At 61.4% G+C, this 115,343-nt stretch carries 97 protein-coding genes (2 of these 97 only partly in view); 43 read left to right on the top strand and 54 right to left on the bottom strand.

From position 1 onward, the window contains the following. A protein-coding gene (locus O9Z63_RS12095) for a hypothetical protein (RefSeq protein ID WP_270125477.1) crosses the window boundary here: on the bottom strand, nt 1-41 show its beginning. Its footprint begins 226 nt before the window's first position; the window shows 41 of its 267 coding nt (coding positions 1-41); it begins with the start codon at nt 39-41; its stop codon lies off the left edge, out of view. 200 nt (nt 42-241) lie between these two features. Between O9Z63_RS12095 and O9Z63_RS12100 the strand changes: the two genes are divergently transcribed. Then, a complete protein-coding gene (locus tag O9Z63_RS12100) occupies nt 242-709 on the top strand; it encodes a hypothetical protein (RefSeq protein ID WP_270125478.1) in 468 nt (155 codons plus the stop codon). Nucleotides 710-808: 99 nt separating this feature from the next. On the opposite strand, the gene O9Z63_RS12105 is transcribed toward O9Z63_RS12100, so the two are convergent. Both O9Z63_RS12105 and O9Z63_RS12110 read right to left on the bottom strand, forming a co-directional pair. Beyond that, complete coding sequence (locus O9Z63_RS12105; protein WP_270125479.1) at nt 809-2,188, bottom strand: RagB/SusD family nutrient uptake outer membrane protein; 1,380 nt, start codon at nt 2,186-2,188, stop codon at nt 809-811. Nucleotides 2,189-2,209: 21 nt separating this feature from the next. Then, nucleotides 2,210-5,254 carry a SusC/RagA family TonB-linked outer membrane protein gene (locus tag O9Z63_RS12110; protein WP_270125480.1) on the bottom strand — a complete coding sequence of 1,015 codons (3,045 nt, stop codon included), beginning with the start codon at nt 5,252-5,254 and terminating at the stop codon, nt 2,210-2,212. Between the two features lie 285 nt (nt 5,255-5,539). On the opposite strand from O9Z63_RS12110, the gene O9Z63_RS12115 reads away from it, so the two are divergent. Continuing rightward, nucleotides 5,540-6,709, top strand: a complete 1,170-nt coding sequence (locus O9Z63_RS12115) for a ribonuclease D (protein ID WP_270125483.1) — start codon at nt 5,540-5,542, stop codon at nt 6,707-6,709. Between the two features lie 43 nt (nt 6,710-6,752). Here the strand turns inward: O9Z63_RS12115 and O9Z63_RS12120 are convergent, their stop codons facing one another. The 3 genes from O9Z63_RS12120 to aceB form a co-directional block, all read right to left on the bottom strand. Then, nucleotides 6,753-7,337, bottom strand: a complete 585-nt coding sequence (locus tag O9Z63_RS12120) for a hypothetical protein (RefSeq protein ID WP_270125484.1) — start codon at nt 7,335-7,337, stop codon at nt 6,753-6,755. Between the two features lie 222 nt (nt 7,338-7,559). Beyond that, nucleotides 7,560-8,852, bottom strand: a complete 1,293-nt coding sequence (gene aceA / locus O9Z63_RS12125; RefSeq protein ID WP_270125486.1) for an isocitrate lyase — start codon at nt 8,850-8,852, stop codon at nt 7,560-7,562. 152 nt (nt 8,853-9,004) lie between these two features. Continuing rightward, entirely contained in the window at nt 9,005-10,636 is a 1,632-nt protein-coding gene (gene aceB / locus O9Z63_RS12130) for a malate synthase A (protein ID WP_270125487.1), read from the bottom strand. 225 nt (nt 10,637-10,861) lie between these two features. Between aceB and O9Z63_RS12135 the strand changes: the two genes are divergently transcribed. The 4 genes from O9Z63_RS12135 to O9Z63_RS12150 all read left to right on the top strand — a co-directional run bounded on the left by O9Z63_RS12135 (nt 10,862) and on the right by O9Z63_RS12150 (nt 16,588). Then, nucleotides 10,862-12,346, top strand: a complete 1,485-nt coding sequence (locus O9Z63_RS12135) for a helix-turn-helix domain-containing protein (protein ID WP_270125488.1) — start codon at nt 10,862-10,864, stop codon at nt 12,344-12,346. 411 nt (nt 12,347-12,757) lie between these two features. Further along, on the top strand, nt 12,758-13,762 hold the full coding sequence (gene mltG / locus O9Z63_RS12140; RefSeq protein ID WP_270125489.1) for an endolytic transglycosylase MltG: 1,005 nt from the start codon (nt 12,758-12,760) through the stop codon (nt 13,760-13,762). 161 nt (nt 13,763-13,923) lie between these two features. Then, nucleotides 13,924-15,177 (top strand): OmpP1/FadL family transporter, encoded by a 1,254-nt coding sequence (locus O9Z63_RS12145; protein WP_270125490.1) that lies wholly within the window; start codon nt 13,924-13,926, stop codon nt 15,175-15,177. A 46-nt stretch (nt 15,178-15,223) separates the two neighbouring features. Continuing rightward, nucleotides 15,224-16,588: a hypothetical protein gene (locus O9Z63_RS12150; RefSeq protein WP_270125491.1), complete on the top strand. Its 1,365-nt coding sequence runs from the start codon at nt 15,224-15,226 to the stop codon at nt 16,586-16,588. Nucleotides 16,589-16,905: 317 nt separating this feature from the next. Here O9Z63_RS12150 and O9Z63_RS12155 read toward each other — a convergent pair whose 3' ends face one another. Beyond that, nucleotides 16,906-18,444, bottom strand: a complete 1,539-nt coding sequence (locus O9Z63_RS12155) for a hypothetical protein (RefSeq protein ID WP_270125492.1) — start codon at nt 18,442-18,444, stop codon at nt 16,906-16,908. 111 nt (nt 18,445-18,555) lie between these two features. On the opposite strand from O9Z63_RS12155, the gene dtd reads away from it, so the two are divergent. Next, nucleotides 18,556-19,008 (top strand): D-aminoacyl-tRNA deacylase, encoded by a 453-nt coding sequence (gene dtd, locus O9Z63_RS12160; RefSeq protein ID WP_270125493.1) that lies wholly within the window; start codon nt 18,556-18,558, stop codon nt 19,006-19,008. A 221-nt stretch (nt 19,009-19,229) separates the two neighbouring features. Beyond that, the gene (locus tag O9Z63_RS12165) at nt 19,230-19,556 is read left to right on the top strand and encodes a nucleotide pyrophosphohydrolase (protein WP_270125494.1); all 327 of its coding nucleotides are present in this window, start codon (nt 19,230-19,232) and stop codon (nt 19,554-19,556) included. 164 nt (nt 19,557-19,720) lie between these two features. On the opposite strand, the gene O9Z63_RS12170 is transcribed toward O9Z63_RS12165, so the two are convergent. Further along, complete coding sequence (locus tag O9Z63_RS12170; protein ID WP_270125495.1) at nt 19,721-20,434, bottom strand: 2-phosphosulfolactate phosphatase; 714 nt, start codon at nt 20,432-20,434, stop codon at nt 19,721-19,723. Between the two features lie 150 nt (nt 20,435-20,584). Continuing rightward, nucleotides 20,585-21,691 (bottom strand): glycine cleavage system aminomethyltransferase GcvT, encoded by a 1,107-nt coding sequence (gcvT, locus tag O9Z63_RS12175; protein ID WP_270129269.1) that lies wholly within the window; start codon nt 21,689-21,691, stop codon nt 20,585-20,587. 219 nt (nt 21,692-21,910) lie between these two features. Between gcvT and O9Z63_RS12180 the strand changes: the two genes are divergently transcribed. After that, nucleotides 21,911-23,452, top strand: coding sequence for a sensor histidine kinase (locus tag O9Z63_RS12180; protein ID WP_270125496.1), 1,542 nt, complete (start codon nt 21,911-21,913; stop codon nt 23,450-23,452). 57 nt (nt 23,453-23,509) lie between these two features. Continuing rightward, nucleotides 23,510-23,935, top strand: a complete 426-nt coding sequence (locus O9Z63_RS12185) for a response regulator (protein WP_044016571.1) — start codon at nt 23,510-23,512, stop codon at nt 23,933-23,935. Between the two features lie 167 nt (nt 23,936-24,102). On the opposite strand, the gene O9Z63_RS12190 is transcribed toward O9Z63_RS12185, so the two are convergent. Further along, the gene (locus O9Z63_RS12190) at nt 24,103-24,678 is read right to left on the bottom strand and encodes a ribonuclease HII (protein ID WP_270125497.1); all 576 of its coding nucleotides are present in this window, start codon (nt 24,676-24,678) and stop codon (nt 24,103-24,105) included. A 194-nt stretch (nt 24,679-24,872) separates the two neighbouring features. Beyond that, on the bottom strand, nt 24,873-25,118 hold the full coding sequence (locus O9Z63_RS12195; RefSeq protein ID WP_270125498.1) for a hypothetical protein: 246 nt from the start codon (nt 25,116-25,118) through the stop codon (nt 24,873-24,875). Nucleotides 25,119-25,539: 421 nt separating this feature from the next. Between O9Z63_RS12195 and O9Z63_RS12200 the strand changes: the two genes are divergently transcribed. From O9Z63_RS12200 to prfB, 8 genes are all read left to right on the top strand, one after another. After that, entirely contained in the window at nt 25,540-26,118 is a 579-nt protein-coding gene (locus tag O9Z63_RS12200) for an NUDIX domain-containing protein (protein WP_270125499.1), read from the top strand. A gap of 141 nt (nt 26,119-26,259) precedes the next feature. Further along, nucleotides 26,260-27,117: a lysophospholipid acyltransferase family protein gene (locus O9Z63_RS12205; protein ID WP_270125500.1), complete on the top strand. Its 858-nt coding sequence runs from the start codon at nt 26,260-26,262 to the stop codon at nt 27,115-27,117. Between the two features lie 28 nt (nt 27,118-27,145). After that, nucleotides 27,146-27,433 (top strand): Asp-tRNA(Asn)/Glu-tRNA(Gln) amidotransferase subunit GatC, encoded by a 288-nt coding sequence (gatC, locus tag O9Z63_RS12210; protein ID WP_270125502.1) that lies wholly within the window; start codon nt 27,146-27,148, stop codon nt 27,431-27,433. A 6-nt stretch (nt 27,434-27,439) separates the two neighbouring features. Continuing rightward, nucleotides 27,440-30,502, top strand: coding sequence for a tetratricopeptide repeat protein (locus O9Z63_RS12215; protein WP_270125504.1), 3,063 nt, complete (start codon nt 27,440-27,442; stop codon nt 30,500-30,502). A gap of 12 nt (nt 30,503-30,514) precedes the next feature. Beyond that, nucleotides 30,515-31,237 (top strand): ABC transporter ATP-binding protein, encoded by a 723-nt coding sequence (locus O9Z63_RS12220; RefSeq protein WP_197062854.1) that lies wholly within the window; start codon nt 30,515-30,517, stop codon nt 31,235-31,237. 141 nt (nt 31,238-31,378) lie between these two features. After that, nucleotides 31,379-31,927 (top strand): cob(I)yrinic acid a,c-diamide adenosyltransferase, encoded by a 549-nt coding sequence (locus O9Z63_RS12225; RefSeq protein WP_270125507.1) that lies wholly within the window; start codon nt 31,379-31,381, stop codon nt 31,925-31,927. 156 nt (nt 31,928-32,083) lie between these two features. Beyond that, the gene (locus O9Z63_RS12230; protein WP_270125508.1) at nt 32,084-33,148 is read left to right on the top strand and encodes a branched-chain amino acid aminotransferase; all 1,065 of its coding nucleotides are present in this window, start codon (nt 32,084-32,086) and stop codon (nt 33,146-33,148) included. Nucleotides 33,149-33,262: 114 nt separating this feature from the next. After that, a protein-coding gene (prfB, locus tag O9Z63_RS12235) for a peptide chain release factor 2 (protein ID WP_408613543.1) occupies nt 33,263-34,340 on the top strand; the annotation gives its coding sequence in 2 pieces (ribosomal slippage) (nt 33,263-33,313 and nt 33,315-34,340; 1,077 coding nt in all). A 110-nt stretch (nt 34,341-34,450) separates the two neighbouring features. Here the strand turns inward: prfB and O9Z63_RS12240 are convergent. Together O9Z63_RS12240 and O9Z63_RS12245 are read right to left on the bottom strand one after the other, a co-directional pair. Next, the gene (locus O9Z63_RS12240) at nt 34,451-35,866 is read right to left on the bottom strand and encodes a RagB/SusD family nutrient uptake outer membrane protein (RefSeq protein ID WP_270125510.1); all 1,416 of its coding nucleotides are present in this window, start codon (nt 35,864-35,866) and stop codon (nt 34,451-34,453) included. Nucleotides 35,867-35,902: 36 nt separating this feature from the next. After that, complete coding sequence (locus O9Z63_RS12245; protein WP_270125511.1) at nt 35,903-38,938, bottom strand: SusC/RagA family TonB-linked outer membrane protein; 3,036 nt, start codon at nt 38,936-38,938, stop codon at nt 35,903-35,905. 916 nt (nt 38,939-39,854) lie between these two features. Between O9Z63_RS12245 and O9Z63_RS12250 the strand changes: the two genes are divergently transcribed. From O9Z63_RS12250 to O9Z63_RS12265, 4 genes are all read left to right on the top strand, one after another. Next, the gene (locus O9Z63_RS12250) at nt 39,855-42,974 is read left to right on the top strand and encodes a SusC/RagA family TonB-linked outer membrane protein (protein ID WP_270125512.1); all 3,120 of its coding nucleotides are present in this window, start codon (nt 39,855-39,857) and stop codon (nt 42,972-42,974) included. Between the two features lie 33 nt (nt 42,975-43,007). Next, on the top strand, nt 43,008-44,501 hold the full coding sequence (locus tag O9Z63_RS12255; protein ID WP_270125513.1) for a SusD/RagB family nutrient-binding outer membrane lipoprotein: 1,494 nt from the start codon (nt 43,008-43,010) through the stop codon (nt 44,499-44,501). A gap of 426 nt (nt 44,502-44,927) precedes the next feature. After that, nucleotides 44,928-48,029 (top strand): SusC/RagA family TonB-linked outer membrane protein, encoded by a 3,102-nt coding sequence (locus O9Z63_RS12260; RefSeq protein ID WP_270125514.1) that lies wholly within the window; start codon nt 44,928-44,930, stop codon nt 48,027-48,029. 27 nt (nt 48,030-48,056) lie between these two features. Next, complete coding sequence (locus O9Z63_RS12265) at nt 48,057-49,424, top strand: RagB/SusD family nutrient uptake outer membrane protein (protein WP_270125515.1); 1,368 nt, start codon at nt 48,057-48,059, stop codon at nt 49,422-49,424. A 76-nt stretch (nt 49,425-49,500) separates the two neighbouring features. Here O9Z63_RS12265 and O9Z63_RS12270 read toward each other — a convergent pair whose 3' ends face one another. The 4 genes from O9Z63_RS12270 to lon form a co-directional block, all read right to left on the bottom strand. Next, nucleotides 49,501-50,238, bottom strand: a complete 738-nt coding sequence (locus O9Z63_RS12270) for an SDR family NAD(P)-dependent oxidoreductase (protein WP_270125516.1) — start codon at nt 50,236-50,238, stop codon at nt 49,501-49,503. Between the two features lie 137 nt (nt 50,239-50,375). After that, complete coding sequence (gene hslU / locus O9Z63_RS12275; protein WP_270125517.1) at nt 50,376-51,785, bottom strand: ATP-dependent protease ATPase subunit HslU; 1,410 nt, start codon at nt 51,783-51,785, stop codon at nt 50,376-50,378. A gap of 110 nt (nt 51,786-51,895) precedes the next feature. Then, nucleotides 51,896-52,963 (bottom strand): type IX secretion system protein PorQ, encoded by a 1,068-nt coding sequence (gene porQ, locus O9Z63_RS12280; RefSeq protein WP_270125518.1) that lies wholly within the window; start codon nt 52,961-52,963, stop codon nt 51,896-51,898. A 251-nt stretch (nt 52,964-53,214) separates the two neighbouring features. Next, nucleotides 53,215-55,716 carry an endopeptidase La gene (gene lon / locus O9Z63_RS12285; protein ID WP_270125519.1) on the bottom strand — a complete coding sequence of 834 codons (2,502 nt, stop codon included), beginning with the start codon at nt 55,714-55,716 and terminating at the stop codon, nt 53,215-53,217. 262 nt (nt 55,717-55,978) lie between these two features. Here lon and O9Z63_RS12290 point away from each other — a divergent pair, with 262 nt between their 5' ends. After that, nucleotides 55,979-57,970 (top strand): OmpA family protein, encoded by a 1,992-nt coding sequence (locus O9Z63_RS12290; RefSeq protein ID WP_270125520.1) that lies wholly within the window; start codon nt 55,979-55,981, stop codon nt 57,968-57,970. Between the two features lie 211 nt (nt 57,971-58,181). Here O9Z63_RS12290 and O9Z63_RS12295 read toward each other — a convergent pair whose 3' ends face one another. Further along, the gene (locus tag O9Z63_RS12295) at nt 58,182-58,682 is read right to left on the bottom strand and encodes a DUF6702 family protein (protein WP_270125521.1); all 501 of its coding nucleotides are present in this window, start codon (nt 58,680-58,682) and stop codon (nt 58,182-58,184) included. Between the two features lie 231 nt (nt 58,683-58,913). On the opposite strand from O9Z63_RS12295, the gene O9Z63_RS12300 reads away from it, so the two are divergent. Then, a complete protein-coding gene (locus tag O9Z63_RS12300; protein ID WP_270125522.1) occupies nt 58,914-60,650 on the top strand; it encodes a hypothetical protein in 1,737 nt (578 codons plus the stop codon). Nucleotides 60,651-60,789: 139 nt separating this feature from the next. On the opposite strand, the gene O9Z63_RS12305 is transcribed toward O9Z63_RS12300, so the two are convergent. The 3 genes from O9Z63_RS12305 to O9Z63_RS12315 all read right to left on the bottom strand — a co-directional run bounded on the left by O9Z63_RS12305 (nt 60,790) and on the right by O9Z63_RS12315 (nt 64,110). Further along, the gene (locus tag O9Z63_RS12305; RefSeq protein ID WP_270125523.1) at nt 60,790-61,296 is read right to left on the bottom strand and encodes a cupin domain-containing protein; all 507 of its coding nucleotides are present in this window, start codon (nt 61,294-61,296) and stop codon (nt 60,790-60,792) included. A 181-nt stretch (nt 61,297-61,477) separates the two neighbouring features. Then, nucleotides 61,478-62,824, bottom strand: coding sequence for an RIP metalloprotease RseP (gene rseP / locus O9Z63_RS12310; RefSeq protein ID WP_044016538.1), 1,347 nt, complete (start codon nt 62,822-62,824; stop codon nt 61,478-61,480). A 119-nt stretch (nt 62,825-62,943) separates the two neighbouring features. Continuing rightward, the gene (locus tag O9Z63_RS12315; RefSeq protein WP_270125524.1) at nt 62,944-64,110 is read right to left on the bottom strand and encodes a 1-deoxy-D-xylulose-5-phosphate reductoisomerase; all 1,167 of its coding nucleotides are present in this window, start codon (nt 64,108-64,110) and stop codon (nt 62,944-62,946) included. Between the two features lie 174 nt (nt 64,111-64,284). Here O9Z63_RS12315 and O9Z63_RS12320 point away from each other — a divergent pair, with 174 nt between their 5' ends. Then, nucleotides 64,285-64,764, top strand: coding sequence for a hypothetical protein (locus tag O9Z63_RS12320; protein ID WP_270125525.1), 480 nt, complete (start codon nt 64,285-64,287; stop codon nt 64,762-64,764). A gap of 122 nt (nt 64,765-64,886) precedes the next feature. On the opposite strand, the gene O9Z63_RS12325 is transcribed toward O9Z63_RS12320, so the two are convergent. From O9Z63_RS12325 to O9Z63_RS12340, 4 genes are all read right to left on the bottom strand, one after another. Continuing rightward, nucleotides 64,887-65,345 carry a 3-oxoacyl-ACP synthase gene (locus O9Z63_RS12325; protein ID WP_270125526.1) on the bottom strand — a complete coding sequence of 153 codons (459 nt, stop codon included), beginning with the start codon at nt 65,343-65,345 and terminating at the stop codon, nt 64,887-64,889. A gap of 482 nt (nt 65,346-65,827) precedes the next feature. After that, complete coding sequence (locus tag O9Z63_RS12330) at nt 65,828-66,127, bottom strand: hypothetical protein (RefSeq protein WP_270125527.1); 300 nt, start codon at nt 66,125-66,127, stop codon at nt 65,828-65,830. Between the two features lie 77 nt (nt 66,128-66,204). Beyond that, nucleotides 66,205-67,701: a GH3 auxin-responsive promoter family protein gene (locus O9Z63_RS12335; RefSeq protein ID WP_270125528.1), complete on the bottom strand. Its 1,497-nt coding sequence runs from the start codon at nt 67,699-67,701 to the stop codon at nt 66,205-66,207. A 52-nt stretch (nt 67,702-67,753) separates the two neighbouring features. Continuing rightward, nucleotides 67,754-68,320, bottom strand: a complete 567-nt coding sequence (locus O9Z63_RS12340) for a hypothetical protein (RefSeq protein ID WP_270125529.1) — start codon at nt 68,318-68,320, stop codon at nt 67,754-67,756. Nucleotides 68,321-68,411: 91 nt separating this feature from the next. On the opposite strand from O9Z63_RS12340, the gene O9Z63_RS12345 reads away from it, so the two are divergent. Both O9Z63_RS12345 and O9Z63_RS12350 read left to right on the top strand, forming a co-directional pair. Continuing rightward, nucleotides 68,412-68,840, top strand: coding sequence for an OsmC family peroxiredoxin (locus O9Z63_RS12345; RefSeq protein WP_270125530.1), 429 nt, complete (start codon nt 68,412-68,414; stop codon nt 68,838-68,840). A 158-nt stretch (nt 68,841-68,998) separates the two neighbouring features. Beyond that, nucleotides 68,999-69,487 (top strand): hypothetical protein, encoded by a 489-nt coding sequence (locus tag O9Z63_RS12350; RefSeq protein WP_270125531.1) that lies wholly within the window; start codon nt 68,999-69,001, stop codon nt 69,485-69,487. A gap of 70 nt (nt 69,488-69,557) precedes the next feature. Here O9Z63_RS12350 and dnaA read toward each other — a convergent pair whose 3' ends face one another. The 3 genes from dnaA to O9Z63_RS12365 all read right to left on the bottom strand — a co-directional run bounded on the left by dnaA (nt 69,558) and on the right by O9Z63_RS12365 (nt 73,014). Then, complete coding sequence (gene dnaA, locus O9Z63_RS12355) at nt 69,558-71,054, bottom strand: chromosomal replication initiator protein DnaA (protein ID WP_270125532.1); 1,497 nt, start codon at nt 71,052-71,054, stop codon at nt 69,558-69,560. Nucleotides 71,055-71,208: 154 nt separating this feature from the next. Next, entirely contained in the window at nt 71,209-72,138 is a 930-nt protein-coding gene (locus tag O9Z63_RS12360) for a bifunctional metallophosphatase/5'-nucleotidase (RefSeq protein ID WP_270125533.1), read from the bottom strand. 111 nt (nt 72,139-72,249) lie between these two features. Further along, nucleotides 72,250-73,014, bottom strand: a complete 765-nt coding sequence (locus O9Z63_RS12365; protein ID WP_270125534.1) for a 5'-nucleotidase C-terminal domain-containing protein — start codon at nt 73,012-73,014, stop codon at nt 72,250-72,252. Between the two features lie 182 nt (nt 73,015-73,196). Between O9Z63_RS12365 and O9Z63_RS12370 the strand changes: the two genes are divergently transcribed. The 5 genes from O9Z63_RS12370 to O9Z63_RS12390 all read left to right on the top strand — a co-directional run bounded on the left by O9Z63_RS12370 (nt 73,197) and on the right by O9Z63_RS12390 (nt 79,092). Then, nucleotides 73,197-74,978 (top strand): methylmalonyl-CoA mutase family protein, encoded by a 1,782-nt coding sequence (locus tag O9Z63_RS12370; RefSeq protein WP_270125535.1) that lies wholly within the window; start codon nt 73,197-73,199, stop codon nt 74,976-74,978. 147 nt (nt 74,979-75,125) lie between these two features. Further along, nucleotides 75,126-77,246, top strand: a complete 2,121-nt coding sequence (gene scpA, locus O9Z63_RS12375) for a methylmalonyl-CoA mutase (RefSeq protein WP_270125536.1) — start codon at nt 75,126-75,128, stop codon at nt 77,244-77,246. A gap of 15 nt (nt 77,247-77,261) precedes the next feature. Further along, a complete protein-coding gene (locus tag O9Z63_RS12380) occupies nt 77,262-77,852 on the top strand; it encodes a hypothetical protein (RefSeq protein ID WP_270125537.1) in 591 nt (196 codons plus the stop codon). A 29-nt stretch (nt 77,853-77,881) separates the two neighbouring features. Then, nucleotides 77,882-78,049 (top strand): hypothetical protein, encoded by a 168-nt coding sequence (locus O9Z63_RS12385; RefSeq protein WP_270125538.1) that lies wholly within the window; start codon nt 77,882-77,884, stop codon nt 78,047-78,049. A gap of 488 nt (nt 78,050-78,537) precedes the next feature. After that, nucleotides 78,538-79,092 carry a hypothetical protein gene (locus tag O9Z63_RS12390; protein ID WP_270125539.1) on the top strand — a complete coding sequence of 185 codons (555 nt, stop codon included), beginning with the start codon at nt 78,538-78,540 and terminating at the stop codon, nt 79,090-79,092. 254 nt (nt 79,093-79,346) lie between these two features. Here O9Z63_RS12390 and O9Z63_RS12395 read toward each other — a convergent pair whose 3' ends face one another. Next, on the bottom strand, nt 79,347-80,111 hold the full coding sequence (locus tag O9Z63_RS12395; protein WP_270125540.1) for an MBL fold metallo-hydrolase: 765 nt from the start codon (nt 80,109-80,111) through the stop codon (nt 79,347-79,349). Nucleotides 80,112-80,257: 146 nt separating this feature from the next. On the opposite strand from O9Z63_RS12395, the gene O9Z63_RS12400 reads away from it, so the two are divergent. The 4 genes from O9Z63_RS12400 to O9Z63_RS12415 all read left to right on the top strand — a co-directional run bounded on the left by O9Z63_RS12400 (nt 80,258) and on the right by O9Z63_RS12415 (nt 82,991). Further along, entirely contained in the window at nt 80,258-80,596 is a 339-nt protein-coding gene (locus O9Z63_RS12400; RefSeq protein WP_044016514.1) for a winged helix-turn-helix transcriptional regulator, read from the top strand. 105 nt (nt 80,597-80,701) lie between these two features. Further along, nucleotides 80,702-81,139 (top strand): hypothetical protein, encoded by a 438-nt coding sequence (locus tag O9Z63_RS12405; RefSeq protein ID WP_270125541.1) that lies wholly within the window; start codon nt 80,702-80,704, stop codon nt 81,137-81,139. 149 nt (nt 81,140-81,288) lie between these two features. Beyond that, entirely contained in the window at nt 81,289-82,161 is an 873-nt protein-coding gene (locus O9Z63_RS12410) for a hypothetical protein (RefSeq protein ID WP_270125542.1), read from the top strand. A gap of 95 nt (nt 82,162-82,256) precedes the next feature. Continuing rightward, nucleotides 82,257-82,991, top strand: a complete 735-nt coding sequence (locus O9Z63_RS12415; protein WP_270125543.1) for a metal-dependent hydrolase — start codon at nt 82,257-82,259, stop codon at nt 82,989-82,991. Nucleotides 82,992-83,163: 172 nt separating this feature from the next. Here O9Z63_RS12415 and O9Z63_RS12420 read toward each other — a convergent pair whose 3' ends face one another. The 3 genes from O9Z63_RS12420 to O9Z63_RS12430 form a co-directional block, all read right to left on the bottom strand. Further along, on the bottom strand, nt 83,164-83,652 hold the full coding sequence (locus tag O9Z63_RS12420) for an ankyrin repeat domain-containing protein (protein ID WP_270125544.1): 489 nt from the start codon (nt 83,650-83,652) through the stop codon (nt 83,164-83,166). A gap of 126 nt (nt 83,653-83,778) precedes the next feature. Next, nucleotides 83,779-84,519: a J domain-containing protein gene (locus O9Z63_RS12425; RefSeq protein ID WP_270125546.1), complete on the bottom strand. Its 741-nt coding sequence runs from the start codon at nt 84,517-84,519 to the stop codon at nt 83,779-83,781. A 98-nt stretch (nt 84,520-84,617) separates the two neighbouring features. Beyond that, nucleotides 84,618-85,379, bottom strand: coding sequence for a CPBP family intramembrane glutamic endopeptidase (locus O9Z63_RS12430; RefSeq protein WP_270125547.1), 762 nt, complete (start codon nt 85,377-85,379; stop codon nt 84,618-84,620). A gap of 165 nt (nt 85,380-85,544) precedes the next feature. On the opposite strand from O9Z63_RS12430, the gene O9Z63_RS12435 reads away from it, so the two are divergent. Continuing rightward, nucleotides 85,545-86,306, top strand: a complete 762-nt coding sequence (locus O9Z63_RS12435) for a DUF2490 domain-containing protein (protein WP_270125548.1) — start codon at nt 85,545-85,547, stop codon at nt 86,304-86,306. A gap of 163 nt (nt 86,307-86,469) precedes the next feature. On the opposite strand, the gene O9Z63_RS12440 is transcribed toward O9Z63_RS12435, so the two are convergent. The 4 genes from O9Z63_RS12440 to O9Z63_RS12455 all read right to left on the bottom strand — a co-directional run bounded on the left by O9Z63_RS12440 (nt 86,470) and on the right by O9Z63_RS12455 (nt 90,163). Next, nucleotides 86,470-87,636 carry an NAD(P)/FAD-dependent oxidoreductase gene (locus O9Z63_RS12440; protein ID WP_270125549.1) on the bottom strand — a complete coding sequence of 389 codons (1,167 nt, stop codon included), beginning with the start codon at nt 87,634-87,636 and terminating at the stop codon, nt 86,470-86,472. Between the two features lie 72 nt (nt 87,637-87,708). Then, nucleotides 87,709-88,368 carry a DUF2461 domain-containing protein gene (locus O9Z63_RS12445; protein WP_270125550.1) on the bottom strand — a complete coding sequence of 220 codons (660 nt, stop codon included), beginning with the start codon at nt 88,366-88,368 and terminating at the stop codon, nt 87,709-87,711. 152 nt (nt 88,369-88,520) lie between these two features. Beyond that, complete coding sequence (locus O9Z63_RS12450) at nt 88,521-88,967, bottom strand: DUF4174 domain-containing protein (RefSeq protein WP_270125551.1); 447 nt, start codon at nt 88,965-88,967, stop codon at nt 88,521-88,523. 218 nt (nt 88,968-89,185) lie between these two features. Beyond that, nucleotides 89,186-90,163 carry an alpha/beta hydrolase gene (locus tag O9Z63_RS12455; RefSeq protein ID WP_270125552.1) on the bottom strand — a complete coding sequence of 326 codons (978 nt, stop codon included), beginning with the start codon at nt 90,161-90,163 and terminating at the stop codon, nt 89,186-89,188. 147 nt (nt 90,164-90,310) lie between these two features. Between O9Z63_RS12455 and O9Z63_RS12460 the strand changes: the two genes are divergently transcribed. The 3 genes from O9Z63_RS12460 to O9Z63_RS12470 all read left to right on the top strand — a co-directional run bounded on the left by O9Z63_RS12460 (nt 90,311) and on the right by O9Z63_RS12470 (nt 92,999). Continuing rightward, the gene (locus tag O9Z63_RS12460; RefSeq protein WP_270125553.1) at nt 90,311-91,060 is read left to right on the top strand and encodes a L,D-transpeptidase family protein; all 750 of its coding nucleotides are present in this window, start codon (nt 90,311-90,313) and stop codon (nt 91,058-91,060) included. Nucleotides 91,061-91,143: 83 nt separating this feature from the next. Continuing rightward, a complete protein-coding gene (locus tag O9Z63_RS12465; RefSeq protein WP_270125554.1) occupies nt 91,144-91,698 on the top strand; it encodes an NUDIX hydrolase in 555 nt (184 codons plus the stop codon). A 203-nt stretch (nt 91,699-91,901) separates the two neighbouring features. Further along, nucleotides 91,902-92,999 carry a TolB family protein gene (locus tag O9Z63_RS12470; RefSeq protein WP_270125555.1) on the top strand — a complete coding sequence of 366 codons (1,098 nt, stop codon included), beginning with the start codon at nt 91,902-91,904 and terminating at the stop codon, nt 92,997-92,999. Nucleotides 93,000-93,179: 180 nt separating this feature from the next. Here O9Z63_RS12470 and O9Z63_RS12475 read toward each other — a convergent pair whose 3' ends face one another. Continuing rightward, nucleotides 93,180-94,583, bottom strand: a complete 1,404-nt coding sequence (locus O9Z63_RS12475; protein WP_270125556.1) for a DUF5723 family protein — start codon at nt 94,581-94,583, stop codon at nt 93,180-93,182. Nucleotides 94,584-94,728: 145 nt separating this feature from the next. On the opposite strand from O9Z63_RS12475, the gene meaB reads away from it, so the two are divergent. Next, a complete protein-coding gene (gene meaB / locus O9Z63_RS12480; RefSeq protein ID WP_270125557.1) occupies nt 94,729-95,706 on the top strand; it encodes a methylmalonyl Co-A mutase-associated GTPase MeaB in 978 nt (325 codons plus the stop codon). Nucleotides 95,707-95,818: 112 nt separating this feature from the next. On the opposite strand, the gene O9Z63_RS12485 is transcribed toward meaB, so the two are convergent. The 6 genes from O9Z63_RS12485 to O9Z63_RS12510 all read right to left on the bottom strand — a co-directional run bounded on the left by O9Z63_RS12485 (nt 95,819) and on the right by O9Z63_RS12510 (nt 104,585). Beyond that, entirely contained in the window at nt 95,819-98,413 is a 2,595-nt protein-coding gene (locus O9Z63_RS12485; RefSeq protein ID WP_270125558.1) for a DUF5916 domain-containing protein, read from the bottom strand. Between the two features lie 269 nt (nt 98,414-98,682). Beyond that, complete coding sequence (locus O9Z63_RS12490) at nt 98,683-101,277, bottom strand: M56 family metallopeptidase (protein ID WP_270125559.1); 2,595 nt, start codon at nt 101,275-101,277, stop codon at nt 98,683-98,685. Next, nucleotides 101,264-101,686 (bottom strand): BlaI/MecI/CopY family transcriptional regulator, encoded by a 423-nt coding sequence (locus tag O9Z63_RS12495; protein WP_044016488.1) that lies wholly within the window; start codon nt 101,684-101,686, stop codon nt 101,264-101,266. Before O9Z63_RS12495 ends, O9Z63_RS12490 begins: the two co-directional genes overlap by 14 nt. Nucleotides 101,687-101,866: 180 nt before the next feature. Next, a complete protein-coding gene (gene folB / locus O9Z63_RS12500; RefSeq protein WP_270125560.1) occupies nt 101,867-102,241 on the bottom strand; it encodes a dihydroneopterin aldolase in 375 nt (124 codons plus the stop codon). Nucleotides 102,242-102,447: 206 nt separating this feature from the next. Further along, the gene (locus O9Z63_RS12505) at nt 102,448-103,455 is read right to left on the bottom strand and encodes a DivIVA domain-containing protein (RefSeq protein WP_270125561.1); all 1,008 of its coding nucleotides are present in this window, start codon (nt 103,453-103,455) and stop codon (nt 102,448-102,450) included. A gap of 194 nt (nt 103,456-103,649) precedes the next feature. After that, a complete protein-coding gene (locus tag O9Z63_RS12510; RefSeq protein WP_270125562.1) occupies nt 103,650-104,585 on the bottom strand; it encodes a WD40 repeat domain-containing protein in 936 nt (311 codons plus the stop codon). Nucleotides 104,586-104,737: 152 nt separating this feature from the next. Between O9Z63_RS12510 and O9Z63_RS12515 the strand changes: the two genes are divergently transcribed. Together O9Z63_RS12515 and O9Z63_RS12520 are read left to right on the top strand one after the other, a co-directional pair. Continuing rightward, entirely contained in the window at nt 104,738-105,382 is a 645-nt protein-coding gene (locus tag O9Z63_RS12515) for a 4'-phosphopantetheinyl transferase superfamily protein (protein ID WP_270125563.1), read from the top strand. A gap of 112 nt (nt 105,383-105,494) precedes the next feature. Continuing rightward, the gene (locus tag O9Z63_RS12520) at nt 105,495-106,103 is read left to right on the top strand and encodes a redoxin domain-containing protein (RefSeq protein ID WP_052381502.1); all 609 of its coding nucleotides are present in this window, start codon (nt 105,495-105,497) and stop codon (nt 106,101-106,103) included. Between the two features lie 115 nt (nt 106,104-106,218). On the opposite strand, the gene O9Z63_RS12525 is transcribed toward O9Z63_RS12520, so the two are convergent. From O9Z63_RS12525 to O9Z63_RS12575, 11 genes are all read right to left on the bottom strand, one after another. Beyond that, nucleotides 106,219-107,703 (bottom strand): S41 family peptidase, encoded by a 1,485-nt coding sequence (locus O9Z63_RS12525; protein ID WP_270125564.1) that lies wholly within the window; start codon nt 107,701-107,703, stop codon nt 106,219-106,221. Between the two features lie 139 nt (nt 107,704-107,842). Continuing rightward, nucleotides 107,843-108,718 carry a transglutaminase-like domain-containing protein gene (locus O9Z63_RS12530; protein WP_270125565.1) on the bottom strand — a complete coding sequence of 292 codons (876 nt, stop codon included), beginning with the start codon at nt 108,716-108,718 and terminating at the stop codon, nt 107,843-107,845. A gap of 194 nt (nt 108,719-108,912) precedes the next feature. Next, a complete protein-coding gene (locus O9Z63_RS12535) occupies nt 108,913-109,485 on the bottom strand; it encodes a DUF1572 domain-containing protein (protein WP_270125566.1) in 573 nt (190 codons plus the stop codon). Between the two features lie 31 nt (nt 109,486-109,516). Then, nucleotides 109,517-110,374: a DUF5694 domain-containing protein gene (locus tag O9Z63_RS12540; protein ID WP_270125567.1), complete on the bottom strand. Its 858-nt coding sequence runs from the start codon at nt 110,372-110,374 to the stop codon at nt 109,517-109,519. A 137-nt stretch (nt 110,375-110,511) separates the two neighbouring features. Then, complete coding sequence (locus O9Z63_RS12545; protein ID WP_270125568.1) at nt 110,512-111,075, bottom strand: hypothetical protein; 564 nt, start codon at nt 111,073-111,075, stop codon at nt 110,512-110,514. A 131-nt stretch (nt 111,076-111,206) separates the two neighbouring features. Further along, nucleotides 111,207-111,632 carry an FEKKY domain-containing protein gene (locus O9Z63_RS12550; protein WP_270125570.1) on the bottom strand — a complete coding sequence of 142 codons (426 nt, stop codon included), beginning with the start codon at nt 111,630-111,632 and terminating at the stop codon, nt 111,207-111,209. Nucleotides 111,633-111,890: 258 nt separating this feature from the next. Then, complete coding sequence (locus tag O9Z63_RS12555) at nt 111,891-112,277, bottom strand: hypothetical protein (RefSeq protein WP_270125571.1); 387 nt, start codon at nt 112,275-112,277, stop codon at nt 111,891-111,893. A gap of 10 nt (nt 112,278-112,287) precedes the next feature. Continuing rightward, nucleotides 112,288-112,455: a hypothetical protein gene (locus O9Z63_RS12560; RefSeq protein ID WP_270125573.1), complete on the bottom strand. Its 168-nt coding sequence runs from the start codon at nt 112,453-112,455 to the stop codon at nt 112,288-112,290. Nucleotides 112,456-112,546: 91 nt separating this feature from the next. Beyond that, nucleotides 112,547-112,966: a hypothetical protein gene (locus tag O9Z63_RS12565; protein WP_270125574.1), complete on the bottom strand. Its 420-nt coding sequence runs from the start codon at nt 112,964-112,966 to the stop codon at nt 112,547-112,549. A gap of 27 nt (nt 112,967-112,993) precedes the next feature. Continuing rightward, complete coding sequence (locus O9Z63_RS12570; protein WP_270125575.1) at nt 112,994-114,622, bottom strand: acyl-CoA carboxylase subunit beta; 1,629 nt, start codon at nt 114,620-114,622, stop codon at nt 112,994-112,996. Nucleotides 114,623-114,821: 199 nt separating this feature from the next. Continuing rightward, nucleotides 114,822-115,343 carry the 3' portion of an MlaD family protein gene (locus O9Z63_RS12575; protein WP_270125576.1) on the bottom strand. It continues 483 nt past the right edge of the window, so 522 of the gene's 1,005 nt are visible here — the last part of the coding sequence; the start codon falls outside the window, past its right edge; its stop codon occupies nt 114,822-114,824.

Consider the following 115,343-nt stretch of genomic DNA (forward strand, 5'->3'; position numbering starts at 1 on the left):
CCACTGGGGGCAAACAGCAGCCATTTTTTCTTGTGCGTCATCGGGAAACGGAAGTTAGAGGGCGGGAATTTGGAAGGGATGATGAAGGTAAGCACGAAACCACGGGAAAAGCCGTGCCGGCCTGCTTTATTTCCAATCGTACCTTTGCGGCGTAGGGTTACAAAATATCCTGCCTGCTTTTCCTTTTCCGTAACCGCCAGCGGCTTTTTTCAGGCAGCTGGCGCCAGGTTTCCCTGCTGCTATGCCCGCATTCGAAGACTTACTGCACGAAGCGTTTCGCCGCGTGCCCAACCCGGCCCCTTTTCTTGCGCCAACCACCCTGGCCGCCTACAGCGAGCTGCAGCAGGCCCCGGCCCGCGACCTGTCGTTTCGGTTTGAGCGGGTGCGGCTGGCTACGGCCATGAGCATTCTGCAACTGCTCTCCGACCTCGGCGACAACGACGACAGCCGCAAGGTGGTAGAGGCCCTGAACCGCGCCCTGCAGGCCCGCTCCATCGCCGAAATCGACAACGTGATGCATAAGGAGGCCAAGGCCTTCGAGCGCCTCTACACCAACCTATACGTCAACGACGAAGGCGAGCTGCTGCTGAACCTGTTCGAGCGCACCCTCGACGCCGATTCCCAGGCCCTGATGGACGACGTCCTCCGGGAGGCCACCGCCCTGGCCGCCACCCTGGATTTCGAGCGCGACGAAGACGACTACGAGTAAGCTACAGGCAGCGCACAACTGTGGCAGCCTGCTAAAAGACACAAAAAAGCGCCCCTGCCAGCTGGCAGGGGCGCTTTTTTGGTTTAACAGAACCGAAGCTTAATTGTAGCCGGGGTTCTGCACGAGCGCCTTATTGAGGTTGGTATCGTGCAGCGGAATTGGGAACACCAGGCGGGGGCTGTTCCAGGGCAGCGTACCGGCCGACAGCTGACGGCGGCGCAGGTCGTGGATGCGGGCACCTTCGAAAGCCAGCTCCAGCTGCCGCTCCTTCAGGATATCGGCTACCGTTACGGCTGTCAGCGGCGTGGCCTGAGCCCGCTCGCGGATGGTATTCACATCTTCCAACGGCGTGGCGCCAATGCTGGTGCCCAGTTCGCGGTTGGCTTCGGCGCGGATCAGGTACATCTCAGCCAGCCGGATAACCGGGATATTCTGGCCGAAGTTGTTCCATTTGGTGCTGCGAATCCGGCCGGCGCGGCCACCCTGATCTTCGATGAAGAGCAGCGTGAAGCGCGCATCGGTAGGCTCATACTTGGCCAGGAACGGCGCCAGTACAGCCACGTCGCCGCGGGCAAAATCTGAAGGAGCGAAGAACGTAGCCAGACCATCGTTGGCAGCGCCAGCATTGTACTGGTCGTTCTGCTGAATCTCAAACAGCGACTCGCTGGAGTTGCGCGTGCGGAACGGGCCGGTTACGGAGGGCGTAAGGAAGGCCGCGCTGTTCTCAATCACGTCGTTGGCCAGCGTGCGGGCCTGCGCGTAGTTGCTCTGCTGCAGGTAGAGGCGCGCCAGCATGGCTTTTGCCGTGAACTTGTTCACGCGGCCGCTGCCGCTGGCATTTTCCTCGGGCAGCAGCGTCTCGGCAGCCCGTAGGTCGGCAATGGCTTGGGCATACACCTCACCTACCGTGGCACGTGCCAGCTGCTGCGACGCCTGCTCGGCCGTTTTGTTGGCCGTCAGCGTCAGGGGCACACCGGGGTTGCTGGCTCCAGCCTGGAAGGGCAGACCATAGAGGCGCACCAGCTCGAAGAAGAGCGCGCCCCGGATAAAGCGGGCTTCGCCTTCGTACTGAGCTTTCAGGTCGGCATCCGTCACGACGGGCAGGGCCTCCAGAATGATGTTGGTGAAGTTGATGGTCTGATACGCCACCTGCCAGGTACGCGTAGCCTCGGCATTGTTGCTTTGCATCAGGCGCCGAAACACGTCGCGGTAGCTGGTAAACGTCCCCTGCCACAGCACGTAGTCTTCGGGGGCGAGCAGCTCAGGCAGCAGCGAGAAGTTGGTGCCATACAGGGCTCCGTTGTCGAGCTTGGCATAAGCGCCTACAATGGCGCTTTCCAGCTTATCAGCAGTATCGAGAGCAGTAGCGGCATCTACCTGCGTGGTAGGCGCCAGGTCCAGCTGCTTTTCGCACGCCGAGAGGCCCAGCGTCAGGAGCAGGCCCAGCGAAGCAGTCCGTCCGAAAGAAGATATCTTCATGATTGAAAAGTCGTTTGCAGATTAAAAGCCGAAGTTCACACCCACCAGAATGGTGCGCGCCAGTGGGGGAGTGTAGAAGTCGTGGCCCAGAATGTAGTTGCCATTCTGTACCCCGGCCGTGGTGTTGCCGCCCACAAAACCGGTGTTTACTTCCGGGTCGTAGCCTTTGTAGTTGGTGATAGTGGCCAGGTTCTGGCCGGTTACGTACACGCGGGCCGACTGTAGCATCGCCTTCTTCGCCCATTCCGAGGGCAGGGTGTAGCCCAGTGTCACGGATTTGATGCGGAAGAACGAGCCATCCTCAATCCAGCGCGACGACGTCTGGGTACCGTTGCCTTCGCCGAAGCGGGCCTGCGGTACGTTGGTGTTGTCGCCGGGCTTCTGCCAGCGGTCCAGCTGGTCCAGCGTCTGGTTGTCGAAGAAGTCGCCGTTTACGGCCTGATATACCCCGGCAATGTTGTAGATATCGTTGCCGTAGGTGAACTGCGTGAGGGCGCCCAGCTCGAAGCCTTTGTAAGAGAAGGTATTGTTGAAGCCGCCCGTGTACTGCGGGTTGGGGTCACCCAGCTTCTGCGTGGCCGCCTGGCTGTAAATAGGCGTTTTGCTGCCGTCAGCGGTGTAGAACAGGGCGTCGCCGTTGGCAGGATCCACACCAGCGTACTTCACGCCGTAGAACACACCAATCGGCTCACCTACGCGCACGCGGCTCAGGTTGCGGCCACCCGAAATGATTTCCTGGCCGCTGAGGTCAGTTACCTCGTTGCGGTTGAAGGAGATGTTGAAGTTGGTGGTCCACTTGAACTTGCCGTCGAGGTTGCGCGTGTTCAGCGAGATTTCCAGACCCCGGTTACGCATCTTGCCCAGGTTCTCGTAAATGTCGTTGTAGCCGCCGGTGTAGGGCAGCTGACGGGCCAGCAGCAGGTCGCTGGTGTTTTTCTGGTAGATGTCTACTTCGCCGGAAATCCGGTTGTCGAGCACGCCGAACTCCAGGCCCAGGTCGGCCTGTGCCGTGTTTTCCCAGGTCAGGATGCTGTTGCCGAGCTGCGTGGGCTGGATACCCGCCTGGTCAGCATACGGAATAGCGCCGTACAGGCCCAGCGAAGCATAGTTGCCGATGGAGGCGTTACCGGTCAGGCCGTAGGAGCCGCGCAGTTTCAGCAGGCTTACAATGCTGTTGTCCTTCAGGAAGTCCTCGTTGGAGATAACCCAGCCCAGCGAGCCGGCCGGGAATACGCCCGTGCGGTTATCTGCCCCGAAGCGCGACGACTTATCCACGCGCAGGCTACCCGACACCAGGTACTTCTCGCGGAAGTTGTAGTTCACCCGGCCGAAGTACGACAGGAACACATACTCGTTCACGCGCGAGTCGCCGGCCGTGATTTTGGCGGCGCTGGCAATCTTGCGGAACTCGTCGTTGGGGAAAGTCTGGCCTTCCGAGCTCACCGACTTCTGGTTGTAGCGCTGGAACGAGAAACCAGCCAGTGCTTCTACCGAATGGTCTTCGTTGAAGGTTTTGGCGTAGGTGGCCGTGTTGTTGGTGGTGTAGTTCACCACGTTGCCCTGGCTTTCGAAAGCGTAGCCTTTGCGGGCGCGGCCGGTTTCGGTTTCGATGCCGCGGTACAGCTCCTCGTTGATGCTCAGGAAGTCACCACCTACTTCGGTGCGCAGCGTCAGGTTCTGGATGGGGCTATAAGACAGGAACGCCGAGCTGAACGAGCGGTAGTTGCCCGAGCGGTTGGTCGAGCCCAGCTCGGCCAGGTTGTTGTAGTAGAGCGTGCTCTGGTTCACCTTGCCGTTGGCCAGGTACTTGGCCTGCAGCGGTGGCAGGGCGTTCAGCTGCACGGGGTTGGCGAAGTCGTTGTCGTCGGCTACCCGGTCGTTTACCGAGCGGATCAGCGACACGTTCACGCCCACCTTCATCTTGTCGCTGATGCTGTGGTCGAGGTTGGCGCGGAAGCTGCCCCGGCGGTAGCGGTTGCCGATGATGATACCGGTCTGGTCGTTGTAGGTGCTGCTGATGTAGAAACGCGTCTTGGCGTCGCCACCGTTCACGTTGAAATCATACTGCGCCACCTTGCCCTTGCGGAAAGCCGCGCCGGCCCAGTCCGTGTCCAGCGTCGAGTTGTAGTCGATGCCACCTTCGCTGGCGAATACCTCGGCCAGGTCTGGGTTGGGGCCGTAGTTGCTGTTGATGTAGGAGTCGTCAATCAGCGAGGCGTTGGTGATGGCCTCCCCGAACAGCTCCTTGTACTGCGCCGAGTTCAGAAACTTGCGCAGCCGCGTAGCCTTGCTGGTGCCCCAGTAGGCGCCCACGTTCACGCGGGTTTGGCCTTGGCGGCCTTTCTTGGTGGTTACGAGGATAACGCCGTTGGAAGCGCGCGAACCGTAGATGGCCGACGAAGCGGCATCCTTCAGAATCGAAATGCTTTCAATGTCGTTGGGGTTAAGGTCGGCCAGCGGGTTGGTGCTTTCGCCGAAGGCTACGCCCGTATCGTTGGACGTGACGGGAATACCGTCGATAACGTACAGCGGCTGGTTGGAGGCCGTCACCGACGACGAACCGCGTACCCGGATGTTTACACCGGCGCCCAGCTTGCCCGAGCCCTGGTTGATCTGCACGCCAGGCGTGCGGCCCTGGATGGCCTGCTCAAAGCTCACGGTCGGTACGTTCTGCACGTCCTTGGCCGTCACCTGCGTCACGGAGCCGGTCAGCTCCGACTTGGACTGGCTGCCGTAGCCGATTACTACGGCTTCGCTCAAGGCCACCGAGTTTTCCTGCAGCGTGATGGCCACCGTGGTCCGGTCGCCTACCACTACGTTCTGGGTGTTGTAGCCGATGGAGCTAACTACCAGCGTAGCGCCGGGCTGCACGGTCAGCGAGAAGCTGCCGTCGGCGCTGGTGCTGGCGCCGTTGGTGGTGCCACGCTCCAGCACCGTCACACCGGGCAGGCCGGTGCCGTCGGCACCCGTGATGCGGCCGGTTACGGCCCGCGTCTGCGCCATAGCGGGCACCGACGTAGCCGCTGCAACGGCACACAGTATAGGAATGAGTGAAGTTTGTTTCATACTACCTGACTCTTATCAGAGCCTATTAGAGTGAAAAATATCCGGCAAGACCGCCAGAAGGAAAAACGAATGCAACTAACGCCTGTCGCATCCTTCTTTAGATGCTTCAGGCCCCAAATTTGCACGCAAAATCATCATATATTTCTTAACATGCTACTTACCGACTTTAACCGGCCTTTAATAGCCGGTTGGGTTTGCGGGTAGCGACTAGCTACCTTTACCGGAGTTGGCCCGGCCAGTACCCGGCGGCCGGCGTTGTCTGCCGCTCTCTTCCCTTGTTTGCGAATGTCTGCCATTCAGTACCTTACCACCGCTGCAGAAGTGCAGCAAGCCGCCCTGGCACTCAGCACGGCCTCCCGCATTGCCATCGACCTGGAGTTTGACGACATGCGCCACCGCTACGGCCGCAATCTGGCGCTGATTCAGATTTTTGATGGACAGGCCATGCTGCTCATCGACCCGCTGCCGCTCACCAACCCCGCCCACGACCTGGAGCCGCTCTGGGCTATTCTGCGCGACCCGGCCGTGGAAAAGGTGTTCCACTCCTGTAAGTCGGATATTCTGCTGCTCGACGAACTCTACGGCGTGCACGTGCGCAACATCACCGATACCAGCGTGCAATACACCCTGCTGGCCGAGTCGGACAACAACATCTCGCTGGGCCGCCTGATTCAGGCCGAGCTGGGGCTGGAGGTGGACAAGGGCGAGCAGAAGTCCAACTGGCTGAAGCGCCCGCTCACGGAAGCGCAGAAGCTCTACGCCGCCAACGACGTGCTCTACCTGTTCGAGCTGGCCGACCGCCTGCGCGACAAGCTGGCCGCCCTGGGCCGCCTGCACTGGGCCGATGAGGAAAACGCGGCCCTGGAAGAAGTGCGCTACACCCGCGACGAGCGCCCGTACCTGCGCGTGGCCGGCAAATACCGCATCCTGCCCCAGGAAATGCCCCTGTTCCGCGACCTGTACATGCTCCGCGACCAGGTAGCCCGCCAGATCGACCGGCCGCCGTACATGGTGTTTGCCAACGAGCGGCTGCCGGAGCTGGTGCGCGACACGCCCCGCAGCCTCAACGACTGGAAAAACGCCCGCGGCCTGCACCCTGAGCTGAAGCGCACCCCGTATCTGGAGCAGCTCACGGCTCTGTCGCCCGACAATTTCGTGGCCGTGCCGGAGCCGGCCGCCACGGGCGAGCAGCGCCGCTTCCCGTTCCGCCGGCGCCTCAGCGGCGAGAAGGCCAACCGCGCCGACGCCCGCGAGCAGCTGCTGCTTCAGCTCAAAAACCACATCACCACCGACCTGAACGGCTACGTGGCCAACCTCGTGCTGTCCAACCGCCTAGTGGCCGACATCATCGAGCTGGGCGCCGACCAGGTGCTGCGCCCCTGGCAGAAAACCATCCTACAGGAAACCACCCAGCGCCATGGCCTGGATTATGGTCAAATAGCGACGCCGTTTTAACTCTGTAATGATCTAGCGCGTTCCAGCGTACGAATGCGGGCTATCAGCGAATATATCTAACGTCGAAGCGCCCGTTCCGAATTCTGACGTTCTTACCAGGCTTCAAGCCATCTTCTAAAACACCTTCGAACGTGCCAGAGACAATATGCTCCACGGTATCGACCTTAGTCACCACGATTCGGGTGGCATTTTGGTAGTTACTCCGGTATGAGTATTTATTGAATCCATCACTCAAGGACAATCCGTCGCGAGCAGTGGCATATGAGCCTGCGGGTAAGTTCTGCACGGGGCCACCTGAAGCATAAGTGCCCGGTCCATATAATGAGTCAATTGAGAAGTTGAAGGCTTCGTCGCGCTTTCCGGCTGTCATTCCGGCCGATACTGAAAAGATGCGGGCTCCTCTGTAAACACGGGAATATGCGCGTATCTGATTATCACTGCATCCGCCTCCAAACAGGAAGCATCTGCGGCCATAATTAATCCAGACCCTATCATCTACTTCAAACCCTAGAGTGTTAGCACCTTTCTCTGATATGTCGGGCAATTTGAATTTTGGCTCTGACTCAGTTGATTCACAACTTGATAAAAAAGAGACAGCAAACAGGGTGTAACGAAGAGGCTTGTACACAGCAGATAGTATGGGCTTGAACGATTTACTCTCACATTCTAATCTTTCCAACCCAGCGGACCAATACAAAAGATGTAGAAAACAGACTTGCTTCAAAAGCCTTTTCTTGCATAATATTCTAAAAATTAGAGTAATACACATTTATCTTCCGACTTTACACGTCTTCGCCCGCACGATTCCGAAAATCATGCGGGCGAAGTCACTCAGATTCTACATAATTATCTATGACCGCACATGAAATTGTGCTTCTTCTGTTGAACCAACCAGAGCGGTTGTACTAGCTTTACCAGAACTTACCACGTTTTGCACGGCGTCGAAGTAGCCGGTGCCCACGAAGCTCTGGTGCTTCACGGCCTTGAAACCGTGCTTCTGCAGCGCAAACTCGCGCTCCTGCAGCTCCGAGTAGCCGGCCATGCCCCGCGCTTTGTAGGCCAGTGCCAACTCAAACATACTGGTGTTGAGGGCGTGGAAGCCAGCCAGCGTGATAAACTGAAACTTGTAGCCCATGGCGGCCAGCTCCTCGCGGTAGGTTTCCATCTGCTCCACGCTGAGCTTGGCAGCCCAGTTGAACGAGGGCGAGCAGTTGTAGGCCAATAGCTTGCCGGGGAACTGCGCATGAATGGCATCGGCGAACTGACGGGCCTGCTCCAGGTCGGGGTGCGAGGTTTCCATCCAGATCAGGTCGGCGTAGGGGGCGTAGGCCAGGCCGCGGGCAATGCCGGCCTCCACGCCGCAACGCACCCGGTAGAATCCCTCGGAGGTGCGCTCGGCTTCCTGTAGGATAAAGGGCAGGTCACGCGGGTCCACGTCGGCGGTGAGCAGGTCGGCGGCGTCGGCATCGGTGCGGGCCACTACCAGGGTGGGCACGCCCATCACGTCGGCGGCGAGGCGGGCTGCCACCAGCTTGTTGATGGCCTCCTGCGTGGGCACCAGCACCTTGCCGCCCAAATGCCCGCACTTCTTCGCTGACGACAACTGGTCCTCGAAATGCACGCCGGCAGCGCCGGCCTCAATCATCATCTTCATCAGCTCGAAGGCGTTGAGGTTGCCCCCGAAACCAGCCTCGGCATCGGCCACAATCGGCACCATCCAGTGCACGTCGCCCTCGCCCGATACGCTCTGGATCTGGTCGGCGCGGAGCAGGGCGTTGTTGATGCGTTTCACCACGGCCGGCACGCTGTCGGCAGGATACAGGCTCTGGTCGGGGTACATCTGGCCGGCACCGTTGGCATCGGCCGCTACCTGCCAGCCTGAGAGGTAGATGGCGTTGAGGCCGGCCTGCACTTCCTGCACGGCCTGGTTGCCGGTGAGGGCCCCGAGGCCGGCCACGTACTGCTCGGTGTGCAGCAGGTGCCAGAGCCGCTCGGCACCCTGACGGGCCAGCGAGTACTCAATCTGCACCGAACCGCGCAGCTTCACTACTTCCTCGGCGGTGTAAGGCCGCTCGATTCCTTTCCAGCGCGGATTTGTGGCCCAGTCCTGCTTGATGGCGGCAATGCGTTCCTGCTTGTTCATGGTAGTTGGAATGAAAGTGTGAAAGTGAAGGCAAAAGCGTAGCCGGCCGGCTCGCGGAGCGGCTTTTTTAAGTCAGAAAGTGTTGGGCAGGTGTGGGGCGGCTGTGGTGCTACGAGTTGCCCGAAGGGCCTCGTAGTACCACAGCCTTCGTTCTAGGGCAGCTGCTCGTAAGCGGCTACGGTCAGGAATTCGATGAATTTCTCGCTCATCACCAGCTTATCGAACAGGCGGGCGGCCTCGAGGTAGCGGCCGGTGGCGTAGCGCTCCTCCCCTACCAGCGCCCGGATTTTCTCCAGCTGGCCGGGCACCAGGCTGCGGTAGAGTTCCACCGTCAGCGGGCGGCCGTCGGCCAGCACCGTGCCGGGCGTGTGCAGCCATTGCCACACCTGCGCCCGGCTGATTTCGGCGGTGGCGGCGTCTTCCATCAGGTTATAAATCGGCACGCAGCCGTTGCCGCCCAGCCACGATTCCAGGTATTGCACCGCCACGTCGATGTTGAGCTTGACGCCATCCTCGGTAATCTGGCCCTGCGGAGCCCGCACGAGGTCCTCGGCCGTTACCACCAGGTCCTCGCGCTTGTTGGCAATCTGGTTGGGCTCGGACATCAGCTCATCGAAAACCGCCAGCGCCACCGGCACTAGGCCGGGGTGGGCCACCCAGGTGCCGTCGTGGCCGTTGCGGGCCTCGCGCACCTTGTCCAGCCGGACTTTCTCCAGGGCGGCTTCGTTGGCTTCAGGGTTGTTCTTGATGGGAATTTGGGCGGCCATGCCCCCGATGGCGTGCACGCCGCGGCGGTGGCAGGTCTGGATGACGAGCTGCGAGTAAGCGGCCATGAACGGCACGGCCATGGTCACGTCGGCGCGGTTGGGCAGGCGGAATTCGGGCTTCAGGCCCAGGCGCTTGATGTAGCTGAAAATGTAGTCCCAACGGCCGCAATTGAGGCCGGCGCTATGCTCGCGCAGCTCATATAGAATTTCGTTGAGCTCGAAGGCGGCCGGCAGCGTTTCAATCAGCACCGTGGCCTTGATGGTGCACTTCGGCTGCTTCAACGACCATTGCGCAAACCCAAATACGTCGTTCCAGAGGCGGGCCTCCAGGTGGCTCTCGATTTTGGGCAGGTAGAAATACGGCGCCGTGCCGCGGGCGCACAACTCGTGGGCGTTGTGGAAATAGTAGAGGCCAAAGTCGAAGAAGGCGGCGCTGACGGGCTCGCCATCCACCAGCATATGCTTTTCCAGCAGGTGCCAGCCGCGGGGCCGCACCATCAGCACGGCGGTCTGCTCGTTCAGCTTGTACTCTTTGGTGGGCGTGCTCAGCGAGATGGTGCGGCGTACGGCGTCGCGCAGGTTGCGCTGCCCTTCCACCACGTTGGTCCAGGTGGGCGAGTTGGAATCCTCCAGATCAGCCATAAACACCTTGGCACCCGAGTTCAGGGCATTGATGATCATCTTCCGCTCAACCGGCCCCGTGATTTCCACCCGGCGGTCCTGCAGGTCGGCCGGGATGGGAGCCACGGTCCAGGGCTTTTCGCGGATCAGGCGCGTTTCGGGCAGGAAGTCGGGAAGCTGGCCGGCCTCGAATGCCTGCTGCCGCTCCTCGCGGCGCTTGAGCAACGCCTGCCGCGTGTGGTCGAAGCGCCGGTGCAGCTCAGCCACAAACGCCAGCGCCGACGGCGTCAGGATTTCAGCAAACTCCGGCGAATACGCCCCGGTGATTTTCACGCGCTCCGGCGTCAGGAAGGCGGGGGCGGCTACGGCAGGTTCGAGGTCGGCGAAGGGTGACATAGGGAATCGGTTGAAAGTGAGAACAATCGGGGCCCTGCGCTGAGGACAGAACAAACGTAGCTCAGCGAATTTTATTAAACAAGCGAATTTTCGCTAATTTTTATAACCCATTGAATTTGCGTTGATTTGCGCGGTTCCGAATGCCGCGCTGCCGCCATTTTTTGCTGGCATACGCTGCTCCCTGTCCGCTCTCCTCTCCCGCTTCTACCCATCTCTCCTATATAAATGCTAAGCCACGGTCAGGTTGTCCGACTCATTTTCGGGCTGAAACTGCGCGAGCTGCGCCAGGAGCGCGGCTTCACGCCCGCCGAGCTGGCCCGCGCCTGCGACGTGTCGGTATCCTACCTCAATGAGATTGAGAAAGGCAAGAAATACCCCAAGGCTGATAAGATCCTGGGGTTGAGCAAGGTACTGGGCGTCAGCTACGACCAGCTCACGTCTCTGACGCTGAGCCGGCGGCTAGAGCCCATTTCCGAGCTGCTGCAGTCGGATTTGCTGAAGGAGTTTCCGCTGGAGATGTTCGGGCTGGACCCGCTGCGCATCGTGGAGCTGATTGCCGATGCGCCGGCCAAGATGAACGCCTTCATCAGCACCATCTTCGAAATAGCCCGCAACTACGAAATGCAGCAGGAAAGCTTCTTTCTGGCCGCGCTGCGCTCCTACCAGGAGATGCACGACAACTACTTCGAGGAGCTGGAGCAGGACGTGCGCACCTTCTGCGGCGAGCAGAACCTGAGCACTCGGGCCCCCTTCGACACCACTCAGCTGGAGCGGGTACTCAGCCAGAAATACGGCTACCGCCTCGACCGGGAGAAGCTGGCGGAGTACGCGGCGCTGGGCCGGCTGCGGTCGGTGTTTCAGCCCAAAACCCGCACGCTGCTGCTGCGGCCGGGTTTGAGCAAGGCGCAGGAGTCGTTTGTACTGGGCCGCGAGGTGGCCTTCAACTACCTTAATCTGAAGGAGCGGCCGTACGTGAATGCCACCTTCCCGGTGCATTCCTTCGACGAGGTGCTCAACAACTTCAAGGCGTCTTATTTCGCTGGGGCGCTGCTGATGGAGGAGGAAAGCCTGGTGCGCGACCTGCAGGACTTTTTCGGGCAGGCCACCTGGCAGCCGGAGCTGCTGCAGGCCATGCTCACGAAGTATGATGTGTCGCCGGAGATGTTCATGCAGCGCATCACCAACCTGCTGCCGCGCTACTTCGGTATTCAGAGCCTGTTTTTCCTGCGCTTCGACCAAGCCGATGCCGACGCGGCCTACTTGCTGAGCAAGGAGCTGCATCTGTCGCGCCTGCACAACCCGCACGGCAACGAGCTACACGAAAAATACTGCCGCCGCTGGGTGTCCATCCGCCTGATCCGGGAGGCGCGCGAGCAGGCGGCCGGCCCGGCGCCGGCCTTTGTGCTGGGCACCCAACGCTCACGCTACCCCAACGAAGACGAATACCTGTGCCTCTCGCTGGCCCGCGCCGGCACGGCCAACGAGCCGGCCGTGAGCGTAACCGTGGGCTTGCTCTGCGACGACAACCTGCGCCAGAAAGTGCAGTTCCTCAACGACCCGGCCATCGTGCAGAAGCGCGTCAACGAAACCTGCGAGCGGTGCTCCATCCTCGACTGCGAAGTACGGGCCGCCCCGCCCGTGGAAATTGCGCGCCGCCAGAGCCAGCAGGAAGCCGCTGAAGCCATTGCGGCCCTGGTAAACGGCGAATAGGTTTTTAGTTGCTCGTTGTTAGTTGTCCGTTGTTCGTAGTTGTGGCGATGACTGCGCTGGCGACGGTCTGCGCCGACAAAGTCGGCAAGACCATACGCCGCCCCGCCGGGCCGGTTTCCGAACCGGCCCGGCGGGGCGGCCATGCGGAACCGCGCCGCGTGGCTGAGGTCCGGACTTTAGTCCGGAGCCCGTGGCTACTAAGCAGCGCTATTACGCAACACCATCCCTTGAGCAGCGCGATTGGCAGTAGCGCTGCGTAGTTCGCGCCCCCGCGCCGTTCGAGCGGTTTCGGGCGCCGGACTGAAGTCCGGGCCACAGCCGTCCGGCGCGTTACCTTTGGGACTTTGGTTTCACTGTTCCCTGCTGCTTTTGACTACTGCTGCCCGCTCTTGGCTTTGGTTTCTGCTTGTTGTGCTGCTGCTGACTGGCGGCGCAGCGCTGTATGGCGCGTGGCGCGTGCTGTGGCAGCCCAACGTGGCCGAGTCGCCGTACGGGGCCGCGTATCTGTACATCCGGACGGGCGCGGGCTGGCCGGCCGTGCGCGACTCGCTGCGGCGGCAGGATCTGCTGCGCGACCCCGGCACGTTTGAGTGGCTGGCCACGCAGCGCGACTATCCGGCCCATGTGCGCCCTGGGCGCTATCGATTGGAACCTGGCCTCGGCAACGCCGCGCTGCTGGATATGCTGCTGGCCGGCCGCCAGGACACAGTGGCCTTCACCCTCGACGCCTTCAAGTACAAGCCCCAGCTCACGCGCCAGATCAGCCGGCAGCTGGAGGCCGACTCGCTGGATCTGCGCCGGCTGCTGCAGGATAACGCCTACCTGCGCCGCCGCTACCAGCTAGACACCACCACTATCCTGACGCTGTTTCTACCCGGCCCCTATCGGGCGTTCTGGAATACCTCGGCGCGCACGTTTCTGGATTCGGCCGCGGCCACGCACCGCCGGTTCTGGACTGCCCAGCGCCGCCAGCGGGCCGATTCGCTGCAGCTGACCGTGCCTGAGGTGCACGTGCTGGCCAGCATCGTGCAGCGCGAAACGGCCAAGAAAGAGGACAAGCCGGTTATTGCGGGCGTGTACCTCAACCGGCTGCGGCGCGGCATGCGCCTGCAGGCTGACCCCACGCTGCTGTGGGCCATCGGCAACTTTGGGGTGAAGCGGGTGCTCAACCGCGACAAGCTGGTGGATTCGCCCTACAACACCTACCGCCACAAAGGCCTACCGCCCGGCCCCATCACATCGGCCAACCGCCAGAGCCTAGATGCGGTACTGCGGCCGGCGGCGCACCGCTACCTGTTTTTCTGCGCCCGCGCCGACCTGAGCGGCTTTTCTGACTTCGCTGAAACCTACGCCGAGCACCGCCAGAACGCCCGCCGCTACCAGCACGCCCTGGACAGCCTCGGCGTGAAACGATAGCCGAAACCCTATTTAGGCGAGCGTGCGTGGCAAAGCGTATCCGGGGCGCCGCTGGCAGCGAATGGGGCCGCCGGAATTTCCGGCGTAATCCCTTCGCCGCCTACTCACTTAATCACCTCAGTACGCTACCTTTGCGGCCTATTGTCCGAAACCCTGTCTGCATGGCGCGTCATTACTTTCTTTCTGGTTTCCTGTTTCTTTCGCTTTCCGCCACCGCTGGCGGCTTTCAGTCGGCGCCGCAGAGTGCGCGCTTGCTAGGGCTGGGCGGAGCCGGCACAGCGTACGTGCGCGACATTGCCGTGCTCTACTACAACCCCGGGGCGCTGGGCCACCTCGACTCGCTGACTCACGTGAGCGTGGGCGGCCTGGGCACGGCGCGGCTGTCCTCGTTTCTGGGCACCGACTCGCGGCGCCTGACGCGCCAGGAGCTACAGCCCCAGCCGGGCGGCTACTTTTACGCTGCCACGCGCCTCAACAGCAAATTCAGCGTGGGGTTGAGCGTTAATCAGCCCTTCGGCTACAACACCAAGTGGCCCTCGAACTGGGAAGGCCGCAGCGTGGTGCAGGAAGCCCGCTTCAGCAGCCTCTACGTGCAGCCCACCGTGGGCTACCAGCTCAGCGAGAATTTCAGCGTGGGCGCTGGCGTGATTTATGCCTACGGCGACATGCGCCAGCAGCGCGCCCTGGGCCAGTACGACGACCCGACCGCGCAGGCCCTGTTTACGGGCAGCGGCAGCGGCTACGGCGCCAACGTGGGCCTGTACGGCCGCACCGCCGATAACCTGGCTTTTGGCATCAGCTACCGCACGCCCGTGACGCTGAAAGTGCGCAACGGTGAGGCCACCTACGCCAACATTCCGGAGCGGGATGCCGCGCAGTTCCCGGCCCGGGCCGGCTTCCGCACCGACCTGGAGCTGCCCTCCACCCTGGCCGTGGGCATGGCTGACCGCATGACCAAGAACCTGCTGGTGACGTTCGACTTTCACCTCACCAGCTGGAGCCGCTACGATTCACTGAACTTCGAGCTGGATAACGCTTCCCGCGTGACGGCCGGACGCCGCTACGAAGACGCCATGGCCTTCCGCGTAGGCGCCGAGTACACCGTAACGCCCAACCTGAGCGTGCGCGGCGGCGTGAGCTACGATGAAACGCCCGTGCGCGACGAGTTCATCTCGCCCGACCTGCCCGACGCCAACCTGCTCGGTGGCTCTGTAGGCCTGAGCCTAGCGCTGAAATCCAACCTGCTGCTGGACCTGGCTTACAGCTACGCCCAGGGCGGCGAGCGGCGCGCCCGCGTGAACCCATCGCGCGACGTGGTAAGCAACATCGACGGCTCGTACCGCACGGCGGTGCAGACGGCGGCCGTGGGGCTTTCCTACTCGTTTGGGGGCCGTGCGGCCAGCCCGGTTAAGTAGTCGGCGGCTCGTGCCCGCTTCCCTTCTCATTTAAGGTCTGACTTTAGTGCATACTTTTTCTACTTCGATTCTGCGGGCGGCGCTGCCCGCTACGGCCGGCGTCCTGCTGCTGCTGGCGGGCTGCTCGCCCGACCAGCCCGTGCCCGCCCTGAGCAGCAACGGCCTCGACCTGACCCGCTACGTAGCCGTCGGCGACTCCTACACGGCTGGTTTTGCCGATGGCGGCCTAACGAGCGCCAGCCAGTCGTACTCCTACGCCAACCTGATTGCCGGGCAGTTTGCCAAGGTGGATGCCAACGCCACCTTCACCCAGCCGCTGCTGGCCGACGGAGCCGGTACCGGCTATCTCACCCTGGCAGGCTTTGATGCCAACGGCCTGCCCCGCACGACCCGCGTGAAGCCGGCCGCCACGCTGGCCCGCTTCGTCAACACCACCGGCTGCAACGGCGCCGATACGCTGTACCTCTACCCCCGCGCGGGCGCCACGCTGCCGCAGAACCTGGGCGTACCCGGCCTGCGCCTCAGCCAGATCAGCATCGCGGGCCTCGGCAACACGGCCAACCTCACCCGCGTCGGCCTGTTCAACCCCTATTTTGAGCGGCTGCTGCCGGCCAACGACAACCGCACTTACCTGCAGGTGGTGACTACAGCCAGCGCCAACGCCTCGTTCTTCACGTTTTTCGCGGGCCTCGATGACTTGCTGCCCTACGTGGTGAGCGGTGGCAACTGCGGCCCGCTGCCGGTGGCTTCCACGCTCACGTCCAATGCCCGGCTGCTGCTGACGCAGCTTTCGGCCGGTGGCCGGCCCGGCGTGGTGGCCCTGCCGCCCTCCCTGGCCACCTTGCCCATCCTGCGCCTGAGCCGCGGCCTCGATGTGCAGCAGCGCCTGCGCCAGAACACCGCGACGGCCAACGACACGTTGTTTGTGCGCGCGTTTACGGGGGCCGTTCAGGCCGTTTCGGGGGAAGACTACGTGCTGCCCAGCGGCCAGCGCCGCATCGGGCGGCTGGAATCGGTGACGGGCGCACCCCAGACCCGTCCCTACGGCAGCCGCCAGAACCCGGTAAGCGGGGCCGACGTGCTGGACTACCTGGAAGTGGCCCGCATCAGCCAAGTGGCCGAGGATTTCCGCTCGGGTATGCTGACGCTGGCCAACACCACGTTCAAGCTGCCGCTCATCGACACCAACGACGCGCTGTTTTCGCAGGTGGCCGGCAATATCAACGTGAACGGGGTGAACTACACGCCGGAACTGGTGCGCGGCAACTTCTATTCGCTGGACCGCATCACGCTGACGCCCCGTGGCAATGCGCTGCTGGCTAACGTGTTTCTGCGCAAAATCAACGAAAGCTACAACACCAGCATTCCGCTGCTCAACGTGAACAGCCTGCCCACGCAGGCCAATCCGTAAGCCGCCAGCTGGTGCTTGTTCTTTGTAAAAAAGCAGCCTTCGGGCTGCTTTTTTGTTGCTACCCCAAATTGCGGAAGAGCCGCGTAGCGGCGACAGGGTTGTAGGAAGTCAGATGCTACCTGCAACAAGCCGCATAGCGGCGGCAGGTTTGCAGGACCATCTACTGACGAATCTGTCGCCGCCACGCGGCTTTTGCTAGCTGTTGCTTGATAGACTACACACCTGCCGCCGCTACGCGGCTTCTCTGCAACTTGAATTTGCTAGGCTCAAATACAAATATGCCGGTCCGACGGATACTGCCGCCGGACTGGTCATCATCAGGGCTGCAGACGGTAGAGGCGCAGCTGGGCGGAATCCTGAGCGGCCCGCTGCAGCTGCAGGGTTTCTTCGTAGCCGAGGCCGGTGTACTCGGAATGCTCCAGGAACAGCAGTGGCGCGGTGAGCAGCGGCTCGGGCCAGGCGGCCAGCGGCGGCTGGCGGCGCAATGAGTCGAAGGCAGTAGCATTTACTACCCGCCAGGCAGCGTCGAGCAGCACGTACTGCATGCCCTGGCGGCGGGCCTGGGTGAGGTCGGCTTCCTTCACGATAACCGAAACAGTGTCAGCGGCGGCCAGGAAGGGGGCCACTCCCAGGCTGAGGGTGCTGGCCACGCGCACCGGCCCCGGCTGCTGCTGCTGCTGCAGCCAGGCGGCCACCTGCCCATAGCGGGTAGGCGCGTAAGCGTAGATTTCGCGCTGAATCCGGAAGAGGTTGAACGCCACGGCCAGCAGCACCACGGCCGCCAGCAGCCCCGGCCCCACCGCAGGCCTCGCCCACCGGCGCAGCAGCTCCCGCAGCCCAAGAAACGCCAGCACGTACAGCAGAGGATACGCCAGCAGCAGCCCCCGCGGCGCTTTCAGCAACAGCGACATACCCACCAGAAAGCAGCCGGCCCACACCGCCAGATACAGCGCCAGCCCTGGCGCGGGCCACGGCCAGCGCGGTCCCGCCAGCTGCCCCAGTCGCCGCCTCAGCAGCCATAGCCCCGCCGCCATCCCCGGCCCCAGCACCGGCGACTCGAAGTCTCGCAGGAAGCGCAGGTAGTAGAGCCCGTCGAAGCGCAGGTGGCCGGTGCGGCCGGCGGCGTTCTGGGCGCCCGGAAAAACCAGGTTGTAGTACACGGCCGGCCAGCGGTACCACGGCACCCCACCGGCGGCGCCCAGCGCGCCCAGCAGCACGTAGGGCGCGGCCAGCACCAGCAGCACCCGGCCCAGGTTGCGCCACTGCCAGAGCAGCCGGCCGCCATACAGCAGTTCCAGCACCAGCAGAATAGGCAGCGTGAGCAGAAATTTGTAGTTGATGCTGAGCCCAGCCGCCAGCCAGACGGCCGCCCACAGCAGCGCCGCCGCACTGGGCTGTTGCAGCCGCCGGTAGTGCGCCCGCAGCAGCCCCACAAACATCAACAAACTCCACGAGCCCATAGTAAAGTCGCGGCCGGAGAAGGTGAGGAACACGGAGGTGCCGGTGAATAGCAGCAGGACGGCCGTTTCCGGCGCGGTAAGGCGCCATTCGCGAGCAACCCACTGCACCAGCCAGCCCAGCGCCGCCACGGCCACCAGCGCGTTCAGGCCTTGGAACACGTGATAGTCGGAAGTCAGCCAGGCCACCGGGGCGTAGAGCAGCGAGAAGCCGGGGCTGCCGTGGTGAAACAGGTTGCGCAGGTTACCGTGGGCCACTTCCTGCACAATCTGCCAGTTGCGCACCGAGTCGTAGTCGGGTAGCGCCACCTGGCCCAGGCCGTGCAGGCGCACCGCCACCACGGCCAGCAAGGCCAGCAGCGGCAACCAGAAAGCAGACAACCGAAACGACAGACGCAAGATGGTGGGTTGGTGGGTTGGTGGGTTGGCAAAGATACAGTCATCCCGGGCGGATCATGGAGCGCTATCTTTGCCCCAATCCACCACTCCACCAACCTCACACTCCACCTTATGCGCACCGTTATTCAGCGCGTCCGGCACGCCAGCGTTACCGTCGAAGGCCGCATTACGGGCCAGATTGGGCCGGGCCTGCTGGTGCTGGCCGGCTTCTCCCCTGCTGACACCGCTACGTCGCTCGACTGGATGGCCCGCAAACTCACGCAGCTGCGCATCTTTTCCGATGAGGAAGGCAAGATGAACCGCTCGGTACAGGACGTGGGCGGTCAGGTGCTGGTGGTGAGCCAGTTTACGCTGCTGGCTGATGCCCGCAAAGGCAACCGCCCCAGCTACGCCGGCGCCGCCCCGCCGCCCATTGCCATTCCGCTCTACGAGCAGTTTGTACGGCAACTGGAGCAGCTGCTGGGCCAGCCCGTGCCCACCGGCGAATTCGGGGCCGACATGCAGGTGGAACTGCTCAACGACGGCCCCGTCACCATCGTGCTGGACTCGCCTGAGAGTAACTGAGCAATGGAGTAATTGAGTAGGCCTATTCCGGCTTGCGCAGAACGTTGAGGGCAGTAGCGCGAACTTTGTAGTTCGCGCCCCCGCGCCGCTGGAATCGTTTGAACGGCGCGGAGACGCGAACTACAAAGTTCGCGCTACTGCCACTACGCAACAGCAGTTACTCCCTTACCCAACCACTCAGCACTCTCTACTCAGTTACTCAACTACTCAGTTACTCTCCCATGACCATCGAAGAAGCCCAGCAAACCGTCGACCACTGGATTCAGACCACCGGCGTCCGGTATTTCAACGAGCTGACCAATATGGCCATGCTCACCGAGGAAGTGGGCGAAGTGGCCCGCATCATTGCCCGGCAGTACGGCGAGCAGTCGTTCAAGGAATCCGACAAGGACAAGGTGTTGGCCGATGAGCTGGCCGACGTGCTGTTCGTGGTTATCTGCCTGGCCAACCAGACCGGCATCAACCTCACCGACGCCCTGCAGCGCAACCTGGCCAAGAAAACCCTCCGCGACGCCGACCGCCACCGCAATAATGAGAAGTTGAATTAAGTGGTGGGGTGATGAGGTGAAAAGCAGAACGTCATTCCGAGCGGAGCGAGGAATCTCGCGTGCTGACGTTGAATTACTACTGCAACATCAGCACGCGAGATTCCTCGGTACACTCGGAATGACGTTCTTACTTCATCCCTTCATTACTCCATCACCCCATCACCTCAAACCAACTCAATCTTCCCCTCCCGAAACAGCGGCACGAGGTTGTACACGTCGGGGCGGACGCAGAACTCCATGTCTTTGTGCAGTTCCAGGCTGTTAAGGCGGCGCACGTGTGATGACTTAAGCAGGTAGCCGGCCACATCTGCTTCGGCGGCTTGCCACAGGTCGAGGGCAGCCAGGGTAGCGTCGGAGGCGGTGGTGTCGAAGGCGTCGGCGAGGCGGGCGGCCAGGGCGCCGCCGAAGAGTGTGTCTTCGAGGCAGAACTGGCCCTTCCAGCCGGCGCAGACCACCACCACATCTTTCTGCTGCTGGCGCACGAAGTCGGCCACGGCCTGCAGGTTGAGGAACGCGCCCACTACTACGGCATCGGCCGTTTGGGCGAGGTGCAGGGCGCGGGTGCCGTTGGTAGTGGTGATGGCCACGGCCCGGCCGCGCACCGGCACCACGCCGTCGAGGTAGCCGAAAGGCGAGTTGCCGAGGTCCACGCCTTCAGCCTGGCGGCCGTCGCGCTCGGCGGCAGTGAGGTAGCCCTCGGCGGCCAGCGCGCGACACTCGGCCAGCTCACTCACCGGCACCAGGTGCGTAACGCCCGACGCCAGCGCCGCCACAATGGAAGAGGTGGCGCGCAGCACGTCGACCACCACCGCCACGCGGCCCTGCAGGTTGAAAAGCGGCAACAGCTCCGGCGAGAAGCAGATATCAATCGTGGGCATAAGGTCAATCAGGAATGCTACAAAAAAGCTGTCATCCTGAGGCGGTAGCCGAAGGACCTTAGTACGCCTGCAATACAGCTGGACTACTCGTCCTGACGCAATAAAGTCCTTCGGCTGCCGCCTCAGGATGACAGTTATTTACTATTCAGCTTACGCTTCTTCCGTGCCGGGCACGAAGGGCAGCTTCACCACCGTGGCCGGCTGGTTTTTGCCCCGGATCTGCACGAACACCTTGCTGCCGGGCTTGCTGAACTCGGTTTGCACGTAGCCCAGGCCAATGCCCTTGCTCAAACTCGGCGACTGGGTGCCGCTGGTCACGTCCCCGATTTTCTCGCCGGCTTCGTTTACCAGCTCGTAGTGGCCGCGCGGGATGCCGGGACCGTCCATCAGGAAGCCTACCAGCTTGCGCGCCACGCCCGCTTCTTTCTGCTGCTTCAGGCTTTCGGCGTTGGTGAAGTCTTTGGTGAACTTTGTTACCCAGCCCAGGCCGGCTTCCAGCGGCGAAGTGGTGTCGTCGATGTCGTTGCCGTAGAGGCAGTAGCCCATTTCCAGCCGCAGCGTGTCGCGGGCGCCGAGGCCGATGGGCTTCAGGCCGTAGGGCTGGCCGGCTTCCATCACCTTGTCCCACACGATTTTGGCGTGCTCGTTGGGCACGTACAGCTCGAAGCCGCCCGCGCCGGTGTAGCCCGTGGCCGAGATAATCACGTCCTCAACGCCGGCAAACGTGCCCTGCACGAACGAGTAGTACGGAATGGCGCTCAGGTCAACGTCGGTGAGAGACTGTAGGGCCTGGCTGGTTTTGGGGCCCTGCACTGCAAACAGGCTCATCTGGTCCGACACGTTTTCCAGGTCGGCGCCCTGGGTGTTGTGCTTACTGATCCAGTTCCAGTCTTTGTCGATGTTGGAGGCATTCACCACCAGCATGTAGTCTTCGTCGGCCAGCTTGTACACCAGCAAATCGTCCACGATGCCGCCGTCGGCGTTGGGCAGGCACGAGTACTGGGCCTTGCCGTCGGTGAGCTTGCTGGCGTCGTTGCTGGTTACGCGCTGGATCAGGTCGAGGGCCTGCGGGCCGCGCACCCGGAACTCGCCCATGTGCGACACGTCGAAGATGCCCACGGCCCGGCGCACGGTGTGGTGCTCGTCGAGGTCGGAGGAGTAGCGCACGGGCATGTTGTAGCCGGCAAAGGGCACCATCTTGGCACCCAGCTGCTGGTGCACATCATTCAGGACAACGGTTTTGAGGGTTTCGCTCATGGAAGAGGAGGTGGGTGGGAAGGTGAGGGTGCCGCCCGGCGGCGGGGCGAAATTAGCCATTTCCGCGCGTCAGTTTGCATGCGGTATCTTGCGCACTCTGCCCGGCCACGAAGGCCGTCCCGTCAGGCGCGGCTACTCCGGCCGGCCTTCATTGCCAACTATGCCCGTGCACCTGCGTACCGGACAGCAGGTTTTCGGCTTTCCTTTTTCCTGTTTCGCATGAAACTCAAGCTTTCGACTAAGCTCTTCACCGGTTTCCTGGTTATTCTGCTGCTGTTCGTGGGCGTGGTGTTCGTCAACTACCAGCTCTCGCGTAAGGTGCTGCGCAACGCCCGGCGCGTGCAGCTCTCGCAGCGCACTTCCTCGGAGGCCTCCACCCTGCTGCGCAGCATCGTGGACATGGAAAACGGCTTTCGGGGCTTTCTGCTGATTGGCAAGGAGGAAACCCTGCAGCCCTATCACGAAGGCGAGCGGTACCTGGTGCGGCATTTCGAGCAGTTGCTGACGGAGCTGGAAGACAGCTCGGCCCAGCACGCCCGGATTCTGCGGGCCCGCTCGGTCTTTCGCGAGTGGCTCGACTATTCGCACATGCTCATCCAGGAAAAGCGCGAGGCCCGGCGCCGCACGCCGGAACAGGCTGGCCTGCAGGGCATGCCTCACCGCGACCAAGCCGAAGGCCTGGCCGGTAAGCGCCTCACCGACCAGATCCGGATTTTGTTTGCGGCCTTTGCGCGCGAGGAAATGGCTTTGCGCGAAAAACAGGGCCTCAAGCTTCAGGAAGGTATCCGCGAAACCCGCCTGATTTCGGTGGGCACTACGCTGCTGGCCATCGTGCTGGGGCTGGCCGGGGCCCTCTACCTCACCCGCCTCATCGGGCAGCGGATTCAGACGATGGTGTCGATGTCGTCGCAGATTGCGGCCGGCGAGTACCACACGCAGCTTACCGACACGGCCGGCGACGAGCTCAGCGCCCTGTCGGTGTCGCTGAACCAGATGGCGGCCACTATCAACAGCAACATCACGCAGCTGGAGCGCCGCAATCAGGAACTCGACCAGTTTGCCTACGTGGTATCACACGATTTGAAAGCGCCGCTGCGGGGCATCGAGAGTGCCTCGCGCTGGATTGAGGAAGACATGGGCCAGGACACGCCGCCTCACATTCAGGAGTTTCTGCTGCTGATGCGCACCCGGGTGCGCCGCATGGAGCACCTCATCACGGGCATCCTGGATCTGGCGCGGGTGGGCCGCACTGCCCAGGCCGACGAGCCCGTGTTTGTGCGGCAGCTGCTGCGCGAAATCACCGACTCACTGGAGCTGCCCGACGGCTTCGAGGTGGAGCTACCCTTCTACCTGCCCACGCTGGTCACGAACCGGGTGCAGCTGCAGCAGGTGTTCACCAACCTGATCAGCAACGCCGTGAAGTACCACCCGCACCCCGAAACCGGCGTCGTACGCATCGGCTGCACCGAAGACAAGAGCTTCTTCACCTTCTCGGTAGCCGACAACGGCCCCGGCATTGCCTCCGAATACCACGAGCGGATTTTCGTCATTTTCCAGACCCTGACCGAGCGCGACACCTTGGAAAGCACGGGCGTAGGCCTGGCCATCGTCAGGAAAATAGTGGAGCGGCAGGGCGGCACCATCCGCATCGAGTCGGCCGAGGGCGAGGGTGCCACGTTCTATTTCACCTGGCCACGCCAGCCGCCCGCCAGCCGGCCCGGGCTCGGCAGTTCAGCCCCCAAACCCCTGATTACCGTATAGCCCCTGGCCGTATGGCTTTTGTTTTACGTTTTCCGCCCCTACCAACCAACACCCGCTATGCCTAGTATCCTTCTAGTCGAAGACGACCAAATGGACATCATGAATGTGCAGCGTGAGCTCCGGAAGAATAACATTACCGTTCCGCTACACATTGCCCGCAACGGCCGCGAAGCCCTGAACATGCTGCGCGGCGAAGCCGACCAGACCAAGATTGAGCATCCCAGCGTGGTAATGCTCGACATCAACATGCCCCGCATGAACGGCTTGGAGCTGCTGGAGCAGCTGCGCTCCGACCCGGAGTTCGTTAACCTGAACGTGTTCATCACCACCACCTCCGACCTGGAGTCGGAGCGACTGAAGGCCCAGAACCTGGCCGTCAGCGGCTACATCATCAAGCCCCTGAGCTTCGACAGCTTCGGCGAAGGCGGCACGACCGTCGACGGCTTCAGCCTGTTTCTGGATCTGCTGAAGATGAAAGAGTAGTGAGGTGATGGAGGAATGAGGAGATGGAGTGAAGAAGTAAGAACGTCATTCCGAGCGGAGTGAGGAATCTCGCTAGTGTGGTAGAATCAGTTACTACACTAGCGAGATTCCTTGCTCCGCTCGGAATGACGTTTTTTTTATTTCTTCCTCATCACCCCATCACCTCCTCACAGCAACCGGAAACCCATGCGGTGGTGCTCGGTGGGGCCGTGCTGGCGGATGGCGGCGCGGTGTGCGGGCGTGGGGTAGCCGGCATTCTGCTCCCAGCCGTAGCCTGGAAACTGCTCGGCCAGCTCGGCCATCCGCTCGTCGCGGAAGGTTTTGGCCAGGATGGAGGCTGCCGCAATGTGCCGGAAACGGGTGTCGCCCTTGATCAGGCAGGTATGCTCGATGCCCGCGTACGGTTTGAACCGGTTGCCATCAACGGCCAGGTGGGCGGGCACTACGCCCAGCGCCGCCACGGCGCGGTGCATGGCCAAGTAGCTGGCCTGGGCAATATTGACGGTGGCAATTTCGGCGGGTGAGGCCTCGGCTACGGCCCAGGCCACGGCGTGCTCACAGATTTCAGCCCGCAGTGCCGTGCGGCGGCGGGCGCTTAGCTGCTTGGAATCGTTGAGGTAGGCGGGCGCAAAATCGGGTGGCAGAATCACGGCCGCCGCGAAGACCGGCCCGGCCAGGCAGCCGCGCCCGGCTTCGTCGAGGCCCGCTTCGAGCGGGTGTTCAGTGTAGGAAGCAAGCAACATAGCCCCAAAGGTAAGGCCACCCACGGCGCAGCGCCCAAAAAAAAGGCCTCCCCGGCGGCTGACGCACCCGGAGAGGCCCTTTCTGGTAATGAGTATCTGGTAGAGAGTGTGGAGTAGTTAGGAGAGGTTACTCGGTAATGCACACCAACTACTCAATACTCATTACTCCATACTAAGCACTCAATACTCGCTGCTTATTTGTGGCTGCCGGCGGCAGAACCTTCACTGGGTGGGGTTTCGCCGCGGCGCAGCCCTTGCTTGTCGCGCGGGCCTTCGTCGAGCTCCGCGTCTTCGTCGGTGCTGGTGTAGACGTTGGTGGTGGGGCCGAGGCCGCCGGTCTGGGCGGTCAGCTCCGATTCGGCCTGCGCGTGCTTCAGGTTGAAGAGCGGGTCGCCGGGTTGAGCATTCTGGTTGGGCTGGTTTTTGGGCTGGTTGGCCATACACATGCAACGCCGACCGGAATGTGAGCAGCCGGCGTAGTACTGGTACGGCAGCATCAGAACGCAGGTTGAAACAGAATCTTGGCCGCCGCCCCGGCGCCGACTTGCCGCGGCCGGGCAAACGCCAAACAAAAAGACCGTTGCGGGGCGGCAACGGTCTTTTGCATTCGGCGCCGGACGACTTTAGTAATCATCCACCCTACTCTTAGCGTTCATCCGGCTCGGTACGGGAGAGGCCTTCCTTTCCACAAAACTCCCCCGCGCCTTATTGAATGATCCAAAATTACTCACCTTCAGCAGCTTGACCCAACTTATTTGGCCAACGCCCTGATTTCCCCGACCAAGCCGCCCGCTCGCCCGACGGATGCCAATTGCGCCCCGCCCGTACCTTTGCCGCCTACCGTTTATCAGGCTGCCGCTCATGCACTACCCCGATCCGTCGCTCGACGAAAACCACAACCCCTGGCAGGTGCTCAGCACCGAAGTGAAATACCACAACCCCTGGATTTCGGTGCGCGAAGACCAGGTGCTCAACCCCGGCGGCGGGCGCGGCATCTACGGCGTGGTCACCATGAAAAATAAGGCCCTAGGCATTGTGCCGGTGGATGACGAGGGCAATACCTGGCTGGTGGGCCAGTACCGTTACCCGCTCAGCGAGTACAGCTGGGAAATTCCGATGGGCGGCGGCCCCGTGGAGCTGGATGTGCTGGAATCGGCGCAGCGGGAGCTGCGCGAGGAAACCGGCCTCACGGCCCGCCGCTGGACCAACATTGCCCGCCTGCACACCTCCAACTCCGTCACCGACGAGGAAGGCTTCGTGTTTCTGGCCGAAGATCTCACGCCCGGCGAGCTGGAGCCCGAAGAAACCGAAGACCTACGCCTCTGGAAGCTGCCCCTCACCGAAGCCGTGCAGATGGTGATGGACAACCGCATCACCGACGCCGTAAGCGTAGCCGGCCTGCTGAAAGCGGAAAAGGTGCTGGCGGGAAGGAAGGCTTAGCAAATGGCCTGTCATCCTGAGTGAAGCGAAGGACCTTGTCACGCCAGCACAAAGCGTAGTAACGAGGACTACTCCGGCGTGATAAGGTCCTTCGATCTGCTTAGGATGACAGAACCTACCCAAGTTCCTACCTTTGCAGATATGCGGCACTTTCTGCGCTATCTTGGTCATCGGCTGTACACCACCTGGGCGACGTTCTGGTTTGTGATGCCGTTTGTGGTTACCTACCCGCTGCAGTGGGCCCTGAGCCGGCGACCAAGCGGGCACCGCCACCTGCATAGCCTCAACCGCGCCTGGAGCCGGCTGTTCATCCGGATGTGGGGCATGCCGGTGGAAGTGGTGCGCCATAGCCCGCTGCCCGCCGGCATGCCCTGCGTGTACGTGGCCAACCACAGCTCCTACATCGATATTCCGCTGCTGTTCCGCACCATTCCGGGCTGGCTCAACATCATGGGCAAAATCTCGCTGGCCCGCGTACCGGTGTGGGGTCCCATTTTCGGGCGCGCCTACATCACCGTCGACCGCGACAATGCCATGAGCCGGGGCCGGGCCATGGTGCAGGCGCGCCGCTCGCTGGAAGCCGGCCGCTCGGTGGTTATCTTTCCGGAAGGCTCGATTTCCAAGAAGCCGGGCGAGGAGATGGGCGAGTTCAAAGACGGCGCGTTTCAGCTGGCCATTGCGGCCGGCGTGCCGCTGGTGCCCGTCACGATGCCACTGAACCACCGCTTCATGCCCGACGTTGGAGGCTTGCGGGTGCGCTACTCGCCGCTGGCCATTACGCTGCACACGCCTATCTTCACCACCGGCCTCACCGCCGCCGACGCCCCCCGGCTCCGGCAGCAAGCCTACGACACCATCGCCAGCGGCTTCCGCCCCGACGCCCGGGGCATTCCGGAGCCCAGCACCTGGCGCCGGCTTCCGACGGCACCTTCCGGCCCGGCTCCTAAATCAGCGCCGCAGGCGCCTCAAAACCAGGAATTGGCGTCCACCAATTCTTAATTTTTACTTTCTAATTTTTAATTCCCTCGTGAGCACCGACTTAGCCACCCTGCGCCAACTGGCCCACCTTTCCCGCCTCGAACTCGACGAAACCAAGGAGGAGCAGATGCTCGGCGACCTGAACAAGATCCTGAACTGGGTGGACCAGCTCCGCCAGCTCGACACCACTGACGTGGAGCCGCTGGTGCATCTGTCGCACGAAATCAACGTGCTGCGGCCCGATGAGGCACACAACTCCGTGAGCCATCAGGACGGCCTGCGCAACGCCCCGCGCAAGGACTCCGATTATTTCCGCGTACCGAAAGTTCTGGAATAGCGTCTGGTGTCGGCCTCTTCTTCTGCTGCCCACCCCACTTCGGGGCGCGGCGCCCTCTGGCTGCCACTGGCGGTCCTGGCAGCCGTAGCGGTGCTGCTGGCAGTCTACCACTATTTCACCGGCGACGACCTGGCTCTGCCCGTGCAGGCCGTGGCCCAGCTCAAGCCCGTGCCCACCGTGCTGTCCTATGTGTCAGCGGGCTTGGCTGGGCTGCCGGTGCGCGTCAACGGCTACCTGCTCACCCAAACCCACGACCTTGTGGGCCCCTACGTGCGCCCAGAAGCCGCTTACGGCCTGCTGCTGCTGCTGCTGGGCGCACTGGTGTACTTTCTGGCGGCGGCCAGCGCGCTGCCGCGCCCCACGTTTGTGGCGGCCATGGCGGGGCTGATTTTCCTGCTGATGTCGCTGAATGCCGACTTGCTGGGCATCTTCGATTCGCAGGAGCAGTATTTTCTGGTGCTGATGCTGGCGGCTTTCGTGCTGCCGGCCTACGCCTTTCACGCTTTCTGGCCGGAAGTGCCGCTGGGTCGCCGGCTGCTGCTGTTTGCCGGGCTGGTGCTGGCCGTGAGTCTGCTGCTTTTGCAGCGCTCCGAGCTGCCGCTGGATGCCACGGCGCTGCATCTGGCCAGCTTCTTCACCAACGGCGGCGCCATTCTGATGGCCTTGCTGGTGGTGTGGGTGGCGTTTGAGAATATCAACGGCCTGCTGTGGTTCAACACCCAGGCCGAAAATCCCGCCAGCCGCTTCGGGCTGCTGCCCTTTGTGGCGGCCAGCGTGCTGTACGTGGGCATGCTGGGCCTGTACATCTGGAACGATGGCGACCTGCTGCTGCTGCCCGGCCTGCACCTCGATCCGCTGGTGCTGCTGCTGCCGGCCGTAGTTATCGGCTGGCTGGGCCTGCCGCGCCGCGCCGCCGCCTCTTCCGACTGGCTGCCATACCGGGAAGGCGCCCTCTACCTGTATCCGGTGCTGGTGCTGCTGGCGGCTGCGGCCCTGGGCTACGCCTTTGCCACCGCCAACGACCCGCTGCTGCTGGCCGCGCGCCACTTCACGGCGCTGGTGCTGTTTGTGGGCGGCGCGGCCTATCTGCTGTATGTGCTCGTGAACTTCGGGCCGCTGATCCGGCAGCGGCTGCGCGTGTACCGGGTGGTATATGAGCCGCGCCGCTTGCCGCTGTTTGCCGTGTACGTGCTGCTGATCGGGGGCGTGGGCGCCGTGGAGTTCCGCAACAACTTCGCCACGCTCTACCAGGTGCAAGCCGGCTACTACAACAACCTCGGCGACCTGACCCGCCTGCAAAGTGAGCAGGAGCCCAACCGCGACGCCCTGGCGTTGCTGGCCGAGCGCTACTACGCCGAGAGCGACATTCTGGACGAGCACAACCACAAGGCCAGCCTGGGCCGCGCGGCCCTCTACCGGTTCCGGCTGCAGCGCCAGAACGAAATCAACATCCTGCGCCGGGCCCTTAGCCGCCGGCCGTCCGAAAAGATTTCCCTGCGCCTGGCCGCCCTCTACAACGAGCCCAACGACTTCTTCGACCGGCTGGCCGTGCTGCGCGAGGGCCTGAAAAACGCCCCCACCAGCCCGCGCCTCAACAACGACCTCGCCCACCTCTACTCCCGCTCCACCCTCTCCGACTCGGTGAACTGGTACCTCAACCGGGCCGAAGCCGCCGACCCGGGCAGCCCGGTAGTGAGTACCAACCGCCTGGCCTTCCTACTGCAGAACGCCCAGTTTGCGGATGCTTGGCGGGTAGTACGCACCGAGTCGGCCAACGAAGACGCAGGCTGGCAGAGCAATGTATTGCTTTTGCAACGGCTGAACCGTGACAGTTCGGAAGAGCTGCCCACGGTAGTCCCGAGCCCAACCGCCAACCTAACGGTGGCTGAGTTTGCGCGCCTCTACCACGCCACCTTATGGCAAGTGCAACAGGCCGATACCAGCTACCTGCCAGCCCTCACGCAGCTGGTGCAGCGCCCCAGCAACGCCGACTACTTCGAGCAGCTGACGTTTTTACGGGGCCTCACGCAGCACTATGGCGGCCAGCCGATACCGGCCCGCACCACGCTGGCCCCGCTGCTGGCCGGCAACACGCCCAGCGCCGCCTACTACCAGAACCTGCAGGCCCTGTGGCTGCTGGAGCAGCGCACCTACGGCTCGGCGGCTGCCAGTTTTGCCGACGCCAGCCGCAACGGCTACCCCGAAGCCCAGCTGAACCGCGCCTACGCCCTGGCCCTCAACCAACAGCCGGACTCGGCGCGGGCCGCAACGGCCGCCGCCTTGGCCGCTCCTGATACCGCCCTGCACCGCCCGGCCCGGCAGTTGCAGCAGGTGCTGGCCCTCTCCTATCCGCAAACCTACGCCGCGGCTCCGGCGGCCGTGCAGGCGCAGTATCTGGCTTTGCTCGGCTATACCTTGCCCCCGGCCGACCTGCTGGCTGCCGCCGAACGGCTGCCCGAAGGCCAGTTGCGCGAAACCGCCCTGCTGGCGCAGCTGCCCCGTGCGTTGCAGGCCGGCCAGCTGGCCGCAGCCGTGCAGGCAGTAGCCCGTTTTGCCCCGGCTTCAACCCAGCAAACCTCGGAAGCTTCTGCCTGGAACGTGCTGCGCGGCGACCTGCTTTTGCGCCAGCAGAACATGGCCGGCCTGCGCCAGCTCATAGCCAATGGGCATTTCACGCCGGCACATCAGCCCTACCGCCTCGCCTACCAGGCAGCCCTGGCCGACCAGGCCGGGCAGACCAAACAGGCCACGCAGCTTTACCGCCGCTTGCTGCAGGAAGCGCCCTTTGTGGAGCCGGGCGTGCTGGCGGCAGCGGCGTTTTATGACCGGCAGAAAGATTATTTGGGCGCTTACGGTGCGCTGCAGGCAGCCCTGGAGGTAAACCCGGAGTCTGTACCGTTGTTGAAGGCGTATGCGCTGGCTGCCATTCCGGCGGGGCTGGCCGAATACGCCGCTACTTCGCTCGCCAAACTGCGGTCGTTGCTTTCCCCCGCCGAATATGCTACCTTTCGTATACTGTACGACGCCCGCCTTGCCGCTCAGGCAGCGGCGGCCGCTCCCTGGAACTAACCCGGCCCGGCTATGCTGAACCCCGTTATCGACACCCACGACATCTCGAAGATGTATCGGATGGGCACCGAGGAAATCCATGCCCTGCGCTCGGTTACCATCACCATTCAGCGCGGTGAGTATGTCGCCTTCATGGGGCCTTCCGGTTCCGGCAAGTCCACGCTCATGAACATCGTCGGCTGCCTCGACACACCCACGGGCGGGCAGTATATCCTCAACGGCAAGGACGTGAGCCGCATGAGCGACAACCAGCTGGCCGACGTGCGCAACAAGGAAATCGGCTTCGTTTTCCAGACCTTCAACCTGCTGCCCCGCGCCACCTCGCTCGATAACGTGGCGTTGCCGCTCATCTACGCCGGCTACAGCAAGTCCGACCGTGAGGAAAAGGCTATGGCCGCGCTCCGCAGCGTGGGCCTAGCCGAGCGCGCCAAGCACCGCCCCAACGAGCTGAGCGGCGGCCAGCGCCAGCGCGTGGCCATTGCCCGGGCCCTCGTCAACGACCCCAGCATCATCCTGGCCGACGAACCCACCGGCAACCTCGACACCAAAACCAGCCACGAAATCATGGACCTGTTTGAGGCCCTCTACGTGAAAGGCAACACCATCATCATGGTGACTCACGAAGAGGACATTGCCCGCTACGCCCACCGCATCGTGCGCCTGCGCGACGGGCTGGTGGAGTCGGACCTGGAGAACCTCGACGTGGCCACCCACCACGCGCAGATTGCCAAGTAAAACCTAGTATTTTTGTCGAGAGCAAGGCCTTTTTGCTGGTTGCCTGTTATCCCTTCACCCGGAACAAGCGCCGCTGAAAGGCCTTCTTTCTTTCGACAAACCCCGCGCTGGCCTGCCGGTGCGCTTCCTTAAGTGAGCTTCATGAAAATATATACCAAGACCGGCGACCAGGGCCTGACCTCCCTTATCGGCGGTACCCGGGTGCCCAAGTCCAGCCTCCGCATCGACTGCTACGGCACCGTCGACGAGCTGAATTCCTACATCGGCCTGCTCCGCGACCAAGACGTGAATGCCGCCCGCCGCGACCTGCTCAAGGAAATCCAGGACCGCCTGTTCACCATCGGCTCGTCGCTGGCTTCTGACCCCGAGAAGTCGAAGATGAAGATTCCGGACCTGCACGATGCCGACGTGACGCTGCTGGAAGCCGAAATGGACGCCATGAACGCCCACCTGCCTGAGCTGCGGGTGTTCATTCTGCCCGGAGGGCACCAGTCGGTGTCGTTTGCACACGTAGCCCGCTGCGTGTGCCGCCGCGCCGAGCGGCTGGTGATTCATTTGCGCGAAGACTCGTTCGTGGCCGACTTGGTGGTGATGTACCTCAACCGCCTCTCCGATTATCTATTCGTGCTCAGCCGCCAGATGAGCCACGACCTTGGCGCCGAAGAAGTTAGCTGGAAGCCGCGCATGTAGCTGCGGTGAGTTGCGCCTTTCCCCCATCTTTGGTGCAACTTCCGGCCATACTGCCCGTCTTGGCAACTACTCCCGTACCGCTTGCGTTTTTCAAATACCACGCTCCGCTTACCTGCCCAAATTCCCCCATCCCCTTCCCTTTACCCTCCCTTTTCCATGCTCGAAACCCTCACCATCCGGACCCAGCGTACCACGGCCTCGCGCCTCGAACACCTGGACCCCGAACATATTGAGTTCGGCAAAATCTTCTCCGACCATATGTTCGTGGTGGATTACCGCGACGGCGAATGGCAGGAACCCCAGCTGCTGCCCTACGGCGACATGACGGTGAGCCCCGCCAACTCGGCCCTGCACTACGGACAGGCCATTTTCGAGGGCATGAAAGCATACAAGAATGCCAGCGGCGACATTGCCCTGTTCCGCCCGCTCGACAACCTGCACCGTCTCAATGCCTCCGCTGAGCGTATGTGCATGCCCCAGCTGCCCGAGGAGCTGTTCATGCAGGGCCTCACCCAGCTTATCCGCCTCGATTCCGAGTGGGTACCCAATTCGCCCGGCAGCGCCCTCTACATCCGCCCCTTTATGTACGCCACCGATGGCTTCATCGGTGTGCGCCCCTCCGAGTCGTACCGTTTCGTCATCTTCACCTGCCCGGTCGGCCTCTACTACAACAAGCCGCTGCGCGTGCGATTTGAGGAGAAATACGTGCGCTCTGCCGAAGGCGGCGCGGGCTTCGCCAAGAACGCCGGCAACTACGGCGCCGCCATGTACCCCACCAAGCTTGCTCAACAGGAAGGCTACAACCAGCTCATCTGGACCGATGCTTCCGAGCACCGCTACGTAGAGGAATCAGGCACCATGAACGCCATCTTCGTCATCGATGGCAAGGTGGTGACCCCGGCCCTGAGCAGCTCCATCCTCGACGGCATCACGCGCCGCAGCGTACTGCAGCTGGCCCGCGACTGGGGCATGCAGGTGGAAGAGCGCAAAGTATCTGCCGTAGAGGTGATGCAGGCCTTGGCCGACGGCAAGCTGGAAGAAGCCTTCGGCGTGGGCACTGCCGCCACCATTGCCCCCATTGCCGTCATCGGCTACCAAGGCCACGACCACGAGCTGCCTAAGCCCGCCGCCGACGCCTTCTCCCTACGCGTCAGCGAGGCCCTGCAAGCCATCCGTACCGGCCAGGCAGCTGATGGCCACGGCTGGATGGTAACGGTGTAGCACAGCGGCTGCCTTACCGGTTTTTCCGTTTCAAACGGCCAGCTTCATACCAGAGGCTGGCCGTTTTATTTTCCTGACCTTTGTGCATTCAACTCTCACCATTTAACCTTTCCAATGACCCACGACCAGGTAAAGGAATTGAAGGGCCGCGCCGAGGCCCTGAGGAGGTATCTTTGACTACGATAACCGCAAAGAACAGGTCCTAGCCACTGAGGCACTGGCCGCCGCCCCCGACTTCTGGGAAGACTCCAAGAAAGCTGAATCCATCCTGCGCGACATTAAGTCAGTGAAAGTCTGGACCGACGATTATGAAGCCGTGGAGCAATCCGTCAGCAACGTGGAGGTGCTCTACGACTTCTACCGCGAAGGCGAGGCCACCGAGGCAGAAATGACCCAGGAGTTCACCGCCGCGCAGCAGGCCGTGGAGCAACTGGAGTTCAAGCGCATGCTCTCCGATGAAGAAGACCAGCTTTCCGCCGTAATCGACATCAACCCCGGCGCCGGTGGTACCGAGAGCCAGGACTGGGCCGAGATGCTTATGCGCATGTACATCATGTGGGGCGAAAAGCACGGTTTCACGGTGCGCCAGCTCAGCTATCAGCCCGGCGAGGGCGCCGGCATCAAGTCGGCCTCGCTGGAAATCGACGGCCCTTTCGCCTACGGCTACCTCAAGAGCGAGATTGGCGTCCACCGCCTAGTGCGCATGTCGCCATTCGACAGCAGCGGTCGGCGCCACACTTCCTTTGCCTCCATCTTCGCCTACCCGGTGATTGATGACACCATCAAGATCGAAATCAACCCCGCCGATATCAGCTGGGACACGTTTCGGGCCGGTGGTGCGGGCGGGCAGAACGTAAACAAGGTGGAAACCGCCGTACGCCTCACGCACGCCCCGTCCGGCATCATCATCGCCGTGCAGATCGAGCGCAGCCAGCTCATGAATAAGGAGCATGCTCTACGTATGCTCAAGTCGCGCCTCTACCAGATTGAGATGGACAAGCGCAACGCCGCCCGCGACGCCGTGGAGGCCGGCAAGAAGCGCATCGACTTCGGCTCCCAGATCCGCAACTACGTGCTGCATCCCTACAAGCTCATCAAGGACCTACGCACCGGCATCGAGCGCACCGACGTGCAGAACGTGCTCGACGGCGACCTGGACGAGTATATCCGGGGCTACCTAATGGCCAACTAAGGCCGTTGCTAGGGCGCTGCCCAATCAGGCCGCTGCCTGTGGTATTCACACAAAAAAAGGGTCCTGCGTAGTACGCAGGACCCTTTTTACTTGCTGAAATCAGCTCCGGATTACGGGTTCACGCTGTCCCAGGCTTTCTCAGCAGCCGGACGCGGCATGGCCGCAATCAGACGGTAGGCGTTGGTGCCAATCGTAGTGCTGAAGGCCAGCGTGTACGGGAATGTGGTAGCAGCGGAAGCCACCACATTCGGCCGCAGACGGCCCGTGCGACGCAGGTCCACGAAGGCGTGGCCTTCATAGAACAGCGAGTAGCGGCGCTGACGCAGGATTTCGTCGGTAGCCTCATCAACACTTACGAAGGCGCGGGTCCGAGCTGGCAGGCTGCCGGCACGCGTGCGAATGATGTTCACGTCGGCCAGTGCGCCGGGCAGGTCGTTAGTGTTGGCCTTGGCTTCAGCCGAAATCAGAATCAGCTCCTCGTTGCGCATAATATCCAGCGGGCTGGTATTGGTAGCGAATACGCGGGCTTCATTGATCTGCGAGATACCACCCGTTACACGGGCAGCCGTCCGGCGGCCAATTTTAGCCAGACGGGCATCGCCCGTTTCAGCTTCCGCCACTACGTTGTCCGGTACACCAATTACAGTCGAACCGGTATTGCTTGGTACTTGGAAGTAAGGGTTACCGGCATCGCCGGCAATGGCGGGGTTGAACGTCAGCTTAGGACCAACGGTCAGGCTGCCAGCCGCGTCCAAGAAGGAGGCTGCCAGCGCCGTCTTGGCACCAGCATAGTCTTTCTGGTAGAGTGCTACCCGGGCCGCTAGGCCGCGGTTGAAGCGCTTGAACGTAGCAGGCGTGTTGAAGCCGGCGTAGCCCGACGACAATGGGAAGCCAAAAGTGGCACCAGCGGCATCCAGTTCTGGAACGGCCTGGTCGAGGAGCTGACGAATATTGGCCAGCGCATCAGCCTGCGACACGAACTTACCGGGTTTCAACGGATCATCCAAGTCGATGCGGATGCCGTTTTCGCCCTGCATGTTGAGCATCATCAGCTTAGCCAATGCCTCGTAGGTGTGCGTGAAACCGTCCACGCCTTTCTTCTGCTCAGCCGTGTACGCCTGGCTGTTGTTGCTCGACAGGCGGAACACCTGAGCAGCCCGACGCATCTGAGCGAACGGAACGTAGTAACCGTTGTAGTAAGCCGCGTCGTCAAGCGTGGTGCGCGTGCCCTGCAACTCCGCATACCAGCGCGACTCGGTGGAAGCAAGCACCGTTACTTCGCGGCCCAATACGCCGGCTACCCAGTTGAAGGGGGCGTTGCCGGTATGGCCGTTTCGGTATGAAGCCTCTACGCCTACGGCCAGAGCGTCCAGCTGCGCCTTATCGGCGTTGGCCAGTACAGCATTCAGGCTGGGGTTATTGGGGTCGATTACGGTTTCGGTTTCAAAGAAACCGCAGGAAGAAGTCCCCAGCAGCATGACGAGCGCGGCGGCCGTCAGCGTACGCTTATGGGAGAAAGTATACATATGGTTGAAAGAATCAGAAGGTGAGAAAGTCAGGACTTAGAAGTCGATACCCAGGTGGAAGAATACCCGGCGGGTGCTGGGGTAGCCAGCTACGTCAACCTGCGCGAAGTTGGACGTAGCGCCGAAGTTGGAAACTTCCGGATCGTAGCCTACATAATCCGTCCAGGTAATCAGATTGTTCCCCGACACACCAATTCTAATGTTCGACACATATTCCTTGAACAAGCTGGTCCGCAGGGCGGTGGGCAGCGAGTAGTACAGAGAGGCTTCGCGCAGACGCACATAGCCCGAGTTCTGAATGAACTGACGAGCACTCAAGCCTTCAGTTGAGAAACCTTGGCGGGCCTCACCCTTAGTAACTGGGTTACCATCGGCGTCAAACAAGCCGCTGTTCTCGCTCCAGTCTTTCGACGTACCGCCTTCGTCCTTCAGCAGTTCGCTCAGGTTGCTGTTATACCCATCCTTTTTCCAGTGGAAGAGGAACGACAACTCGAAGTTTTTGGCAATCGTGAAGGAGTTCAGGAACGACATCTGGAACGTCGGCTGTGCATCCTCGTAACGCGTCAGGCCGCTGAAGTTCGGGCTGTTCGGGTCGTTTGGCGTACCGTACCAGCGCGAAGGCGATTCACCCACCACGAATACGTTGCGGCCGAAAGTGGCACCGAAGCCAGAGCCCGTGTTAAAGGGCGCCACCCGCAGCGGCGTTTCGTAGAGCTTGGTTACTTCCGTGCGGTTCAGCCAGAACTGCGTCGATGAGTTCCAGTTCAGGAAGGCCTTACGTACAGGGTTCAGGTTCAGGGCCAGTTCCAGACCACGGTTGCGCAGGTCGCCGATGTTGTAGGCACGGATAGACGTCAGACCGGTAGCGGGAGCCAGCGAGTAGGTGTTGACCAGGTCAAACACTTCTTTGTTGTAGACCGTAGCTTCCAGACCAATGCGGTTTTCCAGGAAACCCAGGTCGATACCCGCTTCCAGTTCGGTTGCGCGTTCTGGCTTGATATCTGGATTGCCCAGCAACGTGGATGGCAACAGGCCGGCGCGGCCGCCCGTGGACGTAGCCGCCAGCGGCGAGTAGAGGGCGCCGAAGAAGGCTGGTCCGCCGGTAGCACCGTAGGCAACCCGCAGCTTCACCAGGTTCACTGGTTCAACTGTCCAGAAGCCGAACTTTGCCAGGTTGACAGCCAGCGAGGCCTTTGGGAAAGAATAGTACTTGCCTGGGTCGCCGTTGCGGTTAGATTTGTCGAAACGAATACCAGCCGTGGCGATGATCTGGTCACGAAAGTTTGCTTCTTGCTGTGCTACGAAGCCTACGTCAGCTTCGTTGGTGAGCACTGTTTCCTGCGTGGTTACAGTACCGCGGTTAGGCGTGTAAGGAGCGCCGGGCGACAGGTTCTGGCCTTGGTTGAAGCTCAGGTTCTGGCGCTGCGACAGGCGTACGGTACCTACCTGCGAAGTCAGGCTCACGGCCTCACCCAGTTTCCAGTCATAGATCAGGAAGCCCTGCAGGTTGGTGTTGAAGAAGTTGTTTTTCGAAACGCGGGCAACGCCGGGCAGCGGACGGGCGCGCTGCGACTGCATGTCGCCGGGCAGCGCGAGCAGGGCTTCGCTGGCCGAATAATCGACACCACCCTGCGCAGCAAAGCGCAGCGAGGAGGTTTCGTTGTCAATCAGGCGCAACGTGAAGTTGGCCGTCTGCACGAAACGGTTGGTGGTTTCTTCGTTGATGGCACGGCCAACTACTGCCAGCGGGTTGTCGCCGGTGTAGTCAGAATCCGGATACTGGCCGGCTTCGTTCGGGAACAGCTGCGCGTAGCTTGGCGTGTAGGCCAGGTTGTAGCCCAGCGAAATGCCGTTATTATCGTTGCCAGTGTAGCCACGACGGTTAGACGAATTGATATAGTTGCCGCTCAGGCCGATATCAATCCGCTGACCAATTTTCTGGTCGATGTTGGCCCGCACCGAGTGGCGCTCAAAACCCGTACGCTTCACAATACCATCTTCCTTGGCGGTAGAACCTGCCACGTAGAAGCGGGTGCGCTCGTTGCCGCCCGAAACGCTCAGGCCGGTGTTGCGCAGGAAAGCCGTGTTACCGTAGATTTCTTTTTCGTAATCGTAGATTTTACCCGACGACGTTGCGGCAGCCAGTTTAGCCTTCTCATCAGCCAGACGGGCGCCTGCATAGAATTTCTCCAGCTTGGCATCGGTCCAGTCTTCTTTGCCGAGCAGGCGCCAGGCTTCGGCGAAGCCCAGGTCTTGGTTGAAGCTGATGCGGGTTTTGCCGGCAGCGCCACGCTTAGTTCTGATTACGATTACACCGGCGTTAGCACGGGTACCGTAAATAGCCGCCGCGCTGGGGCCTTTCAGTACCTCAATCGACTCAATGTCGTTGGGGTTAAGGTCAGCCAGACGGTTGATGCCGTTATCCTGGCTGGTACGGCCGGTACCGGCCGCAGCGCCCGAGAAGGCCGCCGAACCGGCGCCGTTGCCAACTTCAGCGTTGATGGCGTATACACCATCGATAACGTACAGAGGCTGCGACGAACCGTTGATAGTAGAAATACCTCGCAGCTGCACCGACATGCCGCCACCGGGAGCACCGCTGGTCTGGGCAATGTTGGCGCCCACAATTTTACCGCTCAAGGCAGCATCCACCGATACCGGACGGGTGCTACCCGTCAGGTCTTTGGCAGAAATCGTGGTGATGGCATTCGCCAGGTTAGCGCGCTTGATGTTAGTGGCGAGGCCCGTTACTACTACTTCATCCAGGTTGCGGGTAGAAGAAGCGAGTGCTACGTTTACGGCTGAGCCGTCGCCGATTGGGCGGTCTACGGAGCCGTAACCGATAAAGCTAAAAGTCAGCGTAGTGGCCGTAGCAGGTACACTCAGCGTATACGAGCCATCAGCGTTGGTAGAAGCTCCTACCGTGGTTCCCTTCACGAGAACGGTTACACCAGGCAGACCTTGCCCAGTGGCCGTGTCGGTAACACGGCCGGAAATGCTGCGATTCTGGGCCGCTGCCTGCTGCATCAGGACTGGCGACACCATCAGCGCACTTAGGAGAAGTTTACGCATGTAGGTGAGTGAGTTTGGTGAGTGAAATTTGATGGATGTAAAAGGTTTGGGCCAAACGTAGCGAAAAAACTCAATGAAATGACGCCAAGCCCAGTAAAATTTGCATTTACCGAACTAACGGCGACAAGCATACTTATATAAACAATCCCGTATGCTCCTGCTACTTTAAACCTGTCTAAACCGATTCGACTACGCCATTTATTGTGTTTTTTCAAGCCTACCTTTACTAGCTGTGGGACGCCGATAGCATCTTGGCTCCTATGCATCAGATCAGTATATTATCCTGGCAGGCAGGCTCCATAACCTAGCCGAAATACACCCGCAATTTGGCCCATGCTAATGAGGCAGCTTTCTACTCCATCGGCGCAACTTAACAATAGGAGTTGTCGGCCGTGGCCATCTGCCCCTATTCTGTGCCTGCTTTGCTTAAGTGGTGGCCGCTTATAGCCTGCTGGCATTTGGCACTACCCGGATTGGCTGGCAGGTCAGACCGGGTTTCCCTCTGCTCTCAACTTGCGCTAGAATGCTAAGCTGTCTGCGACTTCTGTATCGTAGAATGGGTGCAGTAGCCGGAAAACAGTGGCGGCCCTTGACATGCCCCCTGCGACGAGAGCAGGCTAGGGTTGACCACCCAATTGTACTGCGGCGGCTTCTGTGCTATCTACGCTACTACACTATGAAGAGCTCTTTTACTAACAATCTAGATAATTGAATAATGCACCATTGCTTTTCGGTTACCCCTGCTTTACTATCCGGTTATCAAATATTATTGGCTTTATTGCCGGAAGTCTTGGCAAGGTTGTAAGTTTAGCTTCCTAACGCTCGGACTCTGTAGATTATACCGGGTTTCTCGTTTTGCTTATCAGCCCTTTTTTCACTCACCCATTTTTCACCCTTTATGCAAAAAGCTTTACTCATGAGCACTTTGCTCATGGCCTCCGCATTCCAGGAGGTAGCGGCGCAGAACCGCAGTATTTCCGGCCGGGTAACTGACCGCCAGACTGGCGAGGGTCTGCCAGGTGTAACGGTACTTTTGAAAGGCACGTCCAATGGCGTGTCTACCAACTCAGACGGTACCTTCGCGTTGTCTAACGTGCCCGCAACCGGCGGCACGCTGGTTATCAGCTCGATTGGCTTCATTAGCATTGAGCGCCCGATTGGCACCGACAGCCAGATCAACGTGGGCCTAGCTACTGACTCCAAGCAGCTGAGCGAAGTAGTGGTAACGGCCTTCGGTATCGAGCGTCAGACCAAAGAGCTTACCTACAGTGTACAGCAGGTAGAAGGCAAAAACCTGGTACAAGCCGGCCAGCCTAACGTTACCAACGCCTTGCAGGGCCGGGTAGCAGGTGTAACCGTGCGTCAGTCGAGTGGGATGCCTGGCTCGTCGTCGCAGATTACCATCCGTGGCAGCCGCTTCCTGACCGGCAACAACCAGCCGCTGTACGTAGTGGACGGTTTGCCTATTGAAAGCAATGCCGACTTTGGCGGGGGTGTTTCCGGTACCGACGCTTCGAGCCGGGCCCTCGACATCAACCCCAACGACATCGAGAGCATCTCGGTGCTGAAAGGCGGGGCTGCTTCGGCCCTTTATGGTAACCGCGCCAATAACGGCGTAGTGGTTATCACCACCAAGCGTGGCAAAGGCCTCGATAAGCCGGCTCAACTGAGCTACAGCACCGACTATTCCTGGGATACCCCTTCCGTGCTGCCGGAGCTGCAAAGCAAGTATGCACAGGGCAGCGCCGGTACTTTCAGCCCCAATACGTCCCTCTCCTGGGGCCCACTGCTGACGGACCTCAATCCTGCTGTGCTCGACAACGGCGGCAAGCCGCTGGTACCGGGCAAAGTGTATGACAACGTAGAACCCTTCTTCCGGACCGGCCACACGGCCAACCACTCGGTGGGCCTGGCAGGCAATGGCAGCTACGGCAACTACGCCGTAGGCCTGGGCTATACCAACCAGGAAGGTATTGTGCCCACCACGGGCATGAAGCGCTACACTGGCAAAATCAGCGGTGACTTCAAGGTTACGCCTAAGCTGACCGTTGGTGCTTCGCTGAACTACTCCAACATCGACATCGACAAAATTGCTGGTGGCTCGAACACGTCGAACCCCCTGTTCACCACGTACTTCGCACCGCGCAGCTACGACCTGTGGGGCATTCCGTTCGAAAACGCCAGCAATCCGTTCCTGCAGATTCACTACCGGGCTGCTATTGATAACCCACGCTGGTCGCTGAAGCACAACTACTTCAACGAGCGCACCAACCGGGTATTCGGTAACGTCAACTCGGCGTACAAATTCACCGACTGGCTGTCGCTCAACTACCGTATTGGCGTTGACCAGTACACCACCGACGGCAAGGAAGTATACGACCTGGGATCGGGCTTCACCGGCGGCCGCACGGCTATTCCAAGCGGGGGCCAGGTAAACGACTATTCCGTTATCCAGAGCCAGGTTAACTCCAACGTCAACCTGTCGTTCAACAAGAACCTGACGGAAGACATCAACCTGAACCTGCTGGTTGGTAACGAATTCTACAACATCAGCAACCGGTTCCAGAGCATGCTGGGCCAGGGCATCACCATCGGTGGCCTGCGCAACATCGGCTCTACCATCACGCAGACGACCAGCGAAACTCTCGACCGTAAGCGCACGGTCGGCTTCTACGGCAACATGATTGCGTCGTGGAAGGACATGATTTTCCTGAATGCCTCCGGCCGCCAGGATTATATCTCCAACCTGGAGCGTGACAACCGCAAAATCTTCTATCCTTCGGCTGGTCTCGGCTTCGTGATTACGGAAGCCATTTCGGTTCCACAGAACATTCTGAGCTTTGCTAAGGTGCGCGCTTCGTACGCCGAAACCGCGCAGGCTCCTGGCGACGCTTATGCGACTCGCACGGTGTTCAACCGCGGTGGCGCCGGTAGTGGCTTCCTCAGCGACGGTATCAACTTCCCCTTCAATGGGCAGGGTGGTCTCACGCAGAGCGACATTCTGCGCTCCCCGGATCTGCGCCCGATCAACATCAAGGTTTCAGAAGTGGGCGCTGATCTGCGCTTCCTCAACAACCGTCTGACCTTCGACTACACCTACTTCAAATCGGTGGCATCGGATCAGATCTTCTCCGTACCGATGGCTCCATCGGCCGGCTACACTTCGCGCTTCATCAATGCCGGCGACCTGCAGACTACCGGCAACGAGTTGACCGTAGGCGTAACGCCCTTCCAGAGCACGGATGGCTTCAACTGGAACATTACGGCTAACTACACCTCGTACCGGAACCGGGTGAAAGAGTTGTCGGATGGTGTAGACAACATCTTCATTGGGGGCTTCGTGACGCCAAACGTGCGCGCGCAGGCCAACAACCTCTACCCCGTGCTGTTCGGGTCGCGCTACAAGCGTAGCCCCAGCGGCGACATCGTGGTGGACGACGACGGCTACCCCGTTGCTGACGAGGAAAACGGCGTAATCGGCCAGGTTCAGCCAAAGTATGAGCTGGGCGTTACCAACAATTTCAGCTTTAAGGGCCTCGCCCTGCTGGTACAGGTTGACATGCGTCGGGGAGCTCAGATGTACGGTGGCAATACGCGCCTGGCCAAGCTGTATGGCATGGACAAGGAAACCGAGGACCGCGAGTCGGACTACGTTTTCTCGGGTGTGAAGGAAGTGCGCGATGCCAACAACAACGTGACTGGCTATACGCCTAACACGACGGCTATCAAGCGCGACCAAGTATACTGGTCGCAGGTACTGGACGGTATTTCGGAGTCGAACGTGTACAGCACCGACTTTGTGCGTCTGCGCGAAGTATCGCTGTCATATACACTGCCCACTTCGCTGGTTAGCAAGACCGGCGTATTCAGCAACATTGCCATTTCGGCAATCGGCCGCAACCTGTTCCTGATTACGGACTACCCCAACTTCGACCCGGAAACCAGTGTGGGCGGTGCCTCCAACTTCCAGGGTCTGGAATATGTATCGCTGCCGCAACTGCGCTCCTATGGCGCATCGCTGCGTGTTACGTTCTAATTTCCTTCACTCTACTTGCGCATTTCCTGTCATATGAGACATTCTAAACTGACTCCTTATCTGATGATGATGGGCCTGGTTTTCGGAACCAACGCCTGCTCCGACGATAAGCTGGACGAAATAAATACCAACCCCAACAGCCCAGTGGATGCTCCGCTGGCGCTGCTCATGCCCCAGGTAGCGGTTGATGCTGCCTTCGGCATCTCGGGCACCGACTTAGCCTGGTACTCTTCTATCTTCGTAGAGCATACAGCTGGGGTTCATGCCCAGTTCGAGTCGGCTGATAAGCGCGCCAATGCTTCTTTCAATGCAACGGCCACGTCCAATAACTGGGACGACATCTATGCCACCGAGCTGCAGGATCTGGATCTGATGATTTCGCGGGGTTCTACTGGTGGTGCCGAAGCCGATTCGTGGCGTTATGTGGGCATTGCCAAAGTGCTCAAGGCTTACGTGATGAGCGTGACCACGGACCTGTTTGGCCGGGTGCCTTACTCGGAGGCCAACAAAGGTGCTGCCAACCTGAAGCCCACCTACGACACGCAGCAAAGCATTTACACCAGCCTGAATGCGCTGCTCGATGAGGCCATTGTGGATCTGGACAAGCCTTCGGCAAAAACGCCAGGCTCTGCCGACTTCTACTACAACGGCGACGCAGCTAAGTGGAAAAAGGCAGCATATGCACTGAAAGTGCGGCTGGCCAACCACTTGAGCAAGCGCGACCCTGCCGGGTCGGCGGCTGCGGTGCTGGCAGCCCTGCCAAACGCCTTTGCCTCTTCGGCCGACAACCTGTCGTTCACGAAGTACACCTCGACGGCTATCGGGGAAAACCCCTGGTTCCAGGAAGAGAATGACCGTAGCCACTTCGCCGTGAGCACGACGTTCTTCAACATCCTGCGCAACACCACAGCCGCCACCGACGCCAACCCAGCCGACAACGATCCACGCATCCCGTTTCTCATTGATCCGGTAGGCCGCGTGGCTACGGCCGCCCGGGTAGGTGCCCCCAACGGCACCGCCATCAACGACCAGGGCCGCACCCGTTATTCGCGCGCCTCGGTTAACCTGGTTAACGCCACGGCCGTGCAGCCGATGCTGACGTACTCGGAGCTGAAGTTCATTGAGGCCGAAGCCCGTCTGCGCACCGGCGACCGGACCGGCGCCTATGCGGCCTATGTGACGGCAGTCAATGCTGATCTGAGCATCAAGGGGGGTACTGATTTCCTTAGCACCAGCACCAGCGCTACTTCGCTGGAGTTCCGCAACCGGGTGTTCGTAGGAGCTACTAACCTGACCCTGCGCGACATTATCACCCAGAAGTACATCTCCTTCTTCGTGTATCAGTCGATCGAGGCCTACAACGACTATCGTCGTACGGGTTTCCCAACGCTCAACAATCCCCGCAACTCGGTATTCTTCCCTCGTCGGTTCCCGTATCCACAGAGCGAGCTGGATACGAATGCCGAAAACGTACCTACTACTGCCATCGGCAATGGGGTATGGTGGGATGATGGTTCGGAAGACTAATCCATTCCTGCTGTGCTAACAGCAAAGGGGGCCAGATACATTCTGACCCCCTTTTTTTGTACTAAGCCAACTAGCCCGATCAAATATTATCAGTTTCACAAATAAGTCTTAAAAAACGATTAAAATATTAATATAAAGCGCATATACGCCCAATATCCTTTATATAACCCCCAAATATGTAGTTACACACATCTCAACATTACATATTACAAACTACCAAATATGACTTTTCTTTGGTCGACAACAAAAGTATTGTGGGACATAGCCGATTCGTGGTTGCTTCACTACCAGCGAATATTCTCTCATTATTTTGGAATTGACAATCCGGTTGTAAATTCGGACTTCGGAGGTTGGCAATGTGGTTGTAATACGCATTTCTTACCTACTTTTTCATAGGCTCACATTCTCACTTTTTCAACACACCTCATGCAAAAAACCTTACTCGTGGGCACCTTGCTCATGGCCTCCGCTTTTCAGGAGGTAGCTGCCCAGAACCGGAGTATCTCCGGTCGGGTGACTGATCGTCAGACTGGCGAAGGACTGCCAGGCGTGACCGTACTGCTCAAAGGCACAACCAATGGTGTGTCTACCAATTCAGATGGCACCTTCTCGCTGAACAACGTGCCCGCTACTGGCGGCACGCTGGTTATCAGCTCCGTTGGCTTCGTGGGCCTTGAGCGTACGATCGGCACCGATAACACCATCAACATCGGGCTTGCTACCGACACCAAAGCACTGAGCGAGGTAGTAGTAGTAGGCTACGGCGAGCAGTCTAAAACCCTGGTAACCGGCTCTGTATCGCAGGTGCAGGCCAAAGAATTTGCCAGCCAACCGATATCCAGCGTTGAGCAGGTACTGCAAGGCCGGGCATCCGGTGTGCAGGTGACGTCCAACTCCGGTACGCCCGGCGGTGGTATCAGCGTGCGGATCCGGGGCAACAACTCCATTTCGGCCAGCAGCGACCCGCTGTATGTAGTGGATGGTGTACCCGTGAACAGCGGCAACTACTCCAACGTGGGCGTAGGTAACCAGCAGCTCAATGCGCTGGCAGACCTTAACCCCAACGATATTGCTTCTATCGAGGTGCTGAAAGATGCCTCCGCAGCGGCTATCTACGGCTCGCGCGGTGCCAACGGCGTAGTACTCGTAACGACGAAGCGTGGGCAGAGCGGCAAAACCAAAATCACGCTCGACGCCTACGCTGGCGTGCAGCAGACCTGGAACCGTCTGGATGTGCTTGACGGCCAGCAAGCGCAGGATCTGATTAACGAGTCGCGCGTGAACGTGGGGGGTGCTCCACGCTACGTTACGGCCAACCCGAACCCTGCTTCTCAGCAGCTCTTCACAGGCGCTAGCACCAACTGGCAGGACGAAATTTTCCGGGATGCCCGCATCCAGAACTATACGCTCTCGGCTTCGGGCGGCGATACGAAGACCCGCTTCCTCATCTCAGGCACCTACTTCGATCAGGAAGGCATCATTCTGGGCTCGGGTTATACTCGGGGCAGCGGCCGCTTCAACCTCGACCACCAAGTGTCGGATAAGTTCAAAGTAGGACTGAGCCTTACCGGCAGCCGCTCGTTGAGCAACCGCATCAACAACGACAACAATATCTACGGGGTATTGAGCACGGCGCTGCTTCTGGGCTCGCAGTTTCCGGTGCGCAACGCCGATGGCACTTTTGGCCGCGACCCATTCAACTCAGTTGAAAACCCAGTTGCTGCTGCTACCCTCCCCACGTTCCTGGCCCGCAACAACCGGGCTATTGGTTCGCTGTACGGTGACTACCAACTGGCTAAAGGCCTGCGTCTGCGCTCCTCCATCGGTGGTGACTACCTCAACTTGAAAGAGGATGTGTACATTCCGAGCACCGCTCTGCAGGCTGTTGGCAGCAATGGTTCCGGCCAGGCAAACAGCCGCTACGATGTGGGCTGGATCAACGAGAACACGTTGAGCTATGACAAGCAGTTTGGCGACCACTCTCTGACGCTGCTGTTGGGCCAAAGCGCGCAGCGCTCCGTGCAGCAGGGTATCATCACGCAGGTATCGGGCTTCGCGACCAACAAAATCACCCAGCTTTCGGCTGGCTCAGTGAAAACTGAAGCGGCTTCGGATGAAACCCTCTGGACGCTGCTTTCCTTCTTCGGCCGCGTTAACTACAACTACCAGGGCAAGTACATCTTCTCGGGCTCGTTGCGCCGTGATGGATCGTCGCGCTTCGGTGTAGACAACAAATACGGTTATTTCCCGGCTGCCTCGGTGGGATGGCGTGTTTCGGAAGAATCCTTCCTGAAAGACAATAATGTAGTTAGCGAGCTGAAACTGCGTGCTGGCTACGGTGTGGTAGGCAACTTTGAAATCGGCAACTTCGCTTCCCGTAACCTGTTTGGCGTTGGTGCCACCAACTTCGCTAACTACAACGCCGTGGCAGGCTTTGCCCCCACTCAGTTGGGTGTAAATGACCTCGGATGGGAGCAGTCCTCGGAATTCACCGTCGGAGCTGACTTGGGCTTGCTAGAGAATCGGATTCTGGTGTCTGCCAACGCATTCAAGCGCAAAGCAAACGACCTGCTGCTAAACCGTCAGCTGCCACTCACCTCGGGCTTCGGCACTGTAACCCAGAACATTGGTGACCTGGAAAACAAAGGTCTGGAATTTGACTTAACTACCCAGAACGTGAAGAATGAGTCGTTCAGCTGGTCGACCAACCTGAACGTGTCCATCATTCGCAACGAGGTGACGCGTCTGGTAAACAACGCGCCTTTCCTGGCCGGCTTCGCCAGCCGTGTTGAGGTAGGCCAGCCGCTGGGTAGCTTCTATGGCTACGTGGTAGACCGCATCTACCAGACTCAGGAAGAAATTAACACCGACATCGCCAACGCCCGGACCAAGACCGGTAACCCTGCCGCCCTGTACCAAGGCACGAGCGCGGCTACTACGCCTCGCCCCGGCGACATTCGCTTCGTTGACCTGAACGGTGACGGCTTGGTTACTGCGCTGGACCAGAAAATCATCGGCTCGGCACAACCAAAGTTCTTCGGCGGTATCACCAACACGCTGAACTTTAAAGGCATTGACCTGAGCTTCTTCTTCCAGTTCACCAAAGGCAACAAAATTTATAACAACACCCGCGCCTTCGGTGAGGGTATGAATGGTCAGTTTGGCCAGCTTGCCTCTACCCTGGACCGCTGGACGCCAACAAACCCCAGCACTACCATGCCACGTGCAGCTGCTGGCGACCCCAACAACAACCGTCGGACTTCGGACCGTTGGCTGGAAGATGGCTCTTACCTGCGCCTGAAAACGGCTACGCTGGGCTACAATCTGCCTACCACCTGGATTGCTCCTCTGCGTCTGCAGTCGGCTCGCATCTACGTAGCTGGCCAGAACCTGCTCACGTTCACGAAATATTCAGGCCTGGAGCCTGAGGTAAACACCTTCAGCGGTTCCAACACCTCGCTGGGTACCGACTTCCTGACGTTCCCACAGGCTCGGGTATATCAGGTAGGTGTTAACATCGGCCTGTAATTTCCACTTCGCAACAGCTTCACTTTCATGAATATTCGTTCTAAATTTTCTACGCTGGCAGTTCTGGGGCTGCTGAGTCTGGGAGCCAGCAGCTGCTCCGACTTCCTGACCCCGGAGCCACGTAACTCGGTAGACCGCACGCAGGTATTCACCGACCTCGAAGGTGCGCGTGCTGCCCTGAACGGCACTTACGGCAACCTGCTGAGCGCAAACAACGCTGGTCTGCGCGTGCCCATTTTCGCGGACCTGCTGGCTGATAACTTGGCGCACATTGGTACCTTCCCTACGTTTGCCCAACTTAAGAACCGCGCTATTCTGCCTGACAACACGGAGGTGACCAACATGTGGTCGTCACTGTATTCGACGGTAAACCGCGCCAACAACGTTATTGCCTATACGCCGGCCGTCACGGGTACCACCGACGCAGTGAAAAGCCAGATCGTAGGCGAAGCTTTGTTTGTGCGAGCTTTGGCCTACTTCTATCTGGTAAACTACTGGGGAGATGTGCCGCTGGTTGTAACGCCAACTACTACGCCGGATAACACGCTGTTTGTAGCGCGCAACCCTAAAGCTGCTGTCTACGACCAGATGGTAGCCGATTTGACGGCTGCCGAGGCGGCACTCCCGACCACGGGTGGTCCGGCCCGCGCTACGCGCTTGGCTGCTACGGCTCTCAAGGCCCGTATCGCCCTGTACCGCCAGCAGTATTCTGAGGCTTCCCGCCTGTCTGATCTGGTACTGGCCGGCAGCTACACGCTCAACCCAAGCTACCGTACGGCAGTAGCCTCCGAAAACCCCGCTGAGTCGATCTTCGAGGTACAGTTCGACGCGCAAAACCAGAGCTCTTATGCTTTCTTTATGCTGCCTACCGCCAATGGTGGCCGCAATGAGATGAGCCCTACCGGTACTGGTTCCACGCTGCCCACTTCCTACGAAACCGGTGACCAGCGTCGGGATGCTACTATTTCCAATGGTACTTTCACTCTTAATGGGCGAGCCGTACCAACCGGCAACCAAGTTAAGTACACGGATCCAGGCACGGGCACGGACAACTTCAAAACCATTCGTCTGGCGGAAATTATCCTGATCAGCGCCGAGGCTAAAGCTCGTCTGAACGATGTTCCAGGCGCCATTACGGCCCTGAACCGTATTCGTACGCGGGCTGGCCTGACGGCCGTTGCTACTACCCTCACCCAAACGCAGGTACTGGACCAGATCGAGCGCGACCGTCGCTCAGAGCTGGCCCTGGAAGGCCACCGCTGGTTTGACCTGATCCGTACGGGCCGGGCGCAGGCAGTGCTCGGCATCACCGACGTAAACCGTCTGTTGTTGCCGATTCCGTTCCGCGAAACGGTGAACAACCCCAACATCACGCAAAACCCTGGCTACAACTAAGCTCATCTGGTTTGCTTAAAAAAATACCCCGGCCAATAGGTCGGGGTATTTTTTTGATATTCAATGCTAGTGGCTGCTACTGTGGCAACTCCGAAATACGCAGTACCACCGGCTCCTGTGGCCGGGCTGGTTGTTGCAGCCAGTGCACAATCGTTGCGGCTGCATCTTTCGGGTTTACCAGTTCGCCCTGCAAGTGTAACCCGGCAAACCGTTCGGCTTCACTGAACTGCTCATGGGCAGCGGCACGGATGTGCTCCTGCATGGCAGTGTCCAGCACACCGGGCGCCAGGCTGCGGATGCGGATGCCGGAGCCGCGCAGGTCCTGCTCCTTTTGCGCCACGGACGACAGGGAGTCGAGGGCAGCTTTGGAGGCGCAGTAGGCTCCCCATCCATCTACCGGGCGCTGCGCCGCACCGCTGCTGATGTTGAGGATGGTACGGGCAATGCCGGTGTGCTGCTGGTAGGTAGCCAGAAACGTGTTCATGAGCATGGCGGGAGCAATGACGTTTACATCGAACACGAATTCGAAGTGCTCGTTCGGCAGCTCGCCCATGTACTTCACCTCGCCCAGCACGCCCGCGTTGTTGATAAGCGTGATGCTGGCCGCGCCGGGGCATGGCGTGAATACTTTGAACAGGTTGTTCTGCACAGCCAGCATATCCGACAGATCCAGGGGCTGGTGGCGGTACCGCTCGTGCTGGATAGTAGCATGCCTGCATACGCCTAGCACCCGGTTGTCAGGATGCTGCAGCAATTCTTCCGCAAGTGCCTTGCCCAGGCCGCGGCTGGCGCCAGTGATGATGTAGTAGTGCATGCTGGTGATGAGGTGATGAGGTGACAGGTAAAGAAAATACGGCTGTAAACAAAAAGAAGCGGCCATGGGCCGCTTCTTTTTGTTTGGGAACCCTGCACTCTGCCACCGAAGTACATCAGCAGACAGGCGTCGCTTCCTCACAGAATATACTGGCTCAGGTCGCGGTTGCCGACCATATCCTGCAGCCGCTCGTTTACTAGGTCGCGGGTGATGAGGATGCGGGCGTTGGGACCGATGCGGTCCGGTACGTCGAACAGGATGTCGTTGAGCAGGCGGCTCATCACCGTATGCAGGCGGCGCGCCCCAATATTCTCCACCTCGGCGTTGACGTTGAAGGCAATTTCGGCGAGCTGCTCCAGGGCCTCGTCCTCGAAGGTCAGCACTACGTCCTCGGCCTGCAGCAGGGCTTCGTACTGCTTGGTGAGGGCGTTTTTGGGATCCTTCAGAATCCGGAAGAAGTCGTCTTTGGTGAGGCTTTGCAGTTCTACGCGGATGGGGAAGCGGCCCTGCAGCTCCGGAATCAGGTCAGAGGGCTTGGCGACGTGGAAGGCGCCGGCGGCAATGAACAGGATGTGGTCGGTGTTGATGATGCCATACTTGGTGCTCACGGCCGAGCCTTCCACGATGGGCAGCAGGTCGCGCTGCACACCTTCGCGGCTCACGTCGGGGCCACCGCCGCCTTTGCCGCTGCGGCTGGCTACTTTGTCAATTTCGTCGATGAAGATGATGCCGGCGTTTTCGGCGTTGCGGATAGCCTCGTCCTTCACCTCATCCATGTCTATGAGCTTGGCAGCTTCTTCATCCAGCAGAATCTTACGGGCCTCGGCAATCGTGACTTTGCGCTTGCGGGTTTTCTTGGGCATCATCGAGCCCAGCATGTCCTGCAGACCGGCCATGGAAGCCTCGTCCATGCCTGGAGCGCCGCCCAGCACGCCGATGCCGGGAGCGCCACCCTGCTGCACCTTGATGTCGATTTTACGGTCGTCCAGCTCGCCGCTGCGGATTTTCTCGCGGAACTTGTCGCGGGTGCGCTCATTCAGCTCGTAGTCCGACTCGGGCATAGCGCTGCCGTCGTGGCTACCGCCAAAGCCCACCGACGACTTGCTGCTGCCGCCACTCACGGACGGAATCAGGGCGTCCAGAATCAGGTCTTCCACAGCTTGGGCAGCCTGCACCTTCACTTCTTCCTTGCGGCGCTGCTTCACCTGGTTCACCGACTGCTCTACCAGGTCGCGCACCATGCTTTCCACGTCGCGGCCCACGTAGCCTACCTCCGTAAACTTGCTGGCTTCCACTTTGGTGAAGGGCGCATCGGCAATGGCGGCCAGGCGGCGGGCAATTTCAGTTTTGCCGACGCCCGTCGAGCCGATCATGAGGATGTTGTTGGGCACGATTTCGCGCTGCATGTCCAGCGGGGCGTGCAGGCGGCGCCAGCGGTTGCGCAGCGCAATGGCCACATGCCGCTTGGCCTCGTGCTGGCCGATGATGTACTTATCCAGCTCGGCAACTATCTGCGAAGGGGTAAGAAAAGTCTGGGAATCGAGCATAAAAGGTGTGGGGAAATAAACGTAGCGGAAATACCGTAGCGCCGCCGGAAATGTTTGCCGCGGCAGTTTCCGGAGTTCCGGCTTTGTCGTGTACCGTAGTGCGCTGGCCGCTATTGAGTTTTAACGAACAGCGAGTTCAGATTGCGGGCAACGGTGAAATAGTTGGCCGCGCCGCTGGCGTGCAGGCCGGCACGGGTGTAGTCGAGCTGAAACTGGCTGATGCGCAGCATCACGCCAAAGGAAATACCGGCGCCCCCGGCCGCGTTGTCGAGCCGCAGCTCGCGGCGCTGCAGGTGGTTGTAGCCGAGGCGCACGTTCAGGCTTTTGCCCAGCAGCAGCTCGCCACCCACGGCAAAATGCCGGGCGACTTTGTCGCCGAGCGTTTTCTTCTTTTTGACTTGCTCGCCGTTTTCGTCCAACTGGCCGCGCTGGTTGGGGTCGAGGTACACAATGTCGAGGCGCTGCAGATTGTGAGCCGTGATAGAGAACCGCAGCGGCATGTGCTCGGGCTTGATGGTGGCCCCCAGCTGCACGTCCAGCGGCATCGGCTCGCGGCCGGCCCCAGCGTAAGGCTTGAGCTGGTAGCCAGCATTCTTCACAGCCAACCCCACCGTAAAGTCCTGCTCAGGGTGCTTGAACACGGCGCCCACGTCAGCCAGCAGCCCCACTGAGTGGTTGCCACTGATGCCCGACACGGCCAGCTTGCCGGTGCCGGCCAGCGTGAACGGGCCTTGCACGTAGGCATACGTGAGGCCGGCCGCGTACTCGTTCACCGAAAATGTTCCCAATACGTTGTTGGCCGGGTCGCGCATGATCAACTCGCCGTAGTTGAGGTAGCTCAGAGTCGCGCCCCACCGCCGCCCGGCATCCACTTCTTTGGGCTTGAAAGCGTAAGCCAGGGTGCTTTGCTTGATGTCGGCCAGATAATCAACAAACGACAGGGCCAAGCGGCCATCCATTTCGGCGTTCAGCAGCGCGGGGTTGCTGAGCAGCATGGTGGGGTCGGCGTCGCGCACAGATACGTTGACGCCGCCCAGAGCGGCCGTTTTGGCGCCCGGCGGCAGGTTCAGAAACGAGAAGGTCTGCTGCCCGCCAATCTGGGCCATGGCAGGAGAAACGCCCAGCCCCAGGGCAACGGATACGGGCACTAGAATACGGCGGTGTAGCAGTCCAATCATCGGGTACCAAGATACGGCGTTTGGCAGGTAGTTGCAGGAGATAAGACGGCCAGGCCAGCGCATTTATTGTGCGCCGCAACCGGAGTTTACCGGCATCAATGCCTGTAAGCAGCGAGCCAAAGGAACGTCATGCAGAGCATAGCGAAGCAACTCGCGTGCTGACGTTGAAATAGCAATCAGACGTCAGCACGCGAGATGCTTCGCTGCGCTCTGCATGATGGCCAAGAGTCAACCAACCACCACTCCTACCCCTACTGCACCTCCACGCTGGGCGAAGGGGCTACCGGCGCTTCGTCGCGCACGACGAGTGGCATGGGGTGCGCCACCAGCTCATCGAGCAGCGCCACTCGCAGCACGTCGTCGACCCGGTCGGCGTAGTGGATAGTGAGGTCCTTGACGTACTCGGCGGGGATTTCCTCGATGTCCTTGCGGTTTTTCTGGCACAGGATAATGTCGCGGATACCGGCGCGCTTGGCGGCCAGCATCTTCTCTTTGATCCCCCCCACCGGCAGCACCTTGCCCCGTAGCGTAATTTCGCCGGTCATGGCGAGGTGGCTGCGGATTTTGCGCTGCGTGAACACCGAGGCAATGCTGGTGAAGATGGCAATACCGGCGCTGGGGCCGTCTTTGGGCACTGCCCCCTCGGGGAAGTGAATGTGCAGGTCGTATTGGTCGAAGAGGCGGTAGTCGATGCCCAACTCGTCGGCGCGGCTGCGCAGATAGCTCAGGGCCGTAATGGCCGACTCCTTCATCACGTCGCCGAGCTGGCCGCTGAGCGTGAGCTTGCCCCGCCCGCGGCTCAGCAGGCTTTCAATGAACAGAATGTCGCCGCCCACGCTGGTCCAGGCCAGGCCCGTCACTACGCCGGCAGTTTCGTTGTCCTGGTACAGGTCCCGGTCGAAGGTGGCCGCGCCGAGGATGCGGGCAATGTCCTTGGGCTCCAGCGCCGCCGGAAATTCCTCCTTCATGGCCTTGCTCTTGGCAATGTTGCGCACCACGGCCCCCAGCTTGCGCTCCAGGCTGCGCACGCCGCTCTCGCGGGTGTAGTCGTCTATCACGCGCGACAAAGCGGGCGTGGTGATGGCCACGTCTTTCGTGCTCAGGCCGTGGTCGGTGAGGAGCTTGGGCCAGAGGTGCTTTTTGGCAATCTGGGTTTTCTCTTCCAGCGTGTAGCCAGTCAGGTCGATGATTTCCATCCGGTCGCGCAAAGCGGGCTGAATGGTTTCCAGCGAGTTGGCCGTGGCAATGAACAGCACCCGGCTCAGGTCGTACTCCACCTCCAGGTAGTTGTCGGTGAAGGTGGAATTCTGCTCGGGGTCCAGCACTTCCAGCAGCGCCGAGCTGGGGTCGCCGCGGAAGTCGGAGGCCAGCTTGTCGATTTCGTCGAGCACGATGACGGGGTTGGACGCGCCGGCTTTCTTGATCTGGGCGATGATGCGGCCGGGCATGGCGCCCACGTAGGTTTTGCGGTGCCCCCGGATTTCGGCTTCGTCGCGGACGCCGCCCAGGCTCATGCGTACGTATTTGCGGCCCAGCGCCTTGGCAATAGAGCGGCCGAGGCTGGTTTTGCCCACGCCGGGCGGGCCGTAGAGGCACAGAATCGGCGCTTTCAGATCCTGCTTCAGCTTGAGCACGGCCAAGTACTCGATGATGCGCTCCTTCACCTTTTCCATGCCGTAGTGGTCGGCATCGAGGATTTTCTTGGTGCGCTTCAGGTTGAAGTTGTCCTTGGTCTGCTCGGCCCAGGGCAGATCCAGCAGAAACTCCACGTAGTTCACGCTCAATGGGTACTCGGCGGCCTGCGGATTCACGCGGCCCAGCTTGTCGAGCTCCTTGGCGAAATGCTTGGCCACGGATTCTGGCCACTGCTTGAGCTTGGCCCGCTGCCGGAACTTGTCGATTTCCTGATCCGGGCTGTCGCCGCCGCCCAGTTCGTCCTGCAGCACCTTGATCTGCTGGCGCAGGAAGTAGTCGCGCTGCTGCTGGTCGATGTCGGTGTGGACCTTGGTGTGGATTTCGTGCTTGATTTCGAGGTGCTGAATTTCTTTCAGCATCAATTCTAGCAGCATAGTGCCGCGCTCCACGCCATCGTTGATTTCCAGCAGCTTCTGCTTCTGCCCCACTTCCACGTTGATGTTGGACGAGAGAAAGTGCGTCAGAAACGACGGCGACTCGATGTTGTCGAGGGCCACCTGGGCTTCCTGCGGAATCTCGGGGTTGAGCTTGAGCATCTTGGCGGCCGCGTCTTTCAACGACGCCACCAGCGCCTTCACTTCCTTGGAAGCCTTGTCAGGGAAAATCTCCGGAGCGTAGCTGACGCGGGCCGTGAGGTAGGGCGTGCTTTGCAGCTCCTCTTCAATCTGGAAGCGCGACTGGCCCTGAATGATGATGGTGGTATTGCCGTCGGGCAGCACCAGCAGCTTCAGAATCTTGGCCATGGTGCCCACCTGGTACAGGTCGGCCAGCGTGGGGTCGTCGTGCTGGTTGTTTTTCTGCGCCACCACCCCGATAATCTTGTTGCCGCGGTAGGCCTTGCGCACCAGCCGGATGCTCTTCTTGCGCGTGACGGTGACGGGCAGCACCACGCCCGGAAACAGCACCGTGTTACGCACCGGCAGCAGCGGTAGCGTTTCGGGCGACTCCTGGCCATTGAGCGGCTGGTCGGGGTCGGAGGCTACGATGGATACGATATCGGAAGAGTCGTCGGTCATCAGCAGGAAGGGCGAAGAGAAAGCAGCAGGAATAGAAGGCATATACGCGAATCGAAACAAAAGCGGCAGGCGGTGCCAGAATGACAGCACCACGGCAATCAGCCCGGGCATAAAGGCGCCTGCTACCGAAGATAGGGGTTTGACAAGCGCCGTGCCACCCCGCGGCAGACTCGCCGGGCACGCCGCGCTGGCACTTAGCCCGGCCACTCCGGCAGGCCCACCGGCCGATAGCGGGGTGTACCTGAAAATTCCTATTTTTGACGACCCGCGCCGCCCCCGGCCGGCACCGGTGTTTTATCCTGCTATGTTCCGCTCGTACCGTTCTTTTTTATTGCTGCTGTGGCTGGTAGTACTGCCGCTGGCTTCACAGGGCCAGAAGATTGCCAATGCCCGCACCCGGGTGGTCTGGTCGCGCCCCGACCCCAACCCCACGTTTCCGAACATCAACCGGATAGCGTTCTACGAAAATAAAAAAGAGCTGAAGGCTATTCAGAAAGCTGAAAAGCGCCGCCAATGGGGCCGCACCCGCGTGCTACTGGGCGAATACATCGGCAAGTTTGGCATTGAGAATTTCTACAAAAACACCCCGATGCTGTGGCGAATGGCCCAGCTTCTGGAAAAAGAAGGCGAAAAGGAGCGCGCCAAGGCCTATTACCGCCTGGCCCTCAAGCACCACCGCCAGGATGTGAAGAAGATCCAGCTCTACTACGACTCGCTGGAACAGAAGACGGCCGATTTCTACGTGCCGCTGAAGGTGTACTACGAGCTGGTGGAATACCGCAAGAACATCGTGGCCTTCCGTCCGCCCAAAGGCGTGCTCACCACCATGGGCGACGCCGTAAACTCGCCGGTGGAAGACTACGGCCCTACCCTGAACCCAGACGCCAGCATGCTGCTGTTTTCGTCGAAGCGCAAGGTGCGCGGTGGCATCAAGCAGGTGATTGATGAAGACTTGTACGTGTCGCGCAAGGACGGCGACCTGTGGACCGATGCCGAGCCACTGCCCAAGCCCATCAACTCGCCTTACAACGAGGGCTCGGCCTGCTTCACCAAAGACGGCAAAACCATCTACTTCGCCCGCTGCGAGTGCCCCAACTGCCACGGCAACTGCGACCTGTTCACGTCTACGTTTCAGGATGGGCAGTGGAGCGTGCCCAAGAGCCTGGGCTCCCAGGTGAACTCCGGCGCTTGGGACTCGCAGCCCACCCTTTCACGCGGCGAGGACACGCTGTATTTCGCCTCCGACCGGCTGGGCGGTTTCGGGCTGTCGGACATCTGGTACACCTACAAAACCAAGAACGGGCAGTGGGCTAAGGCCATGAACATGGGTCCGATTGTGAACACGCGGGAAAGCGAGGTGAGTCCTTTTTTCCACCCGCTCTACAACGTGCTGTACTTCAGCTCGCGCGGGCAGCTGCTCAACTACGGCGACTTCGACATCTACAAAACCTACCGGGTGCAGGGCCGCTGGCAGGAGCCCCGCAACATTGGGCCGCTCGTGAACGGCAAGGGTTCGGAGTACTACTTCACCATCGACAGCGAGTCGAAGAACCTGTATTACGCCCGCTCCGAGGAAAAGGAAATGAAAAACCTGGACCTCTTCTCGTTTCCGCTCCCGATGGAGGCGCAGCCGCTGGCCACCACGCACGTGGAGGGCACGCTCATGGACTCCGTCAGCCGGAAGCCGCTGGGGGGCATCGTCACGATTGTGGATACCGACAACGGAATTGAGGTAGCCGCCAAGTACCTGCGACCCGACGGCTCGTTTGACTTCGACCTGATTGACGGCTCGCACTACGTGATGATCATCCAGAGCCCCGATTTCTTCAGCTTGGAGAAGAAGTTTGAGCTGCGTGGCGACACGGTGATGAAGCTAATGACCAACTCGATTGACTACGGCCTGCCGCTGATTTTCCAGAACATCGAGTTCGACCAGGACAAGTCGCACATCCGGGCATCCATGCAGCCCATTCTGGACCGCATTGCGCTGTTCATGGTTGACCACCCGACGTTCCGCCTCAGCATCACGGGCCACACCGATTCCAAGGGCGACCCGGATTTCAACGAGCGACTCTCGCAGGAGCGGGCTGAGTCTATCCGGCGCTACATCGAAACCAAGGGCAAGCTCAAGCCCAACCGCATCGACAGTTTCGGCTACGGCTCCACCAAGCCGCTGAAGGAGGAAGTCACCGACGAAGACGCCAAAACCAACCGCCGCGTAGAGTTCCGCCTCATCCGGCCCGACGGCGAAGAAGGCAAGAAGCCCGCCGCCGATGGCGGCGGTGAATGGAAGTAGCCAACTGTAGCATAGGCTTCAGCCTGTGCCCGCCAGCGGGTGTCATTGCGAGCGGAGCGAAGCAATCCTTCCTCTCCTTGTGCTAAGCGTAAATTAAGCACAAAGCCCTCCGGCATTAGGTTACGAACCTACCGCCGGAGGGCTTTGCTGTAAGGAAAGTGTCTGCCACGAGAGGAAGGATTGCTTCGCGCTGCTCGCAATGACAGCCAGCTTACCAGTTGAACTTTTGGGTTTCCTCGCCGTCGCGGAACAGCTGGCTTTGCTTTTTGCCGCCGGCTTCCAGGTTCACGATGTTCATCTGGTCGGGAAACTGGTCGAGCAGCAGCGTGTTGCGCAGCGTGAAACCGGTGAGCGGCCGGGCGGTTTTCAGGGTGAAGTAGAGCCAGTGCGCATCCCGCTCTTTCTGCAGCCCCAAGAACTGCAGCGGCAGCGCCTCGCCCGGCCGGCCCCCGAATGCCAGCGACTTGCGCAGCAAGGCCGTGGTCAGCTGCTGCACCAGCGGCTTCGGGGTCTGGTCGAGGCTGATGGGGGCCGGCTGCCCTACCGACAGGGCCTTCTCGAAGTCGTCGGTGAAGACTTTGAGGGCCACTTCCAGCTGTTGCTTGGCCGGGTTGTAGCGCACATCCAGGATGCTGGCATGGTAGGTATGCGCCCATACCGTGAGCGAGGCCAGCAGCAGCAGCGAGAACAACAGGAGTTTACGGAACATCATAGGAAAGTAAGACAGGTACCCGGCCGGGGCGATAATCGTGCCGGGGCCGGCAGTCCGCGCAGGTGGCCCCGGGCGGCAGCCGGCGGCTACCAGACGGGTTTCGAGGAGCAGGGCTGCAAAAGTAACGCGCTTCTCTACCTTTGCGGCGGGCAAGGCGCGGCTTCACCCGGCACCTACTGCTAGGCACTGCCGCCATAAGCCTCTTTCTCGCAACATTCCAACTGACCCGATATGGCGCACAACACTCCTTCTACCTCTATTCCGGCCCAGACCATGCAGCTTGGCTCCTACCAGGCCGCTGTCGACAGCAAGCTGCAGGAATTCAACGACAAATACTTCACGGCGGGCTTCTGGCAGAAGCAGGCCGACCTGTGGGTGCAGGACGCCGACGCCCAGCAGAGCCTGCGCAGCTTCATGGGCTGGCTGCGCGTAGCCGAAACCATGCTGCCTCGAGTGGGCGAAATCCAGGACTTTGCCCGCGAGGTGAAGGCCGCCGGCTTCCGGCACGTAGTGGTGATGGGTATGGGCGGCAGCACCATGACGCCTATCGTGTTCAAGCAGGCCTTCGAGCAAAGCGCCGACGGCCTTCCGCTGTCCGTGCTCGATACCACTAACCCGGGCTCGGTGCGCGAGATTGAAGACGCCGTGCCGCTAGCCGAAACCCTGTTTGTGGTAGCCAGCAAATCGGGCACCACGGCCGAGCCCTTGGCTTTCGGCGACTACTTCTACGCCCGCCTGAAAGAGTTGAAGGGCGACAAAGCCGGCGAAAACTTCGTGGCCATCACCGACCCCGGCTCTAAATTCGTAACCCAGGCCACCGCCGAGGGCTACCGCCGCATTTTTCTGAATTTCACGGAGGTGGGCGGCCGCTTCTCGGCCCTCTCCTACTTCGGGCTGGTGCCGGCCGCGCTGTATGGCATCGACATCAAAACGCTGCTGGAGCGCGCCATTGGCATGATGCAGGCCAGTGGCTCGGAAGGCGACGTAGCCAACAACCCCGGCTTGGAGCTGGGCGTGGCGCTGGGCGTACTGGCCCAACAGGGCCGCGACAAACTCACGCTGGTGGTGCCCGCCGGCCTCTCCGACTTCGGCCTGTGGCTGGAGCAGCTTATTGCCGAAAGCACCGGCAAGGAAGACAAAGGCATCCTGCCCCTGGCCGGCGACCCGCTCAACGGCCCCGAGGTATATGGCCAGGACCGCGTGTTCGTGTACGTGGGCTACGAAAGTCAGCCGGACACCGAAAACCGCCAGAAAGTGGCCGCACTGCAGGCCGCGGGCCATCCGATCATCACCATTCTACTCCGTGATGCGCTGGACCTGGGCCAGGAGTTCTTCCGCTGGGAAGTAGCCACGGCTGTAGCCAGCGCCGTGCTGCAGCTCAACCCCTTCGACCAGCCCAACGTGCAGGCCGCCAAAACCGCCACCGATCAACTGATGAAAGTTGTGGTGGAAAAAGGCGCGCTGCCCCAGACCAGCTCCCCGGTGCTGGAGCAGGACGGCCTGGCCTACTACACCAGCGTAGCGGGCGCCACTCCCGCCGACGTATTACGCGCTTTCTTCGACCAGACCAAAGCCGGCGACTACCTCTGCATTCAGGCCTACCTGATGGAAACGCCCGCCCTGAACGCCGAGCTGGACGAGCTGCGCGCCCTGGTACAGCAGCGCAAGCACATTGCCACGGCTTCGGGCTACGGTCCGCGCTTCCTGCACTCCACCGGCCAGTACCACAAAGGCGGCCCCGACACCGGCCTGTTCCTGCAAATCACCACCGACCACGCCCAGGACCTGGCCCTGCCCGGCCGCCCGTACACGTTCGGCACGTTCCAGAACGCCCAGGCCGCTGGCGACCTGCAGGCCCTGCACGACTACCACCGCCGTACCCTGCGCGTGCACCTCGGCACCACCGGCGAAGAAGCCGGCGTAACCAAGCTGCTACAAGCCCTGCGCACGGCCCTGACGGCCGAGTAACACAGGTTTCAGTACTTCAAAAACAGAAAGAGGCTTGCCGTTTGGCAAGCCTCTTTCTGTTTCAGGTGATGTGGAAAACCAAACCAGCTTCGTCCACAAAATCCGTGAAATCCGCTAAAATCCGTGCTAATTCGTGATCCTAGCGGCCAAAGTCGTCCTGCACGCGCACGATGTCGTCTTCATCGGAAGGCTGCGCGGCGTCGGTGTGCTGCCAGATTTCGGCCAGCACGCCCCAGCCGCTCAGGCCCACGAGGCGGTGCCGCTCGCCTTGGCGCAACGTAATCGTTTCGCCGGGCTGGTAGGTTTTCAGCTGCCCTTCCTCATCGGTGCTGCTCGTGACCACGCCCACCGGCCCCTGCACCACGCGCCAGATTTCGGCGCGGCGGTGGTGGTACTGCCACGACAGGCGCTTCTCAGGCTCCACCAGCAGGATTTTAGGGCTCAGCCTGCCGGAAATGCGCAGCGTATCCACCGACAGGCTATCAAAATAGGCGTCAGCAAACCGCTGGGCCTGGTTTTCATCTATTACGAAAAATCCTCCCCACGGCCGGGCCCTGTCTTGCTTATCGATAGTAAAACCTTGCTGCAATAATTTCTGCTCGGTGTGCTGAAACAACTGCGTTTTTTGCTCTTCGAGGGTACTCATCAAGAAAAGGAAAACGGGGAACGGTAGCGGGAATTTCAGCAAGAAAGCAAAACGCCTGACAACAGTATGTACAAAGACAAACTATCGTCAGGCGTTTTTCGAAGTCACTCGAACTGCCAGACCGCTTCTATCTGGATAACAGCATATATCTCAGCGGCAAGCTAACAGTTCCAGAAGCAACTTAAATCCCGATTTTCTTCAGGATGGGGTTGATGATAAGCACGAAGGCCATAAGCGTCAGCAGCATCATCATGCCTACTTTCTGGGCATTCTCCATGAACCGGTCGGAAGGCTTGCGGCCAGCTACCATTTCGTAGAGCAAGAACACCACATGGCCACCGTCGAGGGCCGGGATGGGCAGCAGGTTCATGAAGGCCAGCACCATCGAGAGCATACCGGTCATGGTCCAGAACCAGACCCAGTCCCAGGTGGGTCCGTACTGCTGGGCAATTTCCCAAGGGCCGCCCACCGACTTGCGGAACGAAGCCTCGCCCTTGAAGATCTTGCCGAAGGCCGTAATCTGGTTGGTGATGACGCCAAAGGCCTTTTTGGTGCCCACCGGCACCGACTCGCCGAAGGAGTAGTAGCGCACCGATTCCTTGAGCAGCGACTTGGGGAAGAAGCCCAGGTGGCCTTCTTCGTCCACGGTGATGTCCAGCGTTTTCAGGGCACCGGCGCGCTCCACGGTCAGCTTCACGGGCTTGCCGGCGCGGGCTAGCAGGTCTTTCTGAAACTCGGGGAAGAACTCCACCTTCTTGTTGTCGAGCTGCACGATCCGGTCGTTGGGGAGCAGGCCGCCCACGGCGGCGGGGCTGCCGGAATTCACCCGGTCCACGGCAAACGGGTTGCGGGGCATCACAAACCGCTCGGGGCCCTGGTCGGAGAGGCGGTCCAGGAAGTTGGCCGGCACGGGCACGTCAACCAGCTGGCCCTGGCGCTCCACGGTGTAGAACGAGTTGGAGCCCATCATCACGTCAGGGCTGTACACGTCGTTGAACTCGGTGAAGGGGCGGCCGTTGATTTTCACGATTTTGTCGCCGGCGCGGAAGCCCATTTCCTCGCCCAGCTTGCTGGGCAGGATGCCGTAGCGCACCTCGGAAGCCGGCAGGTACGTATCGCCCTGCGAGTAAGTGAGCAGCGTGAAGATGAGGACGCCGGTGATGACATTCATGATGATGCCGCCCAGCATCACAATCAGGCGCTGCCAGGCGGGCTTGGCCCGGAACTCGTTGGGCTGAGGCTCGGCGGCGAGGCTGTCGGCGTCCTGCGTTTCGTCGATCATGCCGTGGATGGCCACATAGCCGCCCAGCGGAAACCAGCCGATGCCATACTCCGTTTCGCCGATTTTTTTCTTCACCAACGCGAAGTTGAGCACGTTCGGCAGCGGAAAAAGGAAGTCGAAGAAGATGTAAAACTTATCGACCCGGATTTTAAAGTATTTGGCGGTTGCGAAGTGTCCGAACTCGTGCAAGCCAACCAGAATGGAAAGGCCCAGCAGCATTTGCCCGGCCATGATGAGAATTTCCAACGGAAAGTAATTAGGTGATGAAGTGAACGGTGATGAGGTGGCTGATGCGGATGAAACACGGAAACAACGATAAACGTGTCGTCAGTTGTCTGCCCCTGTTCCTTGTACTTACGCGCGCTTCAGCCAATGACTTCCTGCGCGACGCGCCGTGCCTCCTTGTCAGTAAGCACGTAGTCGTCGAGCGACGGATTGGCAAGGTACGAAACCCGGATCAGGCACTCCTCCACCACGTCCGACATTCGTAGAAAACCGACCTCATCGCGCAGGAAGGCCGCTACGGCTACTTCGTTGGCGGCGTTGAGGATGCAGGGGGCGTTGCCGCCGCGCTCCATGGCCGCAAACGCCAGCGCCAGGTTTCGGAAGGCGGCCGTATCGGCCGGCTCGAAAGTGAGCTGGGGGTAGTCGAGGAAGCGGAAGCGCGGGAAGTCGTTGGGCAGCCGTTGCGGGTAGCCCAGCGCGTACTGAATGGGCAGCTTCATATCGGGCAGCCCGAGTTGGGCCTTTAGGGAGCCATCCTCAAACTGCACCAGCGAGTGAATGATGCTCTGCGGGTGCACCACCACCTCAATCTGGTCGTTGCGCAGCCCAAACAGCCACTTGGCCTCCATCACCTCCAGGCCCTTGTTCATGAGCGAGGCCGAGTCGATGGTAATTTTGGCGCCCATGTCCCAGTTGGGGTGCTTGAGGGCCTGAGCCTTCGTGACCTGAGCCAGCTGCTCGCGGCTGCGGCCCCGAAACGGGCCGCCCGAAGCCGTGAGGATGATTTTCTCGATGGGGTTCTGCTCCTCCCCCACCAAGCACTGAAAAATGGCGGAGTGCTCGGAATCAACGGGAAGCAGGCGCACGCCGTGCTCCTGCACCAGCCCGGTGATGAGCTGGCCGGCCACCACTAGGGTTTCCTTGTTGGCCAGCGCAATGTCTTTGCCGGCCCGGATGGCGGCCACCGTGGGCAGCAGCCCGGCGTAGCCCACCATGGCCGTGAGCACCACTTCGGTGTCGGGGCGGGCGGCTACTTCGGTGAGAGCGGCCGCGCCGGCCAGCACCTCGGTTTCAGGCTGCCCGGCCAGGGCGTCGCGCACCTGCTGGTACTTGGCTTCGTCGCCGATGACCACGGCGGCGGGCCGGAACTCGCGCGCCTGCGCTACGAGCAAGTCGGCGTTGGACTGCGCCGAAAGGGCCGAAACGAGAAACCGCCCGGGCTGGGCGCGCACCACGTCGAGGGCCTGGGTGCCGATAGAGCCGGTGGAGCCCAGCAGACTGACGCGTTTGGGGAATTCAGAGGGCATAGAAAAATCGGGATACTAGGGTAAGCAAAGGTAGTGCAAGCCCGCACAGTTAGCGGCAGCCACGGCGGGCGTTGTGGGCGGCCGTGGCTGTGCGGGCAGAACCATTCGGCTGGAATCTGGCCTGCCGCCCCGAAAACCGCGTACTTTGCTCTTTCAGCTACCTGCCTACTCCCCGTGAACGAACCTGCCGCCGCTTCTGCTGCCTTCGACAAAGCCCGCACCGGCCTGTGGGCCAGCCTGCAAAAACACCTGAGCACCGTGTACGCCGCCGAAAAGCAGTTTCGGGCGGCCACGGCCTTCACCACCGAATTTCCCTTTTCCGCCGCCGCCCTGGAGCCCCAGCAGCTGCTCGACTACCAGCACCAGCGCGCCGTACTGCGCGACCTGTTCGTGGACGAAACCAGCCAGCTCGACAGCCTGGTGAAAGCCGTGCGCCAGAAAAGCTACGCTGAGGACGACAAGAAACTGCTGTTTCTGATGATTTTGGGATACATGGACGTGGCCGCCACCATCTTCACCCTACTCGACACGCACCGCCCCAGCCGCATGGACAAGGACGAGGAGCTGGAGGAAGCCGCCACCAAATTCGAGCGGGTCCGCAACTTCGTGCGCCTCAACATCCGCGGCCTGGGCAGCCTGCTGCCACGGCTGTAGTCGGCTGTGGCCCGGACTGCAGTCCGTAGCCCGTCTGACTGAGCACACCGCTGTACCAGCTACGGGCCTGTTTGCGCAGCGTGTTTGGGCCCCGGACTGAAGTCCGGACCACATTTCACGCGCTACGCAATGGCTTCAATCCGGACCGGCTTGCCGTTGAACACGGCTGACTCCCCGGCCCGCTTGCCGGCCAGTGCCGCCGCTACCGGCGCGGCAGCTGATACAGCAAAGTAGTCCTGCTCCTCTACTGTGAGCTTGCCCGCGCTGATGCCGAGGTAGAACGTGCCCATGCTGGTACGCACCAGCGCCCCGGGCCGCACGGTGTCGCAGGGCAGGGCGGGGTTGATGCGCTGCAGCTCGCCCTGGAGCTGCTGGGCCTGCTGGAGCTGGATGGCGTTCCGGTCCCGCTCGTTCTGGGCCATGGCGCGGCCGGTTTCGTACTTGTCGCCGGCGCTGCTCTTGGTTTCGGAGTTGGCAGATTCCTGAGCGGCCCGGATGGCGGCCTGGCAGGCGTCGATGCGCTCTTGCACGTAGGCCAGGCAGAGGGCGTGGAGGGTGGGTTTGATTAACTGATTTATCATTTATGCAAGGATCGGCTGAATGGCATTCAGGTTATATAATCACCATAACAGACGTTTGATGTGTGACCAAAAGCTTTCAGAAAGTACCGGTTTATAGTAAAGCACATCTTTATAAAGAATCACTTCGACTTCTTCGCCTATGTACAGCAATGGCCCCCTACTACTGGCATATTTTAAACGGCAGCGTTGTAGGGTTCCGTTCTCAGTTATGTAATCAACCTGTGGGTATGGTAACCAAGTCCAGGTTCCAGCTACACGTACAAATTCGCTCTTGTACTCTACTACTATTGCCCACGTGTGATATCCGTCATCCTTTACTTTTTGCTTATGTATGGCAGAGTGTTTTATTGCTAGAAAAACGATTATCGCGAATACGGACAGAACAGCTGGAAACAGCTCAATCATAGATAATTAACAATCAAAAGTTTAACGCAATTTATCTTACTCTTTCTGCCATTACAGCTTAGGCTTGCTACAGATTGTTAAGTGTAGCAAGACAACGCAAACAAATAGCAGCTATGCGTTCCTCTTATCCAAATTATATCGATGTCGCCAGTGGCCCGCATATAGCCGTAGCGGGCTACAGCATCTGCTCCTACCACCATGTACTCAACGCCGTTGGCGTTTAATAACTCGACAAACTCTTTGTACTCCTGAGTAAGCTGGTTGGCCTGTGCCATTGCCGAGAAAGTAAAAACTATAAGCTTGTCGCCGCAAAAATTCCAAAGCTTCCATACGTTCCTCCACGCTCTTGGAGCGCCAAAAAGCAGCAGCATCCGCATCTTGGTCGTAATGCAATGACGTTTTGCGAGTGGCTGATTTATCGAAGCGGATAATAGAACAAGTTACGGCATTTCACTCACCCAACGCCCAGCAGCCCCTCGGCTAGCGTCCGGTCATTGCTCAGGCGGGGCACTTTGTTCTGGCCGCCGAGTTTGCCCTGGCTTTTCATGTAGCGCTGGAAGGCCCCGGCCGGCAGCAGCGTGAGCAGCAGCGGAGCCAGAATGTGGCCGGCCAGCAGGTCGTCGTAGTAGGTGTTGCGCTGGCGCAGGCCCGTGTCGAGGGCGGCGGCGAAGGCGGCAGGATCGTGGGGATGACGGGCGAATTCCACCAGCCACTCGTGGCGGGAGGGCACGGCGGGGTCGTCGCTGACGCGGGGGGCCACGGTGAATTCCACCACTTCCGCTTCGGGGTGCTGGCGCATGGCTTCGCGCAGGGTCTGCTCCACTTCCTCGCCGATGACATGCTCACCAAAAGCCGACAGAAAATGTTTGATGCGGCCCGACACCACCACCCGAAACGGGTACTTACTCACGAAGCGCACCGTGTCGCCGATGGAGTAGCCCCAGAGGCCGGCGTTGCTGCTCAGCACCAGCGCATACTGACGGTCCAGCTCCACCTCGGCCAGCGTCAGGCGCGGCGGGTTGGGCTCGAAGAACCGCTCGGCCGGGATGAACTCATAGAAGATGCCCGCGTCCAGCAGCAGCAGTAGGCCAGGGTTGCCGGGCTCGTCCTGGAAGGCGAAGAAGCCCTCAGAGGCCGGAAACAGCTCCACGCTGTCCACGGGCCGGCCGATGGTGTCGAACAGCTTTTTGCGATAGGGCTCGAAGTTGACGCCGCCGTACACGAACAGGTCGAAGCCGGGGAACACCTCCCCCACTGGCCGGCCCGTGCGCTGCACAATCCGGTCGAAGTACATCTGCACCCAGGGCGGAATTCCCGAAATCAGAGTCATGGGCGCCGGCAGGGTTTCGTCCACAATCCGGTCGAGCTTGGTTTCCCAGTCCTCGATGACGTTGGTGGCGTAGCTGGGCAGCTGGTTGCGGCGTAGGTAGGCCGGCACGTGGTGGTTGACAATGCCCGAGAGCCGGCCCGTGTGGATGCCGCCCACCGTTTCCAGCTCCGGCGAGCCCGACAGAAACATCAGCTTGCCATCCAGAAACCGGCTTTTGCCGGTGCGGTGCACGTAGTGGAGCAGGGCATCCCGCGCCCCGTTGATATGGTTCGGGATGCTGTCCTTGGTCAGCGGGATGTACTTGGCGCCGGACGTGGTGCCCGAGGTTTTGGCCAGATACAGCGGCTTGCCGGGCCAAAGCACATCGGCCTCACCGGCCTTCACCCGCTCGAAATACGGCTTCAAAGCTTCGTAGTCGCGCACGGGCACGCGGGCGGCCAGGTCCTGGGCGGTGCGGGCCGTGGCCAGGTCATGGTCGCGGCCGAAGGCGGTGCGGGCGCCCTGCGCCAGCAGCCCGCGCAGCACCCGCTGCTGCGTGCCGATAGGGTCCTGCTGCCACTGGGCGTACTGGCGGGCAACGTAGGCGGCCAGCGGCCGGCTCAGAACGGATTTCAGACCCATATGTAGGCAGCATCGAAAAGTAAAGGCGTAAATGTACTGCGCTTGTCGCCTACTAGTAGCCTACTCTCTTCCATCCCGTTGCTTTGAAACAGGATGTATCCACTGGCTCAGCAAACTGCCATAGGTCCAATAACGGGGTGAGCTTAACAATCCGCTGCTGCGGATAACTGGTTGCAAAACCATCGTCCCGGGATTGTGCCGCTATTCGAACATCTGCGTCAGTTGTGCTTTGATATAGAACCTGCTTGTCCTGCCAAGTTGCATCTTGACCAATCCAGTAAACGCCCAAGAACAACAAGGAATAGAAGAATGCAGGCACAGCCAGAAATGCTGCCATACTCATCAACAGATACCGCAAGACGGGACGTAAGGTCGAAGCGCGGAAATTCAAGACCAAGGCAATAGGCCATAACCAGCCCAATCCTATCTGTAGAATATGGAAGGAAGTTCGAAGGTCTGTACTATCGACTATTTCAACTTTAGCGTAACTCGATAAGAGCTCTATATTCCAAAGCACAAATCCTAGCCAGCCCAAGATAATGACCCAGTTATTTGGATCTGATGAGGAAGGTGGATCTGCAGAAGGCAATGGCATTGTTGGGTAAAGTTTACGGTCCATGAAAGCGAGTATAGAAACCTCTGCTCCCGTAAGGCAGTATGCTAGTTGCGCGTCGGCGCAACCCTCACTTCCAAACATACTCTACTTCCCCATGATCAACCAACGTGGCACGGCCGTCTGGAACGGCGACATTAAAGGCAGCGGCGAAATTGCCACCCAGAGCGGCACCGTAAAAGCCCCCTACTCGGTAGGTGCGCGCTTCGAGGGCCAGAAAGGCACCAACCCCGAGGAGCTCATCGGCGCGGCCCACGCCGGCTGCTACACCATGTTCCTGACCAGCATCCTCACCAAAGATGGCAAAGCCGTCAAGCAGATCCACACCGAGTCTAAAGTAACCCTGGACACCTCGGGCGAGGTGCCGAAAGTGGTAAAAATCAGCCTGACCACTGAAGGCCAAGTAGAAGGCATCTCGCAGGAGGAATTCCAGCAGTACGCCGAGAAGGCCAAGGAAAACTGCCCTATTTCAGTCCTGCTGAAAGCCGTACCGGAAATGGAGCTGGCCGCGGCTAAGCTGAAGTAAGGTATTATTCCGAGTGTAGCGAGGAATCTGGATTCATCACAAGTAGTTACCCAGATTCCTCGCTGCGCTCGGAATGACGATCCGTGCAAAACCGGCTGCGCCGCGTGCGTTGCCGGTTTTTCGCTTTCTTTGCTTTTTGTTGCGACCATCACCGTTTTATGCCCACTACCTCTACCCGCATCCGGCTTCAGCCCGCCAACACTTCCCGCATCCCGTTTTGGGGGCAACTGTTCATCGGCTCACTCTGGATTGCCTACACCGTGGCGCTCATCGTCACTGACCAGGGCCTCAACGATCTGCACTTCCTGCACTACGTGTTTCTGGTGTTCAGCCTGATCTACGTGGGCTACGTGCTGGTGCACAATGCGCCGATTTTCGGCACGCAGAGCTACCTGGAGTTCACGCCCGGCTACATCGTGCACAAGGCTGGCCTGTTCCGGGCTAAGCAGGTAATTCCGGCCGAAAACATCAGCCGGCTGGAGTTGGTGCCGCGCCAAGTGCGCGTGCATACCCACAACGACGGCACCTACGCGCTCAGCCTGCGCGAAGTGCGCGGCCGCAAGCGCCGCCGCCTGCTCATGGAGCAGCTGCGCGCCTTCGCCGCTCAGTACCAGATTCCGTTTGTGGAAGGCCCGGCCGTTGCGTAGCGCCGGCCAGCCGTCAGCATAAAAAAAGGCGTCCCCAGCGGGAAGCCTTTTTTTATGGGCTATAAGGCCTCTAGCGGCCGGCAAATTTCTTGCGCAGCTCCACAATCTGGCTGCGGAAGTTCTTATCAGAGTCAATCAAATCCGACACGGTCTGGACGGAGTGGATGACGGTGCTATGGTCGCGGCCGCCGAAGTGGTGGCCGATGCTCTTGAGCGAGTGGCTGGTGTGCTCCTTGGCGAAGTACATGGCCACCTGCCGGGCCGTCACGACTTCCTTTTTGCGGGTTTTGGCTTTCAGCAAATCCAGCGGCACGCTGAAATATTCGGCGCAGGTTTTCTGGATGAAGTCGATGTTGACTTCGGCCTCCACTTCCTCGATGATGTGGCGCAGGGCCTGCTTGGCCATTTCCAGGTCGATTTCGCGGCGGTTGAGGCTGCTCTGGGCCACCAGCGAAATCAGCACGCCTTCCAGCTCGCGCACGTTGGTGTTCACGGAGTGCGCCAGGTACTCCACCACCTGCGGCGGGATGTCGATGCCATCCTGCTGCATTTTGTTCTGGATGATGGCCATGCGCGTCTCGAAGTCGGGGCTTTGCAGGTCAGCCGTCAGGCCCCACTTGAAGCGGGACAGCAACCGGTCCTCCAGCCCTACCAGGTCGCGCGGCGGACGGTCCGAGGTCATCACAATCTGCTTGCCGGCCTGGTGCAGGTGGTTGAAGATGTGAAAGAACATCTCCTGCGTCTTGTCCTTGCCCGACAGAAACTGCACGTCGTCGAGAATCAGAATATCCACCAGCAGGTAGAAGTTCGCGAAGTCCTGCACGGCGTTGGCGCGCAAGCTCTCGATGAACTGGTTGGTGAACTTCTCGGCCGACACGTAGAGCACGAACTTGTCGGAGTTGGAGCTTTTGATGTGGTTGCCGATGGCCTGCACAAGGTGGGTTTTGCCGAGGCCCACGCCGCCGTACACCATCAGCGGGTTGAAGCTGGTGGTGCCGGGCTTGTTGGCCACGGCGAGGCCCGCCGAGCGCGCCAGCCGGTTGCAGTCGCCCTCAATGTAGTTTTCGAAGGTGTAGCTGCCGTTGAGCTGCGAGTGCAGATAGTTGCGGTCGATGGCCTTGCTGGCCTCGAAGGGGTTGCGCAGCGTGGTGGCCGACGAAACCGGCGCCGCCGCCGCGCCCGCCACGTGCCGCGCCGACGACGACATGGGGCCGCTGGCCAAGGCTGCGGCCGGGGTGGCTACATCGGCGGGGCCGGCGGCCTTACGGGCGGTGGGCAGGTTGAGGGTGCGGGGCTGGTTCTGGCTGTTGCCCTGGTCGACCACGATGCTATATTCCAGCCGCCCGTCGGGGCCCAGCTCCTGGTGGATGGCCCGCTTCAGCTCCTCCACGTAGTGCTCCTCCAGAAACTCGTAGAAATACGTGCTCGGCACCTGAATGATGAGCACGTTGTTCTGCAAATGCACCGGCATGATGGGCATGAACCACGTTCGGTAGCTCTGCTCACCAATATTCGCTTTGATGACGCGAAGGCAATTGGCCCAGACTGTACGGCAATCCTTCAGCATCAAGCAGTTAGTTACGAAATTCGGTGGTGTCTAGGTAGAATAGCAGAGGCGCGAACGGGCCCCGGAAGGGCCCGTTTTTTCCAAAGGGAGACAAAAATGTGGAAAAGTCAGGAGAGAAAAAACCGTTTTGCCCCTTGTATTTGTCCGGCTTTTATCAGGCTGCCTGAATGGGCACTACAGCGGCCGCAGCCACGCTTGGGCGGCGGGTGCCGCGCTCAAACGTGTAGTCGAGGCGGCCGAGGTTGATGCCCGACCAGCCCACCTGGTTGATGAGGGTCTGATGGCCGTTGGCGGCTACCACCACGTCGGGCTTTTCCAGGAAGGTGTGGGTGTGGCCGCCCAGAATCAGGTCGATGCCGGGGGCGCCGGCGGCCAGCTTGAAGTCGTCGAGCTTGGCCGACTCGTACTTGTAGCCCAGGTGCGACAGGCAGATCACCAGGTCGCACTTTTCGGCACCGCGCAGCTTGGCCACCATGTCTTTGGCTACCGCAATCGGGTCGAGGTACTTGGTGGCGCCGAAGTTCTTGTCGGCCACCAGCCCGGCCATCTCAATGCCGATACCGAACACCCCGATGCGGTGACCGGCCTTTTCGAACACTTTATAGGGCTGGAACTTGCCGGCCAGAATGGTATCGGAGAAGTCGTAGTTGGCAATCAGGAACGGGAAGCCGGCGTTGGGCAGCTGCTTCTGCAGGCCTTCGAGGCCGTTGTCGAAGTCGTGGTTGCCGAGGGTGCTGGCGTCGTAGGCCATCTGGGTCATGAGCTTGTACTCCACTTCGCCCTGGAAGAAGTTGAAGTAGGGCGTGCCCTGCCAGATGTCGCCGGAATCCAGCAGCAGCACGTTGGGCTCCTGGGCCCGGATCTGCTTGATGAGCGCGGCCCGGTGGGCCATGCCGCCCATGCCGGCCCACTGCGCGGCGTTGGCCGGGAAGGGTTCCACGCGCGAGTGCATGTCGTTGGTGTGCAGAATAACCAGGCGACCGGCTTTGGCATCGGCGGCTACGGCCGGTAGGCTGTTCAACCCCAACAAACCCAGGCTGGCGGCTCCCAGGCCACTATTTTTCAGAAAGTCGCGACGATTCACGGTATTGATTTGCTGATGTGTGGATGTACTTATGTGCGGCGGCGGCATAGATGAGTTCTGTGCTTGCTGTCTGAACGAACTCAGCACAGCAACCCATCAGCAACCAGCACATTAGAATTTCACGCGGCCTTCGGCTTTGGCCTCTACCGGCTTGCCGGCTTTGGTGAGGTCCCGGATGTGGTCGATGATGGCGGTGCGCAGCAGCACGCCGGTGCCGCGGGGCTTGAGGGCCTTGAAGAACGTGAGCTGGTCGCCGCCGCCAGCCAGATAGTCGCTGATGGCGATGGTGTAGAGGCGGTCCTGGGCGGGGTTGAAGGGCTGGCCGCCGATGCGGATATCGGTGGGCTTGCCATCCGCCGTAGCGGTGTAAGTGGCGCCCGACACGGCCATTTTCACGCGGGCCGCATAGGTAAAGAGCTGCTGCACCACTTCGCCGGGAGCTTCCAGCACCACCAGCTCATTCTCAAACGGCATCAGCTCGAACACCGAGCCGGTGGTGATGGCACCGGCCGGCAGCGGGGCGCGCAGGCCACCATTGGTCATCACGCCCAGATCCATGGCCTGGCCGGTTTCGCGGGCGGCGCGCACCCGCTGCAAATCCGCTACGAAGTTGGCCAGCGGCGACTCGCCCGGATTCTTGGTGATGGCCACCGGAGCCGTGCCCAGCACGGTGGTCATCTGCTCGGTGACGCGCTGGCGGTAAGGCGCAATGGTGGCGGCGGCCGTGGCGTCGTCGGGCAGGCTGCTGCTTACGGGCTGGGCCGTGGTGGGGGCCAGCTGCGGCTTGGCAACGTAGGTGGCGCGCTGGCAGGCAGGAAACAGGGCCACAGCCGCCAGCAGGCTAAGCGCAGCCGTCCGGGAACGAAGGAGTTGCATCAGGTCAGGGAAGAAACGGACCGCAAAGGTAATCTGCCCGCCCGACTATTCGGCCGGTGCACGCCAAGGTGGTGCCGGGCGAGCGGGCGCTGCCCTGGCCCGCATTATTTACCGGCCTTTCCGGCTTGATGCGGTATCTTTAACCCGCCTGTTCCCTTCCCACTTTCTCTGTGCCTTTGGCTATGTCCGATACGCCGCATTTCGCGCCCGTCACCTTTTCGGAGTTTGAACCTGTCACGACAGCCGCCTGGCAGGCCCGCATCGAGCGGGACCTGAAGGGCGCCGACCCGGCCACCCTGCGCTGGCTCACCCCCGACGGCTTCACGCTGGAGCCCTTCTACCACCGCGAAGCCCTGGACGCCCTGCCCGAGCAACCCGCCCCGCAGCTGCGCCTTACGGCCGGCAACCGTTGGCGCAACGTGCCCGCCTACGCCGTGCCGGCCCTCAATAACGGCCACGCCGCCATCCGGCGCGCCGCCGAGGCCCTGACCCGCGGGGCCGAGGGCGCCCACTTCGTGCTGGCCGATGCCGCGGCGTTCGACGTGGAGTTTCTGCACGAGCAGCTGCCCCTCGCCGACACCTATATAGGCTACTCGCTCACGGCCAGCCCCGCCGCGCTGGTGCGGCAATTGCTGGAAACCGGCACGCCCATGCTGCGCGGCTTTCTGCAATTCGACCCCATTACCAACCACCTGCCTGACCTGACGGGCCAGCTGCGGGAGCTGCGCGAGGTGCTGCATCTCACCAAAGGCATGCCCGATTTCCGGGCCCTCACGCTGGACGTGGCCTACTACGGCAACCGCGGCGCCACGGCCTCGCAGCAGATAGCCTTTGCGCTGGCAGCAGCGGCCACCTACCTCAGCGAATTGCCCGACGACACGCTGAGCGTGGCCGACGTGGCGGCGGCGCTGCGGGTGCACACAGCCACCAACCCCAACTACTTTTTCGAACTGGCCAAGCTCCGGGCGTTGCGCCAGGTGTGGGCCACGCTCTGCCACGCCTACGGCCTGCCGCCCGAAGCGGCGCAGGTGCCCATCCTGGCCGAAACCGCTTCCTGGAGCCAGACCACTCTTGACTCCCACACCAACCTGCTGCGCGTGACCACCGAGGCCATGAGCGCTGTGCTGGGCGGAGCCGACGTGCTCAGCGTACGCCCCTTCGATGCACTCTACCAAGCCCCGAACGAGTTTTCGGACCGGCTGGCGCGCAACCTCTCGGTGCTGCTGCGCGAAGAAGCCGGCCTAGGCGCCGTAGCTGACCCCGCCGCCGGCTCCTACTACCTCGAAACCCTCACCGACACGCTAGCGCGCGAGGCCTGGGCCCTGTTTCAGCGGCTGCAGGCTGAAGGCGGCCTGCCGGCGGCCATTGGCCTGGCCATGCAGGAGCTGCACCAGGCCGCGCAGGCGCAGTTCCGGCGCATCGCCAACGGCGAGCAGGTGGTGGTGGGCACCAACCGGTTTCAGAATCCTAAGGAGAAATTCAGCTTCAACCCCAAGAAGCTGCTGCGCAGCCCGGAGTTCGACTCTACGCGGGCCACGTATCCGTCGGAGGTGCTGCGGCTGGCTACCAGCCTGCACTTCGAGCGGCGCGAGAAAAAGAAGAAGCGCGCAACGGTGGTGCTGCTGGGCGCCCACACCAACCAGCTGATTGTGGAGTCGTTTCTGCGGCTGCTGCCGGCCGCCGAGCGGCCCGAGCTGCGGGAGTCGCACCCGGAAGGCACGCTGTCGGTGCTGTTTTCCTCAGCCGAGCAGGCCACGCTGATGTACGCCACACCTGAACAGTTTGCCCGCCTCGCGCGCTTTGTCCGCAACATCCCCGACGACGCCGACTTCCTGCCCCCCACCCTGCTCACCGCCGACCTGGCCACGCTGCAGGAAGCCGTCCGTGTGTTCGGCTTCCAGGAATTCACCGTGCAGGGCTACAGCACCGAAGACGTGCTGGCGCGGCTGCAGGGGAAGAAATAGATTTTAGGTCACAGGTCCCTGTCATCCTGAGCGGAGCGAAGGACCTTATGCCACTCGAACGACCATAGTTGTTACGTCTCGTGCCAACGTGATAAGTTCCTTCGCTCGGCTCAGGATGACAGCTAGCACCCACCGTCCCAATCCCAGATGAAACCCGACTTCTCCCAGATAGCCTACAACGACGCGCCGCTGCCGGCTACTCCGGCGGCTGAGGCGGCCACCGTGACGCCCGAGGGCATCCAGCTCCAAAGCCACTACTCCGCCCACGACGTGCAGCACCTCGACCACCTCGGGTTCGGGGCGGGGCAGGCGCCGTTTCTGCGCGGGCCCTACGCTAGCATGTATGTGCAGAACCCCTGGACCATCCGGCAGTACGCGGGCTTCAGCACGGCCGAGGAAAGCAACGCCTTCTACCGCCGCAACCTGGCCGGCGGCCAGAAGGGCCTGAGCGTGGCCTTCGATTTGGCTACGCACCGCGGCTACGACTCCGACCACCCGCGGGTGGTGGGCGACGTGGGCAAGGCCGGCGTGGCCATCGACTCGGTGGAGGACATGAAGATTCTGTTCGACCAGATTCCGCTGGACCAGATGTCGGTGAGCATGACCATGAACGGGGCCGTGCTGCCGGTGCTGGCGTTCTACATTGTGGCGGCCGAGGAGCAGGGCGTGGGGCCGGAGAAGCTGGCGGGCACCATTCAGAACGACATTCTGAAGGAGTTCATGGTGCGCAACACCTACATCTACCCGCCCCTGCCGAGCATGCGCATCATTGCCGACATCTTCGCCTACACGGCGCGGCACATGCCTAAATTCAACAGCATCAGCATCTCGGGCTACCACATGCAGGAAGCCGGCGCCACCGCCGACATCGAGTTGGCTTACACCCTGGCCGACGGCCTGGAGTACGTGCGCGCCGGTCTGGCAGCGGGCATGACCATCGACCAGTTTGCGCCCCGCCTGAGCTTTTTCTGGGCCATTGGCATGAATCACTTCATGGAAATTGCCAAGCTGCGCGCCGGCCGCATGCTGTGGGCCAAGCTGCTGAAGCAGTTCGAGCCTCAGAACCCTAAGAGCCTGGCCCTGCGCACGCACTGCCAGACCTCGGGCTACTCGCTCACCGAGCAGGACCCGTTCAACAACGTGGCCCGCACCGCCGTGGAAGCCCTGGCCGCGGCCCTGGGCGGCACCCAGAGCCTGCACACCAACGCCCTCGACGAGGCCATTGCCCTGCCCACCGACTTCTCGGCCCGCATTGCCCGCAACACCCAGCTCTACCTCCAGCACGAAACCGACATCACCCGCGTGGTAGACCCCTGGGGCGGCTCCTACTACGTGGAAACCCTGACGCACGAGCTGGCCAACAAGGCCTGGGCCCTGATGCAGGAAGTGGAAGAGCTGGGCGGCATGGCCAAGGCCATTGAAACCGGCCTGCCCAAGATGCGCATCGAGGAAGCCGCGGCCCGCAAGCAGGCGCGCATCGACTCGGGCAAGGAAATCATTGTGGGCGTGAACAAGTATCGCCCCAGCGAGGAGCAGCAGCTCGACGTGCTCGACATCGACAACGACGCCGTGCGCGAGTCGCAGATTGCGCGCCTGAAAACCATCCGCGCCACCCGCGACCAGGCCGCCGTGCAGGCCGCCCTGGAGGCCCTCACGGAAGCCGCCCGCTCCGGCGCCGACAACCTGCTGGCCCTGGCCGTAGTGGCCGCCCGCCACCGCGCCACGCTGGGCGAGATTTCCGATGCACTGGAGAAAGTATATGGCCGCCACCAAGCCACCATTCGCGCCATTTCGGGCGTGTATTCGGCCGAGATGGACTACGACGAGGAGTTTGCCAAGGCCCGCGCCGCCGCCGATGCCTTTGCCGTGAAGGAAGGCCGCCGCCCCCGCATGATGGTGGCCAAAATGGGCCAGGACGGCCACGACCGGGGCGCCAAAATCATTGCCACGTCCTTCGCCGACGTGGGCTTCGACGTGGACATTGCCCCGCTGTTCCAGACCCCAGACGAGGTAGCCCGCCAGGCGGCCGAAAACGATGTGCACGTAGTGGGCGTGAGCAGCCTCGCCGCCGGCCACAAAACCCTGATTCCGCAGCTGCTCCACGACCTCAAGCAGCTCGGCCGCGACGATATCCTCGTCATTGCCGGCGGCGTCATCCCGGCCCAGGACTACGACTTCCTCTACAACGCCGGCGTGGCCGGCGTCTACGGCCCCGGCACCGTCATTGCCATTGCCGCACAGGAGATTCTGGAGAAGCTGGGGGAGTAGATTCAGTTTAAATGCATGACAAAACCAGCATTATTTCTCATTTTTTCTTTGATATGCTTGAGTGCGCAAGCACAACGACGGGGCGTGTATAATGATTTAGCAACTGCACTTCAACAGCCTGATAAAGTGCGCGTCCTTGATTTACGCGGCCAAAACTTGGATAGCCTTCCAGGTTCATTGGCTAGACTTCAAAATGTTGAAGCCATTTTGTTGGGCATGAAATTGCGCAATTTGTGGTTCTATCCTCGCGCCTGGAAATATGAACTTCACCTTAAACACCGACCAGCGGGAGGATATCTCCATATGCAGGGGCGAGGTGGTGGTGAGTATTTCCGCTTTAACCGTTTTAAAACTCCACCGATTGACTTTTGCATGTTTCCTAAACTCCGGGTTTTAAACGTTAGCGGAGCTGGTTATTTTTCTATGGCAGATACGGTAGCCAGTCGAATGGCAAGGTGTCGCCCAGAAATTATTGTACTTGGAGGCACCGTTCGCCACAAGGATACCGCTCCTGACATTAACACTATAGGGCATCCTGACAAGTATCGTGAAGCTAAAAACTATTTATGCCCCTTTAAAATAAAGGGGTTTAAAGCTAGAAGGTAATTCAACCGAAGCAAATTAGTTTATCTTTCATGCACATCTCCCCTGCCGACCAACTCGACGCCGACATTAACTGCTTCGCCACCTACGAGGCAGGGCAACTCCTGCGCCGCTATGGCAATGATGGTGCCGAGGCCTTCATTACCGTGGCGGCGCAGGAGATTCTGGAGAAGCTGGGGGATTGTATCAGCAATTCATAAAGCCTAATAAATTATGCAAAATACTCCTGCAGGATTCCACTCATCTAAATTAAAAAATGGATTATTTTATTACTTATACTTCCTATGATGGCGACAATAGCCACTTAAGGCCTTTTGCATCAACAAGAGCCAATCATGACAATTATTTGCATACTTGCATTTTTCCTGTCACTAGCTATGATTCTTATACCCAACATCACTCTCATGGAGAAGAGCATAGCAATTGAGCATATTTTATTAACCAGACATTATTCGTTTCAAGATTACAAGTCACTATCCAAGGCCAGTGTATTCTATTCAAAAATACACTTTGACGACGGGCGCAGTTACTGGTTTATGAATGGTACGACCGTATCGAATATATCAGAGAGCAAGCATATTGAGAACAGATTACATGAACGCATATTAGGCCATATTGAAAACCGGAATAACATGGCATAAAAACCAAACAACAAGCAGTGTATAGGCACCTCTAAATACACTTTGCTATGCAGAATAAGAATCCAAAAAGCAGAATAAATGAGCGGCAGTTTGTGCGAGTCTGCCAAAGCCTGTTTTATGGATTAACACCTGGATTTATTGGAGCACTTTGCGTTGCCCTTATGCCTTGCCACTCTTTTGCCCAAGCAAGCAAAGATGTAGGCAACCGTGAGCAGCTTCAGATACTCCGGCAGTGTTTCTTTCGTCAGCAGACCTGGCTAATGCCTTCTGACCCCGCTTCAGGCATCAGCTTTTTTCAGTCGCGGAAGCAGGCCCACGCATCTGCCTCCTTCATCACTATTCCGGTTGTAGATGACCGTGGGAAGCTGCTGTCTGGTAGCAACCCTTTTTTCATCACTGCTTTCGTACTAAAAAAAGGCCGCTGCACAGGTATAATCACGTTGAACAAGTCAGTGAACCAGGGCTACATAACCTCGCTAGATGACGACTTTACGAAAGTCTATCAGCAGTATTTAGCCAAAAAATCCTGCTTTTACTTTAGCCTGAAGCACGGCACCTACCAGACTGCAAATGCTGATTGCCCGCTGGGAACAAGCCACTGAATCAGACACGCATGCGGATCTCCCCTAACAACAGCCAACTACCGACGAGGCCAGGCAACTCCTGCACGTAGCTTCAGGCAGCGTCAGTAGCTAGGTGGTCGGTGGCGGCGCTGCTGGAATGAAGCCGGAGTATCTGTGTGCCACTGGCACCACCTGAAAGCAAAACGGCCCGTCAGTGACGGGCCGTTTTGCTTTTGTGGCGGGGCGTTTGGTGCTGCGGCCTTTTGCCATGTGGGGAGGTGCTACTTGTGCTTCTACAGCGTTAGCCATTCGCCGTCGGCCGGCACGTGTACCCGGGCGGTGAGGTCGTGTTGCGCTATTTGCGCCCGGGTGGTGGCCCGGTCTTCGGTGCAGTGGTTGACGGTTTCGGTGTGCACGGCGTGCACCGTGGCTTGCGACGCGTAGTGGGCCACCTGCACTACTTCAGCGGCCGTCATCGTGATAGGGTCGCCGACCTGGAACTGGGCCGCCCCGGCATTCAGCACGATGGCCGTGGGCTGGTACTGGTCGAGGGCGGCGCTTACTTCCGGGCACCAGATGGTGTCGCCGGCAATGTAGAGGCGCACCTGGTCGGCCTCCACCACAAAGCCCGAAACGGTGCCCATCTTCTGCCCGATTTCGCCGGTGCCGTGCTGGCCGCCGGTGCGGTACAGCCGGATGCCTTCCCAGTCGAGCTGGTTTTCCACCGGCAGCACGTTCGTGAAGCCCTGGGCGCGCAGGGTTTCCGTGTCGGCGGGCTGCACCAGGATGGGCAGGTGTCTGTCGAGCAGCTCCTGGGTGGCGGCGTCCCAATGGTCGCGATGCGTGTGGGTGAGCAGCACGGCATCGAGCGAGGCCAGCAGCTGCGGCAGCTCGGCGGAGGCAAAAGGCAGGTCGACCAGCGGAATGCGCTGGTTGGTGCCGGCAGACATGGCCACGGGGTCGTACTGGAAGCGGGGCGCCAGCATGGGGTCTACCAGGATGGTTTTGCCGGCCACTTTCAGCAGCAGCGTGGCATGGCGAATTAGTTGAACTTGCATCGAAAAAGGGGGTTAAGCACTACCTTGACTGGAAGCCGCCGCCGTTGCCGACCGCCAGCCTCCTCCGGGCTAAAGGTACCCCCGCCCTGCCGTGGGCTCAAGAAGGTTACCGGCTGGTTACCTGTTTACCTGTTCGTTTCGCCGCCATGCGCCACACCTACCACGACATCGAATGCTGCGCCGCCAAGGTGGCGCTCGACCAGATTTCGGGCAAATGGAAGCCGATTATCATCTTCCATCTATCGGCGGGGCCGCGGCGGTTCAGCGAGCTGTGGCGCGAGATTCCGCGGGTGTCGAAGAAGGTGATGCTGGAGCAGCTGCGCCAGCTGGAAGCGGCCACACTGGTTGAGCGCACCGTGCACAACGGCTTTCCGCCCGAAGTTACCTACCATCTTTCCGGCAAAGGCCAGCAGCTGGCCCCCATTCTGCAGCAGCTGGAGCAATGGGCCCTCACCCACATCGAAGGCGTAGTGCAGATTTCCTGACGGCGCCGCCGGCGGCAGCAACCGGGCAGCCGGCCAGCACAGACCGAAAACAACACCCATAGCGGGCCAGCCACCCAGCAAGCCTACTCATCAACTCAGATTTTCATGCGCATCAACCAAACAGAGCAAGAAGACACCGATATCGACTGGTTTGCCACCGACGAGGCCGGCCACATCCTGCACGTAGCTTCCGGCGGCGGCGTCCTGCCCGAATCGGTGGCGGCGGATGAGGCGGCGCTGCTGGAGCTGCACCAGTATTTCCTGACGCGGCCGGAGCCGGCGGCCGGCGGGGCGCAGGCCACCACCGACGCGGCCGATGGCGGCTACCCCGGCGCCGCCCGCTACGCCCGCAGCGGCCTGTTCTCGTTCGCCAAAACCAATCTCCACGACCACCACGACCCGCGCTACTACCTCGTGGCCCGGCCGCTGCAGCCGCTCACAGTAGCCGAGCTGCCACCGCCGCTGGCCGCGCTGCTGCGCCGCACGCAGCTACCGGGCTTCGTGGCCCAGCAAACTACCTTCGACGTTTCCAACATCAAGTAATGCGCCCCGGCCCGCCCACCAGCGGGCCGGTTTCATTTCCGGGTCGGGGCCGCGCCATTGCGGGAAGTTCAGTTAGCCAGAGCCGGAAACTGGCGCGGTTTTTCGACGTGGGGCAGGAAGTGTTATTCACCTCCTATTCTGCTTGTTGTATGCTACCCGTTTTTACGCTTTTGGCGGCGCTGTCGGCGCCGGCCCCGATTGCCGCCTCTCCCGATTCGCTAGTCCAGCCTGCACCGCGCCGTTGGACCTGGTATGCCGGCCCCACGGTGGGTTTGGCTAAGCCAACCATGCAGTGGGAAAACAACTTTCCGTACGCCGGCTACTACGAAACCGGCCAGGTAGTGGAGCCGCTGTATCTTCTGGGCGAAGACATGGACGCGAAGCTGCGGCCGATGGGCGGGCTGCAGCTGGGGCTGGAGTCGCCGGGGCGGCGCTGGGCGCTGCACGCCGAGGGCACGGCGCGGCAGTTTGGCGGCTACCGCCAGCAGTTCAACACCGGCCACCCCGATTTCCCTACCAAAACCTACCGCCTGCAGGCCACCGCCCTGACGGCCACGCTGGGCGTGCGCTACCAACTGCCCGTGGGCCAGCAATGGCGCCTGTTTGCCGGCGCGGGCTGGAGCGTCACGAAGTGGGCCAATGTGCAATCGGAAGCGCGCTACGACGGCGTGGCAAGCCGGGAGCTGGACGGTATTGCGCTGCCCGTCGGCAGTAGTTTCATGCAGGGCCTAAACCCTGCGGCCGCGTCGCGTCACGCGCCCAGCTCCTACCGCAGCCGAGCGGGCGGCCGCTACGCAGAGGCTGGCGCCCACTACCGCCGCTGGACGCTGGCTGTGGGCTACCGCCGCAACCACAGCCACTCCCTCAATGACGTCAGCTCCGCCGCCCATCGCCAGGAAAGCCGCCTGACTGGTCAGTTGATGAGCTTTGGCACCGCCGATGGCTACTACGCCATTCCGCGCACCCGCTACGTAGCCGTAAGCTGGCGCCTATTTGATGGGCATTCGTTTCCGCACTTGTAGCAGGCAACTCAGCCGTGCCGACAGGCATCAGGGGTTGGTGTTGGCGAAAAACGAGGCGGCAAGCTACTTTCGCCTACTTCCTACTGCATTGCTCTATGCCCACTACCACGCAGCTCCAGTTTCTCGGCCACGCCAGCTTCCGCCTCACCACGCCGGAGGGGCTAGTAGTGCTCATCGACCCGTGGCTGAACGACAACCCGTTCGTGCCGGAAACCCTGCGCCACCCCGAGCGCGCCGACCTGGTGCTCATCACCCACGGCCACGACGACCACATGGACTCGCAGCTGCTGGCGCTGCTGGCACGCACCGGGGCCGTGCTGGTGGCTCCGGCCCCGGTGCGCTTCTATCTGCACCAGCAAGGGCTGCCGCGCGAGCAGGCCGAGCCCATGAACGTAGGCGGCAGCATTGTCGTGGCCGGCCTGCAGCTCACCATGACCCGCGCCCAGCACACCGCCCACATCGACCTGCCCGACGGCACCACCACCGCCCCCCACGAAAGCGTGGGCTACGTGCTGGACCTCTCCGATGGCACCGTGCTCTACGCCGCCGGCGACACCGGCCTCTTCGGCGACATGCGCCTACTGGCCGACCTCTACCAGCCCACGGCGGCGCTTCTGCCCATTGGGGGCCGCTACACTATGAGGCCACTGGAAGCGGCCCACGCCACCCGGCTGCTGCGCGTGCCGCACGTGGTGCCGTTTCACTACGGCACCTACCCCACCCTCACCGGCACGCCCGCCCAGCTCCGCGCCCACCTCACACCAGCCGATGGCGTGACAGTACACGCCCTCCAGGCCGGCGAAACGCTGGAGTTGCACGAGTTACTGTAATACAGAACGTCATTCCAAGCAAGGCGGAGCCGGAGCCGAGGAGTCTCGCCAGTGTGGTAGAATTGAGTTTACTACACTGGCGAGATTCCTCGGCTCCGGCTCCGCCTTCGCTCGGAATGACGTTCTCTCAGTCGGAATGACGTTCTAATGACGTGCTACTGATTCATTCAGCTTATGCCGGCAGCAGCTCCAGGGCCTGGCTGTTGTTGTGCTGCCCGGCCAGGTCGCGGGCGGAGAGGCCGCGCCCGTCGCGCAGGGCAGCGTCGGCGCCGGCTTTCAGCAGACTGGTTACCATGTCGTTGCGGCCGAACATAACCGCGTACATGAGCGCCGTGCTGGCGGTGCCGTTGCGGGCATTGAGGTCGGCGCCGCGCCCGATGAGCAGCCCCGCAATGTCGGTGTAGCCCTTGAAGGCCACGCCCATCAGGGCGGTGTTGCCGCTGGCATCCTGCAGGTTGGGGTCGGCGCCGGCTTCGAGCAGCAGGCTTACGGCGTCGGGGTGGTTGTCGTAGGCGGCCAGCACCAGAGCCGAGAAGCCCCGGTCGTTGCGGGCGTTGACGTCAGCGCCCGCGGCCAGCAGCTGCCGTAGCGCAGCTAGGTCGCCACGGCGGGCAGCATCGAACAACAGGTTTTCGGAAGCGGAGGCAGGAGAATCGGCCATTCGGAAGGAAACGTGAACTGGTGAATTGTAAAGGAGAGATACAGAAAGTCAGAAGGCAGTACGCTTGTTCCAACTTCTCGTTACCGACCTGCGCCTGCCTGCGCCTCAGCTCAGCCTCTCCCCCACTCAAAACAGCCACATCACCACCACCGTGAGCAGCCAGAGCAAACTGCCGGCCACGGCCGTGTTCACCCGCATTTCGGCCGAGCGGCCCGGCCACGCGCCCAGCGCCGCCGTGAGCAGCAGCGCCACCGGCAGCGCCGCCAGCGCCCCACCATACACGCCGGTGCCGTACGGCTCAAACGGCGCCGCCCCCTCTACCGACGATGGCGAGCTGACGCGCCGCACCACGCCCAGCAGCGGCGTGCGCCACACCGTCAGGAACTGGCCTTCGCGGGCGCGGGGCGCAATGCTGCTGGCCAGCCGGAACCGGGTGAGCGGCGTGCGGATGTCGTAGGCCACCTGCGGATTGGCAGCCGATACGCTCACCGATACCAGCGTGCGGCGCAGCACCAGCTCGCCGGGCAGTTCGCGCAGGGGCAGCGCCACGTCCAGAGCCAGCAGGGCGCAGAACGCCAGCAGCGCCACATTCAGCCAGCGGGCCACCGGGGCGTAGCGGTGCAGCAGGGCGCGGGAGCCGGACAGCGGCGGCGTGGGTTGCTGGGCCAGCAGTTGGTCGTAGGCCCAGCGGCGGCGCGGGTCTAGCAGAATCTGCAGGCCGCTGTAGGCTTCGGTGAGGCGCTCGTTAAGGGCCGGGTCGCGGGCGGCGCGCTTGCTCAGGCGGGCGTGCAGGGCTCGGTAGGCCCGCTCCAGCTCGGCCGCCGGCGCCGTTGAGGACACACCCAGGATTCGATAGTAATTCTGCATAACCAGCGGTAGAATAGCGTAACGGCCAACCTGCCGAAGTACGTGTTTTCCAGCTGAAAATGGAAGCTCCGGCCGTCTGCTCTACCCCTCCTTTATTGCTAGGCCACCAGCGCGGCCGCCGGCGCTGGCTGCTGGGGCCGACGCAGGTACCAGAGTGTAGCCGCCACCGACAGGGCAATGGTCAGCACCCGAAATACGTTCGCCCACAGGTTGCCTACCGCTGAGTCCGAGACGTCGAACAGCATCCACCAGGCATTCATAAAGATGTGCAGGCAGATGGGCACCCACAGATTGTTCCAGCTTTTGTAGAGCCAGCCAAACCACACGCCGCCCCCAAACGTGACGGCCAGCACGCCCACCGCCGAGGCCAGGTCGTGGCTTTGGTAGAGGTGACCCGTGGCGAAGATACCCGACTCGATGAGGATGGTGAGCAGCCACGGAAACCGAACGCGCCGCGTCAGCTGCCCAAACAGAAAGCCCCGGAACAGCGTTTCTTCGCCCAGTCCGGCCCAGACGGCGCCCCGCAGCAGGCTGCCGGCCAGCACCGTCCCGGTGGTGCTGGTGAGTTGAAAAACGGCCAGATAGCCCAGCAGCATCGGCAGCGTGCATCCCAGGCCCATAGCCAGACCCACCCCCATTGAGGCCTGCCAGCCCAGCTCGGGCACTGCTCGGCGCCAGCCATACAGGCCGCTGAGCGCCAGTAGCGGCAGCCCCAGCCACCACAGTGCCATGTACAGCACATACAGGCCGGGCGCCAGCTGGCCGGGCACCAGCCCCAGCCACGGATTAACAAAACGAGGCGCATACACGGCGACCAGGAACGTAAGCAGCGTGACGATGGCTAAGACAGGCTTTTTCATGAGATACAGGCAGTAAAGGGCGGATGGATAGCTCAAAGGTGCCAGCAGACCGCCTCGTTTAGAACCCCAATCTGATGAAGCCGGGGCTCTTTCAGTTGAAGTGCGTGAAACAGGGATTGAACGACCTCGCGGCATCCGGACGGCCGGAATTGCGTTAGGCTAAGCATGCGTGTATTTTTTCTCTCTGCGGCGGCGCTGCTGGCCAGCAGCCTACTACCCGTTGCCGCTCAGGTGCAGCCGGCCCCTACCGGCACCATTCAGGACCGGAACCACAACGTCTGGCTGGCTTGGTTCAGTGATGCGCGCCTGACCAAGCGCTGGGGTTTGCACACCGAGTTTCAGCTGCGCCGCACCCACGGCCTGCGCGACCCGCAGCAGTATTTCTACCGGCTGGGCCTGAACTACCACGCCACCAAGCGGCTCACGCTCACGCCCGGCTACGTGTACCTGCTCTCGCTGCCCTACGGCGACTTCCCCGACACCGGCCGCACCCACGAGCGGCGCTTCTACCTGCGCGCCGATTTGCAGGACGAAATCGGGCGGCTACAGCTCGCGCACCGCTACATCCAGGATTTCCGCTGGCTGCGCAACCCCGGCGAAACCGCCTACGCGCCGCGCAACTACCGCTCCCGCTACCGCCTGCAGCTGCAGTTTCCGCTCACCCGCCCCACCATCGAGCCCCAGACGCTCTACGCCCTGGCCTCCGACGAGGTGTTTCTGGCCTATGGGCCCGGCGTGGCACAGGTGTTCAACCAGAACCGCCTCTACGCAGGCCTGGGCTACCAGTTCACGGAGGCCCTGAGTGTGGAAGCCAGCTACCTCAACCAGATTGTGCAGCACGACGACGGCGTGGTGTTCGAGCACAACCGCGCCCTGCAGCTCAGCCTCAACTTCAACCCCGATTTCCGGAAGCAGAAAGACGAGTAAGCAGCGAGCAGTAGCGCGAACTTTGTAGTTCGCGTCCCCGCGCCGTATCAACTGTTCTAACGGCGAGCAGTAGCGCGAACTACAAAGTTCGCGCTACTGCTCCCGGCGGCACACGCACGAAAAACCCGGCGTCGCGTTCTGATTTAACCAGACAGAGAGGCTACTACCCTACCAGCCGCACGAGGCGGCGCTGCAGCCAGGGCCAGGCGGCGGCGCGCACCGCCAGATCTACCAGCCAGGCCTTGCCGGCCAGCAGCTGCATGAGGCGGTAGCGGCGCGTCAGTTCCCGCCCGATGTGGTGCTTCACCTGCCGGGCGTACTCGCTCAGAAACTCCTGGTCGAAGCGGCCTGTTTGGAAGCTGCGGAGCACCTGCCCGGCGGCCAGGATGCCGCTGTGCACGGCTTTGTCGATGCCGTGGCCCTGTAGCGGGTCGATGAGGGCGGCGGCGTCGCCGCAGAGCAGCCAGCGGGGGCCGTGCACGGGCCGACCGGAGCCGCCCAGCGGCAGCCCGAAGCCGGTGATGGGCGTCAGCAGCCCGGCACCGGCAAAGCGCGGGGCCAGGTGCGGATGGGTGGCCAGCAGCTGCCGCAGCTCGGCCTTCAGATCGAGCCGGCGCGCTGCCACTTCCTCCGACAGCACGCCCAAGCCCACGTTGTAGCGCCCGCCGCCCACCGGAAACACCCAGCAGTAGCCCGCCCCAAACTCGCGCAGAAAATAGAAATCCGACGTATCGGTGGGCGCGTCGGCTACGCCGTCGTAGTAGGCGCGCACGGCGGCGCAGTGGTGGGCGCGGTCGAGCTGCGCGGCGGCGCCCACCTGGCGGGCCACCACGGAGTTGGCTCCGTCGCAGCCGATAACCAGCGCCGCCCGTAGCGGTTCCCGGCCGGCCTCGGCCAGTTGAATCGTTACGCCAGTTTCATCAAGCGCAATACGCCGGATGGCGCAGTTTTCCAGGATTTCGGTGGCGGTGTGGCGGCGCACCAGTGTCAGCAGGGCATCATCAAAAGGCAGGCGGGCGCAGTTGAAGGCGGGGTTGTGCCAGCGGATGCGCAGGCTACGGCCGCCGGGCGCCAGCAGGCGGCTGTAGCGGGCATCGGTGCGGTGCGGGGCCAGCAAGGCGTGCAGCTCGGGGCCGTAGGTGGCATCGAGGCGGCTGAGGTGGCGCAGCGTGGGGCCCGGAATGGCGTCGCCGCAGACTTTGTCGCGCGGGAAACGGGCCTTATCGAGCAGGGCCACGCGCAGGCCGCTGTGGCGCAGCGCCAGCGCGCACGCCGCCCCAGCCGGACCGGCGCCCACAATCACCACATCATGCGTAAACGAGCTGAGCACACGCGAAGGTAAGCGCCAGTTGCTCGCGCCGCGCCGCCGGCTGCGCATTTCGCGCCCTCCAGTGGCTTGGCGCTACTCCACGGCTTCGCGCAGAAACTCGCAGAACGGCTGCAGGGCCCGGAAAACGGCCGGCACGTAGGTATCCAGATCAAGCTGATGCACGGTGACATCGGAAATGTGGTGGGTCACGACGAAGCTTTTGTGCTTGAGCAGCTCCAGATCGGGGTGGTCGGCGGGGTAGCCGGCCGGCGCCTTTTTCAGCTTCTCGCCGCCCAGGCCGGAGAAGTAGCGCCGAAACTCCGGCGCCTCCAGCAGCTGGTGCAGCGCCGGCCCGTTATAGTCGATTTCCTGCCGGATGCGGGTGAGCTGGTCTTTTTCGGGCACGTAGATGCCGCCCGCCAGCAGCGTCTGGCCGTGGGGGCCCAGCTGCACGTAATAGCCCGGCCCGGTGCCCGCCTTACCCCCCTCCGAGAAGTAGGCGCTGAAGTGGGTTTTAAACGGGTCTTTGTTTTTGGAGAAGCGCACGTCGCGGTAGATGCGGAACAGGGTCTTCTTGGGCTCCAGGCCGGCCAGGCGCGGGTCGGAAACCGTCAGCTCGCGCAGCCAGCCAGTCACGGCCGCTTCAAATTCGCGACGCAGCTGCTCGTAGGTGGGTTTATGGGTTTGAAACCAGTCCCGCTCGTTGTGGCGGGCCAGCTCTGTGAGGAAGGCAAACAGCTGCGTGGTATTCATTCTTTCGGGAGGGTTGAGAGGCCGTGGGCCTGGTGTTTAGACGCCTGGTTGCGTCTCATCGGCCGCGCCACAAGACGGACTGTTGTTCAACGGCGAGACGCAATTAGGCGTCTCTACATCGTGGTAGAGGCCCGAAGATTCAGGCGCCGAAGCTACGGCTGCTGGCGCATTTCCTGCCGGCGCATGGGCATGGCGTCGATGGTGGCAAACAGGCTGGCCGGCGGCAGGGGCTGCGTGGCGCGCTTTTTCACCCCGCCATCCTTGCCAATCAGCACCACGGCAAAGCCGCCCGGCGCGACGCCCAGCTGCTGCGCAAGGTAGCGCGCATCGGCAGCCGACAGCGTGCTGCCCACTAGCTCCCGCACCAGCAGCTGGCGGGCTTCCAGCTCGGGCCCTGCGCCGCGCAGCAGCTCCCGCTGCCGCAGTAGCGCGGGGTCGGTGGCAGTGGGCGCGTAGAGCAGCAGTACGCGCTGCTGCCAGCGGCTGGCTTTCAGCAGCGCCGCCACGGATGTTGGTTTCGGAGCCGTCTGGGCCGGAATGGACACGGGATTCATCAGGAAAGCAGCCAGCAGGCCGATATAGGCAAAAGCAGAGCGCATGATAGTAGAAGTACCGGGGCCCAGTGCATGTTTTGGCGATGTGGAAGTAAGGTTTGCTGCGAAGCTGGCTGAAACAGCTTTGGCGCATCGTGCAGGTAGGCGCCCCCCCCCAGCCCCCTCTCCAGGGGGAGAGGGGGAGCCAGACGATGGGAATTGGTCGGCAGTGCGGGGGCTTCAGCTGCGCGCAGCATGGTTTCTTAGCGGAAGTTGGACAGACTTTACTGCTGCCCGGCCGGCGCCGGCAGCACCTGTGCCAGCCACGCAAACACGGTCTGGTAGGCCTGCGCCCGCGCTGCCGGGCCCGATAGGAACAGGTCATGGATGCCGTCGGGGATTTCCTGCACCGTGACGTTAAGGCCCAGCCGGGGCGCTAGGTGGCGGATGTGGGCCACGTTGAGCACGATGTCGGCGCGTTGGAAGTCGTCGGACCACTGCTGGCCGACGGCGGTGCGGCTGGCGTGCAGCACCAACACGGGCGCAGCAATGCCCAGCCCGGCCCTCACCTGCGCGTGCCCCTGCCGGATGGCGCGCAGCCAGCCCGCATTCACCCCGAATACGTGGTTGGGCTTCCAGGCCAGATTGTAGTCCCAGTGGCCGCGGTAGGCGCGGTGCAGGCTCTGGCCGTAGGTGTCGGAGAGGCCGGCCGGCACTGGCAGGTTGGGCCACACGCGTCCCAGCGCCGCCAGCAGCGGCACCCCTAGCCGCTTGATGCGGGCCTGATGCAGCTCCAGAAACGGGCTATTGAGCACCAGCGCCGGCACAGCATTGGGGTGTGCGGCTGCGTAAAGTGACACAATCAGCCCGCCGGTAGAATGGCCGCTGAGCACCAACTGCTGCCCGCCCTCGGCACGCACCACGGCCAGCGCGGCGTCGAGGTCGGCGAAGTATTCGGTGAGGCTGCGCACGTTGTTGGGGTGCTGATGCGGCAGGATGGCGCGGCCGTACTTGCGCAGGTCGAGGGCGTAGAACCGGTAACCGTGTGCGGTGTACTGCGCGGCCATTTCGGTCTGGAAGAAGTAGTCGTTGAAGCCGTGCACGTAAAGCACTGCCCGGCCCGTGGCGGGCGCGGCGGTGGCGCGCACCAGCACGGCCTGCACCGGCCCTTCGTAGTCGGGCGGCTGCGGCAGGCGGCGCTGCTCGAAATCGGGGCCCAGCGGATCGGGAGTGTAGGAGCCGGAAGCAGGAGTAGAAGCCATGCCAGCAGTACGTAACTCCCGCCCCGGCCGGCCAACAGCGCCTATCAGACTCTATATATTCCACTCCCGATACTACCGCCTGCCCGCTCAGCGTTCCAACGCCAACCCTGCCCGGCAGGCTCTCCCCCTCCTATCCTTCGCTACTCTATGCGCTTACTTATCCTGCTGGCCGCAGCTCTGCTGCTGACGCTGTGTGCGCCGGCTTCCACGAGCCTCACGCCCAACCCCGCCTTCCGCCAGCAGCAACTTCGCTTCGAGCGGGTGCGGGCCGCATACATGTTCCACCAGACCAGCCTGCACCAGCTGCTGCGCCGCAATGGCATCCGGCCCGAGCGGCTGGAGCTGTTTGTGCGGGCCTTCAAGACGGGGCGCCGGGTGGAAGTGTGGGGCCGCGAGCAGGACGCCGGCCAGTTTGTGCTGCTGCGTACCTACCGCCTGGCCGGCACCTCGGGCACGCTGGGCCCCAAGCGCCGCTCCGGCGACCGGCAGATTCCGGAAGGCTTCTACCACATCGACCGGTTCAACCCCGACAGCGAGTACCACCTCTCGCTGGGCCTCGACTACCCCAACGCCGCCGACCGCCGCCACGCCGGCCCCGACCCCGGCGGCGACATCTTCCTGCACGGCTCCAACGTTACCATCGGCTGCCTGCCCATCACCGATGCCGGCATCCGGGAGCTGTACGTGCTGGCGGTGGAGGCCCGCGCCGCCGGCCAGCCTGCTATTCCCGTCCACATTTTCCCGTTCGACATGACCGCCGAAAACCTGGCGCGCCGCGTGAGCAGCCCGCACCTGGCTTTCTGGCAAAGCCTGGCCGCCGGCTATCAGCAGTTCGAGGACACGCACCAGCTGCCCCGGGTGGGCGTAGACGCGCAGGGTGCCTACGCCGTAGAATAGGGCATTCTGATTTGTCTGGCGGCAATTCTGCCCGGCGCCGCTATCCGGTGCGCCGCTTCGCCGGACTTGCCTACTTTCGCCGCATGTCCCTTTCCATTGACGATTTCCCGATTCCGAAAACCCTGCGTGATTCCGCCGTACTGGTGCCCGTGTTCCGCGACGCCGCCGGCCAGCTGCAGCTCGTGATGGTGCGCCGCAGCAGCTTCGGCGTGCACGGCGGGCAGCTGGCCTTTCCGGGCGGTAAGCCCGAGCCCACCGATGGGTCACTGCTGAACACAGCCCTGCGCGAGGCCGAGGAAGAAGTAGGCCTGCAAGCCGCCGACATTGAAATTCTGGCCGAGCTGCCGCCCATTGCGGTGCCTACTGGCTTCCGCATCACGCCATTTCTGGGAGGCATCAAGCGGCCCGAAACCTGGCAGTGGCAGCCCCGCGAGGTAGAGGAGGTGCTGGAAATCCCATTGCTGCACCTAGCCGATGCCGCCAACCAAGCCGAGGAAACCTGGCAGCTAGCCGGCTGGCCCGGCCCGCGCCGCGTCCCGTTCTACCGCGTGGATAGCGCCGTGCCACTCTGGGGCGCCAGCTACCGCATCCTGCAGCCTCTGCTCCCCCGCCTGCTGGCTGGTGAGTGGGATATTTGATTTTTGGGTTTGGGGTGACAGTGCTGGGCGTGCTTAGTGCATGAGCCGGGGAGGTGAGGCGCACATCAGCACGCGAGATTCCTCGCGCTGCTCGGAATGACGTTCTTCTTGTTCACCTTCTCCCGTCATCACTCCATCACCTCATCACCCCACCTCATTCTGGCACGAAATTGCGTTTGCAGCATCGTATGAACTCTACTTCCATGAAACGACTCTTGCTCTTACCATTGCTGGCGCTGCTGAGCGCGGGCACGGCGCAGGCCCAGCGCGAACAGTCCATCTGGCTGTTTGGCCAGCAGGCCGGCCTCACGTTCCCGGCCGATGGTGGCGCCCCCACCCCGCTGCTCACCAGCAAAATGACCACCTACGAAGGCTCGGCGGTGGCCACCAACGCCCAGGGCCAGCTGCTGTTCTACACCAACGGCGAGTTCGTGTTCAACCGCCAGCACCAGGTGATGCCTAACGGCCGCAAGCTGATGGGCTCCAACTCCAGCACCCAGAGCGCCCTCATCGTGCCCGACCCCGGCTCCGGCAACGTGTTCTACGTGTTTACGGTGGGCGCCCAGGGCGGCCCCAACGGCCTGCGCTACTCCACCGTGGATATGACCCGCGAAAACGGCCTTGGTGACGTGCCCCGCTCCAACGCCCTGCTGATTTCGCCGGTGGCCGAGAAGCTGGCCGCCGTGCGCCACGCCAACGGCCGCGACGTCTGGATTGTGGCGCACCGCTGGAACTCCAACGCCTTCGTGAGTTTCCTGGTGACGGCCGACGGCGTGCAGAGCAAGCCCATCATGAGCAACGTGGGCAGCATGCACGCCGGCCCCGGCCGCAACGCCATTGGCGCCATGAAGTTCTCGCCCGATGGCCGCAAGCTGGCCGTGGCTTTGTGGCGCGAAGCCAACAAATACGAGGTATTTGACTTCGACCGCAGCACCGGGCTGGTGAAAAACGTGAAGGCCTTCGCGCCTTACCCCGAAGCCTACGGCGTGGAGTTTTCGCCGGACGGCAGCAAACTCTACGGCTCCAGCAACGGCGAGGGCGGCGGCCAGGCTCAGATCTTCCAGTTCGATCTGAAAACCGGCAAAGCCACCGTCATCGGCAAATCAGCCAACCGCAAAGTGGGCTCCCTGCAGCGCGCCCCCGACGGCAACATCTACGTGGCCCGCGAAGACAACCAGTTCCTGGGCATCATCCAGAACCCCAACTCTGACGCCGCCAAGTACGTGGACGACGGCCTGAAGCTAGGCGGCCGCCGCAGCAAGCTGGGCCTCCCCAACTTCATCACCGAGCCTGGGAAGTAAATCGGCTGTCATTGCGAGCAGAGCGAAGCAATCCTTCCTCTCACCTGAGGCAAACCTTCCTAAGCAGCAAGCTCTCCGGCGTTAGATTAGTAGTAATCTACTGCCGGAGGGCTTTTCTGTAAGGGCTGTGTCTGCCACGAAAGGAAGGATTGCTTCGTCCTTCGTCCTCGCAATGACAGCCTATTGAATCTTCCCGAATTTAAACCGTAGGAAACCCGTGGCCACGGAGATGTATGGGTGCTCCGAAGTCAGCGCACCTACTACGTCGCGGGTGCTGATGCCGGCTTCGTAGACCGAGGTGGCAATGGTGAAGCCCAGCGGCAAACTCAGGCCGTAGCCGGCGCCACCCGTGACGCCGCTGCTCAGGCGCAGCCAGCTCAGCGGCTTGTAATCGACGCCCACGCCCACGAAGGGCGAGGTGAGGTTGCCGGCCACGTCGTTAAGGGGCAGGGTCACGTCGAGGCCGGTTTCGAAGAACTCGCTCACGCGGAAGCCGACCCCGGCGCGCAGCTTGGCCGGCAGGCTGGCCTTGCGCTCCAGCCCGGTCTGGTACTGAAACAGGCTGTCGGTGCCGGAGGCGAAGATTTCGGTGGCTTCCTTGATGAAGTTATAGCTGCCGATACCCGCCGATTTCAGCCGCTTGAGCTTCTGGTCGTTGGCCGTGAGCAGGTTGCCGTCCCAGGTCATGCTGCCCAGGTCCGTAACGGCCAAACCCAGGCGCAGCGACTTGCCAACTTCGGCTGCCACGCCCACATCGAAGCCGTTGCCCTTGCCCACCGGCTGCAGGCCGCTGGTGCGGGCCTTGAAGTTGAAGCTGGGGTTGGTGGTCAGGCTGCCGTAGTCGATATCAAACACCGGCGACAACGAGCTGTAACCCTGCAGGTTGCCGGGCTGCACGCGCACATCCAGAATACCGATACCCTGGATATAGCGGTAGCCCGCCCCCGCCGACAGCTGAAACAACGGCAGATCAATCAGGCACTGGCCAAAGGCCACGTTGAACTCGCTGGTGGCCGCGAACTGCATGTCGGTACCCGCCAGCGCCTCCGACACCAGCGGAATGTTGCTGGCGCTGGCGTTGGCGTAGATGGGCGCGTCCCTGCCCAGAAACAGCAGCTCGGCGGCGTTCTGGTTGAGGCCGACGTGGCCGGCGGTGCGCAGGCGGTGGCTCACGGCAATGCCGCCCAGCCCGGGCAGTTGCACGGCCAGCCCCACGGTGGTAATATCGGCGTTGAGGTTGGCGGCGTTGTCGGAGGTGAAGGCCTGAGCGAAGCTGCGCTTTTCGGCCGGCGTCAGCTCGTCGTTGGTATTGTACACGAACTTGCGCAGCTGGTCGCGCGTGAGCGACTGGGAGCTGACGCCCACCCCGGCCTCGCCGATGGTGAATGCTACGCGTGAGCCACCCACTCGGCCCAGGTTGGCCGGGTTGATGCCGATGGCCTGGTAGTCGGTGGCGAAGGTGGTGCTGACGCCGCCGCGGCCGGTGGCCGTGAAGTTACTGAGCTCGTTCTGGGCGTGCAGCGGCGCGGCGGCGGCCAGCGTCAGCAGCGCCGCGGTCAGGAAAGAAGTAGAGTTCCGGTTCACGGGCAAAGCAATTTAGAAGGCCAACACCTGGCACCCGCCGCAAGCGGAGGGCGAAAGTTGGTCAAATGTACCATTATAGGGTAGTTTGCGCCTAGTTTACTATACCAGTGGGCCGTTTTCCGCGGCCAACTCCGTTTCTGCCCCGATGGCCAAGCGCTTCTCTGTTTCCGAATACGCCGACGGCATCCTCTCCGGCAACCGCGTCATGCTCAGCCGGGCCATCACGCTGGTGGAAAGCACCCTGCCCACCGACCAGGCCCTGGCCCAGCAAGTGCTGGACGTGGTGCTGCCCCACGCCGGCCGGTCGGTGCGGGTGGGCATTACGGGCGTGCCGGGCGTGGGCAAAAGCACGTTTATTGAGGCGCTGGGGCTGCACCTGGTGCGCGAACAGGGCAAGCGCCTGGCGGTACTGGCCGTCGACCCCAGCAGCCAGCGCGGCGGCGGCAGCATCCTCGGCGACAAAACCCGCATGAACGAGCTGGCCGCGCACCCGCAGGCCTACATCCGGCCCTCGCCGGCTGGCCGCAGCCTGGGCGGCGTCACCAAAAGCACCCGCGAGGCGCTGGTGCTCTGCGAGGCCGCCGGCCACGACGTCATCTTCGTGGAAACCGTCGGAGTGGGCCAGAGCGAAACGGCCGTGCACGGCATGGTAGACTTTTTCCTGCTCTTGATGCTAGCCGGCGCCGGCGACGAGCTGCAGGGCATCAAAAAGGGCATCATGGAAATGGCCGACGCCGTGACCATCACCAAGGCCGATGGCGGCAACGAGCTGGCCGCCCGCCGCGCCCGCGCCGAGTACCAGAACGCCTTGCACCTCTACCCGCTCGCGCCCAGCCAGTGGAGCCCCGTCGTCACGACCAGCTCGGCCGTGACCGGGCAGGGCGTGCCGGAGGTGTGGGAAGTGGTGCAGCGCTACGTGCAGCAAACCCAGGAAAGCGGCTACTTCCAGCGCCGCCGCCAGGAGCAGAACCTGCATTGGCTCCACGAAACCATCCGCGAAACCCTGGAAACCCGCTTCTACCAGCGCCCCGAGGTGGCCCAGCGCCTCGCCGAGGTGCAGCAGCAGGTGATGGACGGCCGCAAATCGGCCTTCGGCGCCGCGGAAGAGCTACTGGGACTGTAAAGCGAAAATCCGTTTCGTGTCGGGCGGAAGTAAGCAAGCGGCTCATCGATGCTTCCTACTCACTTCCGCCCGACACGAAACGGATTTTCGCGCTATAACTAGCTGATTGATGTTAGCCGCGCCGGGGCCGCAAGGCCAGGTAATCGAGGTAATACAGGATCTTGATGCTGACGTTGTTGTTATGCGGCGTGTTGATGGTGTTGCTCAGGTTGTCGAAGTAGAGCGGGGTGGCTTCGTTGGCCTGCAGGAAGTTGGTGCCGGCGTTTTTCCAGACGATGCTCACCTGCGAGCCGGGCGCAAACCACCACGAGTACACGGCGTCCACGTTGAAGGCGTTGTAGGTATTGTCGCGGTTGCGGCGGTAGTCGGCGGGCGTTTCCTGGCCGCCGGCGCGCAGCTGCGCGAAATCCTGGTAGCGCACGGTGCTGGTGTAGTGGCGCGTGCGCACCGTCAGGGACATGCGGTTGGTGAAGGTGTAGCCCACCGACAGCACGTTGGACACCGTGACCACCTGCCGGCGGCCCAGCAGCACATCTTTCGGGGCCAGTCCCAGCGGCACATTGCCGCCCAGCTGCCGGATCATGGCCGAATCAAGCGGCTCCTCGCTGTCGAGCCCGCCGTTGACGAAGCCGATCTGGTTCTGACGCAGGTTCCAGTCGGCCTCGTAGCGGAAATTGAGCTTGTTGTTGACGCGGTAGCGCGGCGAAATGGTCAGGCCGTAGCCCATGCGGCGGGGCCGCGCTGGCAGCCGCTCGTCGCGGGAGTAGGTGCGTACGCCGGCATTCACGTCGAAGGCCAGCTTTTTGCGGTAATCGGTGGAGATGTAGCCACCCACGTTGACGCTGCCGGGCACCCGCACGTAATATTCGCCCAAGGGCTCCTTACGGGGCTCAAAATAGTCGTTGCTGCGCGGGTCAATATTGAGGTTGAATCCAGTGCTGAGGAAGCTCTTGGTAAAGGTGGTATTCGCGCCGCTGTAGAAGTTGGCACTCTGAAAGAGCGTGGGCCGATACAGCAGGCTGTGGCTCACCCCAAAGTAGGTATTGAGCCGGTTTACCTTCCAGAAGGGCTTGTAGATGTTGTAGTTGCCGTAGACTTCCTGCGAAATAGCGTTGTTGCTGAACAGAATACCCAGGTCGTTGGGGTCGTAGGTGTTCGACTCGATGCCGTGGGCCACGCCGTAGGTGAAGTTGCCGCTGATTTTGCTCACGTCCAGCCGGTACTTGTAGCCGTCGCGGTTGTCGATCTGCACTGTATCGGAGCCGAAGGCGTTGCCGCGCCGCCGCGAGTAGTTCACCTGGCCCGTCACGGCGTAGGAGTTCTTCTTGTTGGCCAGCCGAAACAGGCCGCCGGTCACGTTGGCATCGTAGGTGCGGCCGGCGCGCGTGACGTTGGTGTTGATGAGCGAAACGTAGGAGTTGTTTTTCAGGCTCTGGTCGAGCACCAGAATACTGTAGTTGCTGAACGGCTGCGTCAGGACCTCGCGCTCCTCGCCGCTCTCGGTGTTGCGCACGGTGGCGTACACGTCGTTGCTGAGGGCGTTGAACACGCCGATACCCAGACCCTTGCTGGTGCGCCCCGACACCTTGGTGGCGTTCAGCAGCCGCGTCTCCGACGGATTCTTCACCAGCTTTTCCTTATCGCCTACGGCCACGTCATAAAACCCCATGGGCGTGGCCCCTACCCGGCGGGAGTAGAACAGGTTGCCCTTGGTAAACAGCTCGGTGCCTTCGGTGAAGAACTGACGGTTTTCGTTGAACTGCACCTCAAACGGCGAGAGGTTGAGCACCTGGTTGTCGCTCTGCACCTGCCCGAAGTCGGGCACCAGCGTGGCGTCCAGCGTGAAGCTTTCGTTGATGCCCCACTTGATGTCGGCGCCGCCATTGAAGCTGGTAGTGGTGGGGCGGGTGCCGTTTTCGCTGAGCGGGTTGTGGTTGACGTAGCTGGAAATGTAGGGCGTGAGCGAGAGGCGCAGCGGCGGCTTCACGTCGCGCACGCCGGTGAGCGTGCCCCACTGGTTCACGAAGCCATCCACGGCGGGCTTCACCTCATTCCAGAAGAAAGCCTGGTTTTCCTTTTTGCGCTGGCGCATGAAGTTCAGGCCCCACTGCTGCTCAGGTAGGCTGCTGAAGCGGATGGCCGAGTACGGAATGCGCATCTCCGCAATCCAGTCGGTGCCCCGGATACTGGTGCGCGAGTCCCAAACGGCGTTCCAGTTGAAATCCTCGCCCCCGGCCGGCGAGTAGCGGGCATCCATCTGCACGCCGCCCGTCGTCACGAAAAAACCGTAGCCGTTGAGCTTGTCCTGGTAGGTGTCGAGGAAGATGCCGAAGAAATCGGTGTTGCCGAAGTTGTCGCGCGGAGTCAGCTCCCGCAGAATCGAGTCGGCACTCACGTCGTGCATCACCGCCCCAATGTAGAGGTTGGCGTCGTCGTAGAGGATGCGCACTTCGGTGGGGTGCTTCTCGGGCGGGCCGGGGTTTGGGCGGTTCTGGATGAACTGCGTGGCCACCGGAGCCTGCTGCCACACGGCCTCGTCCAGCAGGCCATCGAGCTTGATGGCGTCCGTGATGCGGACGGCCTGCAGCTGCTTTTTAGGGGCCAGCGTGGTGGTAGCGGCAGGTGGGGCAGCCGCGGCAGGCTGCTGCTGGGCCGCTGCCTGCCCGGCCATGAACAACAGGCTCAGCAGGAAGAAAAAAAAGGGCATACGAATGCGCATCACGGCAGATCGACGGGAGGAGAAGTGAATCAAACGGTGGAAATCGAAGGACAACGCACGGGGCGCGGCGCGGCCCGTAGGGCGCGCACATAAATAGGAACGGGAGCCAGCCAGGCAGTAGTCAGGGCTGGTTTGGGCTAATAGATGCGGCCCGTTCGGAAACCGTTGCTTGAACGATATATTAAGTTTTAAAGTAGTCGGGCCGGTAGCTCCGGCCGCCGTTGCAGCGGCGGCCGGAGCCGGCTCATGGGCACACTTTATTCACTCACAGAAATATTGATACTGGTGTTGGTCGACTGGCCTTTGCCGGATTTGGCGCTGCTGCCCAGCAGCTTGCGGTATTTGTCGGCCATAGCCGCCGACTGCGGCTCGCCGTTCACCACCAGCCCTTTGTCGTTGAGCTGAAACATGAAGCTTTTGGCGTCTTTCTCAATCAGCCCGTCCTGGCGCAGCTTTTCCCGGATCTGGTCGGAGCTGATGCGTGGAGGGGCCGGGGGCGCCGGCACCGATGGCGCGGCAGGGGCAGCCGGTGCGCTTGGCGGGCTGGGCGGCGCCGGCAGGCTGTAGCGGCGGGCACTCGCGTTGCTCTGCTGCTGAATGTTGATGGAGCCGGTGGCGCTGAGCTTGCGGCCGGTCCGGTCTTCGTAGAACTTGCGGTACTTCTGCTGCACGGCGTCGGGCTGCTTTTTGCCGTTCACGGTAAGGCTGGTAGCGCTGAGCGAGAAGCTGTAGGTGTCCGGGTTCCGGATCAGGCCATCACGCTTCAGCTCGCTGATCAGCGCCTGGCGCCATATTTCGTCTTTGGCGTCGCGGCGGGCCTGCTCCTCGTCGCGGCGGGCCTGGTCTTCATCCCGGCGCGCCTGGTCCTGGTCGAGTTGGGCCTGCATGGCGTCGCGGCGGGCCTGCATGGCATCCCGGCGCGCCTGGGCGGCGTCCTGGCGGGCCTGGGCCGCGTCGCGCAGGGCCTGCTCCCGGTCTTGGCCATACTGCTCCAGCATTCGGCGCTTTTCCTGCTGCACTTTCTGCAGCTCGTTGCGAATCTCGGCCCGCTGCTCAGCATTGAGGTGGCCGTTCTGCAGCTGCTCATTCAGCGCTCTTTCGGCACCGGCAAAGCGCTCATCCATCTCGTCCTGGTTGGCCCAGGGCTGGTCGCGCATAGCCTCGCCAGCCTCGGCCATGGCCAGGCGCGAGAGTTCCTCGGCGTCGGCGTCGGTGGGGGCGCGGCCGGCCAGCGCGGCGCTGCTCATGCGCTGCGAAAGCTGCGCCATCCGCTCACGGGTGGCTTGGCGGCGGTCGGCGAGGGTGTTGCCACGGTTGGTCTGCTGGGATTTGGCGAGGGCCTGCTGGTAGGCGGGCAGCTCGCCGGCCGGCACCTTCTTGCCATCCACGTACACCTCCGAAATAGCGCCCTGCTCGTTTTTCACCACCACCGTCAGCCCCTTGATTTCGTTGAGGCGGGCCCGGCCGGATTTGGTGGACAGCTTGGGATTGGCCTGGCTGTACACCACCACCGTATCATCGGAGCCTGGCTTCAGCTCATTGCCGCGGTAGTTGACCGTCAGGGCCTCGCCTTCCGGATTCTCGTCGGGGCTGGTTTGCTCCAGCGCCTGTGCTTCGGCCTGGGTTTCCGTTTGCACCTGATTTTCTGCTTCTTCTTTGATCTGGCCTTTAGCAAACTGCTCCCGCAGCGCTTCCGCACCCTTGTTCACCACGGCCGTGCTGAACGAGGCGGCGCTCAGCGACAGCACGGTGCTGGTCGTGAGTACGCCCACGCTCAGCAGCACCACGCAGGCCGCCCAGAACCCATCCGAAAACGTGGGCGCCGTGGCGCGGTGCTGCACTAGGCGGCGCACCCGCCCCAGCAGCGAGCCGGGCTGGCCGGCGGCCGCCATAGCCAGCCGCGGCGTGAGAGCCGGGCGGGTTGGGGCGTGTTGCAGCGTAGCCAGCGAGGCCAACGCCTGGGCCAGCACCAGTGAGTCGCCGCAGAGCTCGGTGGCCATGTCGTCGCAGCAGTTTTCGCGCTCGGTGCGCAGGCAGTTCGACAGGAACCACACGGCCGGATGGTAGAAGAATAGGATTTCGGCCACCGACTGCAGCAGATTGAACAGGTAGTCGCGGCGCAGCACGTGAGCCAGCTCGTGGGCCAGAATAGCCTCCAGCTCGGCCCCCGACATGCCCGAAGCGGCACTCATAGGCAGCAGAATCACGGGTTTCAGCCAGCCTATCACCAGCGGCCCGGGCACCAGGCCCGAGGCCAGAATGCGCACCGGCTGGCGCAAGGCCGTGCGGGCCACCAGCGCATCGAGGCGGGTTTGCCACTCGGCGGGCAGCGCGGCCACCCGGTAGCGCCGCAGCCGTTGCACGTAGGCCAGGCCGCTCAGAAAGCGGAGCGTCATGGCCAGCATGCCCAGCAGCCAGGCCACCACCACCACCGGCATGTTGCGCTCCAGATACAGTTGGCCCGTGGTCAGCAGCTGGCGCAGCCGGCCGGGAGCCGGCGCGGCAGTTGCTCCCGTTTCAGAAGCTACGGCAGCAACATCAGTGCCCAACCCGGTAGCATCTACGCCCGGCAGCTCATCGGTTGGACTGCCGGCGGAATACGGCGCCTCCGTAGCCGGCGCGGCGCGGAACGTGCTGTAGTAGTAGCCCAGCGTGATGCCGCTCAGCAGCAGCAGTGTGAGCAGGGCGGCGGCGGCCACCTTGTAGCGCAAGGCGGCGGCGTGGCGGTGCAGCAGCATCAGCAGCGCGGCGGCGGCCAGCGCCACCAATGCGCCCTGCCACAACGAGTGCAGCAGCGTCCAGCCAAGGGCGCGCATCAGCGCCGGCGACCCAAATTGTTCAAGCAGGCTCATCGGAGGAATCGTTGGAGGTGGAACGACGCTGTTGTTCGATTTCATTGAGCAGGCCCCGGATCTGGGCCAGCTCGTCGGAAGAAGTGGAGCGCGTGCCCAGCGCCTGCATCACCAGCTTCATGGCCGAGCCCCCGAAGGCGGCATCCACGAACCGGTCGAGGAGCAGGCCCTGGGTTTCCTCCTCGCGCACGGCAGCCCGGTACACGTGGGTTTTGCTGTCGTCTTCGCGCAGCACCAGAACCTTGTCCAGCATCAGTTGCAGGATCTTGAGTGTGGTGGTGTAGCCAACCTCGCGCTTCTGGCTCAGCTGGTCGTTCACGAACCGGACCGTGCTGGGGCCGTGCTGCCACAGCACCTGCAGTATCTCCAGCTCCGAGTCGGTGGGCTTGGGAATGGGTTTTTCACTCATGAGTACAGGCGTTTGAGGTTCTACGATGATGTTCGTACTTCAAACATATACGAATGATATCGTAGATACAAACTTAATCTACGATTTTTTTCGTAATATCCATAGAGCAGCAAAAAAGCCGGCTGTAATAGCCGGCTTTTTACATCATAACACTCTATCCAACAAGCACCTGCCATACCACTATCGGCCATGCGCCTCGCCCCGGCGGCGCGTGAGCGTGACGCGGGCCCGGTGGCAGATGCCGCCCAGTGGCGGGTTGAACTTCGACACGCTCACCTTCACGGAGCGCACGTGCGGAAACTCCAGCAGCACGCGGTCCAGCACGCGGTGGCCGACGTGCTCCAGCAAACGCGCCGGGGCCCGCATTTCCTCGGCCACCACGCGGTAGAGCACTTCGTAGTTCACGGTTTCGTGGAGCTTGTCGGAAGCGCCGGCGGCGTGCAGGTCGGTGCGGATGTAGAGGTCGACGCCGTACTTGTTGCCGATTTTCTGCTCCTCGTCGTAGTAGCCGTGAAACGCGAAAAACTCCATGCCTTCCAGTGCAATCTGGCCCATGTGGTATAAGTTGAGAGGGTGAAAGTGTGCCGTATGCTTCAAAAAGCGGTCCGCCGAGGCAGCGTTGCTGCCGCAAGCTGCTACAGCGCGCCGCCGAAGCCGGCCAAAAAAAACGCAGCCTCCCCAAAGGAAAGGCTGCGCAAGGTCGGCTACAAAATCCGTGAAATCCGACTAATCCGCAAAATCAGTGATTCTGCAGCAGCGCCCTAGATTTCGTCGAAAAACGATTTCTCGGCCGTTACGGCCGCGGCTTGCATCACGGGCTGATCATTCTGGCCGGGGTGCATGGGCTGTACCGGCTGCGGAATTTCTGGCTGCTCGGTGCGGCCGGGCCGCACGTCGGGCTGCACATCGGGGTTGGGGGCGCCGGGCACCGGGGAGCCGGGACGCTCAATTTCGGGGTCGGGCTGGTTGGGCTTATTAGGCTGGTTGGGCTGCTCGGGCTTTTCCGGCTGGCCGGGCTCGGGCTGCTGGCCGGGCTTGGGGTTGTAGGCGCCGGGCTGGGCCGTGGGGCGGGCCGCCGGAAAAGCCGGGGCCGAGCCGCCAAACGAAGCAGCAGAACCGCCGGCTACGGCCGCGGCCGACGAAGTAGAAGCAGTGGAAACGAACATTGGGGCAGGGTTTTCAGGTGAATCGGACGAGGTCCGGGTCACTTTTACGCTGGCTGCCCGCGAAAGGATGGCCGCCGTGCTGGCTTTGGGCCGGGCCTTGGCTTTTTCCACCTTATCCAGCGCATCGGAGGCCAGGTGGTGCAGGTCGCGCACGAGGCTGTCGAGCTGGGCTTCGAGGCGCTGGCACTCCTGGCCCAGGCCGCTCACTTCCTTCTGCATCTCGGCCACCGTTTTCTCGGCCTGCTGATAGGCGTCTTCCACCAGCAGGCGGGCTTTCTGGCGGGCGTCGGCCAGTAGCTGCTCGGCTTTCAGCTGGGCTTCGCGGATGCGCAGCTCGGCGTCGCGCTGGGCCTGCTCGGTAATGCTGTTGCCGGTGTCTTCGGCGGTTTTGAGGGTGCGGTAGAGGCTGGTTTCTACCTCGCGCATCTTGCTCACGTCCTGGGTGGCGTGGTCGAGCTTCACGCGCAACTCGCGGTTTTCGTCGCCCATCCGCTCCCACTGCTGCGAAAGGGTGAGCAGAAACGCCTGCACTTCGTCTTTATCAAGGCCCCGGAAGGCTTTTTCAAAGGTTTTCTGACGGATATCGAGGGCCGTAATTTTCATAGGAGTGGGGAGTAGAAGTGGGCTGGCCAGATGGATTCTGCCAGCAGGCACCCGCCGCGGCTTGGCGGCAACAGCCGTCGGACCGGTGGCCGGTTGCGCCATCTAAACGACGATGTGCCAACATCAGCATATATCAACCGGTCAGATGGCTCGCGCCGTCGGACCGGGACCAGAGTGACAAACCGTGCTGGCGGTTAGTTTCCGCTGCTAAGCTGCCACACGGCCAGGCTGCGGTCGTCGCTACACGAAACTAGCCTATTCTGCCTTCCCGGCCAAAACAACTTGTTGACGGAGGTGCCGTGGCCGGCGTGGCGCGCTTTGTCCAGCACGCGCAGCAGCTGCAGCGTTTCGGCGTCCCAGAGCTTGATGCTTTTGTCCATGCTGCAGGTGGCCAGCAGGGAGCCGTCGGGGCTGAAGGCGAGGTGGTTGATGGTGAACAGGTGGGCCACGATGCTGAGCTGCTCGGCGCAGTCGGCGGCCAGGTCCCAGCGGCGCAGGTGGGCGTCGCGGCCGGCCGTGAGCAGGTAGCGGCCATCGGGCGAGTAGGCAGCCGTGAAGATGGAATTGGTGCCGCCCTCCCACTGCCGCCGCACGGCCAGCGAGTCGGCATCGAGCAGGCGCAGCTGCCAGTCGGAGCCGCCCACGGCCAGCTCGTTGCGCTCCTCGTGCAGGGCCAGGCAGCGCAGGCTTTTGTCGGAGAGCCGCAGCAGGGTTTCCACGCGCCAGTCGGGGGCGCGCAGCACGGCCAGCGTACCGTCGCCGAGGGCCACGTACAGCCGTTGGCGCGCTTCTGAGTACACCATATCGAAGATAGCCGCCGGGGGCAGCGCTGTGGCAAACGCCAGCTTCTTCTCGCTCAGGCTGATGCCCTGCACGCCCTGGAAATTGTGGCCGATGAGCAGCAAATCGTGTTGCGGCAGGTGCAGCAGGGCGTACACCGAGTTTTCCACCTTCGCCACCAGCTCGCCGTCCTGCGCATCCTCAGCGGCGCGCCAGGCGGCAACTAGGCCATCGGCGCCGGCCGAGTAGAACGTGTCGGAACCGGGGGTGCCGGCCAGGGTGTAAACGCAGTCGAGGTGGCCGGTGAGGGCCGTGAGCTTGTGGGCCTGCGGACGATGGAGAAACGGCATAAGCAGAAGGGAAGAGCGCAAAGGTAGGCAGGTAGCATAGGCTTTCATGTAGCATAGGCTTTAGCCTGTGCCGGCCCAGGTAGCTCCAGCTAAAATCTGTCCTCCCGGAACGGCACAGGCTAAAGCCTATGCTACCTGCCTACCTTTGCCCCATGCCGCTTCACTCCCTCACTCCCCTATCCGGCCATGCGCTGCTGGGCTTGTGGCAGCTCACCGAGCCGCCGGAAGCGCTCTGGCCGCTGCTGCCGCAGCCACTGCACTATACGGCCCGCTTCCCGCAGGGCCGCCACGAAGACCGGGCCCGGCAGTGGCTGGCGGGCCGGGTGCTGGCCCATCAGCTGCTGCGCGAGCTGACCGACGTTCCCGCCACTCTGCACAGCGACGCCAACGGCCGCCCGTACTTCGCCGAACTGCCCGCCTGGGGCGTGTCGTTGTCGCACTCCGGCGAGTGGGTGGCGGCGGTGGTGGCCCGCGACGCCGCAGTTGGCATAGATATTGAATTGGAACGCCCCAAAGCCCTGAAGTTGGCGCCGCGGTTTCTATCGGAAGCCGAACGGGCCGACGCTGGCAGCGACGCCGCCAAGCATAGTGTGTACTGGAGTGCCAAGGAAACACTGTATAAGCTGCACAGCCGCCGGGGCCTAGTGTTCAAGGAGCAATTGTTGCTCGACCCGTTCAGGCTGCGGGAGGCAGGTGTGTTGACGGGACACCTGCTCCTCGAAAACTCCCGCAGCCAACACCAGATCCATTATCAGCGCCCGGCTCCCGATTACGTACTAACTTACTGCGTGGAGTAACTGAGTAGTGGAGTAGCTGAGTAATTTGTTGTCTCTAAGAACAAATTACTCAGCTACTCCACTACTCAGTTACTCGCTACTCAGCTACTCCTTTACTCAGTTACTCTCTCCCATGTCCATTCGCCGAATTTCCATCCTGGCTGCCGCCACGCTCCTGTTTTGCACGGTTGCGGCTGTTGGGGTGGCCCGGGCCCAGGGCGGGCGCACCGTCAGCGACTTCAGCCTGCGCAGCGCCACCAACACCGAAGTAGCTCTGAAAAGCTACGCCGGCAGCAAGGCCGTGGTGGTGGTGTTCCTCAACCCGAACTGCGCCTACTCCAAGCTCTACCAAAACCGGCTTGCTGCCCTGAACACGCAGTTTAGCGGCCGGGGCGTGCAGTTCCTGTTCATCAATGCCCCCATCAACCTCGAAGCCAGCGCCGACATAGCCGAGGCTGAGAAGCTGAAAATCAAAGCCACCGCCGACCTGCCCCTGCTCACAGACGAAGGCCAGAAGGTCAGCGCCCTGCTGGGAGCCACCAAAACGCCCGAAGTGGTGGTGCTGCAGCCCGTCGGCGACGGGTTTGCCGTGCGCTACAAAGGTGCCATCGACGACAACCCGCTGGTGGAAAGCGACGTGCAGGAGCGCTACGTGCAGCAGGCCCTCACCAACCTGCTGGCCGGCCGCCCCGTGGGCGTAGCCGACAAGCGCGGCGCCGGCTGCCTGATTAAGCGCAACTAGCCGCCCCTCCTACAATAGCCTAACGGGCCGGTTGCGCCACTGCGATGCAGTGGCGCAACCGGCCCGTTTTCGTTTATCAGGTGCTGAAAACAGCGTTTCCGCTGTAAACCAGCGCTTACTTGGCTGCCCGGGCGGCAATCAGCTCCAGCACAGTGGCCAGGTCCCGGTCGTGGCCCTGCACGAGGTCGGCGGCGGAGTACGTGACGGGCACGGTGGGCAGCACGCCCCGGCCGGTATCGGGGCCGGCGGGTATCTGGTGCACCACCCGATACACCGGGAAGTGGACGAGCTGCCCGGTTTCGGGCAGGCGCAACCGCCCCGAGAGCATGGCGTTGGAGCCCGCCTCACCGCCCCCGGTTTCCTCACCTACCACCGTGGCGCCGGCGCGGTGCTTGAGGTAGGCGGCCACGTAGCTGGCCATCGAGAACGTGCCACCGTTGGTGAGGACGTACACCGGCCCATTGTAGTGCAGCTGGCGGCTCGGCCGAAACCGGAACACAAACTGGTGGCGGCCCCGCTGCCAGGTCTGGAGCGGGTTGGTGCTCATCAGGCCCGGGGTGGCCCGCTCCCAGAAGCCCATTGCCAGCTGCCGGCGCACCTTGCGCTGCTCGGGGCCAGTTTCAAACACAAACTGGAACGGGGCCGGCAGCAGGTAGCGTAGCAGCGCATTGCCCCCAAACGCCTGGCCGCCGCCGTTGTCGCGCAGATCGAGCACCAGGGCACGCACCGGCCGTTGCTGCAGCGCCCGGAAGGCGGCTTTGTAAAACGACTTCTGCGAGCCGCTGAGCGTGTTCAGGTCCAGCACCGCCACAGACGAGTCCTGGGGCAGCAGGCGCAGGCTGTTGCTGCCGTGGCGCTGCAGTAGCCGGCCGGGCGCGGGCTGGCGGGCGGCCCGCGCCTGCTGGTTGGCCTGGGCGGTATCCACGTCGGCGGCCGTCAGGCGGAGCGTCCGCTCGGTGCCGTTGGCGGCGCGCACCTGCAGCACGTGTTCCTCGGGCAGCCCGAAGGCGTTGGCGTAGTAGGCGTAGGTGTTGCGGCGCACGGCGTTGAGGGCGTGCGTCTGGTTGAGGCCGTCGGAGGGCACTTGGCGGAGCATGCCCTGCAGCACCTCGGGCGCCGGGCGCTGGTTGAGGGCCAGCACTTCGTCACCGGGCTGCAGCAGGCCGGGGCGCAGGCCGGGCGTGGCCACCACCACCAGCCGCCCCGCTACCGGCGCCAGCTGCAGCGGCAGCACAAACGGCGTAGCGCGCTTAGCCGCCGCCTGTGAGGCTTCCGAGGCCTGCACCGCGGTATGGCCGCAGCCCAGCGCCGCTACGTAGGGCCGCAGCAGCGCCCGAAACTCCCGCTCGGTGAGGGGCTGCGTAAGCTGGGCCTGCACTGCGGCCGCGCAGGAATCGAGGTAGGCGGGCGAATGATAAGTGCGGGCGCCCAGGTGGCCGGCCTTCACGGTCTGGTGCAGCACCTCCAGGTCGTGGCGGAGTTGGGCGGGCGTGTACTGGCGGGTGAGAGCCGAAACAGGCGCGGTCTGCTGGGAAAAAGCGGGGGCAGCGACGCCGAATCCGCTCAATAATACACCCCAAAAGCGAGAAGAGAAACCCATGGCACAGAGGCAGTCTGGTTGATGGAAGCAAGATATAGGCGCACATAAATATAAGCTGGTGAATTCCACTGAAGCGCACGAAAAAGCCTCCGAACCGTAGATTCGGAGGCCTGACCGGCAATTGAGTAAGCAGCCGGGGCTACTCTTCTTCCTCGGGGGCAGCTGGCGGTGTGGCCGGCTCGTCGGTGAGGATGGTGAGCAGCTGGGCCACTTCGGTGGCCTTGGCCGGCTCCTGCAGCTTCTCGAAGCTGAGCTGCAGGTTGCGCAACGCCCGCCGCACGATATCGAGGTGCGAGCAGGGCTCGTAGAAGATGTCGTTGGACGTGAGGTTGAGCTGCACGATGTAGTGCTCAATATCGGTGCGGGTCAGGATCAGGCCCCGGTTGTAGCAATTGATGTAGAACGGCTCGATAAGGGGCGTTTCGGGCCGGAAGGTGAGCACGAACAGGTTGGGCAGGTTCACGCCGAACACCGGCAGCTCCAAGCGCTGGGCCACCAACAAGTAAATCACGCACAGCGTGAGTGGGTTGCCGCGCCGGGTTTCCAACACCCGGTGCAGCATGGAGTTGGCCGGCGAGTGGAAGTTCTGGGTGTTGGCCGCAAACTTGTGTACCCGGAACAGCACGTGGTTGAGGGCCTGCACCTGCTCAGTAGGCAGCATATCGGGCCGCAACAGGGTCCAGACCTCAAACCGCAGCTGCTCGATAGCCTTGTTGAGGCTCTGCAGGTCGGCGTCGGGGTATTGGTAGCTATTGAGCAGCCACATGCCTTCCAGCAGGTTTTCGCCGCCCGAGTCGCGCCACACGCGCAGGCGCTGCTGCAGGCCCTCAAACTGCAGATGGTGGATCAAATCTTCGAGGCGCTGCTGCTGCTGCGAGTCGAGGGTTTCTTCCCAGCTTTCTTCCAGAAACGGAATGATGGTTTCGCCCAGGCTCTGAATTTTCTCCTGAATCTGCGGGGCAATTTCCGGATCGTCGAGCAGGGAGATGAGGGCTTTGATTTCTTTATTGGTCATAAAGCAGCGGGAGCAGCGGCGGCGGGGCGGCAGAAGTCAGAAAGAGCAAAGAAACGCATCCGGGGCGGGAGTGCCGCCAGGAGCTATCCGGAAATAACAGCCAGCCCGGGCCGATTTGTTCAATTTACGGCGGTTTTAGCCCGGGTTTGCTGGCCGTGCCCGTCCGTGCCGGGCCGCCCCAGCTGGGGCCGGCCTTATTCGGGCTTGCGGCCCAGGTACTCGTCGGTGAAATGAGCCCGGTGGGGCTCCTGCGCAAACTTCTCGGCGTTGTACGCCGCCGACGTGCCGCGCGGAATTGACAACGACTGCCACTGCCCCGCCCGCACCAGCTTCCCGATGAACACTATTTGCCCCACGTGGTACGGGTAGTGCGCCAGCTGCCGGTTGAGGGCCTCCGTGATGGTATGGCCCTGGTTGCGGATGTACACCGGCTGGTCCCAGTTGTCGGGCGTGAGCGAGTCGAGGGCGGCCAGCAGGCAGCTCCAGCCTGCTTCCCAGCGCGCCAACACCTCGGCCCGGGTGCCCAGGTCGTTGTCGAACTCGGCCTCGCGCTGCCGCCAGGGCTTCTCGCCGTCGGTGGTCAGGAAATCAGTCCAGCGGGAGAGCATGTTGCCCCACAGGTGCTTCACGATGGTGGCTACGCTGTTGCTTTCGGCATTGGGCTGCCAGAACAGGGCTTCGTCGGGCAACTGGGCAAACGTCTGGTCGCCGAGCAGCTTGTAGTACTCAAACTGCTTGCGGGCGCTGGTGAGGTAGTCGGTATCCATGATTTCAGGCGGTGAAGGACGACAAGCCGGGCTACTTCTTCAGGTACTTCCGCGACTCCACCACCCGAAACTCCGGGTCGCTGGCGAAGATGCTTTGCAACGAACCAATATGCGCCGCCCCAAACAGGGCCAGCACCCGCTTCGGCCGGGCCGCCAGGGCCTGCGTCACGATGTTGGAGTAGATTTTATAGTCGCGGTTCTTGAACACCGAAATCAGCTCCGCCCCAATGTATCGGGGGTTCACGAAGGCCGTATCCACGGCTGCATCGGGGTTGGTAAAGCGGCTGTTCGTCACCCGCGCTGGCGTCACGTAGCGCAGCCGGTACACTAGGTTATAGAGCTCCGGCTGATTGATGGCGGCCAGATAGCGGGACAGCGGCAGGCTGCCATCTTCCATTCCGGCTCGCTTGGCCCCGGATACTTTGCTCAGCTCCGCACCGGCCTGTTGGTACAGCGCAATGTTCTGGCCAGTACGCAAAATGCCTTGGGAAGTGCCGCCCGGCGCATTCGCGCAGTAGATTCTGGGCAGCTGCAGCTGCTTGCCTAGCCGGAACGCCACCTGGTATATCTCGCTGCGGCCGCCCGGTAGCGCGGCCAGATCCAGCTTATCTTGGCGGTATAAGGCGTAGAGGCTGTCGATACGGGGCTGCTGCTCGGGCAGGGCTTCCACCATCACCATATCGGGGCGGTAGCGGGCAATAGCGGCCGTGAAGCGGCTGATTTCCTGCTGGCCCCGGGGCGTCAGCACGTCGGTTGCGGGCTTATCGGCTTTGTAGATCTGGCTGAGATGGTCGCAGCCCACAATCATCACCTCGGCGGGCGGGACCGACTGGGCGAAGCTGGTGGCGCCAAGTGCCAGCGCCAGCGGGAGCAGTATAGAGGCTTTCATAGTGCAATAGATAAACAGAACATACAGGTAGCGGCCAAAGCCAGCCGACTCCGGTGATTACACCACATAGATAGATAATTTTCCGGCCGTCGGTGTAAGCAGCTGAGTTGGATAACAGATGGCCGCAATGGCCGGCCTTAGTCCATGACCAGGGCCGTCACCTGCTGACTCCGCCAGTACGCCGACAAGTCCCGCAGCATCTGCAGCTCCTGGGCCGACTGAATCACGACCGGAAACGCCGCTTCCCGCGCCGTGCCCTTGTAGGTGAGCACAATGTTGCCGGCGCCCGAGCTTACGCCGCGCCCCCGAACCGCGCCGGCATACTGGTCCGATGTCACGACAATGCTCTTCAAGTCCCGGACCGCAATGGTCTGGTCGGCCAGCACCACCAAGTCCTGGCTCAACCGGATGGTGCCCGACGCCTGCCGCGGCCCCATCCGAATTACACGTGCAGCTTTCAGCCGGTAGAGCAGCGCCACAACCAATAGCCAGGCGGCGGCAGCGGCACTCGTTGCCCATAGCAGCGCCTGCAGTGGGCCAAGCAAGCCACGGGTACTGGTGGTAGCGGCCCGCTCGCCCATCACCCGGACTCCAAAGGCCGCCATAGCAAACGAGCCTAGCAGAAAAATCCCCGTGTAGTGCACGGCCTTCACCCAGCGGGGTGGTTCAGCGCGCAACAACAAGCTTACCGGCTCAGCCATACAGCCATTATGAATATACCTGAGTGGAACAAGGCCCATCATTTGGGCTGAAGCGGCGGGTGCTGAAGACACTGTTGAAACGACGAGTGCTGATATGGGCCCGGCGGACGTATCGGGCTGCAGCCGCGGGCTTACCGTTGCGCTTTCTTCCATTCCCTGAAGCCAACTACATCTTTGCGGACTGTTCTCAGCCATTGGCGGCCATATTTTTCCGTCAGGTAGTGGAACACCTGCTGGTTGTACAACACCACGCATTCCTTTACCGACCCTGTGCAGCCTTCTTCGCGGTAGAATACGCCATAGGAATTTTCAAATACAGTGTCTGCTGCAAAGGATTGCGGGGCAAACCCACTCTGCAAAATCAGAAACGGCAAGTGGTTGGCAATATCTGCCGCAGCCAAGGAGGAGGCCCTACTACAGTCCGCGCTGGAGAAGGTCAGCTGGTTGGCGCCCGACGCGTTTGCTTCCGCGTCTGTCACTATCCGGCGCTGACTCAATGCCACCGCCGGCACCAGCAGCCATAAGCCGATAAGTTGCACCGTGTTGAATACCCGCATGGCTGTTGCCCTTTACACTCGAATTACGTTAACATATATCTCTTTTCCAGCAGACGCGTGGTTATCGGCGTTGACACCCAGGAAAGTGGCGTCGCAGAGTTTCGGCAGCCGCGCTTGGCTGCCTAGAGTATAGCCTGCGCCGTTTCAGCCTCATAAGAGGTAGAGAGTCCTCATCATCAACCAGTCAATGAGCTACCCATAACAGTAACGGCCCGCCGCTTCGCGGGAAGCGGCGGGCCGAAAACAGAAAGCTGCGATTCAATTCATGTCTACTTTCTCTACTGTAATTGTATTACGAATATAGTTTAGCATAATCAAGTCAATAATCACCATCAGTATCCTGTATAAATAGAACTCAATATTGTATGAAGAATCATCCATCGTTTCATTAAGAAAACGCCCCACCAAACTCAATGCAGGGCCAACTATCATCGTAATAACCAACCACCACTTCAGGTTTATAAGCGCATACTTATGCTTGGCAACAACCATAAATAGCAGGGCAGCCATCCATATCAGGCGAGCAACATCAGTTACATTGATTCTCTTTGTCAGCACGTAGCAGGATAGTAGCAGGCCAACGACTAAAACAGCTACTATTACCCAGTAGACAACAGCATTGCTAAAAACAGTTTTCTCTTTCATAAGTATTGAGTTACCCAATAATTCCTCGCGCCTGAATCATGCCTATGCTATCCGCCTTTTCAATCAGCGTGTAGTTGACCATGCTGATGCCTTGGAAAATGACTTTGCGGGATTTTAGCAGCCCCTGCAGCAGCGAGAAGGCGGTGGTAGTTTTATCTGCGCCGTTGCAGCCGGCCAAGAGGCAGAGAGTTTTTCACAGATTTATAATAATAAGGCCAGCTACATTTAAATAATAACTGGCCGTAGCATCCATGATCATTGTGACTCAATTAATAATCAAAACTCCCAGCAACATCGTCCCAAGGCAGATTTTTCATTTGCGCTACTACATCCATGTTTATTGGCAAAGCGAAATAATCCTGATACCATACGACAGCCAACGCAGAGAAATCCATCCATGAATTTTTAGCTGGTTCATGATGCCATAGCTCAACTATACATTGTATAGCGGGTAAGGCCGCTGGCTTCCCGAAGCGGTACCATTTTTTGTACTCCAAAGGCTTCTGCGTAGGCTCGATCAGATATATCTCATGCATATGAAATAGCTTTCTCGCAGCGTCCAGCGAGTCATGTAATATCCGAGCATTCATTTTCTCCGTAGGCAATCCTCCTATCACGCCTGAATAGGTAGCCGTCTGATGTAGCCCTTTCATAACAACGATCTTCCCGTTACCGACTTCGATATTCATACGATCTAGGCCTGTCAGACTTTATCCTCACACCTGAATAACGCCCACATTGTACGCCTTTTCAATCGGGGCATGGTTGGCCATGCTGATGCCTTGGGAAATGACTTTGCGGGTTTCCAGAGGGTCGATGATGGCATCTACCCAGAGGCGGGCCGCTGCGTAGTAGGGCGAGAGCTGCTCGTCGTAGCGGGCTTTGATGCGGTCCAGCAGCTCCTTCTCAGCTTCGGGCGTGATGACTTCGCCTTTGGCTTTCAGGGACGCTACCTGAATCTGGAGGAGCGTGTTGGCGGCAGCGGCGCCGCTCATTACGGCCAGCTGGGCCGTGGGCCAGGCCACGATGAGGCGTGGATCGTAGGCTTTGCCGCACATGGCGTAGTTGCCGGCGCCGTAGCTGTTGCCGATGACCACCGAGAATTTGGGCACTACGGAGTTGCTCATGGCATTCACCATTTTGGCGCCGTCCTTGATGATGCCGCCGTGCTCACTCTGCGAGCCTACCATGAAGCCCGATACGTCGTGCAGGAACACCAGCGGGATGCGCTTCTGGTTGCAGTTCATGATGAAGCGCGCCGCCTTGTCGGCCGAGTCGGAATAGATGACGCCGCCCATCTGCATGGCACCCTTCTTGGTCTTCACGATTTTGCGCTGATTGGCCACGATGCCCACGGCCCAGCCATCAATGCGCGCCAGGCCGCAGAGCAGCGTCTGGCCGTAGAGGTCCTTGTAAGGCTCGAACTCCGAATTATCGACCAGCCGGTTGATGATGTCCATCATATCGTAGGGCTTAGCGCGGTCGGCGGGCAGCAAACCCAGGATTTCGGCCGGGTTTTCCTTGGGGGCGGCGGGCGTTTTGCGCGAGAAGCCGGCCGTGGCGTGGCCGCCCAGCTTGTCGAAGATGTTGCGGATGTGGTCCAGGCACTCCTCGTCGGTGCTGAACTTGTAGTCCGTCACGCCCGAAATTTCGGAGTGGGTAGTAGCGCCGCCCAGCGTCTCATTATCGATGGATTCGCCGATGGCCGACTTCACCAGGTAAGAGCCCGCCAGGAACACCGAGCCGGTGCCGTCCACAATCATGGCCTCGTCGGACATAATCGGCAGGTAGGCCCCGCCGGCCACGCAGGGGCCCATAATGGCGGCCAGTTGCACGATGCCCATGCTGCTCATTACGGCGTTGTTGCGGAAGATGCGGCCGAAGTGCTCCTTGTCGGGGAAGATTTCGTCCTGCATCGGCAGGTACACGCCCGCCGAGTCCACGAGGTAGATGATGGGCAGCTTGTTTTCGATGCTGATTTCCTGGGCCCGCAGGTTCTTTTTGGCTGTAATCGGGAACCAGGCGCCGGCCTTTACGGTGGCGTCGTTGGCCACTACCACGCACTGCCGGCCCTGCACCCAGCCAATGACTACCACCACGCCGCCCGAGGGGCAGCCGCCTTCCTCCGGGTACATCCCCTCCCCCGCAAACGCCCCGATTTCCACGGTTTCCGAGTCTTTATCAAGCAAATACTCGATTCGCTCCCGGGCCGTGAGCTTGCCCTTGGCTTTGTGCGCGGCAATGCGCTTCTCGCCGCCGCCGAGCTGCATTTTCTCCAGCCGCTTTTTCAGCTGGAAGTTGAGTTGTTTGAGGCTGTCTTCGTTTCGGTTGAATTCGAGGTTCATTGGGGTGGGAATGGGTGGTGGGCACTGTCATCCTGAGCTTGCGAAGGATCTTATCACGTTCGAATTGCCGCAAGACGTTTCGTTCAGCCGTTATAAGGTCCTTCGCAAGCTCAGGATGACAGGGGAATGCAGAACAAAAAAAATCCGCCCCTCGCGGGGCGGATTCAAAGGTAAGAGGATTGCCGTTTGCGGCCGATACCTACTTGTTGGTCGTTTTGGTTTCGGTTTCCACCGTGGTGCCGTTGGGCTTCACGGTAGTGGTTTCTACTTCCTTCTTGGTCTTGTCCTTGCCGCCGCCGAACACCGAGAAGTGCACGTAGCGCTTGGGGTTGGCCTGGAAGTCGGTGAGCAGCGTGTTGGTGCTGGCGGCCGTGGCGTTGAGGTTGTTGTAAAGCGTAGTGTCGTTCATCAGCTTACCCAACGAACCTTTCTGGTCCGACAGCGAGCGGTTGAGCGTGGTCATGGTGCCTTGTGCCTCCGTCATGGTGGCGTTGAGCTTGCGCATGGCAGGGCCCACGGGAGCATTCTTCAGCGAGTCGCTGAGGGTAGAAAAGTTGGTGGCAATCCGGTCGAACTTGGCGCTGGTCTTATTCAGCTCCGAGGTCAGGCGGGCCATGTTGGTGGTAATCTGGTTGATGTTGCGCTGGTTCATGATCAGCAAGTTCTTCAGCGCCTCGGTGCTCCCTTGGGCGTTGAGCAGGGTGGCCTGCAGGCTTACCTT

Origin of the sequence: Hymenobacter yonginensis, from assembly GCF_027625995.1 — a bacterium.
Taxonomy (GTDB): Bacteria; Bacteroidota; Bacteroidia; order Cytophagales; family Hymenobacteraceae; genus Hymenobacter; species Hymenobacter yonginensis.

Coding starts and splice junctions, on each gene's coding strand:
- O9Z63_RS12305 (WP_270125523.1), bottom strand. CDS start 61,296: ATGAGTACCCTCGAAGAGCAAAAAACGCAGTTGTTTCAGCACACCGAG.
- O9Z63_RS12400 (WP_044016514.1), top strand. CDS start 80,258: ATGCGCCACACCTACCACGACATCGAATGCTGCGCCGCCAAGGTGGCG.
- O9Z63_RS12255 (WP_270125513.1), top strand. CDS start 43,008: ATGAGACATTCTAAACTGACTCCTTATCTGATGATGATGGGCCTGGTT.
- O9Z63_RS12300 (WP_270125522.1), top strand. CDS start 58,914: ATGGCGCACAACACTCCTTCTACCTCTATTCCGGCCCAGACCATGCAG.
- O9Z63_RS12230 (WP_270125508.1), top strand. CDS start 32,084: ATGCTCGAAACCCTCACCATCCGGACCCAGCGTACCACGGCCTCGCGC.
- folB (WP_270125560.1), bottom strand. CDS start 102,241: ATGGGCCAGATTGCACTGGAAGGCATGGAGTTTTTCGCGTTTCACGGC.
- gcvT (WP_270129269.1), bottom strand. CDS start 21,691: ATGAGCGAAACCCTCAAAACCGTTGTCCTGAATGATGTGCACCAGCAG.
- dnaA (WP_270125532.1), bottom strand. CDS start 71,054: ATGCTGAAGGATTGCCGTACAGTCTGGGCCAATTGCCTTCGCGTCATC.
- scpA (WP_270125536.1), top strand. CDS start 75,126: ATGAAACCCGACTTCTCCCAGATAGCCTACAACGACGCGCCGCTGCCG.
- O9Z63_RS12540 (WP_270125567.1), bottom strand. CDS start 110,374: ATGAAAGCCTCTATACTGCTCCCGCTGGCGCTGGCACTTGGCGCCACC.
- O9Z63_RS12370 (WP_270125535.1), top strand. CDS start 73,197: ATGTCCGATACGCCGCATTTCGCGCCCGTCACCTTTTCGGAGTTTGAA.
- O9Z63_RS12200 (WP_270125499.1), top strand. CDS start 25,540: ATGCACTACCCCGATCCGTCGCTCGACGAAAACCACAACCCCTGGCAG.
- O9Z63_RS12380 (WP_270125537.1), top strand. CDS start 77,262: ATGACAAAACCAGCATTATTTCTCATTTTTTCTTTGATATGCTTGAGT.
- O9Z63_RS12460 (WP_270125553.1), top strand. CDS start 90,311: ATGCGCTTACTTATCCTGCTGGCCGCAGCTCTGCTGCTGACGCTGTGT.
- O9Z63_RS12290 (WP_270125520.1), top strand. CDS start 55,979: ATGTTCCGCTCGTACCGTTCTTTTTTATTGCTGCTGTGGCTGGTAGTA.
- O9Z63_RS12265 (WP_270125515.1), top strand. CDS start 48,057: ATGAATATTCGTTCTAAATTTTCTACGCTGGCAGTTCTGGGGCTGCTG.
- O9Z63_RS12435 (WP_270125548.1), top strand. CDS start 85,545: ATGCGTGTATTTTTTCTCTCTGCGGCGGCGCTGCTGGCCAGCAGCCTA.
- O9Z63_RS12410 (WP_270125542.1), top strand. CDS start 81,289: ATGCTACCCGTTTTTACGCTTTTGGCGGCGCTGTCGGCGCCGGCCCCG.
- O9Z63_RS12490 (WP_270125559.1), bottom strand. CDS start 101,277: ATGAGCCTGCTTGAACAATTTGGGTCGCCGGCGCTGATGCGCGCCCTT.
- O9Z63_RS12115 (WP_270125483.1), top strand. CDS start 5,540: ATGTCTGCCATTCAGTACCTTACCACCGCTGCAGAAGTGCAGCAAGCC.
- O9Z63_RS12525 (WP_270125564.1), bottom strand. CDS start 107,703: ATGGGTTTCTCTTCTCGCTTTTGGGGTGTATTATTGAGCGGATTCGGC.
- aceB (WP_270125487.1), bottom strand. CDS start 10,636: ATGTCACCCTTCGCCGACCTCGAACCTGCCGTAGCCGCCCCCGCCTTC.
- O9Z63_RS12365 (WP_270125534.1), bottom strand. CDS start 73,014: ATGCAACTCCTTCGTTCCCGGACGGCTGCGCTTAGCCTGCTGGCGGCT.
- O9Z63_RS12240 (WP_270125510.1), bottom strand. CDS start 35,866: ATGTATACTTTCTCCCATAAGCGTACGCTGACGGCCGCCGCGCTCGTC.
- O9Z63_RS12110 (WP_270125480.1), bottom strand. CDS start 5,254: ATGAAACAAACTTCACTCATTCCTATACTGTGTGCCGTTGCAGCGGCT.
- O9Z63_RS12190 (WP_270125497.1), bottom strand. CDS start 24,678: ATGTTGCTTGCTTCCTACACTGAACACCCGCTCGAAGCGGGCCTCGAC.
- O9Z63_RS12340 (WP_270125529.1), bottom strand. CDS start 68,320: ATGGACCGTAAACTTTACCCAACAATGCCATTGCCTTCTGCAGATCCA.
- O9Z63_RS12105 (WP_270125479.1), bottom strand. CDS start 2,188: ATGAAGATATCTTCTTTCGGACGGACTGCTTCGCTGGGCCTGCTCCTG.
- meaB (WP_270125557.1), top strand. CDS start 94,729: ATGGCCAAGCGCTTCTCTGTTTCCGAATACGCCGACGGCATCCTCTCC.
- O9Z63_RS12315 (WP_270125524.1), bottom strand. CDS start 64,110: ATGCCCTCTGAATTCCCCAAACGCGTCAGTCTGCTGGGCTCCACCGGC.
- O9Z63_RS12405 (WP_270125541.1), top strand. CDS start 80,702: ATGCGCATCAACCAAACAGAGCAAGAAGACACCGATATCGACTGGTTT.
- O9Z63_RS12330 (WP_270125527.1), bottom strand. CDS start 66,127: ATGCGGATGCTGCTGCTTTTTGGCGCTCCAAGAGCGTGGAGGAACGTA.
- O9Z63_RS12455 (WP_270125552.1), bottom strand. CDS start 90,163: ATGGCTTCTACTCCTGCTTCCGGCTCCTACACTCCCGATCCGCTGGGC.
- O9Z63_RS12195 (WP_270125498.1), bottom strand. CDS start 25,118: ATGGCCAACCAGCCCAAAAACCAGCCCAACCAGAATGCTCAACCCGGC.
- O9Z63_RS12535 (WP_270125566.1), bottom strand. CDS start 109,485: ATGGATACCGACTACCTCACCAGCGCCCGCAAGCAGTTTGAGTACTAC.
- O9Z63_RS12510 (WP_270125562.1), bottom strand. CDS start 104,585: ATGCCGTTTCTCCATCGTCCGCAGGCCCACAAGCTCACGGCCCTCACC.
- O9Z63_RS12220 (WP_197062854.1), top strand. CDS start 30,515: ATGCTGAACCCCGTTATCGACACCCACGACATCTCGAAGATGTATCGG.
- O9Z63_RS12250 (WP_270125512.1), top strand. CDS start 39,855: ATGAGCACTTTGCTCATGGCCTCCGCATTCCAGGAGGTAGCGGCGCAG.
- O9Z63_RS12505 (WP_270125561.1), bottom strand. CDS start 103,455: ATGAAAATTACGGCCCTCGATATCCGTCAGAAAACCTTTGAAAAAGCC.
- O9Z63_RS12450 (WP_270125551.1), bottom strand. CDS start 88,967: ATGCGCTCTGCTTTTGCCTATATCGGCCTGCTGGCTGCTTTCCTGATG.
- O9Z63_RS12145 (WP_270125490.1), top strand. CDS start 13,924: ATGGCGCGTCATTACTTTCTTTCTGGTTTCCTGTTTCTTTCGCTTTCC.
- O9Z63_RS12295 (WP_270125521.1), bottom strand. CDS start 58,682: ATGATGTTCCGTAAACTCCTGTTGTTCTCGCTGCTGCTGCTGGCCTCG.
- O9Z63_RS12100 (WP_270125478.1), top strand. CDS start 242: ATGCCCGCATTCGAAGACTTACTGCACGAAGCGTTTCGCCGCGTGCCC.
- O9Z63_RS12555 (WP_270125571.1), bottom strand. CDS start 112,277: ATGAAAGAGAAAACTGTTTTTAGCAATGCTGTTGTCTACTGGGTAATA.
- O9Z63_RS12425 (WP_270125546.1), bottom strand. CDS start 84,519: ATGCAGAATTACTATCGAATCCTGGGTGTGTCCTCAACGGCGCCGGCG.
- O9Z63_RS12205 (WP_270125500.1), top strand. CDS start 26,260: ATGCGGCACTTTCTGCGCTATCTTGGTCATCGGCTGTACACCACCTGG.
- O9Z63_RS12225 (WP_270125507.1), top strand. CDS start 31,379: ATGAAAATATATACCAAGACCGGCGACCAGGGCCTGACCTCCCTTATC.
- O9Z63_RS12270 (WP_270125516.1), bottom strand. CDS start 50,238: ATGCACTACTACATCATCACTGGCGCCAGCCGCGGCCTGGGCAAGGCA.
- lon (WP_270125519.1), bottom strand. CDS start 55,716: ATGCCTTCTATTCCTGCTGCTTTCTCTTCGCCCTTCCTGCTGATGACC.
- O9Z63_RS12430 (WP_270125547.1), bottom strand. CDS start 85,379: ATGAAAAAGCCTGTCTTAGCCATCGTCACGCTGCTTACGTTCCTGGTC.
- O9Z63_RS12135 (WP_270125488.1), top strand. CDS start 10,862: ATGCTAAGCCACGGTCAGGTTGTCCGACTCATTTTCGGGCTGAAACTG.
- porQ (WP_270125518.1), bottom strand. CDS start 52,963: ATGATTGGACTGCTACACCGCCGTATTCTAGTGCCCGTATCCGTTGCC.
- O9Z63_RS12335 (WP_270125528.1), bottom strand. CDS start 67,701: ATGGGTCTGAAATCCGTTCTGAGCCGGCCGCTGGCCGCCTACGTTGCC.
- O9Z63_RS12395 (WP_270125540.1), bottom strand. CDS start 80,111: ATGCAAGTTCAACTAATTCGCCATGCCACGCTGCTGCTGAAAGTGGCC.
- O9Z63_RS12350 (WP_270125531.1), top strand. CDS start 68,999: ATGCCCACTACCTCTACCCGCATCCGGCTTCAGCCCGCCAACACTTCC.
- O9Z63_RS12545 (WP_270125568.1), bottom strand. CDS start 111,075: ATGGCTGAGCCGGTAAGCTTGTTGTTGCGCGCTGAACCACCCCGCTGG.
- O9Z63_RS12550 (WP_270125570.1), bottom strand. CDS start 111,632: ATGCGGGTATTCAACACGGTGCAACTTATCGGCTTATGGCTGCTGGTG.
- dtd (WP_270125493.1), top strand. CDS start 18,556: ATGCGCACCGTTATTCAGCGCGTCCGGCACGCCAGCGTTACCGTCGAA.
- O9Z63_RS12530 (WP_270125565.1), bottom strand. CDS start 108,718: ATGACCAATAAAGAAATCAAAGCCCTCATCTCCCTGCTCGACGATCCG.
- O9Z63_RS12345 (WP_270125530.1), top strand. CDS start 68,412: ATGATCAACCAACGTGGCACGGCCGTCTGGAACGGCGACATTAAAGGC.
- O9Z63_RS12445 (WP_270125550.1), bottom strand. CDS start 88,368: ATGAATACCACGCAGCTGTTTGCCTTCCTCACAGAGCTGGCCCGCCAC.
- O9Z63_RS12185 (WP_044016571.1), top strand. CDS start 23,510: ATGCCTAGTATCCTTCTAGTCGAAGACGACCAAATGGACATCATGAAT.
- O9Z63_RS12325 (WP_270125526.1), bottom strand. CDS start 65,345: ATGATAAATCAGTTAATCAAACCCACCCTCCACGCCCTCTGCCTGGCC.
- O9Z63_RS12390 (WP_270125539.1), top strand. CDS start 78,538: ATGCAGAATAAGAATCCAAAAAGCAGAATAAATGAGCGGCAGTTTGTG.
- O9Z63_RS12570 (WP_270125575.1), bottom strand. CDS start 114,622: ATGAACCTCGAATTCAACCGAAACGAAGACAGCCTCAAACAACTCAAC.
- O9Z63_RS12385 (WP_270125538.1), top strand. CDS start 77,882: ATGCACATCTCCCCTGCCGACCAACTCGACGCCGACATTAACTGCTTC.
- O9Z63_RS12415 (WP_270125543.1), top strand. CDS start 82,257: ATGCCCACTACCACGCAGCTCCAGTTTCTCGGCCACGCCAGCTTCCGC.
- O9Z63_RS12170 (WP_270125495.1), bottom strand. CDS start 20,434: ATGCCCACGATTGATATCTGCTTCTCGCCGGAGCTGTTGCCGCTTTTC.
- O9Z63_RS12495 (WP_044016488.1), bottom strand. CDS start 101,686: ATGAGTGAAAAACCCATTCCCAAGCCCACCGACTCGGAGCTGGAGATA.
- hslU (WP_270125517.1), bottom strand. CDS start 51,785: ATGCTCGATTCCCAGACTTTTCTTACCCCTTCGCAGATAGTTGCCGAG.
- O9Z63_RS12565 (WP_270125574.1), bottom strand. CDS start 112,966: ATGAATATCGAAGTCGGTAACGGGAAGATCGTTGTTATGAAAGGGCTA.
- O9Z63_RS12515 (WP_270125563.1), top strand. CDS start 104,738: ATGCCGCTTCACTCCCTCACTCCCCTATCCGGCCATGCGCTGCTGGGC.
- aceA (WP_270125486.1), bottom strand. CDS start 8,852: ATGAACAAGCAGGAACGCATTGCCGCCATCAAGCAGGACTGGGCCACA.
- O9Z63_RS12165 (WP_270125494.1), top strand. CDS start 19,230: ATGACCATCGAAGAAGCCCAGCAAACCGTCGACCACTGGATTCAGACC.
- O9Z63_RS12520 (WP_052381502.1), top strand. CDS start 105,495: ATGTCCATTCGCCGAATTTCCATCCTGGCTGCCGCCACGCTCCTGTTT.
- O9Z63_RS12180 (WP_270125496.1), top strand. CDS start 21,911: ATGAAACTCAAGCTTTCGACTAAGCTCTTCACCGGTTTCCTGGTTATT.
- O9Z63_RS12420 (WP_270125544.1), bottom strand. CDS start 83,652: ATGGCCGATTCTCCTGCCTCCGCTTCCGAAAACCTGTTGTTCGATGCT.
- O9Z63_RS12245 (WP_270125511.1), bottom strand. CDS start 38,938: ATGCGTAAACTTCTCCTAAGTGCGCTGATGGTGTCGCCAGTCCTGATG.
- O9Z63_RS12485 (WP_270125558.1), bottom strand. CDS start 98,413: ATGCCCTTTTTTTTCTTCCTGCTGAGCCTGTTGTTCATGGCCGGGCAG.
- O9Z63_RS12470 (WP_270125555.1), top strand. CDS start 91,902: ATGAAACGACTCTTGCTCTTACCATTGCTGGCGCTGCTGAGCGCGGGC.
- O9Z63_RS12260 (WP_270125514.1), top strand. CDS start 44,928: ATGCAAAAAACCTTACTCGTGGGCACCTTGCTCATGGCCTCCGCTTTT.
- O9Z63_RS12465 (WP_270125554.1), top strand. CDS start 91,144: ATGTCCCTTTCCATTGACGATTTCCCGATTCCGAAAACCCTGCGTGAT.